This is a genomic window from Acinetobacter sp. V104_13 (assembly GCF_031798995.1).
Classification (GTDB): Bacteria; Pseudomonadota; Gammaproteobacteria; order Pseudomonadales; family Moraxellaceae; genus Acinetobacter; species Acinetobacter pittii.
Genome location: NZ_JAVQNP010000027.1, coordinates 922,742 through 1,038,084, shown reverse-complemented (window position 1 = coordinate 1,038,084; position 115,343 = coordinate 922,742). Strand labels below are relative to the sequence as shown.

Annotated in this window: 108 protein-coding genes, 2 tRNA genes and 1 other RNA gene (2 of these 111 running past the window's edge); 59 read left to right on the top strand and 52 right to left on the bottom strand. The window is 38.3% G+C overall.

What is annotated here, in order from left to right; all coding sequences use genetic code 11:
- Positions 1 to 2,118, bottom strand: the 5' portion of a protein-coding gene (metH, locus tag RMB06_RS17675) for a methionine synthase (protein WP_311080606.1). The gene continues 1,569 nt to the left of window position 1, outside the view; 2,118 of the gene's 3,687 nt are visible here — the first part of the coding sequence; its start codon is at positions 2,116 to 2,118; its stop codon lies off the left edge, out of view.
- Positions 2,119 to 2,582: 464 nt separating this feature from the next.
- Between metH and RMB06_RS17670 the strand changes: the two genes are divergently transcribed.
- Positions 2,583 to 4,214 carry an inorganic phosphate transporter gene (locus RMB06_RS17670; RefSeq protein ID WP_161281807.1) on the top strand — a complete coding sequence of 544 codons (1,632 nt, stop codon included), beginning with the start codon at positions 2,583 to 2,585 and terminating at the stop codon, positions 4,212 to 4,214.
- Positions 4,215 to 4,380: 166 nt separating this feature from the next.
- On the top strand, positions 4,381 to 5,715 hold the full coding sequence (locus tag RMB06_RS17665) for a D-serine ammonia-lyase (RefSeq protein ID WP_311080603.1): 1,335 nt from the start codon (positions 4,381 to 4,383) through the stop codon (positions 5,713 to 5,715).
- Between the two features lie 47 nt (positions 5,716 to 5,762).
- On the opposite strand, the gene RMB06_RS17660 is transcribed toward RMB06_RS17665, so the two are convergent.
- The 5 genes from RMB06_RS17660 to RMB06_RS17640 all read right to left on the bottom strand — a co-directional run bounded on the left by RMB06_RS17660 (position 5,763) and on the right by RMB06_RS17640 (position 11,604).
- Positions 5,763 to 7,310 carry a hypothetical protein gene (locus RMB06_RS17660; RefSeq protein WP_311080601.1) on the bottom strand — a complete coding sequence of 516 codons (1,548 nt, stop codon included), beginning with the start codon at positions 7,308 to 7,310 and terminating at the stop codon, positions 5,763 to 5,765.
- A 554-nt stretch (positions 7,311 to 7,864) separates the two neighbouring features.
- Positions 7,865 to 8,029 (bottom strand): hypothetical protein, encoded by a 165-nt coding sequence (locus tag RMB06_RS17655; protein WP_000854552.1) that lies wholly within the window; start codon positions 8,027 to 8,029, stop codon positions 7,865 to 7,867.
- Positions 8,030 to 8,138: 109 nt separating this feature from the next.
- A complete protein-coding gene (locus tag RMB06_RS17650; protein ID WP_311080600.1) occupies positions 8,139 to 9,143 on the bottom strand; it encodes a formylglycine-generating enzyme family protein in 1,005 nt (334 codons plus the stop codon).
- Complete coding sequence (locus RMB06_RS17645; protein WP_311080598.1) at positions 9,140 to 10,816, bottom strand: arylsulfatase; 1,677 nt, start codon at positions 10,814 to 10,816, stop codon at positions 9,140 to 9,142. Before RMB06_RS17645 ends, RMB06_RS17650 begins: the two co-directional genes overlap by 4 nt.
- Before the next feature lie 170 nt (positions 10,817 to 10,986).
- Entirely contained in the window at positions 10,987 to 11,604 is a 618-nt protein-coding gene (locus RMB06_RS17640; protein ID WP_002117778.1) for a rhomboid family intramembrane serine protease, read from the bottom strand.
- A gap of 158 nt (positions 11,605 to 11,762) precedes the next feature.
- On the opposite strand from RMB06_RS17640, the gene nfuA reads away from it, so the two are divergent.
- Positions 11,763 to 12,401: a Fe-S biogenesis protein NfuA gene (nfuA, locus tag RMB06_RS17635; protein ID WP_002117617.1), complete on the top strand. Its 639-nt coding sequence runs from the start codon at positions 11,763 to 11,765 to the stop codon at positions 12,399 to 12,401.
- 169 nt (positions 12,402 to 12,570) lie between these two features.
- On the top strand, positions 12,571 to 14,835 hold the full coding sequence (locus tag RMB06_RS17630) for a TonB-dependent siderophore receptor (RefSeq protein WP_033848602.1): 2,265 nt from the start codon (positions 12,571 to 12,573) through the stop codon (positions 14,833 to 14,835).
- A 23-nt stretch (positions 14,836 to 14,858) separates the two neighbouring features.
- Here RMB06_RS17630 and RMB06_RS17625 read toward each other — a convergent pair whose 3' ends face one another.
- Both RMB06_RS17625 and RMB06_RS17620 read right to left on the bottom strand, forming a co-directional pair.
- A complete protein-coding gene (locus RMB06_RS17625; protein WP_311080594.1) occupies positions 14,859 to 15,866 on the bottom strand; it encodes a hypothetical protein in 1,008 nt (335 codons plus the stop codon).
- Between the two features lie 26 nt (positions 15,867 to 15,892).
- On the bottom strand, positions 15,893 to 16,918 hold the full coding sequence (locus tag RMB06_RS17620) for an alpha/beta fold hydrolase (protein WP_078220348.1): 1,026 nt from the start codon (positions 16,916 to 16,918) through the stop codon (positions 15,893 to 15,895).
- Between the two features lie 284 nt (positions 16,919 to 17,202).
- Between RMB06_RS17620 and RMB06_RS17615 the strand changes: the two genes are divergently transcribed.
- Positions 17,203 to 17,817 carry a carbonic anhydrase gene (locus tag RMB06_RS17615; RefSeq protein ID WP_002117769.1) on the top strand — a complete coding sequence of 205 codons (615 nt, stop codon included), beginning with the start codon at positions 17,203 to 17,205 and terminating at the stop codon, positions 17,815 to 17,817.
- Positions 17,818 to 17,852: 35 nt separating this feature from the next.
- Here the strand turns inward: RMB06_RS17615 and RMB06_RS17610 are convergent, their stop codons facing one another.
- Positions 17,853 to 18,476, bottom strand: coding sequence for an arylesterase (locus RMB06_RS17610; protein ID WP_311080590.1), 624 nt, complete (start codon positions 18,474 to 18,476; stop codon positions 17,853 to 17,855).
- A gap of 44 nt (positions 18,477 to 18,520) precedes the next feature.
- On the opposite strand from RMB06_RS17610, the gene RMB06_RS17605 reads away from it, so the two are divergent.
- Together RMB06_RS17605 and RMB06_RS17600 are read left to right on the top strand one after the other, a co-directional pair.
- The gene (locus RMB06_RS17605) at positions 18,521 to 19,213 is read left to right on the top strand and encodes an ABC transporter ATP-binding protein (protein WP_284091354.1); all 693 of its coding nucleotides are present in this window, start codon (positions 18,521 to 18,523) and stop codon (positions 19,211 to 19,213) included.
- Between the two features lie 3 nt (positions 19,214 to 19,216).
- Complete coding sequence (locus RMB06_RS17600; RefSeq protein WP_311080587.1) at positions 19,217 to 21,676, top strand: FtsX-like permease family protein; 2,460 nt, start codon at positions 19,217 to 19,219, stop codon at positions 21,674 to 21,676.
- A 1-nt stretch (position 21,677) separates the two neighbouring features.
- Here RMB06_RS17600 and RMB06_RS17595 read toward each other — a convergent pair whose 3' ends face one another.
- Positions 21,678 to 22,487 (bottom strand): rhomboid family intramembrane serine protease, encoded by an 810-nt coding sequence (locus RMB06_RS17595; protein WP_069030939.1) that lies wholly within the window; start codon positions 22,485 to 22,487, stop codon positions 21,678 to 21,680.
- Between the two features lie 76 nt (positions 22,488 to 22,563).
- Here RMB06_RS17595 and mtgA point away from each other — a divergent pair, with 76 nt between their 5' ends.
- Both mtgA and ppk1 read left to right on the top strand, forming a co-directional pair.
- On the top strand, positions 22,564 to 23,241 hold the full coding sequence (gene mtgA, locus RMB06_RS17590) for a monofunctional biosynthetic peptidoglycan transglycosylase (RefSeq protein ID WP_311080586.1): 678 nt from the start codon (positions 22,564 to 22,566) through the stop codon (positions 23,239 to 23,241).
- Between the two features lie 105 nt (positions 23,242 to 23,346).
- On the top strand, positions 23,347 to 25,425 hold the full coding sequence (ppk1, locus tag RMB06_RS17585) for a polyphosphate kinase 1 (protein WP_311080585.1): 2,079 nt from the start codon (positions 23,347 to 23,349) through the stop codon (positions 25,423 to 25,425).
- A gap of 60 nt (positions 25,426 to 25,485) precedes the next feature.
- Here the strand turns inward: ppk1 and RMB06_RS17580 are convergent, their stop codons facing one another.
- The gene (locus RMB06_RS17580) at positions 25,486 to 25,614 is read right to left on the bottom strand and encodes a hypothetical protein (protein WP_081038575.1); all 129 of its coding nucleotides are present in this window, start codon (positions 25,612 to 25,614) and stop codon (positions 25,486 to 25,488) included.
- 57 nt (positions 25,615 to 25,671) lie between these two features.
- On the opposite strand from RMB06_RS17580, the gene RMB06_RS17575 reads away from it, so the two are divergent.
- Positions 25,672 to 26,256 (top strand): SPOR domain-containing protein, encoded by a 585-nt coding sequence (locus tag RMB06_RS17575; protein ID WP_204086020.1) that lies wholly within the window; start codon positions 25,672 to 25,674, stop codon positions 26,254 to 26,256.
- A 28-nt stretch (positions 26,257 to 26,284) separates the two neighbouring features.
- Here the strand turns inward: RMB06_RS17575 and oxyR are convergent, their stop codons facing one another.
- The 4 genes from oxyR to rubA all read right to left on the bottom strand — a co-directional run bounded on the left by oxyR (position 26,285) and on the right by rubA (position 29,637).
- Positions 26,285 to 27,193, bottom strand: a complete 909-nt coding sequence (gene oxyR / locus RMB06_RS17570; RefSeq protein ID WP_005070616.1) for a LysR family transcriptional regulator OxyR — start codon at positions 27,191 to 27,193, stop codon at positions 26,285 to 26,287.
- A 6-nt stretch (positions 27,194 to 27,199) separates the two neighbouring features.
- Entirely contained in the window at positions 27,200 to 28,144 is a 945-nt protein-coding gene (estB, locus tag RMB06_RS17565; RefSeq protein WP_250734223.1) for an esterase EstB, read from the bottom strand.
- A 52-nt stretch (positions 28,145 to 28,196) separates the two neighbouring features.
- On the bottom strand, positions 28,197 to 29,378 hold the full coding sequence (gene rubB / locus RMB06_RS17560; RefSeq protein ID WP_044100605.1) for a rubredoxin reductase RubB: 1,182 nt from the start codon (positions 29,376 to 29,378) through the stop codon (positions 28,197 to 28,199).
- Between the two features lie 94 nt (positions 29,379 to 29,472).
- Complete coding sequence (rubA, locus tag RMB06_RS17555; protein WP_000760495.1) at positions 29,473 to 29,637, bottom strand: rubredoxin RubA; 165 nt, start codon at positions 29,635 to 29,637, stop codon at positions 29,473 to 29,475.
- 446 nt (positions 29,638 to 30,083) lie between these two features.
- Here rubA and RMB06_RS17550 point away from each other — a divergent pair, with 446 nt between their 5' ends.
- Entirely contained in the window at positions 30,084 to 30,524 is a 441-nt protein-coding gene (locus RMB06_RS17550) for an SRPBCC domain-containing protein (RefSeq protein ID WP_069122498.1), read from the top strand.
- A gap of 15 nt (positions 30,525 to 30,539) precedes the next feature.
- On the opposite strand, the gene RMB06_RS17545 is transcribed toward RMB06_RS17550, so the two are convergent.
- Positions 30,540 to 31,028 carry a YqiA/YcfP family alpha/beta fold hydrolase gene (locus RMB06_RS17545; RefSeq protein ID WP_014206073.1) on the bottom strand — a complete coding sequence of 163 codons (489 nt, stop codon included), beginning with the start codon at positions 31,026 to 31,028 and terminating at the stop codon, positions 30,540 to 30,542.
- A 256-nt stretch (positions 31,029 to 31,284) separates the two neighbouring features.
- On the opposite strand from RMB06_RS17545, the gene lysS reads away from it, so the two are divergent.
- From lysS to cysN, 5 genes are all read left to right on the top strand, one after another.
- Complete coding sequence (gene lysS / locus RMB06_RS17540) at positions 31,285 to 32,814, top strand: lysine--tRNA ligase (protein ID WP_311080581.1); 1,530 nt, start codon at positions 31,285 to 31,287, stop codon at positions 32,812 to 32,814.
- Positions 32,815 to 33,000: 186 nt separating this feature from the next.
- Complete coding sequence (locus RMB06_RS17535; RefSeq protein WP_014206075.1) at positions 33,001 to 34,443, top strand: capsule assembly Wzi family protein; 1,443 nt, start codon at positions 33,001 to 33,003, stop codon at positions 34,441 to 34,443.
- Positions 34,444 to 34,697: 254 nt separating this feature from the next.
- Positions 34,698 to 34,829, top strand: coding sequence for a hypothetical protein (locus RMB06_RS17530; RefSeq protein ID WP_081309848.1), 132 nt, complete (start codon positions 34,698 to 34,700; stop codon positions 34,827 to 34,829).
- Positions 34,822 to 35,730 (top strand): sulfate adenylyltransferase subunit CysD, encoded by a 909-nt coding sequence (gene cysD, locus RMB06_RS17525; RefSeq protein ID WP_000140408.1) that lies wholly within the window; start codon positions 34,822 to 34,824, stop codon positions 35,728 to 35,730. The genes RMB06_RS17530 and cysD overlap by 8 nt, the downstream gene beginning before the upstream one ends.
- A gap of 30 nt (positions 35,731 to 35,760) precedes the next feature.
- Complete coding sequence (gene cysN, locus RMB06_RS17520) at positions 35,761 to 37,374, top strand: sulfate adenylyltransferase subunit CysN (RefSeq protein ID WP_311080578.1); 1,614 nt, start codon at positions 35,761 to 35,763, stop codon at positions 37,372 to 37,374.
- 51 nt (positions 37,375 to 37,425) lie between these two features.
- Here cysN and RMB06_RS17515 read toward each other — a convergent pair whose 3' ends face one another.
- A complete protein-coding gene (locus RMB06_RS17515; RefSeq protein ID WP_311080575.1) occupies positions 37,426 to 37,974 on the bottom strand; it encodes a DUF2239 family protein in 549 nt (182 codons plus the stop codon).
- A 222-nt stretch (positions 37,975 to 38,196) separates the two neighbouring features.
- On the opposite strand from RMB06_RS17515, the gene RMB06_RS17510 reads away from it, so the two are divergent.
- Positions 38,197 to 38,709 carry a hypothetical protein gene (locus RMB06_RS17510; RefSeq protein WP_262439856.1) on the top strand — a complete coding sequence of 171 codons (513 nt, stop codon included), beginning with the start codon at positions 38,197 to 38,199 and terminating at the stop codon, positions 38,707 to 38,709.
- A 42-nt stretch (positions 38,710 to 38,751) separates the two neighbouring features.
- Here RMB06_RS17510 and RMB06_RS17505 read toward each other — a convergent pair whose 3' ends face one another.
- The 3 genes from RMB06_RS17505 to RMB06_RS17495 form a co-directional block, all read right to left on the bottom strand.
- On the bottom strand, positions 38,752 to 40,089 hold the full coding sequence (locus RMB06_RS17505) for a CitMHS family transporter (protein ID WP_002117607.1): 1,338 nt from the start codon (positions 40,087 to 40,089) through the stop codon (positions 38,752 to 38,754).
- Positions 40,090 to 40,658: 569 nt separating this feature from the next.
- Positions 40,659 to 41,984: a hemolysin family protein gene (locus RMB06_RS17500; RefSeq protein ID WP_002117726.1), complete on the bottom strand. Its 1,326-nt coding sequence runs from the start codon at positions 41,982 to 41,984 to the stop codon at positions 40,659 to 40,661.
- Positions 41,985 to 42,107: 123 nt separating this feature from the next.
- Positions 42,108 to 43,097 (bottom strand): LysR family transcriptional regulator, encoded by a 990-nt coding sequence (locus tag RMB06_RS17495; protein ID WP_004703082.1) that lies wholly within the window; start codon positions 43,095 to 43,097, stop codon positions 42,108 to 42,110.
- 587 nt (positions 43,098 to 43,684) lie between these two features.
- On the opposite strand from RMB06_RS17495, the gene RMB06_RS17490 reads away from it, so the two are divergent.
- The gene (locus RMB06_RS17490; RefSeq protein WP_002117581.1) at positions 43,685 to 45,289 is read left to right on the top strand and encodes an isocitrate lyase; all 1,605 of its coding nucleotides are present in this window, start codon (positions 43,685 to 43,687) and stop codon (positions 45,287 to 45,289) included.
- Between the two features lie 55 nt (positions 45,290 to 45,344).
- Here RMB06_RS17490 and RMB06_RS17485 read toward each other — a convergent pair whose 3' ends face one another.
- Positions 45,345 to 45,815 carry a copper resistance protein NlpE N-terminal domain-containing protein gene (locus RMB06_RS17485; RefSeq protein WP_311080569.1) on the bottom strand — a complete coding sequence of 157 codons (471 nt, stop codon included), beginning with the start codon at positions 45,813 to 45,815 and terminating at the stop codon, positions 45,345 to 45,347.
- Between the two features lie 187 nt (positions 45,816 to 46,002).
- On the bottom strand, positions 46,003 to 46,326 hold the full coding sequence (locus RMB06_RS17480; RefSeq protein ID WP_005070594.1) for a hypothetical protein: 324 nt from the start codon (positions 46,324 to 46,326) through the stop codon (positions 46,003 to 46,005).
- 201 nt (positions 46,327 to 46,527) lie between these two features.
- Here RMB06_RS17480 and RMB06_RS17475 point away from each other — a divergent pair, with 201 nt between their 5' ends.
- From RMB06_RS17475 to RMB06_RS17440, 8 genes are all read left to right on the top strand, one after another.
- Positions 46,528 to 47,403 (top strand): urease accessory protein UreD, encoded by an 876-nt coding sequence (locus RMB06_RS17475; protein ID WP_311080567.1) that lies wholly within the window; start codon positions 46,528 to 46,530, stop codon positions 47,401 to 47,403.
- A gap of 101 nt (positions 47,404 to 47,504) precedes the next feature.
- On the top strand, positions 47,505 to 47,807 hold the full coding sequence (gene ureA / locus RMB06_RS17470) for an urease subunit gamma (protein WP_002117495.1): 303 nt from the start codon (positions 47,505 to 47,507) through the stop codon (positions 47,805 to 47,807).
- Positions 47,808 to 47,818: 11 nt separating this feature from the next.
- On the top strand, positions 47,819 to 48,127 hold the full coding sequence (locus RMB06_RS17465; RefSeq protein ID WP_032056832.1) for an urease subunit beta: 309 nt from the start codon (positions 47,819 to 47,821) through the stop codon (positions 48,125 to 48,127).
- 37 nt (positions 48,128 to 48,164) lie between these two features.
- Complete coding sequence (gene ureC, locus RMB06_RS17460; protein ID WP_309165328.1) at positions 48,165 to 49,865, top strand: urease subunit alpha; 1,701 nt, start codon at positions 48,165 to 48,167, stop codon at positions 49,863 to 49,865.
- 70 nt (positions 49,866 to 49,935) lie between these two features.
- The gene (gene ureE / locus RMB06_RS17455; protein ID WP_017387150.1) at positions 49,936 to 50,418 is read left to right on the top strand and encodes an urease accessory protein UreE; all 483 of its coding nucleotides are present in this window, start codon (positions 49,936 to 49,938) and stop codon (positions 50,416 to 50,418) included.
- Positions 50,405 to 51,070 carry an urease accessory UreF family protein gene (locus RMB06_RS17450; protein WP_311080562.1) on the top strand — a complete coding sequence of 222 codons (666 nt, stop codon included), beginning with the start codon at positions 50,405 to 50,407 and terminating at the stop codon, positions 51,068 to 51,070. Before ureE ends, RMB06_RS17450 begins: the two co-directional genes overlap by 14 nt.
- Positions 51,071 to 51,093: 23 nt before the next feature.
- Positions 51,094 to 51,708 carry an urease accessory protein UreG gene (gene ureG / locus RMB06_RS17445; protein ID WP_002117800.1) on the top strand — a complete coding sequence of 205 codons (615 nt, stop codon included), beginning with the start codon at positions 51,094 to 51,096 and terminating at the stop codon, positions 51,706 to 51,708.
- A 9-nt stretch (positions 51,709 to 51,717) separates the two neighbouring features.
- Positions 51,718 to 52,287 (top strand): HupE/UreJ family protein, encoded by a 570-nt coding sequence (locus RMB06_RS17440; protein ID WP_309165330.1) that lies wholly within the window; start codon positions 51,718 to 51,720, stop codon positions 52,285 to 52,287.
- 42 nt (positions 52,288 to 52,329) lie between these two features.
- On the opposite strand, the gene rsmD is transcribed toward RMB06_RS17440, so the two are convergent.
- Together rsmD and mrdA are read right to left on the bottom strand one after the other, a co-directional pair.
- Positions 52,330 to 52,881 carry a 16S rRNA (guanine(966)-N(2))-methyltransferase RsmD gene (rsmD, locus tag RMB06_RS17435; RefSeq protein ID WP_017387153.1) on the bottom strand — a complete coding sequence of 184 codons (552 nt, stop codon included), beginning with the start codon at positions 52,879 to 52,881 and terminating at the stop codon, positions 52,330 to 52,332.
- Positions 52,881 to 54,899: a penicillin-binding protein 2 gene (mrdA, locus tag RMB06_RS17430; RefSeq protein ID WP_005802923.1), complete on the bottom strand. Its 2,019-nt coding sequence runs from the start codon at positions 54,897 to 54,899 to the stop codon at positions 52,881 to 52,883. Before mrdA ends, rsmD begins: the two co-directional genes overlap by 1 nt.
- A 235-nt stretch (positions 54,900 to 55,134) precedes the next feature.
- Between mrdA and RMB06_RS17425 the strand changes: the two genes are divergently transcribed.
- The 4 genes from RMB06_RS17425 (at position 55,135) to RMB06_RS17410 (ending at position 57,977) form a co-directional block, all read left to right on the top strand.
- Entirely contained in the window at positions 55,135 to 55,653 is a 519-nt protein-coding gene (locus tag RMB06_RS17425) for a hypothetical protein (RefSeq protein ID WP_002117557.1), read from the top strand.
- A 61-nt stretch (positions 55,654 to 55,714) separates the two neighbouring features.
- Positions 55,715 to 57,028, top strand: coding sequence for a membrane protein (locus RMB06_RS17420; RefSeq protein WP_005070566.1), 1,314 nt, complete (start codon positions 55,715 to 55,717; stop codon positions 57,026 to 57,028).
- Positions 57,029 to 57,114: 86 nt separating this feature from the next.
- Entirely contained in the window at positions 57,115 to 57,768 is a 654-nt protein-coding gene (gene adk, locus RMB06_RS17415; RefSeq protein WP_002117671.1) for an adenylate kinase, read from the top strand.
- A 71-nt stretch (positions 57,769 to 57,839) separates the two neighbouring features.
- A complete protein-coding gene (locus tag RMB06_RS17410; RefSeq protein ID WP_002117672.1) occupies positions 57,840 to 57,977 on the top strand; it encodes a hypothetical protein in 138 nt (45 codons plus the stop codon).
- Positions 57,978 to 58,014: 37 nt separating this feature from the next.
- Here RMB06_RS17410 and nth read toward each other — a convergent pair whose 3' ends face one another.
- Together nth and RMB06_RS17400 are read right to left on the bottom strand one after the other, a co-directional pair.
- Positions 58,015 to 58,704, bottom strand: coding sequence for an endonuclease III (nth, locus tag RMB06_RS17405; RefSeq protein ID WP_002117539.1), 690 nt, complete (start codon positions 58,702 to 58,704; stop codon positions 58,015 to 58,017).
- Complete coding sequence (locus RMB06_RS17400; RefSeq protein ID WP_044100622.1) at positions 58,705 to 59,496, bottom strand: RnfABCDGE type electron transport complex subunit B; 792 nt, start codon at positions 59,494 to 59,496, stop codon at positions 58,705 to 58,707.
- 272 nt (positions 59,497 to 59,768) lie between these two features.
- Here RMB06_RS17400 and gdhA point away from each other — a divergent pair, with 272 nt between their 5' ends.
- Entirely contained in the window at positions 59,769 to 61,172 is a 1,404-nt protein-coding gene (gdhA, locus tag RMB06_RS17395) for an NADP-specific glutamate dehydrogenase (protein ID WP_311080559.1), read from the top strand.
- 53 nt (positions 61,173 to 61,225) lie between these two features.
- Here gdhA and RMB06_RS17390 read toward each other — a convergent pair whose 3' ends face one another.
- The 5 genes from RMB06_RS17390 to RMB06_RS17370 form a co-directional block, all read right to left on the bottom strand.
- The gene (locus RMB06_RS17390; protein ID WP_311080558.1) at positions 61,226 to 62,335 is read right to left on the bottom strand and encodes an META and DUF4377 domain-containing protein; all 1,110 of its coding nucleotides are present in this window, start codon (positions 62,333 to 62,335) and stop codon (positions 61,226 to 61,228) included.
- 168 nt (positions 62,336 to 62,503) lie between these two features.
- Positions 62,504 to 63,280: a class III extradiol ring-cleavage dioxygenase gene (locus RMB06_RS17385; protein ID WP_311080556.1), complete on the bottom strand. Its 777-nt coding sequence runs from the start codon at positions 63,278 to 63,280 to the stop codon at positions 62,504 to 62,506.
- Positions 63,281 to 63,392: 112 nt separating this feature from the next.
- The gene (rlmH, locus tag RMB06_RS17380) at positions 63,393 to 63,872 is read right to left on the bottom strand and encodes a 23S rRNA (pseudouridine(1915)-N(3))-methyltransferase RlmH (RefSeq protein WP_057106629.1); all 480 of its coding nucleotides are present in this window, start codon (positions 63,870 to 63,872) and stop codon (positions 63,393 to 63,395) included.
- Between the two features lie 304 nt (positions 63,873 to 64,176).
- Positions 64,177 to 66,606: an endopeptidase La gene (gene lon, locus RMB06_RS17375; RefSeq protein WP_032037256.1), complete on the bottom strand. Its 2,430-nt coding sequence runs from the start codon at positions 66,604 to 66,606 to the stop codon at positions 64,177 to 64,179.
- A 444-nt stretch (positions 66,607 to 67,050) separates the two neighbouring features.
- Positions 67,051 to 67,635, bottom strand: coding sequence for a 5-formyltetrahydrofolate cyclo-ligase (locus RMB06_RS17370; protein ID WP_141315042.1), 585 nt, complete (start codon positions 67,633 to 67,635; stop codon positions 67,051 to 67,053).
- Between the two features lie 223 nt (positions 67,636 to 67,858).
- Between RMB06_RS17370 and RMB06_RS17365 the strand changes: the two genes are divergently transcribed.
- From RMB06_RS17365 to RMB06_RS17355, 3 genes are all read left to right on the top strand, one after another.
- The gene (locus RMB06_RS17365; protein WP_311080552.1) at positions 67,859 to 68,203 is read left to right on the top strand and encodes a hypothetical protein; all 345 of its coding nucleotides are present in this window, start codon (positions 67,859 to 67,861) and stop codon (positions 68,201 to 68,203) included.
- A gap of 112 nt (positions 68,204 to 68,315) precedes the next feature.
- Positions 68,316 to 68,429, top strand: a complete 114-nt coding sequence (locus RMB06_RS17360) for a hypothetical protein (RefSeq protein WP_002117788.1) — start codon at positions 68,316 to 68,318, stop codon at positions 68,427 to 68,429.
- 93 nt (positions 68,430 to 68,522) lie between these two features.
- Positions 68,523 to 68,843, top strand: coding sequence for a hypothetical protein (locus RMB06_RS17355; RefSeq protein ID WP_005070549.1), 321 nt, complete (start codon positions 68,523 to 68,525; stop codon positions 68,841 to 68,843).
- 139 nt (positions 68,844 to 68,982) lie between these two features.
- On the opposite strand, the gene ssrS is transcribed toward RMB06_RS17355, so the two are convergent.
- The 3 genes from ssrS to RMB06_RS17340 all read right to left on the bottom strand — a co-directional run bounded on the left by ssrS (position 68,983) and on the right by RMB06_RS17340 (position 70,202).
- Positions 68,983 to 69,167, bottom strand: a non-coding RNA gene (ssrS, locus tag RMB06_RS17350) — 6S RNA.
- A gap of 193 nt (positions 69,168 to 69,360) precedes the next feature.
- On the bottom strand, positions 69,361 to 69,645 hold the full coding sequence (locus RMB06_RS17345) for a cell division protein ZapA (RefSeq protein ID WP_311080549.1): 285 nt from the start codon (positions 69,643 to 69,645) through the stop codon (positions 69,361 to 69,363).
- Complete coding sequence (locus tag RMB06_RS17340; RefSeq protein WP_002117619.1) at positions 69,642 to 70,202, bottom strand: hypothetical protein; 561 nt, start codon at positions 70,200 to 70,202, stop codon at positions 69,642 to 69,644. The genes RMB06_RS17345 and RMB06_RS17340 overlap by 4 nt, the downstream gene beginning before the upstream one ends.
- Before the next feature lie 64 nt (positions 70,203 to 70,266).
- On the opposite strand from RMB06_RS17340, the gene RMB06_RS17335 reads away from it, so the two are divergent.
- The 5 genes from RMB06_RS17335 (at position 70,267) to RMB06_RS17315 (ending at position 75,214) form a co-directional block, all read left to right on the top strand.
- The gene (locus RMB06_RS17335; protein ID WP_002117501.1) at positions 70,267 to 70,896 is read left to right on the top strand and encodes a UPF0149 family protein; all 630 of its coding nucleotides are present in this window, start codon (positions 70,267 to 70,269) and stop codon (positions 70,894 to 70,896) included.
- A 67-nt stretch (positions 70,897 to 70,963) separates the two neighbouring features.
- Positions 70,964 to 72,286 carry a Xaa-Pro aminopeptidase gene (pepP, locus tag RMB06_RS17330; protein WP_101663871.1) on the top strand — a complete coding sequence of 441 codons (1,323 nt, stop codon included), beginning with the start codon at positions 70,964 to 70,966 and terminating at the stop codon, positions 72,284 to 72,286.
- A 31-nt stretch (positions 72,287 to 72,317) separates the two neighbouring features.
- Complete coding sequence (gene ubiH / locus RMB06_RS17325; RefSeq protein ID WP_039757206.1) at positions 72,318 to 73,526, top strand: 2-octaprenyl-6-methoxyphenyl hydroxylase; 1,209 nt, start codon at positions 72,318 to 72,320, stop codon at positions 73,524 to 73,526.
- Positions 73,523 to 74,755 (top strand): FAD-dependent monooxygenase, encoded by a 1,233-nt coding sequence (locus tag RMB06_RS17320; RefSeq protein WP_311080544.1) that lies wholly within the window; start codon positions 73,523 to 73,525, stop codon positions 74,753 to 74,755. The genes ubiH and RMB06_RS17320 overlap by 4 nt, the downstream gene beginning before the upstream one ends.
- Positions 74,756 to 74,962: 207 nt before the next feature.
- Positions 74,963 to 75,214 (top strand): hypothetical protein, encoded by a 252-nt coding sequence (locus RMB06_RS17315; RefSeq protein ID WP_002117665.1) that lies wholly within the window; start codon positions 74,963 to 74,965, stop codon positions 75,212 to 75,214.
- A gap of 38 nt (positions 75,215 to 75,252) precedes the next feature.
- On the opposite strand, the gene RMB06_RS17310 is transcribed toward RMB06_RS17315, so the two are convergent.
- On the bottom strand, positions 75,253 to 75,654 hold the full coding sequence (locus RMB06_RS17310; RefSeq protein WP_108008607.1) for a Cd(II)/Pb(II)-responsive transcriptional regulator: 402 nt from the start codon (positions 75,652 to 75,654) through the stop codon (positions 75,253 to 75,255).
- Between the two features lie 65 nt (positions 75,655 to 75,719).
- Between RMB06_RS17310 and RMB06_RS17305 the strand changes: the two genes are divergently transcribed.
- Positions 75,720 to 76,361, top strand: coding sequence for a cation transporter (locus RMB06_RS17305; protein ID WP_218660189.1), 642 nt, complete (start codon positions 75,720 to 75,722; stop codon positions 76,359 to 76,361).
- A gap of 55 nt (positions 76,362 to 76,416) precedes the next feature.
- On the opposite strand, the gene RMB06_RS17300 is transcribed toward RMB06_RS17305, so the two are convergent.
- Positions 76,417 to 77,019, bottom strand: coding sequence for a LysE/ArgO family amino acid transporter (locus RMB06_RS17300; protein WP_002117603.1), 603 nt, complete (start codon positions 77,017 to 77,019; stop codon positions 76,417 to 76,419).
- A gap of 105 nt (positions 77,020 to 77,124) precedes the next feature.
- Between RMB06_RS17300 and RMB06_RS17295 the strand changes: the two genes are divergently transcribed.
- Positions 77,125 to 78,015: a LysR family transcriptional regulator ArgP gene (locus tag RMB06_RS17295; RefSeq protein WP_311080538.1), complete on the top strand. Its 891-nt coding sequence runs from the start codon at positions 77,125 to 77,127 to the stop codon at positions 78,013 to 78,015.
- A gap of 2 nt (positions 78,016 to 78,017) precedes the next feature.
- Here RMB06_RS17295 and RMB06_RS17290 read toward each other — a convergent pair whose 3' ends face one another.
- Both RMB06_RS17290 and rsmI read right to left on the bottom strand, forming a co-directional pair.
- A complete protein-coding gene (locus RMB06_RS17290; protein ID WP_057062162.1) occupies positions 78,018 to 78,404 on the bottom strand; it encodes a hypothetical protein in 387 nt (128 codons plus the stop codon).
- Between the two features lie 99 nt (positions 78,405 to 78,503).
- Positions 78,504 to 79,340 carry a 16S rRNA (cytidine(1402)-2'-O)-methyltransferase gene (gene rsmI, locus RMB06_RS17285; RefSeq protein ID WP_005075551.1) on the bottom strand — a complete coding sequence of 279 codons (837 nt, stop codon included), beginning with the start codon at positions 79,338 to 79,340 and terminating at the stop codon, positions 78,504 to 78,506.
- Between the two features lie 209 nt (positions 79,341 to 79,549).
- On the opposite strand from rsmI, the gene RMB06_RS17280 reads away from it, so the two are divergent.
- From RMB06_RS17280 to RMB06_RS17270, 3 genes are all read left to right on the top strand, one after another.
- Positions 79,550 to 79,951 (top strand): YraN family protein, encoded by a 402-nt coding sequence (locus tag RMB06_RS17280; protein WP_014206105.1) that lies wholly within the window; start codon positions 79,550 to 79,552, stop codon positions 79,949 to 79,951.
- 79 nt (positions 79,952 to 80,030) lie between these two features.
- Positions 80,031 to 80,738, top strand: coding sequence for a BON domain-containing protein (locus RMB06_RS17275; RefSeq protein WP_002117601.1), 708 nt, complete (start codon positions 80,031 to 80,033; stop codon positions 80,736 to 80,738).
- Between the two features lie 3 nt (positions 80,739 to 80,741).
- Positions 80,742 to 81,605, top strand: coding sequence for an alpha/beta hydrolase (locus RMB06_RS17270; protein ID WP_311080535.1), 864 nt, complete (start codon positions 80,742 to 80,744; stop codon positions 81,603 to 81,605).
- Positions 81,606 to 81,633: 28 nt separating this feature from the next.
- On the opposite strand, the gene nudC is transcribed toward RMB06_RS17270, so the two are convergent.
- The 3 genes from nudC to dnaQ form a co-directional block, all read right to left on the bottom strand.
- Positions 81,634 to 82,377 carry an NAD(+) diphosphatase gene (gene nudC, locus RMB06_RS17265; RefSeq protein ID WP_005070517.1) on the bottom strand — a complete coding sequence of 248 codons (744 nt, stop codon included), beginning with the start codon at positions 82,375 to 82,377 and terminating at the stop codon, positions 81,634 to 81,636.
- The gene (locus RMB06_RS17260) at positions 82,377 to 84,020 is read right to left on the bottom strand and encodes a chemotaxis protein (RefSeq protein ID WP_311080533.1); all 1,644 of its coding nucleotides are present in this window, start codon (positions 84,018 to 84,020) and stop codon (positions 82,377 to 82,379) included. The genes nudC and RMB06_RS17260 overlap by 1 nt, the downstream gene beginning before the upstream one ends.
- Positions 84,021 to 84,150: 130 nt before the next feature.
- A complete protein-coding gene (gene dnaQ, locus RMB06_RS17255; RefSeq protein ID WP_311080531.1) occupies positions 84,151 to 85,530 on the bottom strand; it encodes a DNA polymerase III subunit epsilon in 1,380 nt (459 codons plus the stop codon).
- Positions 85,531 to 85,763: 233 nt separating this feature from the next.
- On the opposite strand from dnaQ, the gene RMB06_RS17250 reads away from it, so the two are divergent.
- From RMB06_RS17250 to RMB06_RS17225, 6 genes are all read left to right on the top strand, one after another.
- On the top strand, positions 85,764 to 88,979 hold the full coding sequence (locus RMB06_RS17250; RefSeq protein ID WP_311080530.1) for a LysM peptidoglycan-binding domain-containing protein: 3,216 nt from the start codon (positions 85,764 to 85,766) through the stop codon (positions 88,977 to 88,979).
- Between the two features lie 15 nt (positions 88,980 to 88,994).
- Positions 88,995 to 90,830 carry an extracellular solute-binding protein gene (locus RMB06_RS17245; RefSeq protein WP_311080528.1) on the top strand — a complete coding sequence of 612 codons (1,836 nt, stop codon included), beginning with the start codon at positions 88,995 to 88,997 and terminating at the stop codon, positions 90,828 to 90,830.
- Positions 90,831 to 90,861: 31 nt separating this feature from the next.
- Positions 90,862 to 91,914, top strand: coding sequence for an ABC transporter permease subunit (locus RMB06_RS17240; protein WP_311080526.1), 1,053 nt, complete (start codon positions 90,862 to 90,864; stop codon positions 91,912 to 91,914).
- Positions 91,914 to 92,924: an ABC transporter permease gene (locus RMB06_RS17235; protein ID WP_311080524.1), complete on the top strand. Its 1,011-nt coding sequence runs from the start codon at positions 91,914 to 91,916 to the stop codon at positions 92,922 to 92,924. Before RMB06_RS17240 ends, RMB06_RS17235 begins: the two co-directional genes overlap by 1 nt.
- Positions 92,902 to 94,494 (top strand): dipeptide ABC transporter ATP-binding protein, encoded by a 1,593-nt coding sequence (locus RMB06_RS17230; RefSeq protein WP_311080522.1) that lies wholly within the window; start codon positions 92,902 to 92,904, stop codon positions 94,492 to 94,494. Before RMB06_RS17235 ends, RMB06_RS17230 begins: the two co-directional genes overlap by 23 nt.
- Before the next feature lie 188 nt (positions 94,495 to 94,682).
- Entirely contained in the window at positions 94,683 to 95,927 is a 1,245-nt protein-coding gene (locus RMB06_RS17225) for an NADH:flavin oxidoreductase/NADH oxidase family protein (RefSeq protein WP_311080520.1), read from the top strand.
- A gap of 5 nt (positions 95,928 to 95,932) precedes the next feature.
- Here the strand turns inward: RMB06_RS17225 and RMB06_RS17220 are convergent, their stop codons facing one another.
- Complete coding sequence (locus tag RMB06_RS17220; RefSeq protein WP_311080518.1) at positions 95,933 to 96,616, bottom strand: glutathione binding-like protein; 684 nt, start codon at positions 96,614 to 96,616, stop codon at positions 95,933 to 95,935.
- 218 nt (positions 96,617 to 96,834) lie between these two features.
- Positions 96,835 to 98,949, bottom strand: a complete 2,115-nt coding sequence (locus RMB06_RS17215; RefSeq protein ID WP_311080515.1) for a TonB-dependent receptor — start codon at positions 98,947 to 98,949, stop codon at positions 96,835 to 96,837.
- 304 nt (positions 98,950 to 99,253) lie between these two features.
- Between RMB06_RS17215 and RMB06_RS17210 the strand changes: the two genes are divergently transcribed.
- Positions 99,254 to 99,841, top strand: a complete 588-nt coding sequence (locus RMB06_RS17210) for a DUF2726 domain-containing protein (protein ID WP_311080513.1) — start codon at positions 99,254 to 99,256, stop codon at positions 99,839 to 99,841.
- Between the two features lie 89 nt (positions 99,842 to 99,930).
- Here the strand turns inward: RMB06_RS17210 and RMB06_RS17205 are convergent.
- The 3 genes from RMB06_RS17205 to pyrC form a co-directional block, all read right to left on the bottom strand.
- Positions 99,931 to 100,006: transfer RNA gene (locus tag RMB06_RS17205), tRNA-Glu, on the bottom strand.
- Positions 100,007 to 100,024: 18 nt separating this feature from the next.
- Positions 100,025 to 100,687: a ribonuclease T gene (rnt, locus tag RMB06_RS17200; protein ID WP_002117536.1), complete on the bottom strand. Its 663-nt coding sequence runs from the start codon at positions 100,685 to 100,687 to the stop codon at positions 100,025 to 100,027.
- Positions 100,672 to 101,706: a dihydroorotase gene (gene pyrC, locus RMB06_RS17195; protein WP_005070491.1), complete on the bottom strand. Its 1,035-nt coding sequence runs from the start codon at positions 101,704 to 101,706 to the stop codon at positions 100,672 to 100,674. Before pyrC ends, rnt begins: the two co-directional genes overlap by 16 nt.
- Positions 101,707 to 101,855: 149 nt before the next feature.
- On the opposite strand from pyrC, the gene RMB06_RS17190 reads away from it, so the two are divergent.
- The gene (locus tag RMB06_RS17190) at positions 101,856 to 103,118 is read left to right on the top strand and encodes a diguanylate cyclase (protein WP_069036846.1); all 1,263 of its coding nucleotides are present in this window, start codon (positions 101,856 to 101,858) and stop codon (positions 103,116 to 103,118) included.
- Between the two features lie 61 nt (positions 103,119 to 103,179).
- Here RMB06_RS17190 and argG read toward each other — a convergent pair whose 3' ends face one another.
- Positions 103,180 to 104,538 carry an argininosuccinate synthase gene (gene argG / locus RMB06_RS17185; protein ID WP_014206117.1) on the bottom strand — a complete coding sequence of 453 codons (1,359 nt, stop codon included), beginning with the start codon at positions 104,536 to 104,538 and terminating at the stop codon, positions 103,180 to 103,182.
- 296 nt (positions 104,539 to 104,834) lie between these two features.
- Here argG and RMB06_RS17180 point away from each other — a divergent pair, with 296 nt between their 5' ends.
- The 3 genes from RMB06_RS17180 (at position 104,835) to RMB06_RS17170 (ending at position 107,725) form a co-directional block, all read left to right on the top strand.
- Positions 104,835 to 106,865 carry an NADPH-dependent 2,4-dienoyl-CoA reductase gene (locus tag RMB06_RS17180; RefSeq protein ID WP_311080508.1) on the top strand — a complete coding sequence of 677 codons (2,031 nt, stop codon included), beginning with the start codon at positions 104,835 to 104,837 and terminating at the stop codon, positions 106,863 to 106,865.
- An 85-nt stretch (positions 106,866 to 106,950) separates the two neighbouring features.
- Positions 106,951 to 107,040 (top strand) — tRNA-Ser (locus RMB06_RS17175).
- A gap of 367 nt (positions 107,041 to 107,407) precedes the next feature.
- Positions 107,408 to 107,725 carry a hypothetical protein gene (locus RMB06_RS17170; protein ID WP_014206119.1) on the top strand — a complete coding sequence of 106 codons (318 nt, stop codon included), beginning with the start codon at positions 107,408 to 107,410 and terminating at the stop codon, positions 107,723 to 107,725.
- 11 nt (positions 107,726 to 107,736) lie between these two features.
- Here the strand turns inward: RMB06_RS17170 and RMB06_RS17165 are convergent, their stop codons facing one another.
- Both RMB06_RS17165 and RMB06_RS17160 read right to left on the bottom strand, forming a co-directional pair.
- Positions 107,737 to 108,837 carry a M48 family metallopeptidase gene (locus RMB06_RS17165; RefSeq protein ID WP_284085951.1) on the bottom strand — a complete coding sequence of 367 codons (1,101 nt, stop codon included), beginning with the start codon at positions 108,835 to 108,837 and terminating at the stop codon, positions 107,737 to 107,739.
- 20 nt (positions 108,838 to 108,857) lie between these two features.
- A complete protein-coding gene (locus tag RMB06_RS17160) occupies positions 108,858 to 109,946 on the bottom strand; it encodes a YjgN family protein (protein WP_262462332.1) in 1,089 nt (362 codons plus the stop codon).
- Positions 109,947 to 110,866: 920 nt separating this feature from the next.
- On the opposite strand from RMB06_RS17160, the gene RMB06_RS17155 reads away from it, so the two are divergent.
- Complete coding sequence (locus RMB06_RS17155) at positions 110,867 to 111,409, top strand: TetR/AcrR family transcriptional regulator (RefSeq protein ID WP_311080502.1); 543 nt, start codon at positions 110,867 to 110,869, stop codon at positions 111,407 to 111,409.
- A 140-nt stretch (positions 111,410 to 111,549) separates the two neighbouring features.
- Here RMB06_RS17155 and RMB06_RS17150 read toward each other — a convergent pair whose 3' ends face one another.
- On the bottom strand, positions 111,550 to 112,020 hold the full coding sequence (locus tag RMB06_RS17150; RefSeq protein WP_032063064.1) for a hypothetical protein: 471 nt from the start codon (positions 112,018 to 112,020) through the stop codon (positions 111,550 to 111,552).
- A 299-nt stretch (positions 112,021 to 112,319) separates the two neighbouring features.
- Here RMB06_RS17150 and RMB06_RS17145 point away from each other — a divergent pair, with 299 nt between their 5' ends.
- From RMB06_RS17145 to RMB06_RS17135, 3 genes are read left to right on the top strand one after another with little or no spacing between them, the layout of a single operon-like run.
- The gene (locus RMB06_RS17145) at positions 112,320 to 112,991 is read left to right on the top strand and encodes a CsgG/HfaB family protein (protein WP_002120578.1); all 672 of its coding nucleotides are present in this window, start codon (positions 112,320 to 112,322) and stop codon (positions 112,989 to 112,991) included.
- A gap of 17 nt (positions 112,992 to 113,008) precedes the next feature.
- A complete protein-coding gene (locus RMB06_RS17140) occupies positions 113,009 to 113,377 on the top strand; it encodes a DUF4810 domain-containing protein (RefSeq protein WP_005070471.1) in 369 nt (122 codons plus the stop codon).
- Positions 113,374 to 114,054, top strand: a complete 681-nt coding sequence (locus tag RMB06_RS17135) for a GNA1162 family protein (RefSeq protein ID WP_002120567.1) — start codon at positions 113,374 to 113,376, stop codon at positions 114,052 to 114,054. The genes RMB06_RS17140 and RMB06_RS17135 overlap by 4 nt, the downstream gene beginning before the upstream one ends.
- 157 nt (positions 114,055 to 114,211) lie before the next feature.
- Here RMB06_RS17135 and RMB06_RS17130 read toward each other — a convergent pair whose 3' ends face one another.
- Together RMB06_RS17130 and RMB06_RS17125 are read right to left on the bottom strand one after the other, a co-directional pair.
- Positions 114,212 to 114,571, bottom strand: coding sequence for a hypothetical protein (locus RMB06_RS17130; protein ID WP_002120526.1), 360 nt, complete (start codon positions 114,569 to 114,571; stop codon positions 114,212 to 114,214).
- 376 nt (positions 114,572 to 114,947) lie between these two features.
- Positions 114,948 to 115,343: the 3' portion of an amino acid permease gene (locus tag RMB06_RS17125; RefSeq protein WP_079381166.1), read on the bottom strand. The gene runs 963 nt beyond the window's last position; 396 of the gene's 1,359 nt are visible here — the last part of the coding sequence; its start codon lies off the right edge, out of view — the gene reads right to left on this strand; it ends in the stop codon at positions 114,948 to 114,950.

The window sequence follows — 115,343 nt, the reverse complement described above, 5'->3', positions numbered from 1 at the left end:
ACCAACCACGTTCATCCCGTCCATCAAAGCGCCTTCGATTACATCTAAAGGACGTTTGGCTTTGAGGCGAGCTTCTTCGGTATCTTCATCAATGTAAGTGGTAATACCTTTAACTAAAGCGTATTCAAGACGTTTTTCTACAGATTCATTACGCCATTCAAGGTTCTCGGCTTCTTTGGTAGCACCGCCTTGTCCGCGGTATTTTTCCGCCACTTCAAGTAGTTTCTCGGTTGCAGCCTGACCAGACTCACCTTGGTTTTGGTTTAAGATGACATCTTCAACTGCTTCTTTTAGCTCGGCTGGAATATCATCATAAATTGCCATTTGGCCGGCATTCACAATACCCATGGTCATGCCTTGCTTGATCGCATGGTATAAGAACACAGAATGAATCGCTTCACGAACGGGCTCGTTACCACGGAATGAGAATGAAACGTTCGATACACCACCAGAAATCATGGCATGAGGTAAGTTCTGTTTAATCCAACCTGTGGCCTCAATAAAATCGACGCCATAGTTATTGTGCTCTTCAATACCAGTTGCTACTGCAAACACGTTCGGGTCAAAAATAATATCTTCAGCAGGGAAGCCTACATCGTTAACCAAAATGTCATATGAGCGTTTACAGATTTCACGCTTACGTGCAGCAGTGTCGGCCTGACCTGTTTCGTCAAATGCCATGACAATAATCGCAGCGCCATATTGACGGCACAGGCGAGCTTTTTCTACAAACTCGTCATAACCTTCTTTTAAAGAAATCGAGTTAACTACAGGTTTACCTTGTACACATTTTAAGCCAGCTTCAATGATTTCCCATTTTGATGAGTCGATCATGATTGGCACACGTGAAATATCTGGCTCAGAAGCCACAAGGTTTAAGAAATGCACCATCGCATTTTGCGAATCGAGCATCCCTTCATCCATATTAATGTCGATAATCTGTGCGCCAGCTTCCACTTGTTGCTGTGCAACTTCTAAAGCTTCAGCAAAGTTTTCTTCACGGATTAAGCGTAAGAATTTTTTCGAACCTGTAACGTTAGTACGTTCACCCACGTTAACGAACAATGAGTCATCATAAATATTAAATGGTTCTAAACCACTCAAACGGCATGCAGGTACAGTTTCAGGAACTTGACGAGGGGAAATATCTTTTACCGCATTGGCAATCGCACGGATATGATCAGGTGTTGTACCACAGCAACCACCAGTAATATTAATTAAGCCACTTTCTGCAAATTCTTTTAAGAATGCTGCAGTTTGCTCTGGTGTTTCATCATATTCACCAAAAGCGTTTGGTAAGCCCGCATTTGGGTGCGCTGAAACAAAGGTATCTGCTACATCGGAAATAGTTTTTACGTGAGGGCGCATTGCATCTGCACCAAGCGCACAGTTAAAACCAATCGATAGTAAGTCACCATGACGTACAGAGTTCCAGAATGCTTCTGCAGTTTGACCTGTTAAGGTACGACCCGATGCATCGGTAATGGTCCCTGAAATCATAATTGGTAATTCGCGACCAATTTGTTTAAAGACTTCTTTAACCGCAAAAATCGCAGCTTTACAGTTTAATGTGTCAAATACGGTTTCAATCAAAATGATATCTGCACCGCCTTCAATCAGCGCATGAGTCGCTTCAATATAGTTTTCTTTTAGCTCATCAAAGGTAATGTTACGAAAGGCAGGGTCATTTACATTAGGTGAAATTGAACAAGTACGTGATGTTGGCCCAAGCACGCCTGCAACAAAACGCGGTTTATCTGGAGTCGAATACTTCTCACACGCTGCTTTGGCCAAACGTGCTGCTTCACGGTTAATCTCTGGAACAAGATCTTCCATGTGGTAATCCGACATAGAAACACGTGTGCCGTTAAAGCTGTTGGTTTCAATAATGTCTGCACCAGCATCAAGATAAGCTTCATGAATACCTTGAATGATTTGAGGTTGTGTCAGAACTAGAAGGTCATTGTTACCTTTTAAGTCATGTGCCCAATCGGCAAAACGCTCACCACGGTAGTCAGCTTCTTCCAATTTATGGCGCTGGATCATAGTTCCCATTGCACCATCAATAATCAGAATGCGTTTAGCAAGAAGCGCTTTTAGGGTGGCAAGCGTAGACATAGAAAACCCCGATCTTTTATATGAATTTAAAAATGCGGCGCTATTGTAACAGAATAGTTGCGCAATTGATGACCTATAACGATCCATCATTCACTGTAATAGATTCATTAAAAAACGGCTTTTATGACAAATGAAGACTGTTTTTTCATCAAATATTCATAAAATGATCATGATATTGAAATATTTCATCTCCAATATTCGGTTTTATGACAGTTGTGGTGTTTAAAAAGTAGTCGTTCAGGTAATTTTTTAGATATTTTTGCTTCAAAAATCGTCATAAAATAGATGGGTGGGGATTTATGTAAATTATTGTATTTAAATAAAAAAATAAAAATCATAGAGGAAAGGTGCATCAAATGAGGTCAAAATGTGAAAAATTGACTTCATCAGGCGCCGCTTTGTCATATAATTGTCATAATTTAATTTAAGAATACAGAGGATTTTTTTATCCTCTTACCGTCTGCATGAATTCTAATCTACCCCCTGTTTCGGATTCAAAACTTGCGGCAAACCTGCAAGTCAAATCGACGAATGTACATGTCCCGACACCTAAATTTTTTATGCCGGTGTTTCTGACGATTATTGTTGCAACACTTATTTATATTGGATTTCAGGTGAGTGCGGATTTAGCGCATGTACCACCTTTGAGTCTTTATTCAGTTATTCTTTTATCAACTGCACTCTTGATTGCTTTAGGCTTTGAGTTTGTAAATGGCTTCCACGATACTGCAAATGCAGTGGCAACAGTGATTTACACCAATGCTTTACCAGCACCAGTTGCAGTCATGTGGGCTGGTTTTTGTAATTTCCTTGGGGTAATGGTTGCAAGCGGCGCAGTCGCTTACGGCATTATTGCATTGCTGCCTGTTGAACTGATCATGAATATGGGTAGCGGTGCAGGTTTCGCAATGGTTTTTGCATTGTTGCTCGCTGCAATTCTTTGGAATCTTGGTACATGGTTCTTAGGAATTCCTGCGTCTAGCTCTCATACTTTGATTGGTTCAATCTTGGGTGTGGGCATTATGAACCATCTATTGAGTGCATCGACTGGCGTAACGACCAGTGGTGTTGATATGGATCAGGTGATTAAAGTCGGTAAAGCATTATTATTTTCACCTTTAATTGGTTTCGCTTTTGCAGCGATTGTATTCTTGTTGGTTAAAACTATTTTTAAACGCCAAGTAGAATTATTCCAACCACCGGAAGGTAATAAACCACCACCAGCAATCATTCGTGCAATTTTGATCTTTACCTGTACAGGTGTAAGTTTTGCACATGGTTCTAATGACGGTCAAAAGGGTATGGGACTCATCATGCTGATTTTGGTTGGTCTGGTGCCATTGGCTTATTCATTAAATAAAAATCTTGATACACAACAAGTTCAATCATTTCATCAGCTTTCTTCTCAAACTGCCGTATTGTTGAAGCAAAATCAGCCAGAATTAACTGATGAAAAAGCACGTGTTATTCTGACTAAATATATTCAAACTAAACAGCAAACTCCAGAAGTCGTGCCTGCATTGGCAAGTATGACTGACCACTTGGGTGAGCGAGTTTCTAGCTATAACAACTTAAAAGATATTCCTGAAGCTGCAATTAGTGAAATTCGTAATGATATGTATTTAAGCACCACGACGTTTAAGCGTTTGGATAAAGCGGATGCTTTACCAAAAATGGATCAATCACAAGAAAAACTTGTGAAAGAATATCGTAGTAGCTTAGATTCATTCTTACAATACATTCCGACTTGGGTAAAAGTAGCTGTTGCTTTAGCACTTGGCCTAGGCACAATGGTTGGTTGGAAACGTATCGTTGTGACTGTAGGTGAGCGTATTGGTAAGCATCACATGACTTATGGTCAAGGGATGTCTGCTGAACTTGTTGCAATGAGTACAATTGCAGCTGCTGATGGTTTAGGTATGCCGGTTTCAACAACGCATGTTTTAAACAGTGCTGTTGCGGGTACGATGGTTGCGAATAAATCAGGTTTAAACTTTAATACAGTTAAAACAATTTTATCTGCATGGGTATTTACTCTTCCTGCAACAATCTGTTTGTCAGGTGGTTTGTACTGGTTATTCTTGCAGTTTGTATAAAAGCATTTAAAAAAATTAAAGCCACTGTTCACAGTGGCTTTTTTATTTGTTTAGTTTTTAAAGTTGAGGCTATTTTTCATATATATTCATCTATAAATTAATAAGTTGTTATAGGCCATTAAGCAGCTTTATAGGCTGGGCTTAAACTTTTATATCAGGATATATTATGAATGCGGTTCAAATAGATCAGTTAAAACAACAATTTCCACTTATTGAAACACTTCAAGCCTATCAAGAGACATTTTGGTTTACACCTCATCGATATCCTTTAAAACAAGCTTTAGAAAAAGTTGGACTAACTGCTAAGGACGTAAGTGAAGCAGAAGCAAGACTAGTGCGTTTCGCACCTTATTTGGCGAAAGTATTTCCTGAAACTCAAGCACAACATGGAAAAATTGAATCAGATATTGTTGAAATTGCTCATATACAACAAGCGCTTTCTTCAGCAAAACAAGTACAACTTAATGGAAAATTCTGGCTGAAAAAAGATAGTCATTTACCTATTTCAGGCTCTATCAAAGCACGTGGTGGCATTTATGAAGTGCTCACACATGCAGAAAAACTTGCCATGCAGGCGGGGCTACTCAAATCAGAAGACGATTACAGTAAACTCGACCAAGACGCATTTCGAACATTTTTTTCTAAGTATCAAATTGCGGTAGGTTCTACAGGCAACCTTGGGCTTTCGATTGGTATTATGAGTGCCAAACTCGGTTTTAGAGTCACTGTTCATATGTCGGCTGATGCTAGACAGTGGAAAAAAGACAAACTACGTTCCCTCGGCGTTAACGTTGTAGAATATGCCAGTGATTACGGAGTAGCTGTTGAAGAGGGACGAAAAGCCGCAGAGCAAGATCCTCACTGCTTTTTCATTGATGATGAAAACTCAACCACATTATTTTTAGGTTATGCCGTTGCAGGAATACGCCTAAAACAGCAATTTGAGCAAAAACAAATTAAAGTCGATGCTGAACACCCCTTATTTGTTTATTTGCCGTGTGGCGTCGGTGGTGGGCCGGGTGGGGTGAGTTTTGGATTAAAACTGGCTTTTGGTGAGCATGTACATTGTATCTTTGCCGAACCCACACATTCGCCGTGCATGTTACTTGGTGTCCACACAGGTTTGCATGATCAGATTTCAGTTAATGACATTGGCATTGATAACGTTACTGCGGCAGACGGGCTTGCGGTAGGGCGTGCTTCAGGTTTTGTTGGACGTGCTATGCAACAGTTAATTGATGGCTATTACACCATTCATGATGAACGTTTATATGAGCTTATTGCGCTTTTAAATCAAACTGAGAATATTCAGCTTGAGCCTTCTGCGGCAGCAGGTATGATGGGGCCGTATTATGTTCAGACGACTCCTGCTTACTTGGCTTTACACCAGTTAACAGCTGAGCAGTTGCAGCAGGCAAATCATGTGATATGGGCTACCGGGGGAGGTATGGTGCCGCCTGATGAAATGCAAAAATATCTATCACACTTTCAACGTAAATAAAGACATATTAGAAAAAAGCCCAATTCTAGGATTGGGCTTTAATCAAATTATTTTTTAGATGATTTTCTAAAAGGGAGTTTTTCTGTAGCAAAACCATAAATTGCAGCGAAAGGTAGGGCAGTCCGTGCTAAATAAGCGACACGCCATAATCCACCGTGGTTGGCACCTTCCATCATAAGTTCAAGCGGATGATCCAGTACAGTTTCAGGATTCGCTACTGAAGACTCATTTCTTAAGTCATGAATCCAGAGTGCTGCCATAATGGCATTAGTGGTTTCAGGACTAAATGCTTCTACGTCAAAAAGCTCTGCGCCATTAAAAGCAGCTTTCAATAGTGGATTTTTAGTTACTGAGTGAGTCGTTGTCGATGGAGCAATATTAATGCTAACGCGTTGGCCTTGATGGCGAGCCAAAATAGCACGCCATTGTTGAATACGTTTTGCCAAAGCATAGTTTGGACCTTGTTCAACCACTAAACAGTCTGCAATACCATAAGTTTTGCCATTCTCACACTTAATCAAGTCTTGGTATGGTGCTTGAAAAAAACGATTGAGCGAAAGCGTAGAAACACCTTTCACTGCCAATTTTTGCATTTTTGTGCGGGATTTAAATTTTTGTTGTGCGGCCTCGGCAACTTCTTTAGGTACTGCATAAACATCAGTTGGCGTGCACATAAACATAAGGCTGGTATCGGACTTATGCTCGCTCACGAATTGCATGATGCTATCCATCGCCATGGAAACACGTACATGCTTTTCACCATCTAAATAGGCGATTGCAGCTAAATCTAATTTTTGTGGAAACTGAACCAACCACTGTGCAATTTCAGGTAGTTGGGTGAGTAAATTTGCTCCCAACTTATCTTTTAATTCAGAGGCTTTTGCCGATGCATTCACTTGTTCTACAGTTGGTGCAATGAGAGTAGCATTCCCTTGTTGAATCGTATTTAAAATTTTGCCCCAGACTCGTGAGTTTGGTAAATCTACGGCAACAATATTCGCTTTCCATTTTGCTAACCAAGGCAGTGGTCCTGCTTCTGAGGCTGCACCAAATAACACCATTGTACGGTCAGATAAATCGAACCATTCAGGATGAGCAATAGCTTCACGAAGTGCTTTTGCATGACTTGGCTCAACAATACCAGTCTCTTCCCAGCGTTGAATTTGGTCCAGTAAGCTTTGTCCACTCAGCTTTTGTCCTTTATAAGGAACATACCACTCCGGTGCTGCATCACTTTCACCTTTAAGTTTTACTGTATAAAGCGGCTTGGATGAAGCAATATGAACGGCATCTTTTAAAAGGTAATGTTTACCATCACGATAATAATCAAAAATATGGTGAGCTTTATGCAATCCTTGCTTCGCGATAGTAATGGGGTTGTTGATATTAGAAATCCCTTGTTTAACAAGTGCTTTAAAATATAAAGGATAGTTTTTTCGCCAGTTTTTTTCATTCAACACTTGTTGTGCGGTTTTATTATCTACAATAGATAAGGCCTCTGACAAAATCTCTTGGCCTGTAAGAGATGTACTTTGTTTTTTTGTTGAGGCGTGTACCGGAAATTGTAGACCTTCGACTTGACTTGTGCTGGACATAAAATATCTCGTTTATACGACTGGGTTAATATACATGTGTATACATTATCTATGCCAATGAAAGGAAACGAGTGGCAATAACTGACAAAATAATATTGATTATTTATGTGATGAAACGTGAAAGAGAAAGTTATTATGATAAATTCATCTCATTTTGGCCTTAATTTTTTTCACATTTTTAGAACATTTTTATAGACTTACGTTACATAAATGTTTATTTTGTATTAAGCAAATACATCAGTATTAACCTGAAGGTAAAATGTTCAAAATGTATCAATAATAGAGATACAGAAATGATCAAAAACTAGACTTTTTTCTTAAGCGGTAAGAAAAGTCAAACGGAATAAGAAAGAATTGGGGTGAAACTAGATAGAAGACAACGTAAGATTGTCTTTTAAAAATCTTGGGGATATGGTGATTTTTTTACACCATAATTTTCTAGTTTCATCCCATCTATTTTTGGGCTGGAACCCTCCATTTAGTATTCAATTCATCACTTGATTGAAGCCTATTTCTTTAGAGTAACTTCAAAATTACTTTAAAAGAGGGTATTTCTAACAACGTCCTTTTTTAGCTTGTCCTGGTGGGCAAAAGCCTCCTGGATGTCCGTAATATGGTGAATCAGGGTCAATCACAATACTACCTTCAGGCGTATGGACCGCACAGGCTGATAGTGACATTGTGAAAATTGCTGCGGCACAAAGAAGTAAAGTTTTCATCTTGTTCTCACTTTTTTATCATTCTCACTTGTACTATAAAAATATTTTGATCATTTTTCGATCTAATTTTGGTTAAAAAATATCTTTAATCAGTCGAATTAAGAAGAAATTAAGGAGACCGTAAAATAGTTCGAAATCCAATATGTGTTGCAGCTAAATCAAAATCTTGTGGATAACGACTACTGCTACGATAACGTGAACAATAATTTTGTGCGCAAAGAAAAGATCCGCCCTTAATTACATATTGTGTGCTCGCAATTTGTTGTTGTCGTAAATCAGAATAATTTCCCATATGCTGGTCATGAGCACCTTGATACGGAGATGATGTCCATTCCCATACATTTCCAATCATATCAAATAGTTTGAAATTATTTGGCGTAAAACATCCAACAGGTGCCACATCTTTAAAGTGGTCTTGATTTAGATTTTGAAAAGGGAATTCACCTTGCCAGTAATTGGCTTGTGGATGTTGATGTTCATCCGTAGGGGCTTGATGTAAAGGTGTATCAGTTTTTGAATTGGCTTTAGCTGCATATTCCCATTCTAGTTCTGTTGGTAAATCACGTCCTAGCCACACTGCATAGTGTTCAGCATCATTTTTACTCACATACCTTACAGGCTCATTAGGGGTTGCTACAGCACCCGTACTGCCGTTTGGAGTTTTCCAAGTATATCCAGATTTTAGTTGCCACCATTGCTGTGGATGATCAGAATCTGGTGAAAAAACAGCAGCCTGTTTTTGTTTTTCGGCATCGGTAATATAGCCAGTTGCTTTTACAAAACTTGCAAACTGAGCGACCGTAACTTCAGTTTGGTCAATCCAAAATCCTTTGACTTCGCGCTGCTTTTTTCCAAAATTAAGTTCATCGGGATAGGCCTTTTCGGAACCAAAGTTAAAATCTCCATCGGCAATTAAAACCATTCCTGCTGTAGGCTGTTTGAGCCAACCCTGAGGCAGACCAGTATAGTTTTGACATTTTTCAATAGACCCTAAATCAGCTAAAGAAGTTTGCTGTTGCGTCGAAGACCTAGATTCAGAAACTTTTGAAGATTGGCTACAGCCCGTCATGATAGACAGGCCGATTGTGGTGACTAAAAAAGGTTTCAATTTCATTTGGCGTTATATTCCTGCACACCATTTTTTTCAGTATATTTTTGATAGACCGATAAAAGTTCTTGAACTTTTGCAGGATAAAGCTGAGCAACGTTTTGTCTTTCACCGCGATCTAATTTAATGTTGTATAGCTCCCAAGTCCCTGTGCCTAATTCAGGTCGTCCTTGAAGTGCGATTTTCCATTCACCTTGTTTTGCATATTTGCTGCCATGTAACTCATCGGCAAAGCTAAAATTTGCAGGACGAATAGTATCGGTTTTGTTTTCAAGCAAAGGTTTCCATGAAATTCCAGATGGCGTATTAATGGCTCGGCCATTATATTGATCCTGTGGTACTGGAATATGAGCATATTCTAGTAAGGTAGGGAAAACATCGAGTACAGATGCAAAGCTATGATTTGTCTCTTCCGCTTTTTTCTGATTTGGTAATTTCACAATAGCAGGGGCAGTCGTTGCACCTTCGCCCGCCGTATCTTTCCATAAGTGGAAAGGTGCCGCACTGACTTCGGCCCAACGTGGCCCAATATAGTGATATGAAGTAGGTGTCCCCACATTTGCTACTGAGTTATCAAAACCAGATTCACTGCCATATCCGCCACGTACAAAACCTTCTGCACCATTGTCTGAAACAAAGAAAATTAAAGTATTGTCATAAAGATTATTTTGTTTGAGATATTGAATAATGCGGCCGACATTGGCATCAAGATTTTCTACCATACCCGCATAGATTTCCATCTTACGAGCTTCTAGTGCCTTTTGTTCGGCTGTTAACTCATCCCATTTCCCATATTTTTGTGGAGCATTTTGAGTTGCAATTGGTTCTGCTGCATCAAAGTTTGCAGGAATAATTCCAAGCTGTTTTTGTCTAGCAATGCGGGCATTACGAATTGCATCGTAACCTACATCATAAACTCCGCGATATTTTTCACGATATTCGGCTGGGGCTTGAATTGGCCAGTGAGGTGCCGTGTAGGCAGCATAAGCAAAGAATGGTTTGCCACTATTTTTGCCTGAATCTAAGTAGCTCAGTAATTTGTCGGTAAAATAGTTGGTAGAGAAAAAGTCATCAGGCAATGCTGAAATAGGAATAGTTTGCCCATCTTCTGTATAAGTTGAATTTCGTTTAAAGGCACTTGGAGCTTGTTTAAAATGATGGTCTAAACCTTGTAATAAGGTAAATGAATGATCAAAACCTTTAGCATGTGCATTGCTTTCAGGGGTTAAGCCTAAATGCCATTTACCACTAATATACGTGCGATAACCATTGTCTTTAAGTACTTGGGCAATCGATAAAGAACGTTCGTTTAAATAGCCCTCATAACCTGGTTGTCCTTTCAAATGCTCTGGTGTGAGTTCAGCCATTGCCCCAATACCAGCTAAATGATGATCAGTACCGGAAATAAGTTGAGAACGTGTTGGCGAACAGGTTGGGGCAGTATGATAATCCGTTAAAAGGCGACCTTCTTGAGCCAGACTATCAATATTAGGGGTGTGAATTTCGCCACCAAAAGCCCCTAAATCTGAATAGCCTAAGTCATCAGCCATAATAAATAAGATATTGGGTTGCTTAGGCGTGCTTACGACATTTTCTTGATTATCGTTGTCATTACATCCAGCCAGAGATAAGCTAAATAAGGCAATAGAAAGGCTAGATAAAATTGCTCTGTACTTCATTGTATCATCTGAATTATTAAAAGAATTGGCATGAGTTTAATCAGATGGTTTTTGCAAACAAAACAACGAATTGATCAAAGAAAATCAGAAAAAAGACTGAGAATTTATGCAGATAAATAAATCAGAAAAAAAGAAAAGCCCATAACGGGCTTTTCTTTGATTTATATCGTTTAGAAAGGAAGACGGGTAAGCTGGTCTAAGAAATGTGGAATAACTTTAGGTTCAAGTAAAATGGTTACGATGATTCCGTAAGCTGCACCCCATAAATGAGCACTATGGTTAATATGACTATTACCACGTTTACCAGCCCAAATACTGTACGCTACATATAAAATAGCAAAAATAATAGCGGGTACAGGAATGAAGAATACAAAAATCAGCTTCCATGGCTGAAACAGAATATAAGCAAATAAAACCGCTGAAACAGCACCTGAAGCACCTAGGCTGGCCCAATTCGCATCATTTTTATGTTGTAAATAGCTTGGCAAAATCGCAAAGATTAAGCCACCTAAATAGAACAACACAAAACCCATGTCATAGAAATATTGGCGGTAAAAACTTTCAATGATACTGCCAAAGAAAAACAGGGTAATCATGTTGAACAGTAAATGTGTTCCGTCGGCATGGATAAAGCCATGAGTAATGAATCGATCAATTTGTCCACGTTGCATTGCAGGCGGCCAAAAAATCAATCGGTTCATTACATTTTGATTGCTAAAAGCAAGTAAAGAGATAATGACCGTAATAATAATAAGAGTAACTGTATGGTTAAACGGCAAATGCAACATAAGAAATATTTAAAAAATGATCAATACTGAGCTCAATAATGCCATTAAAAACTTAAGTTGAAACCCTGTTGTGTATAAATCCGACAAATTTAGTTGATTTTTTTTAAATCCACCTCATCTTCGGTTAATATAAAGGCATCAGCTTGAGGAATATTGTTATGTCGACTGAGAACACCAACACTGCTGTTGCAGAAGAAATTCCAAACCTTTTGATTACACCATCTGCACAAGAGTATTTGCACGATTTACTAACGAAGCAAAATACTCCGGGAATTGGCGTTCGAATTTTTGTTGAGCATCCGGGTACGCCACGTGCGGAATGCTGTATGGCATATAGTGCGCCAGAAGAAGTGATCCCAACGGATTATAAGCAGGACTATCCTGATTTTCCTGCGTATATCGATGCGCCATCTATTCCTTACCTTTTAGATGCCGTAATTGATTACAACAAGGATCGTTTTGGTGGTCAGCTCACTTTCCGTGCTCCAAATTCTAAAGTTCCACGTGTTGGTCCAGATGCTTCGATTGAAGAACGTATTACTTACATTCTTCAAGCAGAAATTAACCCAGGTCTTGCAGGGCATGGCGGAAATTGTAGCTTGGTAGAAGTACAAGATGATCCAGAACACGGTTTAACTGCTGTATTGAAATTTGGTGGTGGTTGCCAAGGTTGTTCTGCAATTGATGTTACCTTGAAACAAGGTGTAGAAACTACTTTAAGAGAGAACATTCCTGAGCTTCAACGTGTGGTTGACCAAACAGACCATACGCAAGCTGAAGGTGCTTATTTCAAATAATCAAATTATTTGAAAAGTGAAATAAAAAAGCCTCGTAATGAGGTTTTTTTGTTATTCAATATAAATAATGATAATTATTATCAATATCATTTGTAATTTTATTTATCTTTGTTACAATGCGGAACTGAAAATGAGAGATGTTTAATAAATCAATATATTGGGAATACTTATGTCGAAACGTATTATCCAGTCAGTGCTTTCTGTTTCAGTACTGGCAAGTATGATGTCTATGGCTTATGCTGCACAAAATGAGCAAGAACAAGCTGAAAAAGCATTAGAAAAGCCTGCTGAACCTGTGAAATTGGAAACAATTTTTGTAACAGCTGAAGAGCAGGTGAAGCAGTCGCTCGGCGTATCAGTTATCACCCAAGAAGATTTAGAAAAACTACCAGTTCGTAATGATATTTCTGATTATGTGCGCCGTATGCCCGGTGTCAATTTAACAGGTAACAGTGCAACAGGGCAGCGAGGCAATAATAGACAAATTGATATTCGTGGAATGGGGCCCGAAAACACGCTTATTTTAGTGGATGGAAAACCAATCAATTCTCGTAATTCAGTCCGTTATGGCTGGAAAGGAGAGCGTGATACACGAGGTGACTCAAACTGGGTGCCAGCAGAAGCAATCGAGTCGATTGAGGTTTTACGTGGACCGGCAGCGGCTCGTTATGGCTCTGGTGCGGCAGGTGGTGTGGTTAACATCATTACTAAAAAAGTGACTAATGAAACCCATGGCTCAGTAGAGTTTTATACATCGCAACCTGAAGACTCTAAAGAAGGTGCATCAAATCGTGTTGGTTTTAACGTAAGTGGGCCACTGATTAAAGATGTTTTGTCTTATCGTTTATATGGTAATTATAATAAAACAGAAGCTGACGATGTTGATATTAATAAATCAATTGGTAGTACCGCAGCTGGGCGTGAAGGCGTTAAAAATAAAGATATTTCAGGCCGTTTAGCTTGGCAGGCAACAGACCAGCAAACTGTTTTGCTTGATGTTTCTTCTAGCAAACAAGGTAATATTTATTCTGGTGACTCTCAGTTAAATGCAAATGCGGAAGCTGATGCGATTCTTTCGGAACTTATTGGTAAAGAAACCAATACTATGTACCGTGATAGCTACGCATTAACCCATGAAGGCGATTGGTCTTGGGGTAAGAGTAAGCTCGTTGCTCAATACGATAAAACGCATAATAAACGTCTTCCAGAAGGCCTTGGTGGCAGCACAGAAGGAAAAATTAATAATCTTGATGATAAAGCCACTTCACGTTTAGAAACTCTTCGATTTAATGGTGAAGCCAATATTCCTTTTGAATACTATGTACCGCATGTATTAACACTTGGTACCGAATGGGTTGAAGACAGATTTAAAGATAATGTGTCGACAAATCAAGGGAAAGACAGCAGTGGTTCAGGTTATGGCGATCAATTGGCTAAAGGCGATCGTAGTAAAATGGAATCACGTATTGCTTCTGCATATATTGAAGATAACTTGAAACTCACAGACAGTACAGATGTCGTATTAGGCCTGCGTTTTGATGACCATAGTAAATCTGGTTCTAACTGGAGCCCAAGCTTAAATATTACCCAAAGACTTAACGATTATTTCACTTTAAAAGGTGGGGTAGCAAAAGCTTATAAAGCACCGAATATGTATCAAAATGCTGAAGGGTATTTATTAAGTACAAATGGCAATGGTTGTCCGGCCAATATTGAGTCACGTTGCTTGTTACAAGGTAATGGTGATTTAAAACCAGAAACTTCGGTAAACAAAGAGCTTGGTATCCAGTTCCAAAAAGATATCGTGAATGCAAGCTTAACTTGGTTCCGCAATGACTATAAAGATAAAATTGTGGCTGGTACAAATGTGGTTGGAACAGTTGATGGTTCAAGTACCAATGCAAATACAGGAGCTGTGACCAATACCAAGTGGAATATCTTACGTTGGGAAAATACGCCTAAAGCATTAATTCAAGGTTTTGAAGGAAGCTTAGGATTAGACTTCGGTGATATCCGCTGGACTAATAACTTTACGTATATGATGGATTCAAAAGATAAACAAACAGGTAATCCATTATCTTTAGTTCCAATCTATACAATTAACTCAATTTTTGATTATGACATCACAGATCAGTTAGATGTAAATTTTGTATTTACTCAATATGGTCGTCAAAAATCACGTCAGTTTGCAGAAAGTAGAATCGAATCAGGGATTGGTTCAGGTGGAGTAAATTCTGCGCTTAAGCCAAGTACTGTAAAAAGCTATAGTACCGCTGGAATCAATGTCGGTTATAAATTTTCAGACAATATAAGTACGCGTGTTGGTGTGAGCAACTTGTTTGATAAACAAATTTTACGAGACAGTAATTCAATCAGCCAAACTTATAATGAACCAGGTCGAGCTTATTACGCTTCTTTAAAATATTCTTTTTAATCAATACAAAAAACAAAGGCGCTTTAAGCGCCTTTATTTTTTAAAATATCTAATGTTTTTTCAGAATAATAAAACTTTTCTAAGTAAACACGGGCACGGCGTCTTAAATGTCCTGTTGTAATTAAATGCTGTAATACAGGCACAAGTAACGTGTTCAGCTCATGTTGCACTAAGCTTTCATCGATATTGAGGTCACGAAGTAACAAGTCAAAACTACGCTCTTGATTACGTGCATACCAAGTATAAATACCATCATGTACTTGTTGTTTTAAATAATCAGTTTGGCGAATGTGGTCCCAGATTTCATGCCCTAAACCAACCGTTTTTGATAAATCTTGAGTTTCTATATAATTTTTTAAAACAGAAAGTGGCATAGTTTTAACTTTATGCCAAACATTTGCCTGAAAATGGTAGAGCTTATCATTGTCAAAATGTTGGTTTAAAACACGCTCACTCATTTGGCTGAGTTTTAAAATATTCTTTTGCAAATAATGATTAATCGTATCGTCCAGATTGGAATCGGTTACTGTTTCTAAAACAGATTTCCCCATTTTCATAAAACGACCTACACCTGGTACACGCTTTGACATTGATTCATCTAAATAATCATGCATTGTTTGCTGAATCAGTTGCGTGAGCAGGGCCGAAAAAGCAGGATTATTCACAATCGTTTTAATCAGTTTTTTACGGTGCTCTTCTTTACTTGCAACGTATTGTGCAATTCGGTCAATCGTTAGAACAGGAATAACATCTTCAACAGTTGCGGTTTCATTTGCAGGATGAATCAATGCAAAGCGAATATGCTCAGCAATTTGTTCAATCAGGAAATCAGAAGCAGGCGTATCTAAAATCTGCTTTTGAATGAGCTGTTGAATTTGTTCAAAAGTCCACAGATGTTGTAATTGCCGACTCCCCAACCAATGATAAAATTGCTCAAACTCTTGCTGGATCACCTGAGTCTGAGCAAATTGCTCATCTAAAAAATCTAGATGAGCTTCAATAAGTTTTTCAATAAGTGGTTGGGTAGACATAAGGTCTCACAAGTCCGAAGTTTTATTTAAGGTGTGGTCGTTTTTGACGACTGATTTGTTTCTACTTTCAGTAAAAACGGTAGATATTGTTGCATAACCAACTGTTCAGCTTCCAATATTGGCATATGGCCTACATTTTCTAAAATAACTGGAGGCTGAGCATTCTTTAAAAGTCGTTTTAGTTCACTTGCTACTTCGACATTAATAATCTTATCTTGTTTGCCCCATAGAATGAGCGTCGGTGCATCGATCGTTTTGGTAAGTACCGCAAATGAGTCTGGTGTATAGACTTTATTAAGTGCAATCAATTGATCAACCAGTTTTTGTGTTTGAGGTGCCTGATCAATCATCAACTTTTCTTGAGCTTGAAGAAACTCTTTAGGAATAAACGGAGGATTAAACATGGTTTGTTTTAATAAATAATTAAAGTCACCTTTTTTAGACACTAAAAGTTGTTTTAGGTAAGCAGGATCTTTTAAATAAATTGTATTGGCTGAGCGAAAAATACCGCCGCTATCCACCAAGAATAGACTTTTGGTTTCAAATGGATATTGTCCAGCATAGAGTAGGGCAATAGATCCGCCGAGTGAGTGCCCAGCAATATGAATTGGACCTTTTAAATTTGCAGCCTCAACAAAGCGACGTAATTTTTCAGCAAGATTTGGTACCGAATAATCGAAGTCTTGGGAAACGATAGTTTCGCCACTACCCGGCAAATCAGGAATAATGACATGATAATTTGTGGTGAGATAACGAGCCACTCGGTTCCAGTTATCACGGCTACCCGCTAAACCATGAATAAGGAGTAAAGTCGGTTTTGTTGTAGAGCCGCCTTCGCTATATGACCAAGTCACATCACCGACTTTTAAGCTTTTGCTTTGTAGGCCTGCCCAGCTACGTTCTTGCTGTAATACATTCTGGAAGGTCACATCAATATTATCGGCTGCCTGTGTTTGAGAAATACTCATCACTGACAATACGCTACAAGCCAAAGTCAGTGCGGTAGCAGTTTTTTTCATAGAGGCCTTAATTGATGTGGACAGCCTTGTCATAGATTTCATCCTTGAAGCTTAAGCGAGTTTGAAAAATTATTGAAAAACTTTGCCAATGAGTCATTTGCCAAATGTTTGGAATGAAGAAAATTATAGTCAATCCGAGAACCAAAGTATGTCTATTTTTTCACTAAACAGTAGCGAATATGCAGTGAGCTCTACATTAAAGCAGGTTAAGTATTTTTAAATTTTTTCATAGAAAAGGATTTATTTTTTGTCAGTGACATTCAAATTTTGACACATTAAAATGATTTCCAACCTTGAAAAAACAATGGAAATATAAAATGCCTACTGCGCAAGAAGTTTTAGATCGTCTGAAAGCCGGTAATCAACGATTTGTAAATGGAAATACTTCCCTTGCAAAAACCTTATCTCATCAAGAACGCGCTGAAATGGCAAAGGATCAAAATCCGTTTGCAATTGTACTTGGCTGCTCAGATTCTCGTGTTCCAGCAGAGATGGTATTTGACCAAGGTCTTGGTGACTTATTCGTAATTCGTGTAGCTGGTAATGTGGTTGCACCTTCACAAGTCGGTAGTGTTGAGTTCGCAGCAGAGCGTTATGACTGCCCAGTTGTAGTTGTATTAGGACACAGCCATTGTGGTGCGATTCAAGCAACAATTGATACGTTAATGAATCCTGATCACCCGCCATCATCTAACCTAATGTCGATTGTGAACCGCGTTCGTCCATCAGTTGAAATTTTAATGCAGACTGATTTAAAAAATGATTTGAAAAAACTTTCATGTCATGCGGTACGTTCAAACGTTTTTGCTTCTGTAAATCAATTACGCCATGGTTCAGCGGTGTTAGAGAGCCTGATTGCAAAAGGTGAATTAATTGTTGTCGGTGCAGAATATTCACTAGAAACTGGTGAAGTTACTTTTTTTGATTTCTGATCATATTAAAAAGAATACTTAAAGATAAAAGGTGCCTATAGGGCACCTTTTATATATGGGTAAGCTAAATTAAGTAGTTTTGACTGCGCTTGAGCATTGGGATGAATTAAATCATTTTGCATAAGCTGTTTTTGACCAGCAACACCATCTAGAAAAAACGGTAGTAGTTTCACCTGATATTTTTGGCTTACAACTTTATAATTATTTTCAAAAGCTTTGCTATACGCAGCCCCATAATTTGGCGGAATCTTCATGCCAAAAAGAATAACTTTGGCTTTTTGTTTCTGGCTTAATTGAATGAGCTGATCCAGATTTTTTTGAATCGTTTGAGGTGGTTGACCACGCAAGCCATCATTCCCGCCTAATTCAATCACGACCACATTGGGCTTATAGGTCTGCAATAACTTAGGTAATCGGGCTAAAGCGCCGCTTGTTGTTTCTCCACTAACACTTGCATTGACCACTTTGTGTTGTTTGGGATACTGTTGGTCTAAGCGTTTTTGCAGTAATTGTACCCAACCTTGTTTGGGATCAATTCCGTAACCGGCACTAATACTATCTCCTAAAATTAAAATAGTTTTCGCCGATACAAGCATAGGCAACATACTTAATGAGATGAGCATGATGCTTTTAGAACCAATCAAAAAAGATTTAGACATTTGTACTTCGACCCTGATTCTGAATACATAGGACTTTTCACATCATGCCACAACCCATCATTGCTGCCCATCAAGTTACACAAACTATTCAGATTAACCAAAATCAGTTTACGATTTTAAAAGGTATTGATTTAGAGATTTTTGAAGGGGAACAGGTAGCAATTACGGGACGTTCCGGCTCAGGTAAATCAACCTTACTAGGAATTTTGGCGACTTTAGATCAACCGTCTGAAGGAGAAGTCTGGTTGTGTGGTCAAGCTGTTCATCAGTTAACAGAGGAACAACGTGCCCAAATCAGAATGCAGCATATTGGTTTTGTATTTCAGTCTTTTCAACTTCTGCCTCAGTTGAGTGCGCTTGAAAATGTGATGTTACCTTTACGATTACGTAAAGACTTTGATTATAAAACAGCTGAGAAAAAAGCTTTAGATTGGTTGCATCGAGTAGGGCTGAGTCGTCAAGTTGAACAAACGCCTAAAGTTTTATCTGGTGGCGAGCAACAACGTGTGGCAATTGCACGCGCTCTTATCGCAGAACCACAAATTATTTTTGCAGATGAACCGACTGGAAATCTAGATGGTCAGACAGCACAAGAAATTGAAAGTTTGCTTTTTGATTTAAACCGAGAGTTAGGTACGACTCTGATTTTAGTCACCCATGATCGTAATTTAGCAACCCTTTGTCAGCGCCATGTTGAATTGGATGACGGCAGACTAAAGACAGTACAGGGTGGTTAAACTATGCGTAATCTTCTCAAACCACTTTTGCTACAAAGTTTTCGTACGGGTGGATTATATCTACTCATTATTGCTCTATCGCTTGCGATCAGTGCGACAACTGCCCTGAAATTTAGTAACGATCAAGTTAAAAATGCAGTAAGTCTGCAAGCTTCACAAATGCTGGGTGCGGATTTGGTTCTGTCGAATAACGAGCCTATCGAACAGTCGTGGAAAAAAAGGGCAGAGCAGCTAGGTCTGAAACAAACCAATGTCACTATATTTAGCTCTATGGCACATACCGAAGATCAGTTTGTCATGGTGAATGTAAAAGCGATAGAACCTGCGTTTCCACTCAGAGGACAGCTTGAAATTTCGCCAAAAACTCAAGCGATTCAATCTGGTGAGGTTTGGCTAAGTCAAAGAGCAGCCGATTTACTTAAAGTAAAGCGAGGAGATACTGTTTCTATTGCTGATGGTACCTTCCGTTTTAGTGGCGTGATTGTGCGTGATTCAAATCAGGAACTCGGTTTTTCAGGCTTTTCTCCAACCGTTATTATTCATCAAGTCGATATTGCTAAGACTCATGCGATTCAGACAGGGAGTAGAATTGACTATCGTTTATTAATGGCAGGTAACCCTGAACAGGCTCAGTCATTTTCAAAGCAATTTAAGCAACAGCATCAACCTTCTAAAGATGTAGATGAAACGGCTGGCTTACGTTTACGTGATGCAAGTGAATCGAATAGTAGGTTATTACGTCCGCTTGAAAATTTAGATACCTTTTTGCAATTGGCCAATATTTTAACGATTTTGTTGTGTGGTATTGCCATCGCTTTAACGAGTCAAAGATATGTTCAACAAAACCAAGATCACATTGCACTTATTAGATGTTTAGGTGCCAGTAAGTTCCAAATCTTGTGGGCATATATTGGATTGCTTTGTATTGTCAGTGCGATTTCAATTGTGCTAGGAAGCCTATTAGGTTTAATCATGGGGTTTGGTCTGCTGCAACTTATGCTGCAATTGATTCCTCAATTAGAGTTAAGTTTTTCGGTTGTACCTCTTTTAATCGGGCCTTTACCAATTGCGATTTTTACCAGCGTGATTGTGCTGATTGGTTTTATTTTGCCAAGCATTTGGGAGCTTTTGAATACACCTCCAATTCGGGTGATTCGCGAAGAAGCCAAATCTCGAAAATCATTATTCTTTATGTTCTTTGCTGGCATTAGCAGCCTGATTGTTTTTAGTTTGGTGTTGAGTGAAAACTTGATGCTCAGCATTCTGGTTTTGGCGGCAATTATTGTTCTTTGTATTTTGCTTTACACCGTTGTTTGGCTATTGCTTCGTAGCTTAAAAAAGCTGAAAAATCGTTTGTCTTTTTATATTCGTTCGCCATCACAAAGCGCCTTACAAATTACCGCATTGGCTTTAGGCTTAAGCCTCATTACGGTACTCAGTGTATTAAGAACAGATTTATTAGAGCGTTGGCAGCAACAACTTCCAGAAGGGACACCGAATCAATTTGTTTATGGATTACCTCCATTTGATTTAAAAGCATTTGAGCAACAATTAAAGCAGAATGGCTGGCAAAGCACGCCGCTCTATCCAAATATTCGTGGCCGATTGTTAGCTAAGAATGATATGCCTTTTTCAGAAGAGGCTATAAAGCAAAATAATTCTTTGCGCCGTGAACTGAATTTGACTCAATCAAATCTACTACCAAATGACAATGTCATTACAAATGGTCAAGCCCAGTTTAATGGCGTAGGGCAAGTTTCAGTCGAAAGTAAAACTGCCGAAAGTTTGGGAATCCAAATTGGAGATAAGCTTACTTTTAGTTTGCCCGAAGGCAACTTACAGGCCAAAGTTGTGAATTTTCGGAGTGTCGAGTGGGAAAGCTTTAGCCCTAACTTTTTCTTTATTTTTTCACCTAAAACGTTAGACGAAAATGCTGGAAGCTATTTAGGTAGTTTCTATGTACCTAAGCAAGATCAACCAAAAATGATCACTATTATTCAGCAGTTCTCAAATACAGTATTTATTGATGTTGATCGAATATTAGATGAAGTAAAGCGCTTAATGAATGTTTTGGTCAAAATAGTAACTGTTCTAGCGGCATTAGTTGGTTTTTCTGGAATACTCGTTTTAATTGCTTGTCTAAATTTATTAATGGATGAGCGACGCCGTGAAGTTGCTTTGTTACGTTCATTTGGTTTATCTAAAAATAAAATGAAGCAAATGCTCAGTTTTGAGATTGGGTTTTTAGGTCTGTTAGCAGGCATAGTTGCCTGCTGTTTTGCAGAAGTGATTAGTGCGATCGCAAGCTATAAAATGAATATGGCAATACAGTGGCATATTGAAATCTGGCTGATTTTACCTTTTGGCATGATGCTGGTTTGTGCTCTGATTGGTCGTTATCGACTAGGCTATCTCTGTAATTTACCACCTTTACAAAGTTTAAGAGAATTAAACCAATTGTAGTTTAAGGAATAATGTCAGGGTTCTGGATGATGATTTCATGCCAGAGTGGAAGTAACGGTGAATTGATTTGTACACAGTACATATAAAAAACACCCGTAATGATTACTGCGCCTAATAAGCCTAAAATTTTAAGTATAGTTTTTAACTTGCTGACATAGCTTAAGTACCACATCAGTGCAAGGAATGCTCCAATAATCATGCCGCCAATATGCGCGGCATTATTAATACCCGTTGCTACAAAGCCAAAAACAAGGTTGATGGCCATAATCATTAATAATGCTTTTTTATCGAGTATGTAGGCTTGATGAGGCAGCGGGGGAAATAGAGAAAGTACTGTTAACGCAGCACCTAATCCCATCACGGCACCCGAAGCACCTGCACTGACATGAGGAAGTAAACTTTGATCGAAATGTTGCAGTAATTCATGCCCATTTTGAATGGTCATATAGCTACTGAGAAGGCTACCAAATAAGCCAGCAAGTAAATACAGGCTTATAAAATAAAAGCGACCAAATAGAGACTCTGCAACATTACCGAAAATATAGAGGGCCCACATGTTAAGCATGAGGTGAACAAGACCAAAATGAAAAAACATACTGGTAAATAAGCGTTCAGGCTGCCCAGTAAAAGTAAGTGGTGTAAAATCTGCACCCCAATGAATAGCATCTTTCATGGCTGGGTCGCTAATATCGACACCAGTTGCAATTTGCCAAACAAACAAACCTACGTTAATCAAGATCAATAAGGCGGTCAGCCACCAAGTTTGTACATTGAGTTTACGATTAATGTGCGGAGGCTGATATTGAGTCATGCTATGCTTTTGTTATATATGAACATGCTTAACAGCTTAACATGAAAAAAGTTGAATACAGGAGATCAGGACGAACATGAAAGCTTTTATTGTTCGCGTGTTGTTAATTTTTATTGGGGCAATTCTCCTTATTCAACTTTGGATTTTCTCAAGTTTGGTTTGGTGGCGTACACATGAGGTTGATACCACCATGTTTATGCGAATTGATTATTGGTCAGATACCTCAGAGCCGATCATTCATGAATGGCTTGACTATGATGATATTAGCGACAATTTCAAGCATGCGATTTTAGCTGGGGAAGATGCAAAATTTATTCATCACCATGGTTTTGACTGGGATGGCATTCGTTTTGCTCTAGAGCGGAATAATGAAGAAGGAGTGGTTGTTGCTGGTGGTTCTACGGTGTCTCAACAACTGGCAAAGAACTTGTTTTTATACAATAAGCGTTCGTTTATTCGAAAAGGCCAAGAAACTATCGCAACTTGGATGATGGAGCGGATGTGGTCAAAACGCCGAATTCTTGAGGTATATATGAACTCTGTTGAATTTGGCAAAAATCGATATGGTGTAGAAGCAGCCGCGCAATATTATTATGGTAAAAGTGCGAGAAGCTTAACGCGCGAACAAGCTGCTTTTTTGGCCGCATTATTGCCTGATCCGAAATATTATCAAGATCACCGCAACGATCGTAAACTACAATATAGAAAACGCGTTATTCTACGTTATATGAATAGCACCCAGATTCCTGAATAATGATGTTTTAAAGATGTGTAAATTTTTTAGTTTTTACCAAATTGTCATATTTTTGCAGCATACTGTTTTATAGAGATTTTGGCTGGATAGAGAATTGAGTTAGACATGAATACAGCGATTACACCAACGACCCCAACAGAATATAGTTATAATGACCGTTATATAAATCGTGAATTGTCTATTCTTGACTTCCATTTGCGTGTATTGGAGCAAGCGGTAGACCCTTTACATCCATTACTTGAGCGAATGAATTTCTTGCTCATTTTTTCTCGTAATCTAGACGAGTTTTTCGAAATTCGTGTTGCGGGGGTGATGGAGCAATTTTCTCTGGGCAATGAGAGTCGTAGCCCTGATGGTTTGACGCCAAGACAAGTCTTACAAAAAATCTCTGAAACTGCTCACGCTGCGATTGAACGTCAATATCGTATTTTAAATGAAGAAATCTTACCTAAGTTACGTGAAGAAGATATTTGCTTCCTCCGTCGTGGTGAACTAACGCCAGCACAGTCAGCTTGGATTAAGAAGTATTTTCAAGAACAAGTTGCACCTGTATTAACCCCAATTAGCTTAGATCCAGCGCATCCGTTCCCACGTCTCGTCAATAAGAGCTTAAACTTTATTATTACCTTAGAAGGTAAAGATGCTTTTGGCCGTCAAATTGATTTAGCTGTGGTTCCAGCCCCACGTTCATTACCTCGCGTTGTCCGCCTGCCAGATGAGTTAACAGGTGGTAAAGAACATCACGTCATGCTATCTGCAATTATCCATGAACATGTGTCCGATTTGTTCCCTGGCATGACAGCAACTGGATGTTATCAATTCCGTGTTACACGTAATGCAGACTTGGCATTAAATGAAGATGTTGAAGATTTAGCAAAAGCTTTAAAAGGTGAATTAAGTTCTCGACGTTTTGGCCGTGCTGTTCGCTTAGAAGTAACTCATAACTGTCCGCAGCATATTTATGAGTACTTATTAGAAGAATTTGATTTAACCGATGAGCAATTATACAAAGTTGATGGCCCTGTAAACTTGGCTCGTCTGGTTTCAAATTTTAAACGCCCTCATTTGCGTTATGACTCACATACGCCGGTTGTACCTAAAGTGTTTAAAAAGACCGAGAGCATTTTCTCTGCAATGCAGAAGCAAGATATTTTGCTTCATCATCCGTTTGAATCTTTCGCTCCCGTGATTCAGCTACTTCGTGAAGCTGCTCGCGATCCACAAGTATTGGCAATCAAGCAGACACTTTACCGTAGTGGTGCTGACTCTGAAATTGTACAGATTTTGGCGGAAGCTGCGCGTAATGGAAAAGAAGTGACCGCGGTTATTGAATTGCGTGCCCGCTTTGATGAAGAATCAAATATTGAAGTAGCTAACGTTTTACAAGAAGCGGGGGCTGTCGTTGTTTACGGTATTGTTGGTTATAAAACTCACGCCAAAATGATTATGGTGGTGCGCCGTGAAAATAATAAACTGGTTCGCTATGTACATTTAGGCACAGGGAACTACCATGCCACCAATGCGCGTATCTATACCGACTATGGTTTGATGACCACGGATAAAGACCTTTGTGAAGATGTGCATCGCATTTTCCAAGAGTTAACCGGTATGGGTAAAATGGCAAAATTGAAAAAGCTATTACATGCACCATTTACCTTACATGCTCAGCTCATCAACTTTATTGATGAAGAAATTGCCAATGCTAAGGCAGGACGTAAAGCTCAAATTATTGTGAAAGTGAATGCCTTAACGGAAGTTCAATTGATCAATAAATTATATGAAGCATCTCAAGCGGGTGTTCAGATTGATTTGATTATTCGTTCTATTTGCTGTTTACGTCCAGGTTTGCCTAACTTATCAGAAAATATTCGTGTACGTTCAATTGTAGGGCGCTTCCTTGAACATACCCGTGTTTATTACTTCAGCAATAATGGCGATGCGCGTATTTACTGCTCAAGCGCAGACTGGATGGATCGTAATTTATTTAACCGTGTTGAAGCATGTTTCCCTGTGGAAGATCCTGCATTGAAAAAACGTATTTATCAACAAGGCCTAGTGAACTATTTGCAAGATAACCAGCAAGCTTGGTTGTTACAGTCAGATGGTACTTGGGTACGTGCTGAGCCAGCAGAGGGTGAAAAATTGCATAATGCTCAAAGAGCACTATTAGAAATGATTAAATAATAAGTTTTAAATTTAATTAAAAAAGCCGACAAAATGTCGGCTTTTTTAATTCACTGAAATTCAAAATAATTTAATTAGTTTTTCTAAATGGTTGTTGGGTAAACGATAATAATTTGAAGCACAGCAAGATGTTTTTAAAATATGTGATTCTTTCCATAAAACATTGAATTTTAAAAATATACAAATCATGTGAAATCTACTTTAATACGCCGCATTAAATATACTTAACTTCGGTAAATGAATAAGATGCAATGCTTTATTAGAAATTTACTTATTAGAATACTTTTGGGGATAATGCCAGTGACCGCCTACGCAGATCAGAAGTGTTATGGGGATATCATCGTATTTCAAAGATTTGATGATCAAGCGATATATCCTTATTTTGCGCCCGTTTCCAATGATAAAACTAAAAAGAGTGAGGTAAGGAATAAAACAATAATCATCCAAAAAAGAAAACAAAAGCAAGATGAGTTTTTAGCGCAAAAGAAAAATGAGGAAGTTCACACAAAAGAAGAAAAGAAAAATTCTGAAAATAAAAAACAACTTGATGCTGCGATCGCTAAAGAAATTTTAGAAAATGGCGAAAAAAAATGGATGGTACAAGTTACGCTAGCTTCTAATCAAAATAAAGCAAATAAGATTCAGTCACAGCTTGAAGCAAAGGGCTATAAGGTCGTAACCAGCTCAACCACTAAAGGAATACGAGTCATGATAGATCCAGCCAACGACTATGCTATAGCACAGATTATTAGAGAAAAAATTATTGCTGATAATAGTTTGAATATGCAATCTGCTTGGGTGTTTAAGTGGGCATCCCTTACACCTCAATAAAATAAAAAGGAGTCCGAAGACTCCTTTTTTATTCATGTAGGTTTGTCGTGATTTTCTGCATAATTTGCAGTAACACATCGAATTCACTTTGTAGCGGCGTACTTTTACGAGTGACTAGCGCTAAAGTGCGACTCGGGGCATCTTCAATTGGTTTTGCAGTAATTTGATCATTAAACTTGATCATACTGTTATCAATTGCAATTTCTGGTAAAAGGGTAAAACCTAAATCAGAAGAAACCATTTCAACTAAAGTTGGTAAAGAGCTTGCTTTTAAACGGTTGTCGTTTTTACGTTCACCGATAGGGCATGCACTTAAAACGTGGTCACGTAAACAGTGGCCTTCTTCAAGCAAAATTAATCTCGATAAATCAAGATCATCTAGTGAGTTTGCTTGCAAAGCATTTGTATCTTGCTTACTACATACAAGGTACAAATTTTCTTTCGAGATTTCAGCGACTTTTAGACCTCTAGTATCAAACGGTAGAGCAAGAACAATCATGTCTAGATTACCATGTTCTAGACGCTCTACAATTTTTTCACTTTGAGCTTCATGTAGATGCAACTGAATTTTAGGTAACTGCTGATGCACTTCATCAAGTAACCGTGTCAGGATAAAAGGTGCAATGGTTGGGATAACTCCCAAATGCAAATCACCTGTTAACGGTTCACTCATTTCACGGCTCAATCGCATTAAATCTTGAGCATCTGCTAGTAATACACGGGCACGAGCAACAACTTGTTCACCCAATGGTGTTAAACGCACATTCTGACGGTCACGCTCTACCAGAACGCCACCTAATAATCGTTCAAGCTCCATGATGCCGCCTGATAACGTCGATTGCGTGACAAAAGAGCGGCGTGCTGCTTCAGTAAAATGCAAAGTTTCCGACAACGTAACTAAATATGATAGCTGTCTTAGTGAGGGTAATGCAGCCATAGTGTCCTAGTATGATGATTTAAAATGATGCGCAAATAAACCGCTAAGCTGAGGAATAAAATGTGCAGGGATATCATGCCCCATTCCATCAATTAATTCAAACTTAGCACCGGAAATTGCTTTTGCTACAGCCTTACCGTGACTAGGTGGAAGTAAGCGATCACGAGAGCCATGTAAGACTAACGCGGGTTGCTTAATTTCACGGTCCAGTTGAAGTAAGGAGCCTGTACATAATATTGCTAAAAACTGTTGAAGTACACCAGCAGGATAATAGCTACGTTGATAAAGTTTGCGTGCAGTTTGCATTGCTTCAATCTGGTTGACGTAACCAGGTGAACCAATCAATTGAAATAATTTTAAACTGTGATTAACAATACCTTCTTCGTCACGTGACTCGGGTTTGCCAATTAAACTCAAAAGCTGTTTCGGAAAAGGAGGGGGTAAAAAAGGCTGATTATTACTTGTAAACATGAGCCCCAATTTCTCAACCTTTTCAGGATATTTTGCTGCAAGAATTTGAGCGATCATCCCGCCCATTGATGCACCAATGACATGTGTTTTATTCACGCCTAAGCGGTCAATAAGCATTGATACATCATCTGCCATATCATGCAGAGTATAAGGGGCGCCTTGATTACTTAGTCCGAGCGCAAAGCGACCCATCAATTTAACCGTATTTAACCGTTTACCTTCATGACGTACTTTTGAAGAAAGGCCAATATCGCGGTTATCAAAACGAATAACACGAAAACCTTGATCAATGAGTGATTTACAGAAGAAATCCGGCCAGAAAAGCATTTGAGCGCCAAGACCCATAATCAGCAAAATGGTTGGATGTTCCGGTTTTCCACCTACTTCTACATGTAGCTCAATACCATTGCCTAAGTTGACCTTGGTTTCTTGCATGAAAGATGTGTACGGCGAAATGTTAAACTGTAAGGCACTATTCATGTTATTCATTCCTTAAAGGAATACTCACAAAAGAGTATTCCTGATTCAAACCTTATGCTTGGGCTGGAATAAGATCTGGAACAAGCTTTGTTAAAGTTAAGCGTTGTTTACCTGCTGTTGCACCTAACAATACGAAACCACGCAATGTTCCTTCATTGTCAATTGCTTTAGCAAGCATACCATCGTCGAACTCTTCTGTTTCCCAGTTCACTTCTACATCCATTGGAGCTGGTAACACTGTAAGTGGAGCTGCAGGAGTTTTTACTGCAACTGGCATAGCAGGGTAGTGCACGGCAGTTTGTTGTCCGCTGAGGGTTTTTGCAAGAGCACGAGCTTGCTGCATAATCGGCATTACATACGGAAGTAGCGTGCCATTTACTTCAGCGCAATCGCCAATCGCATAAATATCGGCTTGATTTGTTTCAAGTAAACTATTGGTAATAATTCCACGGCTTGTTTGAATATCTGCACTTTTAGCAAGTGAAATATTTGGCTGTAAACCAATGGCTGAAAGAACAATATCGGCTACCAAAGTTTGGCCGTTTGCGAGTGTAATCGCATAATCTTCGCCATTATTAATTTTGCTGACTTTTTCAACGGTTGTGCCTAATGCAAATTTAACACCAGCCTCTTCGAGATTTTGCTGGAATGCAGAAGCAATATGACCTGGCAATAAGCGACCTAATGGTTGAGGTGCCAAATCAATGACAGTGATGTCATATTCACTGTGAAGTAAGTCATTGGCAAATTCACAACCAATTAAACCAGCACCTAAAATAACAACACGCTTGTCTTTACGTTGAGCTAGATTTTCACGGAAAGCACGGTAATCAATCAGCGAGTTCACTACATGAATGTCATCGCTGCCATCGCCTGCAATTGCAAGACGAATTGGGTTAGCACCAACCGCTAAAATCAGTTTTGAATAAGGCTGATTCGAAGTTACCCCATCTTTCTCAAGTACAAGCTCATGACGTTCAGCTAAAATTTCTTTTACAAAAGTGAAAGGCTCAATACGCATATTGAGTTGGGTACCCATTTTAGCAGCATCACCTAAAGCAATCTGTTCAGGTGCTTTTTTACCTGCAAATGCATTTGATAATGTTGGTTTTGCATAATTCACTGCATCATCCGCACAAATCATCACAAGTTCTTGCTCTGGGCTAAGTTTACGAAACTCACGTGCTAAGGTATAACCCGCCATGCCTGATCCGATAATGACGATAGGATGCATTTTTCTCTCCAGAGTTAGAATTGTTTAATTAATACGGTAATGGGTAATATTCGTAAAAAAGACCATGTCAATCATGGCCTTTTGCTTTAAATCATTAGATTTCGATCATTTCGAAGTCAGCTTTTGAAACGCCGCAATCAGGGCAAGTCCAGTCATCAGGGATATCTTCCCATTTTGTTCCAGCTGCAATGCCGTCTTGTGGCCAACCTTCTGCTTCATCGTAAATCCATCCACAAACGATACATTGATATTTTTTCATGAGACTCTCCGCACTGATAAGTTTGCTCAAAGCTGCCTTTCAGTAAAACTATTCCATCTATTAATAATGTAACCACGATCCGGTCAATAATAACCAATGTGCCTTTGATCGGATATCAAATTTTTACGCAGTTCTACATTTAATGTAAAGCAAATAACGGAGTTTAATCATTCGTAAGCAAAGATGAATGGCAGGTTAGGACAAATAAGTGGTTTTTTAGGCAAAACTTGAGCATAAACTAATAATAACTAATACATTCTTAACGTTAATTTTAAACTTAATGTTGTTTGTGAAATTATTGAGAAATAAAAAGTGTCTGCTCATTTAAAAGATTTATATAATAAGAAAGCTAAATAACAACAAATAAAGATTCAACAGATGTCATTATTAAACGCGAAAATTAAAATTCGACAGTATAAGAACGGAATAAATCAGGGAACTTAAGTATGGAAAATTTAGTATACGAAGTAGAAATTGAGGCGCCTATAGAAAAAGTATGGGAATTACTTTGGAATAACGAGACATATAATGCTTGGACAAAATTCTTTGCCCCAGACTCTTCAATGCGTACCGATTGGCAAATCGGTGGTAAAACTTATTTTCTAGATGGTGAAGGCAATGGCATGGTCTCCACCATTGAAGAATTGAAAAAGCCGGAAATATTGATTTTTAAACATTTAGGAATGATTAAGGACGGTAAGGAAGATTTAGAAAGTGAAGAAGTTAAAGGCTGGAGTGGTTCCCAAGAAAAATATTTTTTGAGCCAGCACGATAGTGTAACTACTTTAAAAGTCGAATTAGCCACCTTACCTGAATACATGGGCATGTTGAAAAGTGGCTTCGTTCAAGGATTTGACGTAATCAAGAAATTAGCAGAAGAAAAATAGGCAATCTGCATTAATTTAAGCCAAATATTTTTTATAAATTTTCATAATCAAATCATTGATACGAGAAGGGTAGGCCAAACGATGATGTCCGCCTTCAAAGGTTTCAATATTCATGTAGGGCGCAAGTGTTTCTTGAACCTGATACATATCAAGTTGCTCATCTCCTAATTCTAAATAAGCCATTTTAGGATTAGAGAGCGTAAGTTCCTCTTCGGAAAGCTGAGGATAATCAGGTCGAAAACTAGGCGTAAGACTTGGATTTGCCACAATCACAGCTAATTTATGTTGAGCGGCAGTTTTTAAGGCCCAATATCCTCCAAGGCTGTGACCAACCAGTAAATCTGGTTTAATCGTCTGAATAGCCTGATGATAGAAGTACTCAACAGACGCATAACTTAGGTTACGATAATCAACGTCAATACAAAATTTTTCAGGATGTAAAATGGCGTGGAACTTTGTCGATTCACGAGAAGAATCCAAGCCATGTAAAAATAGAATTTTCATTATTTACGACACAATCTCATTGATAAAATAAAAGGCAAAAAGGGCCTTTGAATATCGAGGTTATTTGGATTTTTTTATATTTTACTAAAAGCTTTAAAAAATGATCTTAGCGATTGGTCTAAGTCATTTTGCCTTTAAAAAGTACGGCTCGTTTCCATAAATTGTCTTTTTTCATTTTTGTTTGATTGAAATCATTCGAAAAACTCCTGCAATCTGTTAAGCTATGCCACTTCATTTTTACTTAATCGAGGCAGAGATGACGCAACAAAACGCTCAATCGACTTCTGAACCAACTATTTCCGAAAACGATTTAATTGCACAGCGTCATGCCAAATTAAAGCAAATCCAAGATGTTGCGAAGGAAACTGGAAAGAGTCCTTGGCCAAATACTTTTAAGCGTGAACATTACGCAGCTGATCTACAAGAACAATTTAAAGATCAGTCGAAAGAACAAATTGAAAGCGCTGAGCATGTCTATGTAAAAGTGGCTGGCCGTGTCATGTTAAACCGTGGTTCTTTCATGGTGATTCAAGACATGACTGGTCGTATTCAGTTATATGTTGACCGTAAAGGCTTACCAAAAGATATTCTTGAAACCATTAAAGGTTTAGATCTTGGTGACATTATTGCTGCCGAAGGTTATATCGGACGTTCAGGCAAAGGTGACTTATATGTTCATCTTGAAGGTTTTGAACTTCTTACAAAATCGCTTCGTCCGTTACCAGATAAATTTCATGGCTTAAATGACACAGAAGTTAAGTACCGTAAACGTTACCTTGACTTAATCGTGAATGAAGAAACACGTAAAACTTTTGAAATCCGTGCCAAAGTTGTTGCAGGTATTCGAACATTTTTAAACAATGAACGTTTCATGGAAGTTGAAACGCCAATGATGCATGTGATTCCAGGTGGTGCTTCTGCACGTCCATTCGAAACACATCACAATGCTTTGGATATGCCTTTATTCTTACGTATTGCACCTGAACTTTATTTGAAGCGTTTAGTGGTTGGTGGTTTTGAGCGTGTGTTCGAAATTAACCGTAACTTCCGTAATGAAGGGGTGTCAACACGTCACAACCCTGAATTCACGATGATCGAGTTTTATCAGGCATATGCTGATTATAAAGACTTAATGGCATTAACTGAAAATATGCTTGAAAAGTTGGCTTTGGATATTCTAGGTACAACTGATGTTCCTTACCAAGGTGAAGTATTTAGCTTCAAAGGACCATTCAAGAAAATCTCTATGTTCGATGCAATTTTAGAGAATAACCCGCAGTTCACACCTGGAAATGTAGGTGATCGCGAGTTTCTTGCAAAATTTATTCGTGAAGAGTTGAAAGAAGAGGTTAAGCCAGGTTTTGGTTTAGGTAAGCTTCAAACGATCGTATTTGAAGAAACTGTTGAAACTAAACTTCGTCAGCCAACATTTATTACTGATTACCCAGCGGAAACTTCTCCACTCGCTCGTCGTAATGATGAGAATCCACACGTTACAGATCGTTTTGAATTCTTTATCGGTGGTCGTGAGTTAGCAAATGGCTTCAGCGAGTTAAATGACCCGATTGATCAGGCTGAACGTTTCCAAGCGCAAGTTGCTGAAAAAGACGCTGGTGATGATGAAGCAATGCATTACGATGCAGAGTTTGTTGAAGCACTTGAATATGGTTTACCTCCAACAGCAGGTGAAGGTATCGGTATCGACCGTTTAGTAATGTTATTTGCTGACGCACCAAGTATCCGCGATGTAATTTTATTCCCGCATATGCGTCGTAAAGAAGGTTAATCTTCTAAGATGCAAAAAGGCAGTATTTATACTGCCTTTTTTATTACTTTTTATATCTAGAAACTTACCTACTTATACTAATCTTAAGATAGCGTTAAAAAATGTAATTGCACAGTTTAACAATTGCAAAGTTGTGATAAAAAATTTAAGGTGTTGCTCATAAATAACTTTGAGAATTGTGCTGGCATGTTTCTAAGAAAAACACTTTCGATTGCAATATTGGCAACTGCATCATCCGCTATTTTTGCACAAGGTTTAGTGCTAAATAATGAAGACTTACGTACAGATTTAAATTGGTTGAATCAACAAGGTGTTATTAATATTAGCACTTCTACTTGGCCGTTAAGTGGTGATGAAATTCAGCGTGCGCTCTCTCAGGCAAAAGTGTCTCATCCAGCTCAACAAAAAGTTATTAACTCAGTTCTTAATGCATTAAAAGCAGATAATAATACAGTTAAAGTGGGTGCTTTTGCTGAAACTGATATCAAAAATATTCCTCAAGCATTCGGTGATAGCCAAAAAGCTCAATATCAAGGTTCATTAGAGTTTAATGCTGGCGGTGAAAACTGGGATGCTAAAATCCGAGTAAATGCAGAAAAAGATCCTCAAATTGATAATGGACAAGACGTTAATGTTGAAGGTTCATATGTCGCTGGTAAACTTTGGAATCAATGGGTAGTTGCAGGACAAATTCCAACATGGTGGGGACCTGGACACGATGGTAGCTTAATTCGTGGTGATGCTAGTCGACCAGTTTATGGGGTAACTGCACAACGTGCTGTGCAAAATGCTTTTGAGACAAAATGGTTGTCTTGGATTGGACCTTGGCAATACCAAGCATTTGCTGGTCAATTAGATGATTATAAAGCAATACCAGATGCTAAATTATTAGGCTTACGTGTAACTGCAAGACCGTTACCTTATTTAGAACTAGGTGCTTCCCGAACTTTACAATGGGGTGGTGAGGGACGTTCTGAAAGTTGGGATTCTTTATGGAATGCGATTAAAGGTAATGATAATGTTTATGATGCGTCTGAAGACAGGTCTAACCAAATTGCTGGATTTGATGCTCGTTTGAATCTGCAATCTCTTTTAAATGCTCCTGTTGGTATTTATGGACAATACGTGGGTGAAGATGAGGCTGGGTTACTTCCATCTAAAAAGATGTATTTAGCTGGGGTTGATTATTCGTCAAGCTACAATGATATGCCATATCAACTTTATGCAGAATGGGCTGATACTCGCACCAATGGTGATGTAAAAGGTATTTCTTATAACCATTATATTTATAAAGATGGTTATTACCAACATGGTTTCTCATTAGGTCACGCGATGGGTGGTGATGGGCAAATGTACTCAGTGGGGGGCGATATCCGCTTTGATGTCATGAACCGTTTAAGCGGTCGCGCTATGGTGGTTAAAGTTAACCAATCTAACTTGGCAATCAATAAAGCATTCCCTAAAGATGATGAAATTAAAGCACTTGATTTAACTTGGACACATTTCATCAAACCTGATCTTCCATTAAAAATTAATGGATGGGTAAGTGATTCGGATCTTGAGGGTAATGATGCAGGTGCATCTATTGGTATTGAAATTCCATTAGAGCGTAAAATGTTTGGTTTCTAAGAATAGATCATGTTTTAGAAAAGAGAAGCGATTAATGCTTCTCTTTTTTTATGGCTTTTAAAGAAAACTAAAGACTAGAACATGATTTGCTTAAGTTGATTACACAAGCTAGGATTACAAAGTTATACAAGTGAATCAGCATATTACATGTATATGATTAAATCGAATATCAATATGAAAAAACAAGCAAAAGGAATCGGTTTTAAATCACTATAATGCATAACTAATGCTATAAGCCATATAAAGGCTTGTGGTTGGATTATCTATCACGAAAAATTGGAGTTGTTATGGCACTCGTTCCTCCACATGGTCTTCTAGGTGGTGGTTTAATACTACTTCTAGATTTTATGAGCAAAATGGATAGAGAAGGACGTGTTCATGACTGAATCAAGACTCACACATCTCAAACAGCTTGAAGCGGAAAGCATTCATATCATCCGTGAAGTTGCTGCAGAATTCGAAAACCCAGTCATGCTTTACTCAATTGGTAAAGACTCGGCTGTTATGCTTCATCTTGCGTTAAAAGCATTTTATCCAGCTAAACTTCCATTCCCATTATTACATGTAGATACGGGTTGGAAATTTAAAGACATGATCGCGTTTCGCGATAACATGGCAAAAACTCATGGTTTTGACTTAATTGTTCATCAGAACAAAGAAGGCCGTGAAGCTGGGATCAACCCATTTGATCATGGTAGTTCAAAATATACCGATATTATGAAAACCCAAGCTTTAAAACAGGCTTTGGATAAATATCAATTTGATGCTGCTTTTGGTGGTGCACGTCGTGATGAAGAAAAATCACGTGCAAAAGAGCGTGTTTACTCATTCCGCGATAGCAAACACCGTTGGGACCCGAAAAACCAACGCCCTGAACTTTGGAATCTTTACAATGGTAAAGTGAACAAAGGTGAAAGTATTCGTGTATTCCCTTTATCTAACTGGACTGAGTTAGATATCTGGCAATATATCTATTTAGAAAATATTCAAATCGTTCCTCTTTATTTCTCTGCTGTTCGTCCCGTAGTAGAGCGTAGCGGTACGTTAATCATGGTTGATGATGAGCGTATGCGTCTAAAAGAGGGTGAAGTTCCACAGATGAAGTCTGTACGTTTCCGTACGCTTGGCTGTTACCCGTTAACTGGTGCAGTTGAGTCTGAAGCAGATACGTTACCTGAAATTATCCAAGAGATGCTTTTAGCCACGAGTTCTGAGCGTCAAGGTCGTATGATTGACCATGATGAAGCGGGCTCAATGGAAAAGAAAAAGCAAGAAGGCTATTTCTAAGACAATTTCTAAATTTGTGGAGTTTGAGCAATGTCTCATCAATCAGAATTAATCAGTCAAGATATCTTGGCCTATTTAAAGCAACATGAACAAAAAGACCTTCTACGCTTTTTGACTTGCGGTAATGTAGACGATGGTAAAAGTACGCTTATTGGACGTTTACTCTACGATTCAAAATTGATTTATGAAGATCAATTGCAAGCAGTAACGCGTGACAGTAAAAAAGTAGGAACTACTGGTGATGCACCAGACTTGGCATTACTAGTAGATGGCCTTCAAGCAGAACGTGAACAAGGTATTACCATTGACGTAGCTTACCGTTATTTCTCAACAGAAAAGCGTAAGTTTATTATTGCGGATACTCCAGGGCATGAGCAATATACTCGTAACATGGCAACAGGTGCGTCAACTGCTGATTTGGCAATCATCCTGATCGATGCGCGTTATGGTGTACAAACTCAAACTCGTCGCCATACGTTTATTGCAAGTTTGCTTGGTATTAAAAATATCGTTGTTGCAATCAATAAGATGGACTTGGTTGAATATTCACCTGAGCGTTTCACTGAAATTCAGATTGAATATGATGCTTTCGTAAGCCAATTAGGTGATCGCCGTCCTGCCAATATTCAGTTTGTACCAATTTCGGCTTTAAATGGCGATAACGTTGTGAATCCGTCAGCTCATACGCCGTGGTACAAGGGTCAAACCTTGATGAGCATTCTTGAGTCGGTGGAAATTAGTCGTGAATCAAACAAACACGAATTCCGTTTCCCTGTTCAGTATGTAAATCGTCCAAACCTTGATTTCCGTGGTTTTGCGGGTACTGTTGCTTTAGGTGAAATCAATGTTGGTGATGAGATTGTTGCACTGCCATCAGGTAAGCGTTCAACAGTTAAAGAAATCGTTACTTTTGATGGAAACCTTGAGCAGGCTGTAGCGGGTCAAGCGGTTACATTGACCCTGAATGATGAAATTGATATTAGCCGTGGTAACGTTTTGGTACGTGCTGGCGAGCAACCGTTAATTTCACGTAGTGTTCGTGCTTCAGTGGTGTGGATGAATGAACATCCGCTCGTGAAAGGTAAGTTATATAACGTTAAGATTGGTACCCAGACTGTTCCTGCTAAAGTCACTAATATTCACTATCGAGTGAATGTGAATACACTTGAACATACTCATGTGGAAGAGCTTGAGTTAAATGCAATTGCAGATGTTGTAGTTGAGTTCGATGCGCCAGTTGTGTTTGATCAATATCAAGATTCTCGTTATACAGGTTCATTCATCTTCATTGACCGCTTAAGCAACGTAACTGTTGGTGCGGGTATGGTTGAGGCTGCTGTTGAATGGACTGCACATAGCAATCCTGTAACAGCTGAAGATCGTGCTGCACGTTTGGGCCAAAAGCCAGCGGTGATTGGGATTTCTGCACAGTTAATCGAGAAAGCTCAAGTTTTAGAAAGTTTATTGATCCAACAAGGTGTAGTTGCGATTGCAAAAGCCAACTTAACTGCTGATCAAATTACTTTATTGCGTGAGACAGGTGTTATAGTTATTACTACGGCTGTGGATGGTACAGATACAGAAGTTACTGCTGAAACCGTTGAAGAGGCAGCTGAAAAAGTTGTGGAATTAGTTCGTCTTTAATAGACTGAATTGATTTTGAAAAAACCCGCGTAAGCGGGTTTTTTATTGGGTTTAGAAAATACTTTGAGTTTTTAAAGTTAAATATTCTCTTAAATCTTTGGGATAGCTCTGAATCATCTTTAAAAATATATCTCGATCACCTTGATATAAGGCACGTGTTGCTTCTTCGTAATTTGGCATATTGCCCAACATGGCAGACATAAAACGGTCGATGGCTTGTTTAGCGAGCATAATATTGCCTTCAGAGTTTGGGTTATTTAACTCTTTATCAATTAACTTGCGAATCACTGCTGAGGCACTCGCGCTTTGTTGATCTAACCAATCCCAATGTTTTTTTTGTAAAGTGATTTCACGAGAAATTACTCCGAGTTTAGGTCGTCCAACTTTTTTAATTTCTTCCGGTTCAGCATAACGTTGTTGAATTTCTTGTTCCGAATCAGAAAGATCAAGATCAATTTGTTGACCTGTTTGATCATTAAAAATCAGAATATTTTCTGTTGTTTTAGGAAGGGTTTTTAGTTTTTTTGCAAGTTCAATGAGGGAGTTACTCGCAATAAGCGTGCTTCCAGTGAAGGCAGTATAGGTGATTTTAGTATTCATTTTAGCCGCATATTTTTATCAGGGTAAAATAATATTACCAGGGTAAAATAAATTTGGCAAATAGTAAAAATCATAACCAAAGAATTATCTGATTTTATGAGTGTAGTCTATGAAGTTAGGACTATAAAAATAGTCAAGATAATGAGCTATTTAAAATTTTACTCTGCTTTAGTATCGCTTTTATGAGAGAATACGCCTTTAGTTGTATGTATAGAGACTCTTATGTTTGAGCAATCTCCTGAATCTTTAAGCGATATCGAAATTTTAGACATTTTACAGTCTATGAAAAAAGATAAGCTAGATACGGAAGCAAATGAGATCATCCGTAACGGGGGAAAAGCAGGACGTCAGGAGGCACATAAACTGGCTTTAGTGGCACTAAATACAAATTTTGAAGAGAAGTTTGTAGAGGCAGTTACTCTTGCACTAGGTTTAAATGCAGCTCAAGCTAAAAAAATTCGCTATAAAAAAGATCGAATTCGTATTTTAAAAGCGCGTGGTATTGATTATTTAGCTATTGATGGTGCAGAAACAGCGCAAGTTTTGGCACAAATTTCACAAGCGATTGTTCGAGAAGATGCAATAGTTACTCATGACTTACATGACATCTTCCCATTTTGGAAAGAAGGTTGGCCAATGGTGCAATTTGATAATGCCTATAAAATTTTAGAAGAAGATATTAGCTTGCACTTTCATGCGTTCTTAGACGCCATGATTGAATATATAAATAAATAAAAATAAAAGCCCCGTTTGGGGCTTTTATTTATAGGGGAATAATTAAAGTGTACTAAAGAGCGGGAAAACGCCAATCACTAATGCAGTGCCCATCAAAACCATACATGTTATAAATGCCCATTTAAATGTGAACTTTTGATGATCTGCAAAGTCAACTTTAGCAAGACCGCATAACAAGTAAGTTGATGGAACAAGAGGCGATAGTAAGTGTACTGGTTGACCTACAATTGATGCACGAGCAATAGCTTCTGGGCTAATACCGTAATGTGAAGCCGCTTCAGCAAGAATTGGTAAAACACCATAGAAGAATGCATCATTTGACATAAAGAATGTCAAAGGCATACTGACTAAAGCGGTAATCGGTGCAAGATATGGACCCATGCTTGGAGGAATCATTGCGACGAATTCTTTAGACATCGCCTCAACCATACCTGTACCAGATAGAATACCTGTGAAAATACCTGCTGCGAAAATTAAACCTACAACAGCTAAAATACTATCTGCATGCATTGCGATACGCTTTTTCTGCATATCAACATCTGGATAGTTAATCAGCATTGCAATACAGAACGCTAGCATGAATAGCACTGACATTGGCAAAATGCCTTTGATTAATGCAATCATGAGAATAATAGTAAGTACCATATTTACTTTGCGTAAATGTGGACGCGTCGCTTCAGGATCTTTCGACACGGTAATATTGTCACCATGATGACTTTCAAGCTCAATCACGCCTAAACGTTTTTGCTCATAGCGGCCATATAAATATGCCAAGAAGAATAACCAACCAATACTAATGATCATTGGAAGGATCATTGGTACGAAAATATGGCTTGGATCAACTTGTAACGCACTTGCAGCACGAGCAGTAGGACCACCCCATGGCGTTAGGTTCATTACACCACTACATAAAAGCATAAGCGCAGTCATGATGAGTGTGTTCATTCCTAGACGTTGATAAAGTGGCAACATTGCAGCCACACAGATCATATAAGTGGTTGAGCCATCACCATCTAAAGAAACGAGAGTGGTTAAAAAGACAGTTCCTAGAGTAATTTTTAAAGGATCGCCTTTAACTTTTTTCAAAATCCATTTAACCGGTGGGTCGAAAAGACCTGCATCGATCATTAAGGCAAAATACAAAATTGCGAATAAAAGCATTACGCCAGTTGGCGCTAATTTTTTGATGCCATCCAGCATCATCTCACTGAGACCTTTAAGTTCAATGTGACTTAAACTTTCAAAGTAATGACCTAGGCCCCAAGCAATGAGAGAAAAAATAAACGGGATGAGAATTAAAGCAATAATAGGGCTTAAACGTTTGGACATGATTAAGTACATGAAGCACAAAATCATGCCAACACCAAGTAATGTCAGCATACAATCAATCCTTTGCCTATAGTTTTACTGAACAAGTTTATTCAAAACTCTGACCTTGGTTATTCTTATTAATTTTTATTAAAAAGACAAATAATATATTTAGTTTATTTGGTTAATATATATTCGTTTGGATAGGTATATTTAGATGAAATACTGAACATATATATTAAGGTTATAATGGTTTTATAATAAATGAATGCTATTATAAAATAATATAAAGGTATTATAAAAATAAAAATTATATGGCATTTTTTTTAATTATATATATTTTGATGAGTGAAATGAGAAGAAGAAGCATTTAGGGGCTTACTTTGAGCTAAGCTACATAAGTTTGTTTGCAATTTAAATGGGGCTTAATCACTTTATAGGCAGTTAAGAGATATAGATTATTTTATTAATTTTCAGTATTTAAGCTTTAATAGAGTTGTTAAATAAAATAATAATACTTTTAGATTAAAAGAGCAAATTGAATAAATGAATCTAAAATAATTATTACATATATTTAAAAAAGTTATTTAGTTTTAAAAAAATACCCCAGCTAAATTGTGGGGCATTTAAATTAATAACGATTAGTTTTCATCAATTGATGAGTGTGTTTCGGTTTGTTCTAAAATTCGAGTTACAAGAAGTTGGTCAATTTTAAAATGGTCGACATCGACAACTTCAAATTTATATCCACCAAATTCCACAAAATCTGCTGGACGTGGAATTTTGCGTAAACGGTACATCATGAAACCTGCAAGCGTCTCATAGTTTTCTTCATCAGGCATTTCATCAATTTCAAGAGCATGTCTTAGGTCATCAATTGGTGTGCTGCCATCAATTAACCATGAGTTATTATCACGTTTAATGATTTGCTGTTCTTCTTCAATAGGAGTAACCCAATCACCCATAACTGTAATCATGATATCGCTTAATGTAATCACTCCGACAACGAGTGCATATTCATTGATAACGACAGCAAATTTTTCTTTTGTAGAACGAAAACGGTCAAGTAGTTCAGAGAGTGTGAGGGTGTCGGGAATCATGAGTACAGTACGAATGGTAGACTCATTTAATTGAGTTGGTGATTGATTATTTAAAATACGTACTAAGAAATCTTTAGCATCAACATAACCAATAACCTGATCAATATTTTCATTACACACTAAAAATTTTGAGTAAGGATATTCTGCTAATTTTTGACGAATACTATCTTCATGTTCGTTTAAGGTGAAATAAACGACGTTCTCGCGTGTCGTCATGCTTGAAGGTACGGTACGTTCTTCTAGTTCAAAAACATTCTCAATAAAGTGGTGTTCTTGTTTTTGAAGTACGCCAGCTTGAGCGCCTGCATCCATGACCGCTGAAATATCATCAAAAGTAATGTTATCTTCGCGTGTTGTATTGACTTTAAACAAGCGAAATAACAGATTCGCAATAGCATTAATTCCCCAAGCTAAGGGTTTACACACCTTAATAAAAACTTGAATCGGGTTAATAACGCTAATTGCAATTTTTTCAGGTGCAATCATTGCCAAGCGCTTTGGCATAAGATCGGCAAATAAAATAAATAGAGAAGTTACTAAAGTGAAGGAGAGGGCAAAACCGATAGTTTGTGTCCATGGACCTTCATAAAAGCGGTCAACTAAAGTGACAAAAAAGGGACGAAAAGCAGCTTCCCCCAAAATACCGCCTAAAATTGCAACTGCATTTAGGCCAATTTGAGAAGCTGCAAAAAAATCGGCAGATTGTTCTTGTAGATCAAGTACTTGTTGGGCACGTTCTTCGCCAGCTTCGGCTAAAATTTTTAACTTTACTTTTCTGGCACCAGCCAATGCAATTTCAGTTAAAGATAAAAAGCCTGCTGCGATGATGAGCAGTACGATGATAATGATATTTTGAAAGAGACTCACAAATCACCCGAGGTTCATCATTATTATGACTATGTTTTAACACAAAAAAGCGCTGAGGTAATCAGATTGATTGCTCAGCGCTTGAAGATAATGTCTAAAATCGACAATTGAATCAAAATTTACTTAATAGTGAGAAAATTGCGAATTGTTGGTTAGAAATTCACGATTTTCTTCTTCAATCATTTGACGAGCAACAAATAAAATAAGTTGGCGCAACCAGCGATGAGCTGGATGATGATGTAATAACGGGCACCAAGCCATTTTAAGTTCAAATTCTGGAATATAAAAAGGAGGATCCTTTATAACCAGTTTTGGATTTTGAGTTTGTAGGCGTGCCATTCGAGTTGGAAGGGTGGCAATCAAGTCAACATTTTGAGCAAGTAATGCTGGCATTTGGTAGTGGCGGGTAAATACAGAAATTTTACGACGTTGACCAATACGTTCTAATGCCTGATCGATCCAGCCTAAACCACCTTGTTTATCTGGATTTACACCAAAGCCTACACCCATACCTGTTTTAGAAACCCAGATATGCTGTGCATCTAGATAACTTTTGAGATTCAAATGGGTTACAGCAGGGTGTTTGTCATTAAGAATACAGCTGAAACTATCACGCCAAACTAACACTTGGTGGAAACTTTGCGGTATTTCATTAAATCTATTAATCGCAAGATCAACTTTACCTTGTTCCATGTCTCTATAAGACACATCACTTGGTGTAAGAAAGTCGAGTACAACATTTGGAGCTTCAGAGCGTAGAGCTTTGACAAGACGAGGGACTAAAGTTGCCTCGGCATAGTCAGATGTCATAATGCGGAAAACGCGATTACTTGTATAAGGGCGGAATTCGGTACGGGGTTCCAAAATCATGGAAAGATCAGAAAGGGCATCACGAATACGAGGTTGTAATTCAAGTGCACGTTCTGTTGGGGTCATCCCTTCGGAAGAACGGATAAGAAGCGGATCATTAAATAAATTACGTAAGCGACGTAAAATATTACTCATTGCAGGCTGAGTTACCCCAAGCTGTTCGGCTGCGCGCGTAACATTTTTTTCACGAAGAAGTACATCAAGATATATTAATAGATTAAGATCTACTCGCTCCAGATTCATAAAAAAAATACCGAAAATAAAACCCTGAAATTGTTTCAAATTATGCCATATTTAATGATCATTGTGTGAAAAAATGATGAGAAAAGCGACATTTTTTGTAGGAATTAAGTAGGGTGGAAAGGCGTTTCAAAGGCACGATTTTACTGTCTTTGCTCAGTTTTGAATGAAAGAAATCTAAATAGAATATATTTATGAATAACTTCTCAATTTCTAGCATATCAATTGACTTTTTGCATTGGCAAAAATAGCCTAATTTACAATTGACTTTTAGATTTAAAAATGAGTGGAAAATCTCCAAAAATTGTATAAAAATAAGACTTAGTGAGTTTTTAAAATAAAACTCTATACTCCTTTAGGATAATTTTATTTTTATAAACAAAGTGTTAAAGTTTTTGGTTTTATCTATAATATCGATTTATTGGTATATTTTTTAAATAAATACTGAAGATTAACAAAGGATATTGGATTAATTGATTGGCTAAGTCTAAGCTGTGTTCATGAGGAAGCAGCTGGTGTCATAAGAAATTTAAGTAACGTGACTCTAGGCTTCAATCGATGAAATCCTAAAATGAATACAGGACAATATCATGACTACATATCAAACAGCGATTGATGCAGTACGTCAATTAAAAGCAAAATTCGGCAATACTTGGGCAGACATTAGCCCAGAAGATGCTGCTCGTATGCAACTTCAAAACCGTTTCAAAACTGGTTTAGATATTGCTAAGTATACAGCTGCGATTATGCGTCGTGATATGGCTGAATACGATGCTGACTCAAGCAAATATACTCAATCATTAGGTTGCTGGCATGGTTTCATCGCACAACAAAAAATGATTGCGAACAAAAAATATTTCGGTACTACAAGCAAACGTTATATCTACCTTTCTGGTTGGATGGTTGCTGCTCTTCGTTCTGAATTTGGTCCACTTCCTGACCAATCTATGCACGAAAAAACTTCTGTTCCTGCATTGATCGAAGAAATCTATACTTTCTTACGTCAAGCTGACGCAAAAGAATTAAACGATTTATTCCGTGCGCTTAAAAAAGCACAAGAAGCTGGTGATACTGCTAAAGCAGCTGAAATCACAGCTCAAATCGACAACTTTGAAACTCACGTTGTGCCAATTATTGCGGACATCGATGCTGGTTTCGGTAACGAAGAAGCAACTTACTTACTTGCTAAGAAAATGATCGAAGCTGGTGCTTGTGCGCTTCAAATCGAAAACCAAGTATCTGATGCTAAACAATGTGGTCACCAAGCTGGTAAAGTAACTGTTCCACACGAAGACTTCATCGCTAAGATCCATGCATTACGTTATGCATTCTTAGAAATGGGTCTTGAAGAAGGTATCATTGTTGCGCGTACTGACTCTGAAGGCGCTGACTTGACTCAAAAAATCCCAGTGGTTAAAGAGCCAGGTGACATCGCTTCTCAATACATCAGCTACTTAGATACTCAAGAAATTGACATTGCTGATGCTCAAGAAGATGAAATCTTAATCAAGCGTGATGGTAAATTACACCGTCCTAAGCGTTTACCTTCTGGCTTATATCAGTTCCGTGCTGACACTCAAATTGACCGTGTTGTACTTGACTGTGTGTCTAGCTTACAAAATGGTGCTGACCTTCTTTGGATCGAAACTGCGACTCCAAACGTAGAAGAAATCGCACACATGGTTAACCGTGTTAAAGAAGTTGTTCCAAATGCTAAGCTTGTTTATAACAACAGCCCATCATTCAACTGGACTTTAAACTTCCGTCAACAAGCTTACGATCGTTGGGTTGCTGAAGGTAAAGACGTTTCTGCATATGACCGCGCTAAATTAATGAGTGCTGAATATGACAACACTGAATTAGCTGCTGATGCTGATGACAAGATCCGTACTTTCCAAGCAGATGCTTCTCGTGAAGCGGGTGTGTTCCATCACTTGATCACACTTCCGACTTACCACACTGCTGCTCTTTCTACTCATGAGCTTGCACAAGGTTACTTCGGTTCTGAAGGTATGTTGGCTTATGTCGCTGGCGTACAACGTAAAGAAATCCGCGGCGGTATCGCTTGTGTTAAACACCAAGCAATGGCGGGTTCTGATATCGGTGATGATCACAAAGAAATCTTCTCTGGTGATAACGCTCTTAAAGCACATGACGATGCTAAAAACACAATGAACCAATTCGCAGCTCACTAAGAATTGATTCATAAAAAAACCCGCTCAAATGAGCGGGTTTTTTAATTATTAAAAATTATTTTTTCAAAACATAGTGTTCAGCTAAAGAGCCTTCAACTTTTTTACCTTCCATATCTAAAGCAGTTGCAGTATTTTCACCAATAAAGAATTTACGGTTTTGGCCTTTATCATCTAACGTAATAACTGAAGTATTATCTTTGTCGAAAGTAAAGGTACCATGGGTTTCAAATGGGTTGGTGTCACCTTTACCAAGATAAGTTTCGGTTAGCTCGTAGGTTTTATCATCTTTAAGTTCTAATTCGGTTTTAATACCTTCACAGTCCGCACATGGGAGAGTGCCTTTATATGTGCCGTCCCAATCGAGTGAGTTTTCAGCTGTGTGTGCGGTATCTACAGCATTATTATTTGCTTCAGTGGTTTGCGCTGGAGCAGGTGCTTGAGTTGTCGTCTCGGCTTTATTTTCATTTTTGCTACAAGCGGCAAGAAGGATACTTAAGAGTGCTACTGATAATAATGTTTTTTTCATGATGATCTAAACCTCGGAAAATAAATAAAAAACAAGTAAACAGGCTATGAAATATAAGAGCCTAATAAAAGTTTAAGTATGTAATTTAATTTTAACAAAAGGTAAAGTGAGTGAAATTTAATCAAAAAGAAAGATATAAAATTAAAAAAAGGTATCCACTAAAAAATTAAGTGAATACCTTTATATATTAAGGTTGAGAAGAAACCCCACCTAAAGAATCACAAGCTGATTTATAAAGTTGATATTGTTGCTTTAAAACTTCATCTAGCGGCATGTCAAATAACTCTTCACCATTTTTATAGCTCTCTACATATGAAGTCGCTTTTTCTTTGCTTACGGCTAAAGACTGTTGGTAGTAAGAATTAATTGAGCTTGTTGCAATCTGACTTGTCTCAACATTTTTACATTCAAAATTATGGAGAATTTTTTCTGCACGTTTGACCTCACTAGATTGGCCAAAAATACACCCAGTTAAAAAGACAAGTGGCGTTAACACGAAAAAAAGTTTCATGGAGAGCAAGTATGGAAGCAACGGTGGGCGCTATTGTATAAATAATTCCATGAGTTACTGTGGTTTTATGTTAGACATTGATTGTTTTTTAACTCATTAAAATCAAAAAATTGTATCTAATTTTATCATTTTGCTTATTTTTATATTTGGTGCGTATTTTGCTTATAACTTTAAGCACTTATTTTGAACATATGAACCAGAATGAATCAGGTACAAACGTTTTCAAAAAACTCTTTAGCACCATTTTGGTATGCGCAATTAGAACTCGGATTCTGTTTTGAAAATTCGCGCACCATAATGAGTCATAGAAAGCATCATGGCCCTGTAAGGGTGCAAAAAATGCTCTGGCCTGAAAAAACAGGTGTATGTCATGTCATTATTGTACATCCTCCAGCAGGAATTGCAGGAGGAGATCATCTTACTTTTCAAATTGAAACCAAAGATCAAGCTCATGCGGTTGTAACGACTCCTGGTGCTGGAAAGTGGTACAAAACTAATGAGAAACAGGCCTTTCAGCATATTCATCTTCATGTGCGAGATCGGTCTATTTTGGAGTGGGTTCCACAAGAAACGATGCTGTTTGATGGAGCTCTAGCACACTCAGAAACTCATATTCATCTTGACCATGCTGCCAGTTTTATTGGCTGGGATATGTTGGTACTCGGGCGGCAGGCACGTGCTGAACGTTTTGTGCGGGGAAGTTACCACAACCAGTTTAAGTTGTGGCGAGAACAAAAATTATTGGTTGCAGATACATTGTTTTTTGAAGGTGAAGATCGTTGGCTTAGTTCGTGTTTAGGTATGAATAATCAAGCAGTAATGGGAAGCTTTTGGGCGGTTGCTCCTGAGAAATATCGGTCTTCATTTTATTTAGTACAACAGCTCGAACTCATTCGCGAATTGATGATGCGTATGCAAGCACCTGTAACTTTAACATTATTAGATGATGTAGTTTGTGCGCGTTTCTTGGGAAATGATGTCCGACATTGCCATGATACTTTTGCGGCAATAAGAGCAAGATTAAGACGTTATTGGTTTGATTTAGATGAAGAATTGCCAAGAATCTGGAGAACCTAAGTTACGTTAAATTGCGTATTTAAAAAACGATTAAAACAAGTATGCTGCTTTTGAGCACGTATTTTGCTTAAAGAAAATTAGATGCTATTTAGGAAAGAGATATGGAACTCAATCCAACAGAAAAAGATAAATTACTTATTTTTACCGCAGGGCTAGTCGCTGAGCGCCGTAAAGCACGTGGTTTGAAACTAAATTATCCGGAAGCTATCGCTTTTATTTCTGCTGCTTTGCTTGAAGGAGCGCGGGACGGTATGACGGTGAGTGACTTGATGCATTACGGAACAACTTTATTAAAGCGCGAAGATGTGATGGATGGTGTGCCAGAAATGATTGCTGAGGTTCAGGTCGAAGCAACTTTTCCTGATGGCTCGAAATTAGTCACTGTCCATCAACCAATCGTATAAAAGGAGCGTTTATGATCCCTGGTGAAATCATTACTCCAGATGCAGACATTGAGCTGAATGTTGGGCGACAAACTTTAAAAATTGTAGTTGCTAATATTGGCGATCGACCTATTCAGGTGGGTTCTCATTTTCATTTTTATGAAGCAAATGATGCACTACAGTTTGATCGTGAAACAGCGAAAGGCTTTCGGTTAAATATTGCAGCAGGCACGGCAATACGTTTTGAACCGGGACAAAGTCGAGAAGTAGAGCTTGTTGCTTTGGTTGGTAAACGAGAAGTTTATGGTTTTGCAGGCCGCGTCATGGGCAAGTTGGACTAGACATAAGAACGATAATGAAAGAGATGAGTAATAAGTTATGAAAATGTCACGTCGTGCATATGCAGAAATGTTTGGTCCAACGGTTGGTGACCGTATTCGCTTGGCTGATACAGAGCTTTTTATTGAGGTTGAGCAAGATTTAACGACTTATGGTGAAGAAGTTAAGTTTGGCGGTGGCAAAGTCATTCGTGATGGAATGGGGCAATCTCAACTTTTAGCCGATGAAGTTGCCGACACTGTGATTACCAATACTTTGATTGTAGATTGGTGGGGGATTGTAAAGGCGGATGTTGGCTTAAAAAATGGTCGAATCTGGAAAATAGGGAAAGCAGGAAATCCTGATATTCAACCTGACATTACCATTCCTTTGGGTGCTGCAACAGAAGTGATTGCGGGTGAAGGGCAAATTTTAACGGCAGGTGGTATTGATACTCACATTCACTGGATTTGCCCACAGCAAGTTGAAACTGCACTTATGTCGGGTACAACAACAATGGTGGGTGGCGGAACAGGACCTGCGGCAGGTACTTCGGCAACGACAGTGACTCCGGGGCCTTGGCATATTGCAACCATGTTGCAAGCCATTGATGATTTACCTATGAATATTGGCCTGTTAGGCAAGGGTAATTTGAGTTTGCCAGAACCAATTCGGGAGCAAATTAAAGCTGGGGTAATTGGGTTAAAACTACATGAAGACTGGGGCTCAACACCAGCAGCCATTGATAACTGCTTGAGTGTGGCAGACGAGTTTGATGTACAGGTCGCTATTCATACAGATACCTTAAATGAAGGTGGGTTTTTAGAAGAAACTCTAGCAGCTTTTAAAGATCGTACGATTCATACGTACCATACCGAAGGTGCGGGTGGTGGGCATGCTCCCGACATTTTAAAGGCAATTGGACAAAGTAATGTCTTGCCGTCTTCAACTAATCCAACACGTCCTTATACCATCAATACTATTGATGAGCATTTAGATATGCTCATGGTTTGCCACCATTTAGACCCAGCAATTGCTGAAGATATTGCTTTTGCAGAAAGTCGTATTCGCCGTGAAACTATTGCCGCTGAAGATATTTTGCAAGACTTAGGTGCAATTGCCATGATGTCCTCTGACTCTCAGGCGATGGGTCGTGTGGGTGAAGTAATTATACGTACTTGGCAAACTGCTCATAAAATGAAAATTCAACGTGGTCCTTTAGAGGGTGATAATGAGTTTCATGATAACAATCGCGTTAAACGCTACATTGCCAAATATACAATTAACCCAGCCATTACCCATGGTTTAAGTCATGAAATCGGTTCGGTTGAAGTTGGAAAACTTGCTGATTTAGTGTTATGGAAGCCTGCATTTTTTGGTGTGAAACCTTCCATGATTATTAAAGGTGGCATGATTGCAGCGGCACCGATGGGTGACATTAATGCTTCAATTCCGACACCTCAACCCGTGCATTATCGCCCAATGTTTGGGGCTTATCCGCGTGGTGTACATAACACCTGTATTACCTTTTTATCTCAAGCAGCAATCGATGAAAAAGTTGCTGAGAAGCTAAATCTTAAAAAGTTAATTAGTCCATGTAAAAACACTCGTTCAATTACCAAAGCCGATATGAAGCACAACACATATTGTCCAGTTATGCATGTTCATCCTGAAACTTATGAGGTGCGGGCTGATGGTGAATTATTAACGTGTGAACCTGCAGACGTATTACCCATGGCACAGCGTTATTTCTTATTTTGATGAATTTTATAGAGATGATATGTCTCATTACTCTAGATATGAAAGAAATAAATAAGGAGAGAAAAGCTAAATGAAAATCTATACCCAACGACTTGAAGATATTTCTCCTGATCAGGCATTTGAAACGGTTGAACTGACTTTTGATACCCGCCAAAAATCCCGCTTTCGAGCAGCTTTAGCGAGTGGCATCGATATTGGTGCTGATTTACCGCGTACTGGTATTTTGCGTAGTGGTTCATATATTGCAACTCAAGAGGGTGATGTATTACGTGTTGACGCGAAACCTGAGCGATTAATGCAAGTCACTGCTCAAACCGATTTTGATTTGCTTAAAGCTGCCTATCACTTAGGTAATAGACATGTACCGTTAATGTTGACCCCTACAGCTTTGTATTTTGAGCCTGATCATGTGCTTGCAGAAATGGTAGAAGGTTTAGGACTTACGGTGACTGAAACCGATCATCCGTTTGAACCTGAAAGCGGTGCCTATGCACAGCATAGCCATGACCATCGTTTAAGCCCAATCAAAGCTTTACATCATGTCCATTCATAGTGCCGCGCAATTACTGCAATTACTGACATTGTCTTCTACGGCATTGCCAGTTGGAGCGTATTGTTATTCGCAAGGTGTAGAAACAGCAATTGATATTGGCCTAATACATGATGAAACCTCGGCAATTGCTTACTTTGAAGAAGTGCTTGAGATGTTGTTGGTGAGGTTTGAGTTGCCCGTACTAAAGCGTCTTATGCAGCATCATGATGACTCAGAAGAGTTCTTGGTTTGGGCAAATTTGTATAAGGCCAGCCGAGAAAGTAAAGAACTTTTGGCAGAATCTCAACAGCTGGCATTTTCTTTAAATGCATGGATTAAAGATGTTTTAAGAGAAGCAGTTGAGGTTAAAAAGCAGTTTGGTTTTGTGCCTGTCTATGCGCAGCTCTGTGGTCGTTTAGAACTTAAAGAAGAGGATGTGCTTACGGCATATACCTTTACCGTTTTGGAAAATCAGGTTTTAGCCGCAGTAAAAACTGTTCCTTTAGGACAAATGGCAGGACAAAGAATTTTATGGCACTTACATGGTTTAGTACCACAAGCGGTAGAGAAAGCTTTGAAGCTTAATGACGAGCAATTGAGCAGCGCTTTACCTCGTTATGCCATGCTGAGCATGAAACACGAAACACAATATTCACGGTTATTCAGATCTTAAGTTTAGGAAAAAGGATAAAAATCATGACAGAGCGTAGTCCATTACGAGTTGGAATTGGCGGACCAGTGGGTTCGGGTAAAACAGCACTTACACTTAATTTATGTTTAGCCTTGCGTAATAAATACAATATGGCTGTGGTGACAAATGATATTTACACCAAAGAAGATTCAAACTTCTTAACCCGTAATGAGGCGATGTCACCAGATCGTATTGTGGGGGTAGAAACTGGTGGTTGCCCGCATACAGCTATTCGTGAAGATGCTTCAATTAACTTGGCTGCAATTGATGATTTGTGTGAAAAATTCGAAGGCTTAGAACTTATTATCATTGAAAGCGGTGGGGATAATTTGGCAGCGACATTTAGTCCTGAACTCTCTGATTTAACTTTATATGTCATTGATGTGGCTGGTGGTGAAAAAATTCCTCGTAAAGGTGGCCCGGGTATTACCAAGTCAGATTTACTCATTATTAATAAAACTGACCTTGCGCCAATGGTAGGTGCAAACCTTGATGTAATGGACCAAGATGCGAAACGCATGCGCGGAGAAAAGCCATTCTTATTTTCAAACATGAAAACACAAGATGGTCTTGAAGAAATTATTCAGTTTATTGAGAAACAAGGGCTGTTTAAAGCTTAAGGAGAGATTATGGACTTCATGAAAAAATGGAGTGTAGTGCTCCTTTCATTATTGCCAGCACTTGCAATGGCTCATCCGGGACATGACCATGCACATTCTGGTTTTATGGCGGGCTTTATTCATCCCTTTACTGGGTTAGACCATTTAGTGATGGCTTTAGGTTTTGGTGTCTTGTTGTGGTCAGCTGCTAAACAGTGGAAAATTGCTGGAGTTATTGCCTTAAGTATTACCTTAATTATAGGCTTTTTAGTAGGTGCTCAAGGTTTGGTACCAGTTAATATGGCTGAATACGGCATTGTTGCTTCTTTAGTTATTACAGCAATTGCCCTATGGACAAAATCCAATAAAGTTTTACCAATTGCCGCGGCATTACTTGCAAGCTTCCATGGTATGGCTCATGGTGTTGAGTTAGCACATGCGGGGCATATTGTTGCATTAGTAACTGGTATGGTTGCTAGTATGGCGCTCATCTATTTGGGGGGATTGGTGTTGGGTGCTGTGCTTACCCGATATGTGCCATATGGCAAAAAAATTGTTGGCGCCTGTGCAGCAGTTGTTGCAGTGATTGGCTTAAGCTAACTAAAACTTTGCAAAGGAAAAGGTAGCTTTAAGTTACCTTTTTTATTCGTTTACTTTCTGGTAAAGCCCCGCGTGAACTGTACCCGCTTTAGTGGTTTTAACTTGTTGCCATGTTGCTGGAAGATGAAGCTGGGATAAATCTCGGTCAGCTTCAACATAAATATATCCATTTTTTTTAATATGAGGCTCGGCCAAGTTCGAGAGTTCTTGCCATAAATCAAGACTATAAGGTGGATCTAAAAAAACCACATCGAACTGTTCTTTTAAGCGGGGTAGGGCTTGTTGAGCCGTTGTATTAATTAGATGACAGTTTTGGGCTTTTAATAGTTCAATATTATCTTTTAAAAATCGTGCCTGAGCTTTGTCAGGCTCAATCATATAAACAGATGCAGCACCACGTGACAGAGCCTCAAAACCTAATGCACCAGAGCCTGTACAGATGTCGAGAACTTGAGCATTTTGAATATCCCACATGAGCCAGTTAAATAGAGTTTCGCGTACTCTATCTGGGGTTGGGCGTAAGCCATCAATGCTAGCGAAAGGCAGTACTCGTCTTTTCCATTCGCCGCCAATTATACGTAATTGATTTTTCATTATTCATCGGCCTCATTGGTAGCAGGACGAGCAGGAGCAGCTTGCGGTGTTGATGCTGCTGGTTTGTTGGTGGTAGCTGTAGCCGATGCTGGACCAGAACTTTCACCGCCGCTTGGAAGTTCACCCGGTTTAATACCTGCTGTCATTAACCCGCCATTGACTTGGTGATTTGCTGGACGAATCGGGTTTTTCTTACGAGTTAATAGCCAGTAATCAAAGACAGGTCTTGCAAGTTGAGCAGCTGAACCACCATGACGACCATTTTCCCAAATGACTGCAATCGCAATTTCAGGTTTTTCAGCAGGGGCAAATCCAACGAATAAACCATGGTCAAGTTGACGTTCACTCAAGGCTGCTTCGTTATAGCGTTTACCCTGTGCAATACTCTTAACCTGTGCTGTACCTGTTTTCCCTGCAATTTGGTAGAGGGGAGTACGAATACCGCGGCCAGTACCTGATTGAATTACATCAATCATGGCATCACGCATTTGAATCCAGTCTTCATCAGTGCCGTTGAATTTGATTTTGCCATCAGGTGCATTACGTACTGTAAATGGTTTTGCACCATGCGTTGCGCGTAAAACATGAGGCGTTACATGAGAACCATGATTTGCCGTAATTGCTGTTGCCATCGCAAGCTGTAATGGAGTGGCTGTAAACGCGCCTTGACCAATACTGACAGAAATAGTTTCACCCTTCATCCATTTCGCTTTACGCGTACGCATTTTCCATTCAGGACTTGGATAAAGGCCTTCACTTTCACTTGGTAAATCGACACCTGTTTTTTGACCAAATCCAAATTGGCGCATCCATTGGTTCATTTGATCAATACCCATTTGATGGGCAAGAATATAAAAATAGGTATCACATGACATAATGATGGCTTTATGCATGTTCACGATGCCATGACCAGATTTTTTCCAGTCACGGAATTTATGTGAATCACCTGGTAGATGGAAATAACCAGGGTCAGAAATTGCCGTTGACCAGTCTACGATACCGTAGTGTAGGCCACCCATTGCTTCCATTGGTTTAATGGTAGAACCAGGGGGATATACACCCTGCACAGCACGGTTATAAAGAGGTTGGTCTAAATTGTCACGTAGTGAACTGTAGTCAGTATGACTAATGCCTGTCACAAACAAATTAGGGTTAAAACTTGGACTAGACACTAAAGCTAGAATTTCACCTGTACGAGGATCAATAGCGACAATAGCTCCACGACGACCTGCGAGCTGCTGAGATGCAACTACCTGTAAACCGTAATCTAAAGATAAATAGAGGTCGTTACCGCGAGTAGGGTCTTTACGACCTAAATGACGTAATACATTACTATGTGCATCTGCTTCAACAGATTCATAACCGGGTGTTCCGTGCAATAGGTCTTCATAGCTTTTCTCAACACCAATTTTTCCAATTAGGTTGGTCCCAGCATATAAGTCTTTATCAATACTTTTTAATTCTTTATCGTTGATACGCCCGACATAGCCAATCACATGAGCAAATAACTCACCGTGTGGATAGTAGCGAGTCATTTGTGTCTCGATTCTAACACCCGGAAACTTATATTTGGCTTCACTAAATTTAGCAATATTAGCTTCAGTTAGATTAAGTTTAATCGCGACGCGTTCAGTTTTACGGGCAGTTTTTATACGGCTTTTAAAACGGTCAATATCTTCTTGTGTTAAATCTAAAATAGGTTGTAATTGCTCAATGACACTATCAACATCTTCTACATCTGTTTTACTTAAAGTTGCTGTAAAAACAGGATAGTTATCTGCTAGTAATACACCGTTTCTGTCATAGATATAACCACGAGCAGGCGGAAGTGGCTGCAAGCGAATTCGGTTTTTGTCAGATGCAGTCGAGAATTCGTCGTAGTGAAAAATTTGTAGATAAGCGTATCGGCTAATTAAGACTAATAAGCAGATGGTCACGATCCCTACGGCAAAAAAGATACGACCTCGATAAATGCGCTTTTCTTGCTGGATATCTTTTAAAGGAAAGTGCTGTTTCATAAGGATCGACTTAATGACATAGGGTAGAAAAATAGCTGCTTATTCTAACGCAAGAGCGCTTAAAATATTGCACAAATTTCAAAGTTTCATTGCATTTTAATAAGATACTTTTTGACTTTGCAGACAACAAAATTGTAGATACTTGTATATAAGAAGCAAAATAATTCTGTTAAAGTCTCTCATTCAATAGAATAGGGTTGTTCTCACCATACGATTAGGGAAAATGGAGAAAATAATGAGAAAAATTTATCCCTTACTTGCAGTTTTGACAGTAAGTAGTTGGGCCCATGCTCAAGACTACTCGTTTCTTCCGGAAGCAAAATTAGCAGGACATAATGCATCTACCTGGAATGTGGGTGCAGGCGTTACTCAAAAATTATTACATCTTAACGGTGAGTGGGTAAATCCGTATGGTATTGCCTATGCCAAAGCCGGTGCATTTTTGAATGGTGACAAAACCGCTGGTGGTCAAGTTGGCTTCCGATACCCTTATTATCTTACTGGCACAGACAAAAATGGTTACTATATCGGTTTCTATGCTGGTCATCTTGATAGTAAAGAGGTTGATGGTGATTTTAAATCCCGTTTAGGTGCGGGTGTTGATTTGGCCTATGTGTGGTTAAATTCAGAAAGAATTAGCACTTTTAGTGTGGGTATCGGTGCGGCTGAAAAATTAACTGACCAGAACGGAAATGTTGCTGCAGATACTAAACCACAAATTCAATTTTCTTATTCTCTAAGTTTTGGTTTATAAAACAAAGCAGTTTATCGTTAACTCGCCATAAGCAGAGCACAAATAAATACGAGAGTCTTACATGTTAGAGTACGTCAGTGGATTGTGGCAGACCTTTTTACACAGACCTGATTTTTGGGCCGTTTTGAGTATTATTCCCGTAACGGCTTTTGTCACATGGGCACATGTGTGGATGGCTTTAAAAATGGTATTTTACCCAATTAAATTTTGGGGATTCCATTTAGGACCATTGCCAGTAGGTTGGCAAGGTATCGTGCCACGTAAAGCAGGACGTATCTCTGGAATTATTACCGATAACACTTTATCTAAATTAGGCTCATTGCGTGAATTTTTAGAAGCAATGGATCCTGAAGATATGGCCCGTATTATTGGTGAACAAGTCGGTTTTGAACTTGAACATCTTATTGATGAAGTAATGATCGATCGTAATGCCGTACTTTGGGAAAATCTACCTTATTCAATTAAACGCCGTATTTATGCTCAAGCACATAAGCAATTGCCGGGTGTGCTAAAAGAATTAGTGACTGAGCTGACCATGAATGTAGAGTCACTGGTTAACATGCGTGAAATGGTCGTGAGCCAGATGGAAGGTGATCGCCGTTTAATGGTACGTATGTTCTTAAAGGTGGGTCAAAAAGAAATTAACTTTATTTGGCATATTAGTGCACTGATTGGGATGTTCTTTGGTATTTTCCAAATGGTGGTTTGGTTTGTAGTACCATGGCACTGGACAGTACCATTTTGGGCTGCAATTTGGGGCTTTTTAACTAACTGGATCGCAATCTGGATGGTATTTAACCCAATTGAGCCGCATTATATTCGTTATCCACAGATTTTTAGATTAACAAAAGATCGTAAGTTTCCATGGATTGTACCAGTTCTCCGAATTGGGACCTATAATGTCCAAGGCGCTTTCATGAAGCGTCAAGAGGAAGTCTCTGATGTGTTTTCGAGCGTAGTCACAGAAGATCTGATCACGTTAAAATCGATTATGACCGAAATGATGTACGGGCCGCGTAAAGATAAAACGCGCCGCATTGTTAAGCGTCATATTAACGAAATCATGGAAACCCCGTTAGTTCGCACCTCTTTACAGCTTTCTTTAGGACCAAGAGAGTACGCAAGATTAAAGACGGACTTGATTGATCGTTCAATTGAAATTACGATGGGACCCGTATGTGACCCAGCACTGAACGCAAGCCGGGCACAGAAGATTTTTCAAATGTTTAAAGAGCGTATTCGTGAACTAACACCAAAAGAATTTCAGAATTTATTACGTCCTGCATTTCAGGAGGATGAGTGGATTCTTATTGTACTAGGTGGGGTAACCGGATTTATTGCTGGTACAATACATTTGTTTGTGGCTTTCTTATAATTCGATGTCAGGCAGGATCTATTGAAGATTAACGAGACTTTTTCTGCCGGACTTCATATTCATTGTTTTAAATGAGGATGTTTTTTATGCGCATTATTTTACTCGGACCACCTGGAGCAGGCAAAGGGACTCAGGCTCAGTTGATCTGTAAGCGCTACAATGTCCCACAAATTTCAACCGGTGATATGCTCCGTGCTGCGATTCGTGAAGGTACTGAATTAGGTCTAAAAGCTAAAAGTGTAATGGAATCTGGTGGTTTGGTTTCAGATGAACTTATTATCGGTTTAGTAAAAGAACGTATTGCTCAACCTGACTGTGCAAATGGCTGCATTTTCGATGGTTTCCCACGTACTATTCCACAAGCTGAAGCTTTGGAAAAAGAAGGGATTAGCATCGATCACGTGATTGAAATTGATGTTCCTGATGAAGAAATCGTAAAACGTCTTTCTGGTCGTCGTCAGCATCCAGCTTCTGGCCGTGTTTATCACACTGTATACAATCCACCTAAAGTGGAAGGTAAAGATGATGAAACTGGTGAAGATCTTGTTCAACGTCCAGATGACCAAGAAGAAACAATCCGTAAGCGTTTAGCGTCTTATCACACTGAAACAGAGCAACTGGTTGGTTTCTACCAAGGCCGTGCTGCTTCTGGTGAAAATGCTCCAACTTATGACAAGCTTGATGGCTTGCGTACAATTGAAGATGTACAAAAAGATTTGTTCAACATCTTAGACAAATAATTTAATATTGTTTGTGATAATGAGCCCTCTTTGTGAGGGCTCATTTCTTTGATTAGGTGCAGGAGAACAATATGAAAATCATATTGATTTTGGTGGTATTGCTGAGTCTGGCACTAGTAATATTTTTGGCTTTTCAAAGCTACAAAATGCTAAGACAGGTTCAAAAACAAGCAAAAGAAGAGCGTAATGAAAAAAAGCGACTAAAGTAAGTTTGATTGGGTATGATCCCTATACCCAACCATATTTTTAAGCTTCAATATTTTTAATGGCAATTTGCTTTTGTGCGCCAAATTCAAAGCGATCAGGCCAGTTACAGACATCTGCAACCACACATTCTGCACATTTCGGTTTACGGGCGATACAACAATAACGACCGTGTAATATGAGCCAATGATGTGAATCTAAAATAAATTCTTTAGGAATGACCTTAATTAAGCGGTGCTCAACCTCAAGAACATTTTTACCTACTGCTAAACCAGTTCGATTTCCTACTCGGAAAATATGAGTATCGACAGCCATGGTGGGTTGTCCGAAAGCCGTATTTAAAACCACGTTAGCTGTTTTACGTCCGACGCCTGGTAAAGCTTCTAAGTCTTTTCTGTTGCTTGGCACTTCGCCGTTAAATTGTTCCATTAAAATCTTACAGGTCTTAATGACATTTTCGGCTTTTGCGTTATAGAGACCAATTGTCTTGATATATTCCTTTAACCCATCTACGCCCAAGTTATAGATTTTTTCAGCTGTATTCGCCACAGGGTAGAGTTTATCAGTTGCTTTATTAACACTTACGTCGGTCGCTTGAGCTGACAACATAACTGCAATAAGTAGCTCAAATGGAGAGGAATATTTTAACTCGGTTTGAGGTGAAGGTCGTTGTTCGCGAAGGCGTTCAAAGAAAATTTGAATCTGCTTTTTCGTCATATTCTTGACGGCCATTCAGACCTCCTGTAATTGCATGAGTTGCTGTTGAAGTTCTTCAAGTTGAAGACGTTTTTTAGCATCTTCACGTACACTGAGTTGTTTTTCCAGTTTCTTAATTTGCGTACGAATTTTCGCTAACTCAATTGTAGTTTTTGCATCAGTTGACACAACTTCTTTAGGTTTCTCGATGAGCTCGATTGAAGGTACTTCATCAAGTGCCTGAGAGAACTGGGCAAACAGTTGGGTATCAATTTCAGCACGTACTACAGGCCCCTTACGGTGAGTACGACGTTTTTCTTCGCGCTGAATGTGAGCGTAATAACGTTGTCTTAAATCATTTTGTTCAGCGATACGCTGTTGCTCATTTGGTAATACTTGCGTGTCTTCGACCAAATCAATGCAATCTACCGGACAAGGTGGAATACATAACTCACAACCTGTACATAAGTCAGTCAAGATGGTATGCATGAGCTTACCACTTCCAATAATAGCATCTACAGGGCAAGCACTAATACATTTGGTGCAACCAATACATTCATCTTCTCGAATGATCGCTTTCATTCGCTGAGGGCGCCCATCGGCTTGTACAGGCCATACGCTAGTTTCAGCGGTTAACACAGGACGATTTAATAGATTTGCGAGTGCATCGGCTACAGGCTGACCACCTGGAACGCATTTATTCGCTTCTTCACCTTCAGCAATCGACTTTGCGTAGGGTAGACATCCATCACGATGTCCACATAAACCACACTGAGTCTGTGGTAATAACGCATCGATCTCGCGTATGAGAGAAATAGATGAATTCATAGTGGGCAAATAGCTTGGTTAAAACGATGCGATAATGAAGAAAAACCTAAGTAAGGTCAATGGATTTTAACGAATTTATTGGCTTTTTGATTGACCTAAAATGTAGCTAATATTGCACAATAATAGATCAATAAAAATGAAAAGATAAATGACTATTTCTTATTTTTAAGTAGTTTTTCTAAAAATAAGTTTTTGATAATTAAGATAAATAAAATAATTTAAAATAAGTATTGTTAAAATTGATGGAAAGGGATTTAATATTTTGCTGCTAAATGATGCATTTAAAAATGTATTGCACCAATTTAATTCATTACTATGCTGAGGACCGTGCATTGAAATACAACAACCTGAATGAATTCCTGAATTACGTGCAAGCGCGTGATCCGCATCAACCTGAGTTCTTACAAGCTGTCGAAGAAGTCATGACGAGTTTGTGGCCATTTATTGAAAAAAATCCGGAATATGCAGAGCAGGGATTGCTAGAACGTTTGGTTGAACCAGAGCGTGTGATTCAATTCCGTGTTTCATGGATGGATGATCAAGGCCAGACTCAAGTTAACCGTGCTTTCCGCGTTCAATACAATTCAGCAATTGGTCCATTTAAAGGTGGAATGCGTTTCCATCCATCGGTCAATCTATCAATTTTAAAATTTTTAGGTTTTGAGCAGACTTTTAAAAACTCACTGACGACTTTGCCAATGGGTGGTGGGAAAGGTGGTTCAGATTTTGATCCTAAAGGTAAATCTGATGCTGAAATTATGCGCTTCTGTCAGGCACTCATGATTGAGCTTTATCGCCATTTAGGACCAAATACGGATATTCCTGCGGGTGATATTGGCGTGGGTGCGCGTGAAGTTGGTTATATGGCAGGCATGATGAAAAAGCTGAGTAACGACACCGCTTGTGTCTTTACCGGTAAGGGAATTTCATTTGGTGGTAGCTTAATGCGTCCTGAAGCAACTGGTTATGGTACGGTTTATTTTGCAGAAGAAATGCTAAAAGCCCGTGGACAATCTTTTGCTGGTAAAACTGTTTCTGTTTCAGGTTCTGGTAACGTCGCACAATATGCTGCGGAAAAGGCGATGTTCTTAGGGGCAAAAGTTGTTACTTTGTCGGACTCAAACGGCACAGTTTATTTAAAAAATGGTTTTACAGATGAGTTACTTGCTGAAGTTTTAGAACTAAAAAACGTTAAACGTGGTCGTATTTCCGAGTTTGCTTCTAAACATGGTTTTGAATATTTTGAAGGAAAAACGCCTTGGCATATTCCTGTTGATATTGCTTTGCCATGTGCTACACAAAATGAATTAACAGGTGAGGATGCTAAAACACTTATTTCTAACGGTATCATTTGTGTAGCTGAAGGCGCTAATATGCCATCTACACTTGAAGCAGTTGAATGCTTTATCGAAGCTAAAATTTTGTATGCGCCAGGTAAAGCATCTAATGCGGGTGGTGTGGCAACTTCTGGTTTAGAAATGTCTCAAAATGCAATTCGTTTAGGCTGGACCCATGCTGAAGTCGATGAACGCTTACATGCAATCATGAAAGACATTCATGCCAACTGTGTAAGATATGGTACTAAAGAAGACGGTACTGTGAACTATGTAGATGGTGCCAATATTGCAGGTTTTGTAAAAGTTGCTGATGCAATGCTTGCTCAAGGTATTTTCTAAGATAGAAATAAAAAATCCGATGCATAAGCATCGGATTTTTTTAGTCTAAAAACTTATTTTTTAGGTTTTTTAACTAACTCTTGTTCTACAACCATATCTAATACATCTGCTTGACTAGATTGGTCTGCAGCTGGGTTTTTCACTTCAAAACGTTTTACACGCAAAATTACGCGTTGGTCTGGTTTATGTTCAAACCCTTCGATTTGACCGTAATATAATGACCAGTTTTTGTCAGCGTAAGTTTTAACGCCTTTGTCATCATATTTAATTTCACGAACTTGCATACAAGTTTGTGGCGCAACACCAGTACAAGATTTAGTTTCCGGAGCTACTTCAAGGAAAACTGTTTTTCCTTCAGATTGATATTTTGCTTCAGGTGTCATTTTACCAGTGAAAGTATATTTCTGACCTTGAGCATCAGATACTGTCAATGTTGGTTGATCAACATTTGTAGTATTGAGTTCAAACGGAACTGCACGTTTTTGGAAGAGGCTGCTAGAGAACTGTTCCTGTTTCATTAAAGCAGGTTCACACGCCATCATCGTCGACATTACGTCAGCTGTTACAATCGTATTATTTTCAACTTTCCAAGTTGTTCCTTGGCGGTTACAACCTGTTGCGATAGATAAACGATCATTTGTAAAGTTAAGAACGATTGGCTTTTTAGTATTTTCAGGCTGATATGACCAAGAGTAATCTGTTAAAGCTTGAGTATTAACTGCTTTTTGACCTTGGAAAATGTGTTTTTGACCAGCTTTATCTGTCACCGTTAAAATCACCTGACCATTAGTGTTGCTAATTTCAATTGGTAATTTTGCTTCATTAAAGATGCTAGTAGAAAGTTGTTCTTGTTTCATTAAATCATCTTGGCAAGCCATCATCGTTGAAACAAGATTAGAAGTAACAAGTTGGTTGCCTTCAACTTTCCAAGTACCGCCTTGGCCATTACAGCCCGTATTAATGGCTAATTTACCATCTGCATTAAAGTTAAGAATAAGTGGTTTAGAAGCTTTTACATTTTGATAAGTCCATGCATATTCACCTAAAGTGGTTGCAAGGTTTTGTTGTTGCTCAGAAACAATTGGAGCAGGAGTATTAGTAACTGTTTGACACGCCATCAAAGAAAAAGGTAATAACGCAAGAATTAAATATTTAATTTTCATTTAAAAACTTCAAGTAAAAAAACAACAGTAATAAGCTTAAAACATTCTTAAAAAAAGAAAATGTAAACATTTGATTGTTTCGGTTTTTAAAATGTATAAGTTTGTAAATTATTCTAATTTTCAACAAAAATAATGGTATACCCCGCAAAACGGGGTATTTCTTAATAATTAATCAAAACGATAGATGTCCATTCCTAATGAGCCCATTGTGAAGCTACTATGAACAATCGTAAAGCGATTGCCTGTACCCATAGCAAAAAACAAAGGTGCAAAATGTTCAAGCGTAGGGTGGTTGCGTTTCACAAACGGCAGTGATTGCCAGTCTAAAACTCCATCATAATCTTGATGGGAAAGCTTATTAACGACAGTATTTCTAAAAGTTGAAGCCCATTCAGGAACTTTAGAGTTGTCGCCTTGCCAAGATAATTCTGCAAGATTATGAGTAATACTTCCCGAACCAATGAGTAAAATTTGTTTGTCACGTAAAGGGGCGAGCGTTTGTCCTATACGATAAATTTCTTGTGCACTTAAATTTGATGGCAAAGAAATTTCAACTACTGGAATGTCTGCATCTGGGTACATATGCAATAAAGGCATCCATACGCCATGATCACGAGGACGTGTACTATTGGCATGTGCAAGAAAGTGAGCATCTGCCAATAATTTTAAGATTTCTTCTGCTAATGCTGGTTCCCCAGGCGCACTGTAGCGAATTTCATATAACTCTTTAGGAAATCCACGGAAGTCATGCCATGTTTCAGGACGAGTCGAAATACTTACTTCAAGTGCTTTACTTTCCCAGTGCGCAGACATCACAATGATTGCCTTAGGTATAGGAAGATTTGTACCTAAACGATGTAGAGCAGGTCCCACTTGTTCCGGATCAAGTGCAAGCATGGGCGAGCCATGAGAAATAAACAGTCCAGGAAGCGTTTGTAGTTCCATTTCATTACACCTGATTTGAAAAGCAGAATAATAGGTATTATGCCAAAATCAGGACATGATAAAAGTATCCAGATTTCAACGGATTGTTCTTAAAATGAAACGTTTGTTCCTTTTATGCACGGTGGTAAGGATGATTGTGGTTAATACTCATCGCTCGGTAAAGCTGCTCAATTAATAAAACACGTACTAAAGGATGGGGCATGGTAAGTTTTGAAAGTGACCAATGCCAAGCGGCAGCTTTACGTACCTGATCTGACAAACCATCTGGACCGCCAATCGCAAGTGCTACATCATTACCCTCAAGCATCCATTGTTTCATTGTATCAGCTAATTTTTCTGTACTTAGTTCCCGACCACCAACTTCAAGAGCAATTAAGGTTTCATTAGGTTTTAAAGCATTTAAAATACTTTCGCCTTCAATTTGGCAATACTTTAAAATATCCGCTTCTGAATCATTCTTACCACGTTTGGCCATAGGTAGTTCAATAACTTGGGTTTGAACAAAAGGTTGGATACGTTTGAAATAATCTTCAAAACCAGTAAGAACCCAAGTAGGCATTTTTTGACCAATGGTCAGAATACGAATTTTCATGTTATCTATTCATTCACATACAGCTGGCGCATTATACCTGATGAATGAAAGTATCTGACGATCTTAACAGACAGGCATAAAAAACGCAGTCCAAAAAACAGTGTTGGACTGCGATCAAATGATCATCTGTCTGGAGTTCAGATGATCATAGAGAATAAAAACAAGGCTATCTAAGAATTAGATAGTTAAGAGTACTTATTTATTTAAATACTCTTATTACCTATTATGAGGATGGTTGGATATTTTTCAATCAAATTGTGTAACAAAAAAAAGAGAGCCGAAGCTCTCTTTTTTATATTTTTAATTAGTGACGTGCTGCTTTTGAGCCTTCCACCGGTTTTACAATCGGTGTTTTAGGTAAAGGCTTTGGCAGCGAAACTAATGCTAAAGGTAAGATGTCATCAATACTTTTCACAGCTTTGATTTCCAAACCTTCTTTAACATTCGCAGGAATTTCTGCTAAGTCTCGAACGTTGTCTTGAGGAATAAAGACAAGCTTGATTCCACCGCGGTGTGCTGCAAGAAGTTTTTCTTTTAAGCCACCAATACGCATTGCACGACCACCTAAGCTTGTTTCACCAGTCATTGCAATATCAGGACGAATTGCAATACCTGTAAATGCCGATACAAGCGCAGTTGTTAATGCTAAACCAGCAGATGGACCATCTTTTGGTGTTGCACCTTCAGGTAAGTGAACGTGTACATCAGTTTCTTCAAAACGAGAAGCTTCAATACCTAATTCATCGGCACGTGTACGTACTAAAGTCATTGCTGTAGTAATAGATTCTTTCATTACGTCACCGAGTGAACCAGTCGTAATGAATTTACCTTTACCTTTAACAGCTGCAACTTCAATAGTAAGTAACTCACCACCTACAGATGTCCAAGCTAGACCATTTACGCGTCCTACTTGTGCTTCATCTTCTGCGATACCAAAGTCAAACTTATGTGGACCTAAGTATTCTGGAAGATTGGCAGAAGTCACATCAAGTTGTAAGTTTTTAGACTTTTTACTTACTGCTTCTTTTACCACTTTACGTGCAATTTTAGACACTTCACGCTCTAAACTACGTACACCAGCTTCACGTGTATAACGTTGAACAATGTCACGGATCGCTTCTTCATGAATTGTTAATTCTTTTGGACGTAGACCATTGTTCTTAATTGCTTTTGGAACAAGGTAACGTTCAGCAATGTTAACTTTCTCATCTTCGGTATAACCCGGTAGACGAATAACTTCCATACGGTCAAGCAAGGCTTCTGGAATATTCATACTGTTTGCAGTACAGATGAACATCACTTCAGATAGGTCAAGATCAAGATCTAAATAGTGATCGTTGAACTTACTGTTTTGTGATGGATCTAATACTTCAAGCAATGCAGAAGCAGGATCGCCACGGTAGTCTTGCGCCATCTTGTCAATTTCGTCGAGTAAGAACAACGGGTTCTTCACGCCAACTTTTGTTAAAGATTGCACAATTTTACCTGGCATCGCACCAATATAAGTACGACGGTGACCACGAATTTCAGCTTCGTCACGTACACCACCAAGTGCCATACGAACAAATTCACGACCTGTTGCTTTCGCGACAGACTCACCAAGTGAAGTTTTACCTACACCAGGAGGGCCTACTAAACATAGAATCGGACCTTTAAGCTTTTTAACACGCGACTGAACAGCTAAGTATTCAACAATACGGTCTTTTACGTCATCTAAACCGTAGTGATCTGTATCGAGAATTTCCTGTGCTTTCGCAAGGTTGATACTCACTTTGCTCGCTTTATTCCACGGCGTATCTAAAATTACTTCTAGATAGTTACGTACAACAGCTGCTTCACTAGACGCTGGTTGCATTGCTTTAAGCTTACGGAACTCAGCTTCAGCTTTTTTACGTACGTGTTCAGGTAAATCAGCTTCAGCAAGACGTTTCTCTATTTCAGCAACGTCATCTTCAGCACCGCCATTCATGTCAGAAAGTTCACGCTGAATGACTTTCATTTTTTCATTTAGAAAGTATTCACGTTGGTTTTTTTCCATTTGGCGTTTTACGCTATCATGCAAAGTTTGTTCAATTTGCTGTTCAGCAGATTGATTTACCAAGTAGCTCATAAGCTCTTGCAAATGTGCTTCAAACTCATCGTGCTCTAAAAACTTCTGTTTAATTTCAATATTTAGAGGCACACGTGTTGCTACGAAGAACATGAGTTGTAGCAAGTCTTCAATTTTATTAGCCGCAGCAACAAGTTCGCGTGCATTACGTAATTTTGCTTCAGCATATTGAGCAAATAAAGTACGTAACTCTTGCAAACGAGTTTCTTGAGTAGCTTTATCTACGTTAATTGTCATTGGACTTAAGCTGTGTTCAGCAGTCAAATGGCTATCTTCATCGATAATCTTTTCAAGTTTAGAGCGATGTAAACCTTCAATAAGTACTTTAATGCAGTTTTCATCATTCTCATGATTTACGACTTGAACAATCTTAGCGACAGTTCCGTACTGATAAAGGTTATCGTGATCAATTTCTTCTGTAAGCGAATCTTTTTGCGCAACTACAAATACTAAATTGTCACTGTTACGAGCCACATCAACTGCATTGATCGATTTTTCACGACCCACGAATAACGCAATTTGCATGTGTGGGTAGACCACTACATCACGTAACGCTAAAAGTGGTAATACACTTGGAACCTGAGGCTCTAAGTCAGTTTTTTCATTCATAATAAGTTCAGACATGGGCACTCCTAATGAGTGACAACGAGGTTGCCATGTTTTTTATAGTGATGTGTATTTCAAAAATTACAAGGGCCTCTCTATAGAAAATGTGGAAAAAATGACTAATTTAGTCAACTTTTTTATTAAAATATTATGAATCAATGGATTAATTCTTAAGAAGAATAAAATTTTGTAGAAAGGATAGGTAATTTAGCTTAATAATTATGAAATACTCATATAGTAAAAAAGACGTTTGGATGGAAAATAACCATTTTCTTATGTCATTTGTCGGCATTGTATAATTAACAATAATGCAAAACTTATTTAATATTGAACATTAAATAGCCGTGTTACTATAAGTTGGTAAATCGGTCTGTCACGTAGAAGTAACCATCCTTAGGGTGGTTACTTTTATGATTTTAGGGGCATTAAAAACTTAAGACTAATTTTAATTTTCTATAAATATTATCTTTTAAAATAATAAATATGTTGAGGGGTGAGTAAAGCATCTAAGGGTTGATCCCAACTTTGACGTTTTAAAGTATGTCCAATAAATTGAAATTGATGAGCCATTCCCAAACGATAAGGCTTATGTTTTGCACTAGCCAATGTACGGTCATAATAGCCGCCTCCCATACCAATACGCGTACCGTATTGATCACAAGCTAAAAGTGGCATTAACAGTAAATCAAGTTTTGATACATGTTTTCCTCTTGTTGCCATGGGTTCTTTCATACCCAATGGATGATGAGAAAAACGTCGATTTACATATTGGTTTTTAGATATTCTTACCCAGACTAAACGTTGGTTCATAGAACAAATCATAGGTAAATAAACTTGTTTATTTTTTTGAAAACATAACTTTATGATCAGATCTGTATGAACTTCTCCGAAGGCATGTAAATATAAACCAATTTTTTTTGATGAATGAAAAATAGCAAGACTGTTTAAATGATGGAGAACATTAAGCTGAGCTTTTTTTTGCTCCAATGGGGACAAAGAGCGTCTTTTAGATCTTAAATTTTTTCTAATAAAACTAAGTTCATTCATGCGTAAATCTAACAAAGATTTGAGATCAGTCGAGCAAAATTATACCTATTTTTCTTAAGATTTATGGAAATAGAGAACTAATTAAGAAATAACTTTAAATTTACTTGATACAAGGTATTTTCTTTAGTGATAAAAAATTCTATTTCTTTACGTATTACCAGTATTTATTTACATTTAATCAGATAAGAATATTTAAAAGGATGAATGTGAAATTGTTAAGCCTATGAAGTTAAAAATTTTAACCATTACAATAAGCGCTAGTCTGCTACTTGGTGGGTGTACAAAACAAACAGAACCTGAAGCTGCTGAAGTTGACTATAAAGCTCAATTTGAAGAATCTGACCGTAAAATAGGAGAGTTTCTAGATCAACTAGATAACCCGAATACACCTCAAGAAGTTAGAGTCAAAATCTTATGTCATGACTATCCAGAAGTTTATAAGACCCAATATACGCCTGCCTTAATAAAAATTTCGCCTAAACCTTATACCGAAGACAAATTATTAGCGGATTTGAAAAGTGCGACTGACTACTATAAGGATGCTTTTGCAATTAGATGTACTCAATAATTTTGAATTGAATTTAATCTCAAAAAATCCGATAAATGTGAATTGATTGGCATTATTGGGTTGTGGTAAATTTTCTTCTATCTATATAAGTGAAAGTTTAGGGGATTTAGATATGGAAATCTTAAAGTTCTTACAGAGTTTTAATACAGTTGGTACATACTTAACGATCGCTTCAACCGTTTTAGTAGGTCTAATTATTTATTTTTATGTGATTAATCCAGCATAAACACATTTAAAAGAAATAGGGATCAATTTCCTATTTCTTTATTAATAATAAAACTCTGTAATTAATTTAAAGCTATAAAAATAAGGTAGGTATATGAAGTTTAAATTATTTTTTCTTAGTTTTTTAACTTTTGGCTGTTATGCCGATGAAAGTGTAAATGACCCCGAAATTTGTAATGTGGTGAAGAAAGTTTCTTATACTGTCATGGAAGCGCGTCAACAAAAAGTCCCATCTGAAGACTTGCAGCATATAGCGAATAGTCTTGAAGATCCAAAGGCAAAACAACTTTATCAAGATTTAATTACTTCTGCTTATTCAACCAAAGTATTCAAGACCAGCTTCTTTAAACGAAAAGCGATAGAAGATTTTCAAACAGCTTGGTATCAAGAATGCCTGAGTAGAAAAGAAAAGTAATTTTGAATGCAGAGACTCGTTCATCTCTAAAATAATAATGTGATGCTTATTGAATGCTTGAGAAAATATCGTACCGACAGGTCTGTATTAAAAGGCAAATTAAAATAAATATTTGAAATTTTATTATTTAATTAAAAGTAAATGCTCCGAAGATGCCGCTGCATGTGTCGTTACCCTGAACCCGATGAGTTCAAGGTGGACGCGACGTATACTTGCTGGGTTTCCTACTCGAAGGTAGGCATACACTCTAAATATACAGAACGCAATCCATAAGTTTAAGTATCGGCAGGGGAATAGACCCGCTGGCGAACATCCCAGAGATAGCTTAAGTATAACCGATCTAACTATGTTGGCAATCACTTGAGCCTAGGGAACTGTAAACTTAGTTTGCGTTTGATGAAGCTTTGTACATTGAAAGTAGATAAAACGATATTCAACTGTAGTTGATAGTCAAAAATAAAAAAGCCTTGCATCTATGATTTATAGAGCAAGGCATTTTGTCGTAATCAAAGCTTATTTAAATAACTTGTTCCACATCTTCTAAAATCGCTTGCAGTAGGCGTTCACAGTGAGTGTATTCCTGCAAAGATTTATTAAGATTCAGCACTTCTTGAGTTAACTGTAGAGCGACCATAATGACTAGTTTGTTGTGCTCAACACGTGGGGCACTACGGCGCATGTCATTAAATTTCTCATTGAGAAGTTGTGCAGCGCGTTCAAGTTCATCTTTTTTATCTGAGGTAGTCGCGAGTCTAAAAGTCTGCTCAATCAGCCTAAGCTCTACCATGACTTGTTCACTCATGATTGGATCTCCTCACCAGTTTCAGCATTAGGATGGGCAAGTTGCTGGATTTCTTGAGCGTGTTGATCTTGAGCAGTGCCTAAAATTCCTAAACGCTGAATAATGGCTTCAACTTTTGATTTGGCAAGCTCATTTTTTTGTAACAAACGGTCACGATCTTGTTGTAAATCATGCAGCTCTTGTTGGGTTTGACGCTGGTGGGCTTGTAACTTCTCTTTTGCAACACGTAATTCATTTCGTTCTGCAAGAATTTCTTGAAAACGATTTTTTAAATCAGTCGTACTTTTTTCTAATCGGCTATAACGTTCGGCAAGTGTGTTAGCATCTTGATTCAATTGTTGAAATTGGCCTTTTAACTGAGAAAGTTGCTCAGTTACCGACTCAATTTCCTCTTGTTTTTTAGTGATAATACTATTTTTTTGCACAACTTGTGCGTGATGCTCTGTTTCAGCCAGTTCTTTAGCTTCCGAGAGTGCCGCATGTTCACTCTCTAAATGATGTAAGCGTGTTTTTAAAACGCTAATATGCGCTTGTAGCCGCTGTAATTGTTCTAACATAACGAGGTCGCACAGAATTGCAATCAAAGGTAATATATACAAAGTATAGAGATTGGATAAACGAATGCAAGACGATATTTCAGGCTGGACAGATTGGAACGCTCATTTTGAAGGAATTGAAGAAATTTCAAGCCCTAGTGAGTTACATGGTCTGTTAACAGGTATTGTTTGTGTGACAGAAGCGCCTACGCGTGAAGAATGGTCACAAATTTTAACAACCCTTAATGTGCCAGAGTTAAGTGAAGATGCTTTAGCGCTTTTGACTGACGAAGCAGAAGATGTGGTTCATGCTTTATCTGAAGATGAATTAGACTATCTACCAATGCTTCCAGATGATGAACATCTACTTCAAGAGCGTGTGCAAGCATTATCTGATTGGTGTGCGGGTGTTGTGTTAGGTTTTGGTTTGGCATCGGGTCATGTTCGTAGTGATGAGCGTGAATTGATTGAACACCTTCAAGATGTTGCAGCAGTTGAATTTGAAGATTCTGACAATGATGAGGAAGGTGAAAGCAGTTACGAAGAATTGTATGAATTTGTACGCTTAATCCCTGTGAGCTTGTCTATTGGCAGAAAAAAAATCACTGTAGCTGAAAGTTCATTATTGAAAAACTTTCATGCAAAAAGTAAAACTGCGGCTCTAGGTACAGATCAGAATATTGTAGAAATGTTCACACCACATCGTCCAAGCTAATTGAGGCGATGTGTTATTGGTTGTATTTTATTTTTTGACTTTAAAATTCTAAATCAAGTAGATCATTATGAAATTGCCTCAAGCTGATTTTCAACATCGTAGAGACCGTTTAGCAGAAAAAATGGGTCCTAACAGTATTGCAATTATTGCAACGCGTGAGGAGATGTACCGTAATCGTGATGCGGATTATAAATTCCGCGCCGATAGTAGTTTTTTCTATTTGACGGGCTTTGCTGAGCCTGAGGCAGTTGCAGTTATTGAAACTTTTGAGGATGTAACTGATTATAGCTATAGTCTTTTTTGCCGTGAACGTAACCGCGAGATGGAAATCTGGAATGGTTACCGTGCCGGAATTGACGGTGCAATCGAAGACTATGATGCAGATGAAGCCTATGCAATTGATCTGCTTGATGAAGAAATTATTGAAAAGTTATTAAATAAAGAACGTCTTTATTATCGGATTGGGCAAAATGCTGCGTTTGATGCACGAGTGAGTCAGTGGATTAAAAAAGCAGATGCTGAGCATCGACATCAGGGTGCTCCGGCTCAACTGATTCAGCTCGACCGTATTGTTGATGAAATGCGTTTAATCAAGTCACCACAAGAACTTGAGCTGATGCAAGTTGCTTCAAAAATTAGTGCTCAGGCACATACCCGCGCGATGCAAACTGTTCGCCCTGGCATGATGGAATATGCACTAGAAGCCGAGCTCAATTATATATTTGGGCAAAACGGCTGTGTCCCATCTTATAACAGTATTGTTGGTGGTGGGGCTAATGCCTGTATTTTGCACTATGTTGAAAATAACCAACCTCTTAAAGACGGTGATTTAGTTTTAATTGACGCTGCATGCGAATATGAGTTCTATGCGTCAGATATTACCCGTACTTTTCCAGTAAATGGTAAGTTTAGTGCTGAACAAAAAGCATTATATGAAGTTGTATTGGCTTCTCAATATGCGGCGATTGATGCAGTACGCATTGGTAATTCGTACCGTGAGCCTCATGAAGTAGCCGTTAAAATTTTAACCGAAGGCCTAATTGAGTTAGGTTTGCTCAAAGGTGATATTAACGAACTTATCGAAACTGAAGCATACCGTCAGTTTTATATGCATGGTACAGGCCATTGGTTAGGAATGGATGTACATGATGTCGGGTCTTACAAAAAAGGTGAAGACTGGCGTCAATATGAAGAAGGTATGGTCGTTACCGTTGAACCAGGCCTATACATTGCACCAGATGATGAAACTGTAGATAAAAAATGGCGTGGTATTGGTATTCGTATTGAAGATGATGTGGTCGCAACATCAAAAGGTCCGCGAGTTTTAACTGCTGATGTAGTTAAAAATATTGCAGATATTGAACATTTAATGGCGCAAGCTAAATCATAATTAAACGTACTCGCCAAAGGAGCACAACTCGATGCAACAACAAGTGATTATTGTAGGTGGGGGAATGGTTGGACTTAGCCTTTCACTCATGCTGGCGAAGGCTAATATTGCAGTAAAGCTGTTAGAAGCTGTGAAATACCCAAACTATGATGATCAAAATGTTGCCCCTTATCATTCCAGTTTCGATGCGCGTAATACGGCTTTATCGCGTCGTAGCGTCCAGATTTATCAGAAGCTGGGGTTATGGGATGCATTACAGCAGCACGCGACTCCAATTCTACAAGTTCACATTACTGAACAAGGTAGTTTTGGTAAGGCACGATTAATTGCAGAACAAGAAAAAGTCGAAAGCTTTGGGCAGGTGATTGAAAATGCTTGGTTGGGTCGTGTTTTATTGACTCAAGTACGTCAGCAGCCTTTGATTGAGCTGATTGATGGCGTTCAAGTGACTGCTTTAACTCAAGATGCTGAGCAAGTACATATTGAGGCCAAGCGTGGTGATGAAGTTTTAAAACTTGAGTCAAAGCTATTAATTGCCGCAGATGGACGTGACTCTTTCTGTCGTCAGGCAATTGGCGTCGGTGTTGATGTTCATGATTATGATCAGGTTGCAATTGTCACTACTGTTCAGACTTCAAAACCCCATGAACAAGTCGGTTTTGAGCGTTTTAGTGCATTAGGTCCTTTAGCTTTATTGCCTTTACCGGGCGAATATCGCCGTTCGGTTGTATGGCCTGTTAAAAAAGGCACTGAAGGTGAGTGGTTAGGTGAAGAAAACGACCAACACTTTTTAGATGCTTTGCAAAAAACTTATGGTGACAGAGCGGGTAAATTTGAAAAGACGGGTAAACGCTTTAGTTATCCGCTTTCACAAGTGCTTGCACATAAACAAGCAGTCGGACGCGTTATTTTAATGGGGAATGCGGCGCATACAATCCATCCTGTTGCAGGACAGGGCTTTAACCTATGTCTACGTGATGCGGATGTTTTAGTGCGTTATTTAGTGAACCAGCTAACTACTTCTGATGATATTGGTAACCCAGATAATTTACTGGCTTATGAACAAGCCCGTTTGTCAGATCAACAGCGAGTGATTAAGTTCTGTGACACCGTGGTTCGTGGTTTTAGTAACCAAAATCCATTATTAAAATTAATTCGTAATACGGGATTAATTGCATTCGATGTCATTCCGGGAGTTAAACCACTGGTAGCGAACTATGCAATGGGGTTAAAAGCATGAGTGAAGTACTAGATGTTGTCATTGTTGGTGGTGGACTGGTTGGTGGTTTAACAGCTTTATTACTTGCACAAGGTGGTGTACAGCCTACTGTGCTTGATGCTGCTCCTGTACTGGATGTTGAAAAAACACTAAGTGTGATGAACCCGCGTGTTTTAGCACTGAGCCAAGCGACCATTCATTTACTTAAAACTGTCAATGTTTGGAATGATCTAGCACGTCAAATGCCATATACAGGAATGCAGGTATGGAATCTGAATGGCTATGGTGAAATTAATTTTGGCCATGAGTCCGTACAAAGACCAATGCCAGAACAGTCCTTGGGTTCTATGGTTGAGCCAAGTGTATTGAATGTTGCCATTCAGCAAAAAATGCTTGAGCAACTAAAAGATTATCGTACTCAGGTTCGTGTGACTCGCATTGAGCAGGGTGTTGGTTGTTGGCATATTCAATTGGCAGATGGTTCGACACTTAAAACAAAACTACTGATTGGGGCAGATGGTGCCAATTCATTTGTACGAGAACAGGCCTTTATTGACCTAGATGTCTTAGATTACAAGCAAGCAGCGATTAGTTGTGCCATTAAAACATCTAAACCCCACAATCATGTTGCTCGTCAAATTTTCTTACCTACAGGGCCTTTAGCCTATTTACCGATGGCTAGTCTTGAAGAAAGTGAAAATGGCTACTGGCAATCAATTGTCTGGACACTACCTGATGATTATGCCGATGAATATTCTGCTTTAACCGATCATGAGTTTATGCAGCTTTTAACTCGAGAAAGCCAACATATGTTGGGTGAAGTGTTAGATGTACGTTCAAGAGCACAATTCCCGCTCAAAGCGCGCGCCGCAAAACAGTATGTGAAAGCTGGTTTAGCTTTAATTGGGGATGCAGCACATGTGATTCATCCACTTGCTGGACAAGGGGTAAATATTGGTTGTTTAGATGCGGCTGTACTCTGTGATGCATTACTACATGACTTGGCGCGTGGAGTATGGGCAAATGAACAGACATTGTTGCGTTATGAGCATCACCGTAAAGGCCAAAATGATGCAATGATGCATAGCATGTCGGCAATTGGCTGGTTGGAAAGTAGTGAGCTATTTCCATTTATCTGGGCTCGGAATGTGGGACTCAAGCAAGTTGAACAAATTTCCTTCTTAAAAGAGCGTTTTATGCAACAAGCAAACGGTTTAGGGTCTTTACAAAACACCCAGTATAGTCGTTAAAATAATTACGAAGTTTATGCTCTACTGGTCTAAATAAATATCAGTAGATATTTTTTAAACAATCATTTATATATCATTACCAATTGGGTTGAAAAAGATACACATTTGACCAATTTGGCTCTTTGCTAAATGCAAAGAGATTGCTAAATTTCTGAGGTCTTAGGACCATAGCGATGATGCAATAGAAATCATTCTGGGGAGTGAAAAATGTCAGATATCAATGATTATGAAGATGCAGAAGATTCTGCTGTAGATGAAGATGAAGCGAAAGCAGCTGAAAGCGGTGCAGCTGATGAAGAAGCAAGCAGTATTAATGATACTGATATTGCTGAGGCAGAAACACTGACTGTGACTGCTAAGCAAAAACAGCGCCAAGCGCTGGAAGATGAAGTTGCCGCATTTTTAGCTCGAGGGGGGAGAATTACCGAAGTTCCTCCAGATGAACATAGCGACCATTAATCCTAAAAAGCATCACATGAGTGATGCTTTTTTTATTTTTAAGGCGCATTTTGAAGTTCTTTCAAAATCCCGCATTCATCTACTGTTCGATTGGTAGAGCAATGCTGTTTTAAATCAATTAAAGATTCTTTTAAAAGTAATAATCGTTCGATTTTTTCTGATACTTCTTTTAAGTATTTATCGACTAAATTATCAATTTCTGTGCAGGCCTGTTTAGGCTGAGTTTTCATTTCTTTTAACGTTTTAATATCACTCAGTGAAATATCTAATTCACGGCAATGCTTAATAAATAAAAGGTCTGCAAGTGTTTGTTCGGTGTAAACACGATAATTATTTTCTGAGCGCTGAATACGGTCCAGCACACCTACTTTTTCGTAATAACGGATCGTATCAATTGGAATATCCGCTTTTTTTGATAATTGACCAATAGAAAAACTCATAAGACTTGACTCTGGAGCTACTCGAGGGTTTTTAATCACTATAAAAGAGTTTTTGAGGAAATAAAATGGCTGGATGTGGTTGTGCTTCAACATGTTCTCCTTCAAAGAAAGTGAGTCCGCGTTTTAGAAAAGCTTTATGGATTGCACTTGTAATCAATGCTTTAATGTTTGTTGTAGAAATATTGGGAGGTTATAAGGCCCAATCTGTTTCACTTTGGGCAGATGCATTGGACTTCGCCGGAGATGCAGCAAACTATGCATTATCTTTAGTCGTTCTTTCGATGAGTTTATATTGGCGTGCGACAGCGGCATTAGTTAAAGGAATAACGATGGCGGCTTTCGGCGTTTTTGTCATTGCGAAAGTGATCTGGTCGTATTTTTATGGTGTTTCACCCGAACCAATGGTGATGGGGGCAATTGGTGTAATGGCTCTAATTGCTAACGTTTCTGTGGCGCTTATGCTTTATGCATTTCGTGATGGGGATGCCAACATGCGCTCTGTTTGGTTGTGCAGTAGAAATGACTCAATTGCCAATATTGCTGTAATTTTAGCGGCGGTTGGGGTATTTGGAACAGGCAGTGTATTTCCCGATTTATTTGTTGCCTTTGTCATTGCATACTTGGGTGTATCTTCTGGCTATGCTGTTATAAAACAGTCACAACAAGAAAGAAAACAGGCAAGAGTTATAGTTGCCAGTGAAGCGTAATACTAAAGAGTAATAAAAAAGGATCTTTTTATGATCCTTTTTTAATTTTAAGCCGTTAAAACAAGAGGGTTATAGCGATACTCCACATAACGCAACCAATAATGAAATCTAAAATTTTCCAAGCTTTGGGATTGGTAAATAGTGGCTTTAATAATCTTGCACCATAGCCCAAACTAAAAAAGAAAACCCAAGAGGCAAGAATGCTGCCCAAAGCAAAACTCACTTTGTCTTCAAGCTGAGTTGCAACTGAACCAATCAGAACAATAGTGTCTAAATAGACATGAGGATTAAGCCAAGTAAAGGCAAGACAGGTCACTAATGCTTGAGTTAATGTTTGTTTTTGACTGCTATCAAGGTCCATACTTTGGGTAGTCTTAAATGCAGCATAAAATGCTTTGGCACCGTAAACTAATAAAAACGTTGCCCCTAAATATTTAGCTACGGTAATTAAGATAGGTGATGCCGTCATGATTTCGGCAAAGCCTAATACACCACAGGCAATTAAAATTGAGTCGGACAGAGCGCAGATTAAACACAACCAAAATACATATTGCTGTTTAAGTCCTTGTTTGAGGACAAAAGCATTTTGAGCTCCAATTGCTACGATAAGCCCACTGCCAATACCGAAACCTTTAAAAAATATACTAAGAGAGAACATAACAATAAGGTGAAAAAATCAGATATGGGAATTATCTGACTTTTTATCAAGAAATAAGTAAAATTAAGAATATTTAGGTTTGGCTAAAAAAAATTTAGGTTTGATATGTTAGATAGCAAACAATGTGAAGCCTTTCTTGCAGTCGCAGAATTGGGAAGTTTTGATGCGGCAGGGGAGCATTTATATATTACGCCATCAGCAGTGTCCTTACGCGTACAGGCTTTAGAAAAGTATTTAGGACAAATACTCATTATCCGGGGCCGCCCTTGTGTGCTCACTCAAGCGGGGCAAACTTTATTGCAACATTTACGTCATACGAGATTAATGGAGCAAAATTTATTACAAGGTTTGATGGGAAAATCATCTGAATCTGAATTTTATAAAATTGCTCTAGCTTCAAATGCAGATTCATTAGCTACTTGGCTTTTACCAAATATTCAGCAAACACTTTTTAAAGAAAAAATCGTGTTAGAACTAAAAATTGATGATCAATCTCACACGCACACTTTATTGGAGACAGGACAAGTCAATGCCTGTATTTCGGCAGAAGAGCAGGTCATGTCAGGTTGTTTAGCTCAACCACTAGGAAAAATGCGTTATAAAATGTTGGCCTCTGCTGAATTTGTAAATAAATGGTTTAGTGCCGGAGTGAATAGAGACACATTAAGAAAAGCACCAGCAGTTATTTTTAATCATAAAGACTTAATGCATTCAGAGGTCTTACTAAAAGGATACGGTTTACCGATGCAAAGTTATCCTTATAGTTTTATTCCAGCAACAGATGCTTTCGTCAAAGCAATTCAATTAGGTTTAGGCTATGGCATGGTGCCCGAGTTGCAGGTTCAGCCACTACTCGGAAATGGAACACTTGTTGATATTATGCCTGAAGCCGAACTTGATGTTCCTTTATATTGGCACCACTGGAAAAGACAGTCACAGCAACTTGATGTATTAACTGAAACAATTGTTCAGTCAGCAAAAAAGATATTGAGATAAATTTAAGTCCCTGAGCGGGCATAAAAATTTGAAACATGCTGAATATAAAACTCTATATCTTGTGTTGAGTAACCTAAAAGTTGTCCGATTCTACGGTCAAGTTCTAAGCGATCTTCGAGTTGAGTCTCCTTTAGTGATTTTTCAATACATAACACAAGTTCATTTAAATCTGCTAAAGGAGCATTTTTATAGATCAGCATAATTGAAAATGGTAAAGGTAAAGAGGTTTCAATATCTTTACTCAGCATAGATAAAGTACCTTGCTCGAGATGCTCTAAAAACTCGGTAGGTAATAGATCATAAAACAAAGCGATGGGTTTCTCGCCTGAAAGTAGTAATTCTAGTTCACACTCTTCATGCGGCCCAAGTTTTCCAAGCTGTACATTCATGTAAATACTCTTATTTTTATCTTTAATATTATTATGCAAAATTCATGCACAGTGATGATGAAGGCTATTTATTGTTCATCACTGTGCTTAATCAAAAGATTAAGATTGTGTTAACTCAAGCGCACGTTGATAAGCGACTTTTTTCTTAACTCCTGTTAAATCAGCAGCCAGTTGAGATGCCGCTTTAACAGATAAATCTTGAAGTAAGCGCTTTAAAAGCTCATCTAGTTTTTCTTGTTCCAGATCTGTTTTTTCTGGTGCACCGCCTACTACAAGAACAATTTCGCCTTTTTCTTGGTTGTGATCATTTTCTATAAAACTGACCAAATCTTTTAAAGTCATTTTTTTGATGGTTTCAAAGGTTTTGGTAATTTCACGTGCGAAACCTACAGGGCGGTTTTCACCAAATACCTCAGCCATATTTTTTACACATTCTAAAATACGGTGTGGTGCTTCATAGAAAATTAAGGTCTGAGTTTCATTTTTGAGTTTTTCTAATTGAGAAATACGTTGAGAAGCTTTTGATGGCAAAAATCCTTCAAAACTAAAACGATCGCTCGGTAGACCTACTGCACTTAGAGCGGCAATTGCAGCACATGCGCCAGGCACAGGAACAACTTTAATGCCATGTTCTTGAGCAGCTCGAACTAACTTAAAACCAGGGTCACTAATAAGTGGTGTACCGGCATCACTAATTAAAGCAATGTTATCGCCTGCAAGTAATTTTTGAACTAACTGCTCAATTTTATTACTTTCATTGTGATCATGACATGCAGTAAGTTGGGTCGATATATTATAGTGCTTAAATAATTGTGCTGATTGACGAGTATCTTCGGCAGCTACGATAGAAACTGATTTTAAAATATCAATTGCACGGAAAGTCATATCATCTAAGTGCCCGATTGGGGTGGCTACAACGAATAACTGAGCACTCATTTGGTTTTACTCCGTACAGATAAACAATTTTAATGGGGTAGTTTACCCGAAATTATGATTTGGGCGTGAACAATGTCTGCCAACCTTTGCTTTTCCAAAATGATCTGATTTTCATTTGTTCAATTTAAATCAAAAAGTACGGGTGGATTTAACGAAATAATTTAAGCATCAAAATATGTGGTGCTACTTTTAATTTGGGGAAGATAAAAATGTTAATAGCGCAGCAGTTGGGGAAATGGGCAGAGCAAACAGCTTTAAACCTATTGCAAAAGCAAAACTATGTATGGGTAACCAGTAATTACCATTCACGCCGTGGTGAAGTGGATTTGATTGTTAAAAGAGGGCAAGAGCTGGTTTTTGTTGAGGTAAAGGCACGTACTATAGGAAATTATGGGCAGGCTTGCGAAATGGTGACAAGAACAAAGCAGAAGAAAATTATTAAAACCGCGATGCGTTTTTTACAGCGCTACCCATCTTATCAGGATTTTTATTGTCGTTTTGATGTGATTTGTTTTGATTTTCCACAGAAAATTGCAAAAACAGTACAGCAAGACTTTTCAAATTTCCATTATGATCTGCAATGGATCGAAAATGCATTTACTTTGGATTAAGAGTTCATTACTCTTTTGAGCAAATTAAAACCGATGTTTTATGATCAAGCCAAGAAGAGATTGATAGGAGTCTGGTGGAGTGTTGAAACGTATTGCTGTAACAGCGCTTTGTGTCGCAAGTTTGTCAGGTTGCGCAAGTTTTATTTCTGGTGGAACAGGTACAGCTCCAGTCGGAACAGATAGTGGTGTACGTAGCTTAGGTCAGGTATTCATTGATTCTTCAATTAAACGTACAGCGAATATTAACCTCTATAAGCTTGATCAGCGTTTTAAACAATCACGTATTAATATCGAAAGTTTCCATAGTACTGTTTTATTAACAGGACAAGTGCCAGACCCATACTTGAAACAATTGGCAGAAGACAATCTTAAAGCCATGAGTGATGTAAAAGCTGTACATAACTACATTACCGTGGGTAATAAGGTCAGCTATAACACGATCATGCAAGATGCTGGTGTAACTGCAAATACACGTGCTCTTTTAATGAAAGCGCCAGTTGTATCGGACAGTAAAGTACTTGTCCATACCGAAGATGGTGTTTTATATGTAATGGGCCGTTTAAATACAGCTGAAATTAATGATTTAAATAATGTGCTTCAAAATGTTGGTAACGTGACCAAAATTGTGACACTCATTGATAACGTTGATTTAGCACCTGCGCCAGCGGCGAGTACTGCTAGTGCAACAACTACACCAATTATTAATAACGTCATTGCTCAACCAACAGTTCAAACTCCTGTTGCAATTGATCCTGACCAAACAGATCCAGCTTCGAATGCACAGTAATATATGAATCTGATTGAACAACTACAAAGTAAAATTGAACAGGCGCGAACTCTTTATAAAGAGTTCCGCCTTTATGATTTGGGGAGTTTTGCTTTAAACCGTTTTACGCCAAAAGATGGTTTTGAACAGGTCGCAAATGTACGTTATGGTCTAAAGCCGCGTCACCGTTTGGATATTTACCGATCTGTTAAAAGACTAGCACATCAGCCCCTTATTGTTTTTGTACATGGTGGTGCTTGGCAACATGGTAATAAGCGGGATTATCTTTTTATTGGTGAGACGTTTGCTAAAGAAGGTTATGACGTTGCAGTTATTAACTATCAATTAGCGCCTAAAAATATTTTTCCGAGTTTTGTTGATGACCTGACACAGGCATTGAATTATTTACATCAAAACCAAGACAAGCTAGAAATTTCTACAGAAAATGTTGTGCTTATGGGACATTCGGCAGGAGCATTTAATGTAATGTCTGCTGTTTATCACCCAACGCCAAATCCTATTCAATGTTTAGGAAATATTAAGGCGATTTTCGGTTTAGCTGGACCTTATCATTTTGATTATAAGGGTGATCCACTTGCCGAAGATGCTTTTGATCAAAGTATTTCTTATCAAGAAGTGATGCCATACTATTTCGTCAATCAAAATAGTATTAAACATTACTTGCTCATGGCTGAAAATGATCAGCTTGTCGGCAAAGAGAATACGTTTGATTTGGATCGGGCTTTAAGACAGAGTGGAAATCACAGCCATATCGCTGTGATTCCTAAAACTGGACATATTACAATTTTGGCCAGTCTTTCTAGCTTTATTAGCCACTATTTCAGAACGAAAAGAACGATCTTACATTTTCTCGAAGAAGTGTTTTAAACGAGAGTCTCGTTTAAAACACGGCAGATTACCCAGCTTGGGTAATCTGCATAATCATTGAATGAGCAATACTTCCTTTAAACGGAATCTCAGGTAATTGATCAATTTTGAAGAATTGTGCATCTGCAATTTCTTCTTCTTGAAGCTTAATTTCACCGGACTCATATTCTGCCCGAAATGCCACCATAAGGTTACTCGGGAATGGCCAAGGCTGGCTGGACATATACTGAATATTTTTAAGTTTTAAACCGACTTCTTCAAAGGCTTCACGTTGTACTGCCTCTTCAAGTGTTTCGCCTACCTCAACAAAACCTGCAATCAAACCATACATATTGGTTTTGTTATGAACTGACTTAGCCAGCAAGATTTCATCATCACCACGAGTGATGACGGTAATAATGCAAGGGTTTACACGAGGATATTGGTGGTAGCGACAAGAAGGGCATACCATTGCATATTCGGTCGGATGAACTTCTGTCGGATGTCCACAGTGGCTACAAAACTTATGGTTACGTCGCCATTCAAGTAATTGAACCGCTCGGCTCGCTTGTAAAAACTGTTCTTTCGACCAGCTGGTAATAAGCTGGCGAATTGGAACAAGTTGTAAGCCTTCGGGGATAGGTTCCTCAGCAAGCAAGTCACGTGCAATGACCTGCTCATCATGAGTGAAAAGTAAATCACTTGCTAACTTTTCGACTTTGGGTAGCTGGAGATTCTGGTCAACCAGTAATTGTTGATGATGGAAAATATAAGCAAGTGATAATTCAGACATTAAGCTGCCTTTTTTTGAAGTTGTTGACTACTCGACAATGCTACATTAAACATGGATTGTAGAACAGGTTGTTTATTTTTTAAATTGTCAACTAACATGTCAATGCCTGCCAATACGTTAAAAATACAGTGAATTTGGTCTGTATTAAAAGGCTGGCTTTGTTCAAGTTGCTCTTGAACAAATTGGGCAGTTTGGAGTAAAGCATGTTGTTGAGTCGTGCTTCCTAAAAATTCGGCTGCACCTGCTAACTCTTTTAATGAACCTGCAATCGCTTCAATATTTTGTGTCTGATCATTGGCATACAACGTAAGACTTTGGCAGATAAAATCAATTAAATTTTTTGTCTCAGTAAGCAAAGCTTGGTGAGCTTCATCAAGACGATCTAAAGAAATAGCCGTATTATTTACGCTAAGTTGTAGACGATTTGACGTGTAATTGCGTACCAAAATACCAATTGAGTTCATAGCAGATAAAATGCTGTTCATCAGCTGCTGAGCATAGTTTTCATCACTTAAAATGTTAAGTTGACTTAAACTGCTGGCTTGTTGAGAAAGAGCAGAGGCGGCTTCATCAAGGTTTAGTAGTCTAAAGGTATGAGCCAGTTGTAAAAGGTTCGCTTGTAGTTGCTGTGCTTTTTCAGGCGACATATTTTGGTAGTTGTATTCAATATCGTTCCGCACCTTATTCATTTCATCCAAGATTAATTGGCTGACTGTGTGCATCGTGTCAAAGTCAGGACCAAAGAGATGGCGACTTAAAACGAGTAATTGAGTATCAGTCGGTGTTTCATCACCAATATGAAGTTGGTTACGAATATGGTGAGCAATCTCATCTTCTTGAGCGATGACAATACTTAAAATATCTGCGAATGCCGCTAAATTAGGTTCAAAACTTTCGGGCGCTGCTAAAAATAGAGCAATATGACTTTCAATATTAATCAGTACACGTAGGCGTGAATCATTTAAAAGTAGGTCATCAATATGGTTAAAAGCGTAATTGACGAGCTGCCAATATTTTTGGCTTGGCTGAGTGTTCGCCATGCTGACCAAATAGGTTGCAATAAGTTTAAAGGCTTGAAAATTCTGAGCTGAGGCTGTCTTTTTTAAAAATTGGTGTAGAGATAGTTTGTATAGTTGATGGATGAACTGAGTTTTTTCACTAATTAATATTTCAGGCAAGGGTAGTTCAAGCGAAGTATTTGCAAGTAAAGGAGCAATAGCTTGTCCCGATGTAGTCAGTGGTTTATTTAAAGCTAATTCTAAATTATTTAAGGTCGTAAGAAGAAACTGTGGAACTTGTATTTCGCGCAAACAGATAAATTCAATATAACGCTTTACCATGGTCGTGCCTTCGCTTAGGGCAACAACATCATCCGTATTGATTTGGGCTGGATTCGCAATAATTTTTTGCATCAACTCAGTCGAATATTGAGTGATTTTTGCAAGATAAGGAACATCAATTAAGCGTAGAACTTGAGTGCATTGCTTAAACTGTTCTAATGCATCATCAATACCAAAAGGGAGGGTTTGTTCTTCAATTAAGGTACTTACTGCACCTTCAACCAGTTTTATTGAACGATCAATTTCATGTTTAATGATGAGTAAAGCTGTTGGATCGAAATGAATCGACGTATGCTCAGACATAAACGTTCCCCTTTGCAAAAAAATCAATTGTTATATTCGTAGTGCTCAATAATTTGAGCTAAAAATCTATGCGACTAATATAACTTAACTTACAAAGGGGAAAAGCTAAAAACACTAAAGAATCAAAAATTTATTTTGCAAAAAGGCAAGGTTCTCCGTGTTTTTCCTCATATTCTTTGACCCAAGTCTCATGTGTATTTAACTCTTCATCTGAAGGGTAAATTACAGGGAGGTCAATTTGAACTCTGCTTCTATTGGTTGTTTGCTGGCTATTTTCACTCTGAGATAAGGCATCTATATCAAAAGAAACCTGACCACCAGTCATTGCCAAGTAAACATCAGCAAGAATTTCAGCATCGAGTAATGCGCCGTGGAAAGTACGGTCACGTGCTGGAATTTCATAACGTCTTACAAGCGCATCAAGGGAGTTTTTTTGTCCAGGATGTTTGTTTTTCGCTAAAGCTAAAGTATCTGTTACCTCACATACTTCAGAAAGTGCAGGAAGCCCTACGCGTTTAAACTCCATATCAAGGAAGTTCATATCGAAGGTCGCGTTATGGGCAATAATCTCTGCACCTTTGAGATAGTCAAATAAGGTGTCAGCAATGTCCGCATAGAGCGGTTTATCTTTTAAGAAATCATCACTGATACCGTGGACGTTTTCTGAGTCTCCCACTGGTTTTTGTGGGTTAATATAAATATGAATCGAGCTACCCGTAAGCTTACGGTTAATCATCTCAATCGCGCCCACCTCAATAATGCGGTCGCCATCTTGGAAATAAAAACCAGTAGTTTCCGTATCGAGAATCAGTTGTCGAGGACCTTGTAATTTTAACTTGGCTTCGGTCACAACGATTTGAGGATGAATGTTATTGGTTGGCTGCTTACTTTCTTGTTCGACAGTTTCAACTTCATTAATTTCTTCTTCCACAATAATCATCTCAACTTCTTCAGATGCTTCAAGATGGATATTTTCTTCTTCTGTTGCGTCAGCCAGATCAAACCCGAAAGGGTCATCTAGTAACCAGTCCTGTTCAGGCTTTTTTATATCTTGCGATACAGTGGCAGACTGTGGTTGCTTGAGTTCTTTCGCAGTTTTGTCTGCACCTAAATTAGCAAGCTGGTCTGCCATTTCATTACCTGGATGTCCTGCATGGCCTTTAATCCAGTTCCACTCAATATTTCTACCTGCACAGACAGCATCTAATTTCTGCCAAAGGTCAGGATTTTTTACATCTTTCCAGTTTTTCTTTTTCCAGCCATGAATCCACTCAGTAATACCTTGCTTCACATAATTTGAATCTGTCCAGATAATCAAATGTGCATCGGCTGGGCAAAATGAAACACCTTCAATAGCAGCAGTAAGTTCCATACGGTTATTGGTCGTATCAGGTTCACCGCCAAATAATTTATGTTCACCCTGCTCAGTAATGACATATGCGCCCCAACCACCTAAACCCGGATTGCCACGACATGCACCATCAACATACAGTGTGATTGTTTGAGACATAAATCGAAACCTAAACTAAAAGAAAAAGAACTGAATATGGTGTATTGTATACGCAAAAAGTTCGGTTCCATCGTATCAAAGCAAGGTTTTTTTAATTTCTTGTAACATTTCCATGCAAATGACATTAAATTATTGCCTTGTCTATCTTGCATGCTTTACTACAATGGCATCGAAGACCTAGGGTTTGTGGGCAGACCCCAAAAAAATATTACGCGAGTTGTTTGGAAGTTTTTATGTATAAACCAACCACATTTGTGTGGCAGCCATCTGCAGCATCATTGTTTAAAATTACCGTACTTAGCTCTGCGTTAGCTGCGTTGGGTATTACAACAGGCTGTTCATCGACTCCGCAATCTGCAAAAACCTCAAAATCGAAACAGGTCAGTGGTGCAGGTTATTTAGATGCGAGTAGTCTTGATTCATTAGAAGACTTACTTTCAGCAACTGATATGCGTGCTGTAGAGGGTGACCGTCTGCTTATTTTAAAGCATGGCGATGTCTGGAAACGTATGTCTGTGGGTTTCAAAATGGATTTGAACCATTGGGATTCGCGTATTGAAGCTCAGCGTAGTTGGTTTATTTCTCGTCAGCCATATCTTGATCGTTTAAGTGCCCGCGCAAGTCGTTATTTGTACCATACAGTTAAAGAAGCTGAACGCCGTGGTTTGCCGACAGAACTTGCACTCTTACCTGTAATTGAAAGTTCATATGACCCAGCTGCAACAAGTAGCGCAGCCGCAGCAGGTTTATGGCAGTTTATTCCGAGTACTGGCCGTATTTATGGCTTAAAGCAAACAGGCATGTATGATGGCCGTCGAGATGTTGTTGAGTCGACTCGTGCCGCCTATGAGTTTTTAGGAAGCTTATATAACCAATTCGGTTCTTGGGAGCTTGCTTTAGCAGCTTATAACGCTGGACCTGGACGTATTCAACAAGCAATTAACCGAAATCAGGCAGCAGGTTTACCAACTGATTATTGGTCTTTAAAATTACCTCAAGAAACCATGAACTATGTTCCTCGTTTCTTGGCTGTTGCCCAAATTATTAAAAATCCAAAAGCTTACGGTATTTCTTTACCACCAATTGCAAATAGACCCCATTTCCGTGAAGTGACTTTATCTGCACCTTTATCTTTAAATGAAATTGCTTCTGTAGCTGGATTAAGTCGTTCGGAACTCTATGCATTAAACCCGGGATATCGTGGTGAAATGGTAGACCCAGCGAGTCCAATGCGTATCTTGATTCCAGCCGATTTAAGTCCTTCAATTGATAATAAATTAAAAGGTATGAAGTCAGGCGGTGGTTCAGGTTGGTGGGCAAATGTGACCTCACCATCTAAGCCAGATGTAAGTGCTTCAACATCTGTGACAATTAAAACCACGCCTGCAAATCAGGTTCAACCGGTTAAACCGTCTACACCTACTAAAACAACGAGTAGCTCTACCACGGTAAAAACTTCAACTCCTCGTGGGTCTGATGCTTTAGCCGCGTTTGCAGCTTCGGCTGATGTACCAAGTGCTCCACGTATTCCTGTTGCTGTGACACCTGCGGCAAATATTAAGCAAGTGAAGACAGAGCCACCAATCTCGGCTGCAGAACGTGAAAAGATTTTAGCGGCAGTTCGAGCTGAAGGTGAGAAAGAAACAGTTCAACAAGCTTTAGAGCCACAACCAACGCAGGCTGAAAAAGATCAAGTAGTTGCTGAGTTAAAAGCTATTGCACCACAAGGAACAGAAATTGTTGATCCTTATGATGGCAAAATTAAGTTAACTGCGATTCAAACAAGCCAATCAGTTGCAGAGCAACAAGGTAAAGAAGTAAGTAAAGGTTTTGCATATCCAAAAACTTTAGCTGAAGATGTGACTGTAGCTAACTCTGAAGATGGGCAGCGCAATAAAGACAAGCCTTACATTAAAACTGATACAGATGTAGTGGTTGTACAGCCAAAAGGCAAACGTAGTACCTATACAGTTTTACCGGGTGATACTTTAGCCGTTATTGCGATGAAAAACGGCGTAAACTGGCGCGATGTTGCTAAGTGGAACCAGATTGATCCTGAAAAGACGTTATATGTTGGTTCAACGCTTTACCTTTATGATGCTAAGCCACAAGAAACTCAAACGACTTCAAAAAGCACAGCTAAACCAGATGTATATGTCGTTCAGGCTAACGATAGCTTAAGCGGTGTGGCTAACCAGTTTAATTTGTCATTAAGACAATTGGCTGAATATAACGATTTATCAGTGACTGATGGCTTATTTGTTGGGCAAAAACTACAGTTAAAAGAACCAAAAAATAGTCGCTCAAGTGCTAAAGTAGAACCGAAAGCTATTCAGGCAAGTGCAAAACGTATAGCAACTAAAAGCTATACTGTGAAGCGCGGTGAATATCTTAAATTGATTGCAGATCGTTATGCGCTCTCTAATCAGGAACTTGCTGAATTAACTCCAGGGTTAACTGCCGGTAGCAACTTGATGGTAGGCCAAAAAATTAATGTGCCTACACAAGATATTTCTGTAGATGAAGTTGCTGAAACTAAGGCTTCTAGTAAATCTGAGAAAGCATCAGCAAGTGTTTCTTATAAAACAGAAGGCTATAAAGTACAACGTGGTGATACTTTATCGAGTATTGCAACTAAATCAAAAATTAGCTTGGCTGAGTTAGCCGAGTTAAATAACTTAAAAGCAAATAGCCATGTACAGCTTGGTCAAACTTTAAAAGTACCGGCAGGCTTAAGTGTTCCAGAACAATACGTTGTACAGTCTGGCGATAGCTTAAATGCGATTGCGAGTAAATATAATTTGCAAACAAGCTATTTGGCTGACCTAAACGGTTTGTCTCGTACTGCTGGTTTGCGTGCTGGTCAACGCTTAAAACTAACAGGTACGGTTGAAGAAGCGCCAACTAAATCTTCTAAAAACGCCAAAGAAGAAACACCGGAAACTTATACAGTTAAATCTGGTGATAGCTTAGGTAATATCGCTAATCGCTACCACTTACAGTTGGACTACCTTGCTTCATTAAATGGTCTTTCACGCAACAGTAGCGTTCGTGTGGGGCAGCGTTTAAAGCTAACGGGTGATGTGCCTACAGTTGAAACAGCTAAAGTAGATACTAAGTCTTCAACTAAAATGGTTGCTGCTGGTAAAAACACTGAAAGATATACGGTTAAATCTGGTGAGTCTTTAAATAGTATTGCGAGCCGTGCTGGTATTTCAGTGCGTGAACTGGCTGAAATGAATGCATTAAAAGCAAATGCTAACTTACAGCGCGGTCAGAATATTGTGATTCCAAAAACTGTTGTGGAATACAAAGTGAAGCGTGGCGATACCTTGATCGGCCTTGCGAGTAAATATGGTTTAGAAACCAATTTCTTGGCTGAGCTGAATAATTTGACACCTTCTACTCAGCTTCGCATTGGTGATGTGATTAAAGTGCCTAATTTGTAAAATAATTAGTCATTTATGCATAAATTCAATTTTCAACTGAGCCTGCTAGTCGGGCTCAGTGTCATTTCCCATAGTGTTTTTTCTGCACAACAAACCACCTCATATATAGCGATTCATTCTAAGCCTAAATATTTAGAAATGATGGCTATGCCATATGCAAACCCAAATGCCCCTAAAGGTGGCCTATTAAGTCAGGCAGCTCAAGGAACTTTTGATAACCTCAATAGTATGAATGGTAAGGGGAATGCTACAGAAGGCGTGAATTATCTTTTTGATACCTTAATGACTCAATCACTTGATGAGGTTGGAGTTTTATATCCGCTTTTGGCTCAGAAAGTGAGTTATGACCCAGAAAAAACGCAATCAGTGACTTTCTATTTAAACCCTAAAGCGCGTTTTAGTAATGGGCAGCCAGTCACTGCGGCAGATGTTAAATTTAGTTTTGATGCCTATCAGACTAAATCTAATTTAGGTTTGCAAATGTACCTTGCTGATTTAGCAAAAACAGAAGTAATAAATGCTCATCAAGTAAAGTTTATTTTTAAGTCTACACATAATCCTAAAATGCCATTCATTTTGGCAACCTTACCCATTTATTCAAAAGTAGATTGGCAAAAAAGAGATTTTAGCCGAATTACCCTACAACCGATTATTGGTTCGGGGCCATATGTAGTTGAACGAGTTGATCCGGGTAGAAGCATTAGCTATAAAAGAAATCCAAATTATTGGGCAAAAGATTTGCCTATTAACAAAGGGCGTTATAACTTTGACCGCTTGAGATATGTTTATTATCGAAATTGGGATATTGCTTTTGAAGGATTTAAATCTGGGCAATACACTTTGCATGAAGAAACTAATCCTAAAAAATGGGTAACTGATTACCGGTTTCCAGCCGTAAAAGCAGGGTTGGTTACTCAATATAAGTTTCGTCACCATAATCCTATTGCCACTGAAAGCTATGTTTTTAATACACGACGAAAACCTTTGAATGATATTCGTTTTAGACAAGCTTTAACCTATGCTTATGACTTTGAATGGCAGAATAAAGCTTTGTTTTATGGACAATATCAGCGCCTACAAAGTTATTTTGAAAATAGTGAATTAGCAGCAACAGGTCGACCTTCAAAAACTGAATTAGAGTTGTTAAAACCGTTATTACCTAAGTTATCTTCACTCATGCAGCAAGGTGTGTTAGCAGATTGGAAATATCCAGTGTCGGATGCGAGTGGTTTCAATCGTCAGAATTTATTAACGGCACGGCAATTACTGATACAAGCTGGCTATAAAGTTAAAGAAGGACAGCTATTTACACCTGAAGGAAAAAAAGTTCAGCTTGAGTTTTTAATTCAGCAAGATGGTAAACAACGAACACTTTTACCTTTTATTCGTAACTTAAAAAAGTTAGGTATTGCAGTTAATTTGCGTCAGGTTGATGCTCCGCAATATTTAGAACGAACTCGCCGTTACGATTTTGATATGACCACAATGAATTTGCCGCAATCTCTCAATCCGGGAAATGAACAAACTCAGTTCTGGGGGAGTATCGCCGCAGCTCAGGATGGAAATTACAATTATGCGGGAATCCGCAACCCAGTAATTGATCAAGTGATTTCAAAACTCGTTGCGAGTAAAAATCGTGAACAGCAGGTTATTTATACTCGCATTCTCGATCGATTGCTTAGAGCTGGTTATTATCAAATTCCGACCTATGGTAAAGGTGAAAACTGGTATGCTTATTGGAATATGTATCAACAACCTAAAATTAAACCAGCACTTTCTTCTGGGATAGAATATTGGTGGAGTGATGCAAACAAAGCCAAAAAAGTTGCCAAATATCTACATCAACAATAAAAAGCACCTGCCATAAAGGAAATCCTGTTATATGGGTTCATATATTCTCAAGCGACTTCTTTTAATGATTCCCACATTATTCGTCATTCTATTGATTAATTTTGTGGTTGTGCAAATTGCACCGGGTGGACCAGTTGAGCAAGCAATACATCAGGCACAAAGCGATTTGGGAATTGGTCGTGCATTAAGTGCAGAAACTTATTATCAAGGTGCTCAAGGTTTAAGCCCTGAAATGGTTGAACAAATTAAGGCACAGTATGGCTTTGATCGTTCTGCACCTGAACGGTTTTTCTTGATGTTAAAAGGCTATTTAACTTTAGATTTCGGACAAAGTTTCTTTAAAGATAAACCTGTTGTGCAATTGTTGTGGGAAAAAATGCCTGTTTCCATTTCACTTGGGCTGGTGAGTACTTTACTCATTTATCTCATTTCTATTCCGCTGGGAATTAAAAAGGCAAAACAGCAGGGCTCTTGGTTTGATCGATCAACTTCTTTAGTGCTTGTGGTGGGGTACGCTGTACCAAGTTTTGTATTTGCGATTTTGTTAGTTGTTTTTTTTGCAGGCGGGTCTTATTTTCAATGGTTTCCATTACAAAATTTAGTCTCAGATAATTTTCATCAATTTAGTCTTTGGGGCAAAGTTACTGATTATTTATGGCATATGACTTTACCACTGATTACCATGGTATTAGGCGGTTTTGCCAGTTTAACTTATTTAACTAAATACTCATTTTTAGAAGAACTCAATAAACCCTACGTTTTGGCAGCCTATGCAAAAGGGTTGAACAGCCAACAGGTCTTATATAAGCATGTCTTGCGTAATGCCATTTTAGTTGTGCTCGCAGGATTGCCAGAAGCGTTAGCAGGTATTTTCTTTGTAGGTAACCTATTTGTAGAAATTATCTTTCATCTAGATGGGGTGGGTTTGTTGGGCTTTGAAGCTATTGTCCAACGTGATTATCCTGTTATTTTTGGTGTTTTATTTTTCTTTACTTTATTTAGCCTAATTTTACGTCTCATTTGTGATGTGTTGTACCAATGGATTGATCCACGAATTCACTTTGATGCGCAAGGAGGCAAATAATGTCTTTGATTGTGCGAACACGATTACAGCGTTTTAGACAGCATAAATTGGGCTGGGCCAGCTTTATTTTATTTAGTCTAATTTTGTTTTTGTCATTAGCCGCGGAGTTGATTGCTAACGATAAACCGCTGTTAGTGAAGTATGAAGATTCTTACTATTTGCCTGTGTTGAAAACTTATCCTGAAACTGTGTTTGGTGGAGTGTTTGAAACAGAAGCTGATTATAAAGACCCTGCTGTACAAGCGCTTATTAATACTAAGGGATGGACGGTTTGGCCTCTCATCCAATTTTCATATCAAACGCCCAATTTAGATTTGGCAGTTCCTGTGCCATCACCACCTTCCAAGCAAAACTGGTTGGGAACAGATGATCAAGGAAGGGATGTTCTTGCGCGTATTCTTTATGGCTTAAGAGTATCGTTGCTTTTTGGCTTAGCCTTAACCTTTTGTTCTGCTTTATTTGGAATTACGGTAGGCGCTATTCAAGGCTATTATGGCGGCTGGGTCGATTTATTGGGGCAACGTTTAGTTGAAGTCTGGAATGGCTTACCCATGCTTTTTATGGTCATGATTTTAGTCAGTATGTTTGTTCCAAATGTATATTGGCTATTTTTCATTATGTTGTTTTTCGGCTGGACTGTTTTGGTGGGCATCGTTAGAGCAGAATTTTTGAAAGCTCGCCAGCTTGATTATGTTCGTGCAGCCCAAGTTTTGGGAGTGACTGATCGCGCGATTATTTTTAGGCATATTTTGCCAAATGCGATCAGTTCGAGTTTGTCTCAGTTACCTTTTATTTTAACAACTAATATTAGCGCTTTAACTGCTCTTGATTTTTTAGGATATGGACTGCCACCTGATGCTGCCTCTTTAGGTGAATTATTGCTTCAAGGTAAAAATAATTTAGATGCGCCATGGCTAGCAATTTCAGGCTTTTTTAGTCTAGCGATTGTTCTTTCACTTTTAATCTATATTGGGGAGGCGGCTCGCGATGCTTTTGACCCAAGAAAATAATTTAAATCCCACTTCAACATTATTAAAAGTAGAGCATCTTTCGGTTCAAACCAAAAATCAAAGAGTTTTATTAGATGACCTGAATTTTTACTTAAGTGAAGGGGAAACACTGGCTGTTGTGGGCGAAAGTGGTTCAGGTAAATCGATGAGCTGCTTAGCAATAATGGGGTTGCTACAAGATAAATTAGAAATAACGGGACAGGTCTGGATTGGTCCACAAAATATGCTTGAGCTAGATGAAAGAGCTCAATCAAATTTACGTAGTCGACAAATCGCTATGATTTTTCAAGAGCCTGCTGCTGCATTAAATCCGCTCCATCGGGTTGAAAAAATTATAGGGGAAAATCTTCTTTTATCTGGTTTTTCAAAACTTGAAGTTCGACAGCAAATAGTTGAATTACTAAAAGATGTTGGAATTGTTGAACCAGAACAAATATTAAAACGTTATCCTCATGAGCTTTCTGGTGGGCAAAGACAACGTGTCATGATCGCGATGACATTGGCGCTTCGGCCTAAAATTTTGATTGCTGATGAACCTACTACTGCGTTGGATGTGGTTTTACAGATACAGATTTTAGAGCTATTAAAATCTTTGCAAGCAAAATATGGAATGGCACTTATTTTAATTAGCCATGACCTCAATTTAGTGCACCGCTATGCTGAGAAACTTATTGTATTGCAAAGAGGGCGTGTAGTAGAGCAAGGTGAACTGAGCCAAATCTTTGCAAATCCTAAAACAAGTTATACAGCAGAATTATTAGATCATGATTTTGGAAAAGTAGAATTTAGACCGGCTCAACAGAATGTTTTATCAGTTCGACAGCTCAGCGTGCAGTTTCCTATAAGAAAAGGAATTTTAAATCGCATTCAAGGGTATTTCACCGCAATAGAAGATTTGAGTTTTGATCTTGCTCAAGGTGAATCGCTTGGGGTAGTTGGTGAAAGTGGTGCTGGTAAGTCATCTTTAGCCCTCGCTTTGGTCCGACTTATTAAAAGTGAAGGGCAGATTGTTTTTTTAGGGCAAGATTTGAATCAGCTACAGCTCAAAGCCCTACGTTTGATGAGATCAGATTTTCAACTTGTATTCCAAGACCCAGTTGGAAGTTTAAACTCGCGTATGACAGTAGGGCAGATTATTGCTGAAGGATTGAAAGTGAAAGCAGTAGCTGATAACGAGATCAAAAAGCAAGTAGAATCTGTATTGGTAAAAGTTGAATTGGCTGAAGATTTTCAACATCGTTACCCTCATGAACTTTCAGGCGGACAACGTCAACGTGTCGCCTTAGCCAGAGCTTTAGTGGTTCGGCCTAAACTTTTAATTCTGGATGAACCTACGGCGGCCTTAGATAGGACCACGCAAAAAGCCATGATCAAGCTGTTGAGACAATTACAGCAAACTGAGCAGTTAAATTATATTTTCATTAGTCATGATCTCAATATAGTAAAAGCACTATGCCATAAAGTGATGGTATTACGTCATGCAAAAGTTGTTGAATATCAGGAAACTGAACTCTTATTTTCTAAGCCTAACAGTGAATATACGAAACAGTTAATTAAAGCATCCTTTTAAAGATATTTATTAATTGATTGTTTTATATAAATAAATTTTGGTTAAACTTCTAATGCAAAAAGTTGCATATTTTTATATTTTTTAAAATTGACATGTGCTATTGTCAGTTATCGATTATGACTTGACATGCCCAATAACTCATTTAAATTAGAGTAATTGCTCTAAAATTCAAAGAACAGAGGTTAACCATGAACCAGATTGCTGAACCCATCACAATTCGCAATACCACCTTTAAAAACCGAATTATTAAAGGTGCAATGAGTGAGGCACTTGCAAATTATGAAGGCCAACCAAATGACTTACATTTGGGTTTATATGGTGCATGGGCAAAAGGTGAGCTTGGCTGTGCCATTACTGGCAACGTCATGGTAAATGCCGGCGCAAAAAATGAACCAGGTGTTGTTGTTATTGAAACTGAACGCGACCTAGAGCGCTTAAAAGAATGGGCGGCATTAGGTAAAAAATATGGCATGGTTCAGTTGATTCAATTATCGCATCCAGGTCGTCAGTGTCCAAAAGGTTTAAATAAAGAAACTGTAGCGCCTTCAGCCGTACCTTTTAGCCCAGCTTTAGCAACCATGTTTGGAACGCCACGTGAACTTACTCATGACGAAATTCTAGATATTATTAAACGTTTTGCGACAGCAGCTCACATTTGTGAAAAAGCAGGTTTTGAGGGAGTACAATTACATGGCGCACATGGTTATTTAATTAGCCAGTTTTTATCGCCATTAACCAATAAGCGTACAGATCAGTGGGGCGGTTCAGTTGAGAATCGTACTCGTTTTTTACTAGAAGTTTATAAAGCGGTACGTGAGGCAACTTCAGATAATTTTATCATTTCAGTGAAGCTTAACTCGGCTGATTTCCAGCGTGGTGGTATTAGCGAAGAAGACGTTATTTCAGTGTTTAAAGCAGTGGATGAAGCTGGTATCGATTTAATTGAAATTTCAGGCGGTACTTACGAGGCACCAGCAATGGCTGGAGCTAAGGCCGACAAACGTAAAGCAAGTACGATTGCGCGCGAAGCATACTTTTTAGATTTTGCAGAGAAAATCCGCCAGCATGTTAATTGTAAACTCATGGTGACAGGCGGTTTCCGTACTGTAGAAGGCATGAATGCCGCACTTGAAAGTGGTGCATGTGACTTTATTGGTATTGCTCGTCCATTTGCAGTTGAAACCGATTTAACAGAACGTTTAATTGCAGGGCAAGATGTTCGCTATGCTGTAAAACCGATTAAAACAGGCTTACCATTTGTCGATAAGATGGCAATTATGGAAATTATTTGGTATGCCGCTCAGTTTAAAACGATTGGCAAGGGTAAAAAGCCAAATCCAAAACTTTCACCACTGGTAGTGTTTTTAAATTACGCCAAAGGCAATATTAAAGCGGTGATTCAAGGACAAGTTAATTCACGTAAGTCTGCATAATTTCATTACCATGCAGTCGTCCAATAAGCGTTAAATGTAGAAGCAGACCATTGGCCTTTAATTAAAGCATTGTTAAAGGCGGGTCTGTTTTCTATTTGGGCAAGATAACAGTGTATATGTTTAAAGTGGCTATAATTTTGTGAGCAAGCTAATAATGGGAACCACATCAAAATATCAGCAATAGTAAACTGATCTCCAGCAAACCATAAGTGTTGCTCTAAATGTTCATCAATCATTTTCATTTGTCGTTGTAACGATTGATTGAGATAGCCTTGATCGAATCCATATTTTAAAAACTTTGGAACGAAACGGACCGGGAAAGGCGTACGCTTTACAATTTGGTGAAAGATTTGTTTGAGTACTAAATCGGGAATAAATGTTGCCTCGCAATAATTTTTCCAATAATAAAAATTTAGGAGTTGTTGGCTTGATAGGCTGTTTGGTCCCAATTGTGGGTGTAAATGAGATAGGTACTCTAAAATTGCTGAGGTTTCAGCTAAGACTGAAGTCTTTTCTTGTTTAATAATTTCGATAGTTGGAAATTTTGATAATTGATGAGGTGAGTTTTTATCTTTGCCTATCACTGAATGATCTTTAATAGTGAGCTGATAGTTGAGTTCTAATTCTTCTAAAAACCAAATGATGCGTTGAGAGCGCGAATTTTTTAGGTGAAATAATCGAATTTGCATGTCATGTTCAAATTATAGTTTTGATCTATGTTGAGTATAGAACATAATTTAATTATAAAAATATTAATAAATCAATAAATTATGTTTCTATATAAGAGCAGCTTAATAAAAAACCACTACCTTAAAAAAGCAGTGGCTTTTTAGTATTTGATATCCCTAGTAAGATTTTAAGCTAGGTTATCGCTGTGAAACGGCTGTCTATTAAGTGTCTTTAGAGTTTAGAACGTATAGCTCATACCTAATTGAACAGTACGTGATTCACCCGGATATGCATATAGATTGAAAGCGCTTTCATCATAAACTTTGTCAAAAAGATTTTTCAGATCTAAGTTAATACGAAGTTTTGGTGTTGCCTGATAATAAGAAACTAAATCTGTAACAGCATAACCTTTCATTGTATAAGTGCTATTGGCTGTTTGACCTGCACGCTTATCAATATATTTTTGATTAATGCCTAGACCTAAGCCTTGTAAAGGGCCATCTTGAAATTCATAGATATTTAACAGATTAAAACTATTCTTTGGAATATTGGCTAAAGTGGTTCCTTTTTTCAAAGTATTATCTTTGCTGACTTCTGCATCTGTATAGGTATATCCACCAATAATTTTCCAAGCTGGAGTGATTTGTCCTGCAACGTTTAGCTCAATGCCTTGGCTACGAACTTCACCAGCAGCAACTTTATAGGCTGAATCTACAGGATCGAGAGTTAAGACATTTTCTTTTTCTGCATAGAAAATCGCAGAGTCAACCGACAACATATTGTCGAGTGCCAGCCATTTAAAGCCTAACTCATAAGCCATACCTTCTTCTGGGTCAAAACTTTCTCCATTACGGCTAGCACCAGTGTTAGGTTTAAAAGATTTCGCAGCATTGCTATAGATTGAAAGGTCATCACGGGCTTTAAAAACTAAACCTAAACGCGGAATAAATGCGTCATGACTGGTATTCCAGTTTGCAGTATTCGGTAAAAGATTTTTGTAATCATGTTCGTAGTGCTCAAAACGCAAGCCCAGCAGTGCACTTAAACGCTCATTTAAATCGATTTGATCTTGTACAAAAAGAGCAGTTGTTTTTAAATTTTCACGGTCATGGGTCGTAATGTTTTTAAGCTCAGGTAGAGGTTGACCTAAAACTGGATCATAAATATTGATCGGGTAGTTATTTGACTTAGCATCTGAACGAATAATATATGATTTATAATCATAGTTTTCATATTCAAGCCCAGTCACTAAAGTATGAGCTAGACCTAAAAGCTGGAAATTGCCTGTAAGGTTAATTTGGGCATCGGTATCTTGCCATTTTAATTCGCGGTAGTTGTAATTTCGGTTTAAAGTTTCTCCGTCATCTTGAATGCCATTTGCCTCTACCGCATAGCCATGCAATTTGCCATTTAAATATTGCACACCAGCATTTAGCTTCCAGTCATTCCCAAGGTCGTGCTCGACTCGTAATTGAGTCATATTGTTATCATTGTAGAGTCGGTTGTTGTATTTACCTGTTTCCCACAAATAGGTTTCGGGTGAACTATTAAAAGACTTCTGGCCTGCATAACGTGTTTGGCCACGATCAAGTGGATGCTGATTTCGTAAAATATCCGCTTCAAAAGTAACTTTGGTTGCGTCAGAAGCTTGCCATTGAATGACTGGTGCAATTCCATATCGTTTGGACTCGACATGATCGCGATAACTATCACCGCCTTCTGCAATCACATTTAGGCGATAACCTATATTTTCTGTATTAGGGATAGTACCTGTGGTATCTACCGTAGTGCGATATAAACCTTCACTACTGAGCTGAGCACCTAAAGTGGTTTGTTGCTCAGACTTCGGTGTTTTAGAAATTAAGTTAAACGTACCACCTGGGTCACCACGGCCATATAAGCTAGAAGAGGGGCCACGTAAAACGTCTACACGTTCAATAGTGTTACTATCTGGAGCATTTGGATAACCACGGTTAATTGGGAATCCATTACGATAGAATTCACCGCTAGTGAAACCACGAAGGTTAAAGCCTGTTAACCCTTGACCACCAAAGTTATTAGCACGAGTAACACCGCCAGCTAAATCAAGCGCTTCAATCAAACGTGTCGCGCCAATATCTTCAATTACTTTTTGAGTCACTACACTGACAGATTGAGGTGTATCTTTTAATGCGACTTCACTACGTGTTGCACTATTTGAACTATCGACTTTATAAGCTTGGTCGGCAGCTTGTTGGGCTTTAATCTTAATGGTAGCGAGCGTTGTTGAGGAGTTATGGGTTTCTGCGAAAGCACTTGAGATACAGCAGAGTTGAGCGATGCTCAGGGAGAGGAGGCGAAGCTTAAGATCCATTTAAAACCTTGTTGATAATAAATATCAGTATAAAAATAAGAATTATTATATTGTAAATCTATGTAAAGGAAATACTGGATCGGTGATATATATGTACAAGTGTATTTTATTTGGAAATACAAATGGCAAAAAATTAAACAAAAAGAATTGATTAGTTTAAATAATTATAAATTACAGACTAAAATAGAGTATGAAGTACATAGAATAATAGCTTTTAAAATCAAATAAATAATTTATAGCTAGCCGTTTCTAATTGTATTTTTGAAAATCAAAATAGTTTTTATATTTATTTAGGGGAAATTCGATGTTTGCGATTGTTGGTATATTTTTAATAGCCATGATGATATTGGCAATTTTAAATGTTTTAAAGAAAGGGGAAAGCAAAAATAGAAATGCAAAACGTAACCCAATTAAGGGAAAGCGTATCATTACTATGAATGAACAACCTACTTTTATGAAACTAAAGGAAGCTTTGCCCGAACATATTATTTTGGCGCAAGTTGCTTTCAGTGCTTTTATGACAGCACAAGGATACGCGACGCGTAATTTATTTAATCGCAAAGTTGCTGATTTTGTTGTGTTGGATAAAGCATTTAATATAGTTGCTATTGTTGAACTGGATGATTCTAGCCATAAGGGGAAAGAAAACCTTGATGCAGAGCGAGATGCTTTAATTCAAGAAGCTGGTTTTAAAGTCATACGCTATAAACGAACACCAGAATTGGCACAAATACATAGTGATTTTAATATTGCATCGAGTTCATTAGCTCAAGTTTCAATAGAACCAGATTTAACAAAAACAAAGTTAGTTGCTGATGCAATAATTATTGAGAGAGATGATCCAAGTGTACAACCGACTCAACATATTGATGAAGCAAAGCTGAATTCTTGATTTTGAAAATAAGAAGTTTATCTCATGGATGATATTTGAAGTGAGATAAAATAATTTGGAGATAGGATTCTTTATAGATAGAAAAAATATGGCGTCCCTACGGGGATTCGAACCCCGGTTACCGCCGTGAAAGGGCGATGTCCTAGGCCTCTAGACGATAGGGACGTTGAGGATGGCGGTATCTTAAGAAGCCGCCACCAAACTGTCAAGGAGGTAAGGTGACAGTTTGTTCAAAATATAGCAAAACAGTTCAGCAGTCTTCTGAGTATCGTACAAAGCAGAGTGTGCTTCTTTGCCATCGAACTCAATTCCAGCTTGAATACATGCTTTCGCAAGCACAGTTTGTCCAAACATAACAGCACTCAAAGTAACCGTATCCATCACAGAAAAGCTATGAAATGGGTTTTGGTTTTTTGTACTTGTACGCGCAATTGCTGCTTGTACAAAACCAAGGTCAAAATGCGCATTGTGGCCCACTAAGACTGCATGTGTACAGTGTTGCTGTTTACGGACTTCATTCACCGATTTAAAAATACGGCGTAATGCAGTGCGCTCATCTTCAGCCATTGCAATACGCATTGGATTGAATGGATCAATACCAATAAAGTCCAGCGAACGACGATCGAGATTAGCCCCTTCAAACGGGTTAATATGTGCATGAAATGCTGGACCAGGGACAAATTGTCCCTGAGCATCATACACAATTGGAATGCACGCAATTTCTAGCAATGCATCTGTCTGGGCATTAAAACCTGCCGTTTCAACGTCAACAACAACAGGTAAGAAGCCACGAAAACGTTGGCCAATGACCGGGACAGAGGTTTCTTGTGTCACACTTTTCTCCATTGCAGCGTTTTCCCGGCATGCAGCGGGATAATTTTTTGATCATCTAAATAATCAAAAGATTCTGGAACGAGGTTATCTTCTTTTACCAAAGTAATGGTAGAAGTATTACGTGGTAGGCCGTAGAAGTCTGCACCAAAGTGGCTAGCAAAACCTTCTAAACGTTCTAGTTTACCTACTTGATCAAATGCTTGAGCATAAAGTTCAATTGCATTAGGCGCACTATAACAGCCCGCACAGCCACACGCATTTTCTTTTGCATTTTGCGAGTGAGGAGCACTATCTGTACCCAAGAAAAATTTAGGGTTACCGCTCGTTGCAACTTCAAGCAAAGTAGTCTGGTGAGTTTGACGTTTTAAAATTGGTAAGCAATAGAAATGCGGTTTAATACCACCAACCAACATATCATTACGGTTAAATAATAAATGCTGAGGTGTAATCGTTGCAGCCACATTGCGATCTTGTTCTAAAACAAAGTGTGCAGCATCGCTTGTTGTGATGTGTTCAAGTACCACTTTAAGCTTTGGAAACTGTTTTAATAACGGTGATAAAACTTCATCTAAGAAGCGTTTTTCACGGTCAAAAATATCAACGTGGTTATGAGTCACTTCACCATGAAGTAATAACGGAACTTGATGCTCTTCTAGTTGCTCAATGACTGCATAAACTTTACGAATGTCACTTACACCGTTATCAGAATTGGTGGTCGCACCTGCTGGGTAAAGTTTAATAGCATTTACATGTCCAGATTCTTTAATTTTACGAACTTCATCTGGTGAGGTGAAATCAGTAAAATAAAGCACCATACGTGGGTCAAAGTTAAGACCCTCTGGAACATGAGCAAGAATACGTTCACGGTAAGCCAGTGCTTCTTCCACAGTTTTTACAGGCGGAACAAGGTTTGGCATACAGATCGCACGAGCAAATTGTTTGGCCAAATCAGGTACAGTACGTTTTAATGCTAAACCATCACGTAAATGTGCATGCCAGTCATCTGGCTGGAGCAGGGTAATAGAGTCCAAGGCAGTTCAAACTTCGAAATAAAACAAATGATAATCGATAAAGTGTGAAAATGGTAACGAGAATTACGGACAAATGGCAAAATAAAGCACCAGAGGCCTTAAAAAATAATGTTATATTTTGTTAATGTGTGAGAGGCAGGAATCAAGTAGTGGCAAATAGGGGGAATGTACATGAATTACTCAAAGCAAAAGAAGAAATAGAATATTTAGTAACTCTACATACCCATCGTTATGCCAATATTCCTCTGCCACATCAATTAGAAAAAAAATTCTGGTGTCTAAATCTTGAGCGAACTAAACAGAATATCTCAAAGTTCTTAGCAAGTGGCGTTTTAACCTATCTCATTTTCATATTGCTGGCTCTACCTACAGACTATTTGGTTATAGGGGTGCCTTATATTACTTGGGACTTCATCTATTGCTTACTGAGTGCAATTAATATTGCTTGTGCGCTACTGTTATTTTGGGTTTTTGCAAAGTTTAAAAAACTCACTGAATATTTTTATATCGCTGCATGTGGCATTGTATTTTTGACCATCATTATCAATGCAATGTTGCTCCTTAGCGTAGGAAATGTCGCTCTTAAAAACCAGTCGATGTTACTACTTTCCTTCTTATATATGCTGGGGTTTATTTTAAGCGGAATAAAGCCTCTACATATGCTGTATGTAGGTTTAACAGCAGCCTTTTGTGTTTTTTCCCTACTGATTCTATGGCAAGCGAATTGTGATTTTATTGCTTTGGGAAGAGCGCTGTTTGGAAGTTGTATTTTAGGTTTTTCAATTAGCACGATGCTTACCTCTAGAGAAAGAAGTCTCTTTTTAAATAATCAGCTTGCTGAGCTTAACGAACAGATTTTACGTATTGAGGCATCTGAATTGCTTCATTTAAGCCAGCAAGATGCACTGACTAATATCTCAAATCGACGTACTTTTGATGAAATGTTCGACTTTTTTTACTATCGTGCAAAGCAAGAAAAGCGTCCATTGGCTGTTTTATTTATTGATATCGATTTTTTTAAAAATTATAACGATTTTTATGGACACCAAATGGGGGATAAAGTCATCTCATCTATTGCCGCTGCAATTAAAAATTCGATTCGGCATGTTGATTTTGTTGCCCGTTATGGTGGAGAAGAGTTTGTCGTACTGTTACCGAAAACACCTGCTCAAGGCGCCTATGCCGTCGCTGCAAATATTTATAAAGCGATTGAGCGACAAGCGATTCCTCATGCAGCATCTTTAGTCTCTAAGCATGTCACGATTAGTTTAGGTTTTACTGTTTATACAGAAGGTTTTAAAGTAAATCAGGAAAAATTAATTCATGCTGCGGATCAAGCTTTGTATCGGGCTAAGCAGCTTGGACGTAACCAGATTTATTATCAACCTTTGGAAGTGACAGAACTTGTTTAAGAGCAAATATTTGAAATAAAAAAGCCACCTGTGTCGGTGGCCTTTTTATTAAGTAAGAAAATTATTTTTTCTTGCTATCAAGTTGTGGTACAGCAGAACCTTGGCCGATTGAAAGCAAACCAGCATCTGTATAGATACCAAGTTTTGCACGTGTATCGGTAATGTCGAGGTTACGCATAGTCAACTGACCAATACGGTCCATTGGCGTAAACATTGAATCGCCTTTTTCCATTGTTAAACGTTCAGCTTCGTACGTTAAGTTTGGAGACTCAGTGTTCATGATGGTGTAGTCATTACCACGACGAAGTTCAAGAGTCACTTCACCAGTAATCGCTTTAGCAACCCAACGCTGTGCAGTTTCACGCAACATAAGTGCTTGAGAGTCGAACCAGCGGCCTTGGTAAAGTAAACGACCTAAACGTAAACCGTTAATGCGGTATTGTTCGATCGTATCTTCGTTATGAATACCAGTAACCAAACGCTCATAAGCAATATGAAGAAGAGCCATACCCGGTGCTTCATAAATACCACGAGATTTTGCTTCGATAATACGGTTTTCGATTTGGTCAGACATACCTAAACCATGACGGCCACCAATACGGTTTGCTTCAAGAATAAGCTCAACCGGATTGTCAAAAGTTTGACCGTTTAAGGCAACAGGTACACCTTCTTCAAAACGTACAGTCACTTCTTCTGGAGTAATTTCAACTTCATCTTTCCAGAAAGCAACGCCCATAATTGGGTCAACGATTTTGATACCAGCATTTAAGTATTCAAGATCTTTTGCTTCGTGAGTTGCACCCAACATGTTTGAGTCAGTTGAGTACGCCTTTTCTTTTGACATTTTGTAGTCAAAACCGTTGTCGATCAGGAACTGTGACATTTCTGCACGGCCACCGAGCTCATCAATGAAGTTTTGATCTAACCAAGGCTTATAAATTTTAAGATTCGGATTAGTCAACAAACCATAACGATAGAAACGTTCAATATCGTTACCTTTATAAGTTGAACCGTCACCCCAAATGTTTACGTCATCTTCTTTCATTGCGGTAACTAGCATTGTACCTGTTACTGCACGACCGAGTGGAGTCGTATTGAAATAAGGAACACCACCTGTACTGATATGGAATGCACCACACTGAATCGCAGCAATACCTTCAAGCGCAAGTTGTAAGCGGCAGTCAATTAAGCGAGCTTTTACAGCGCCGTATTGTTCTGCTTTCTTTGGAATTGCATCGTAGTCATCTTCATCAGGCTGACCTAAGTTTGCAGTATATGCATAAGGTTCTGCGCCTTTTTGTTTCATCCACAATAAGGCAGCTGAAGTGTCTAGGCCTCCGGAGAAGGCAATCCCAACTTTTTTGCCTACTGGTACATGCTGCAAGATAGTTGCATTATCAGTCATTGCTAATCCTAACATTTATGAAAAAGACCCCATATAGGCGGTCTTGAGAATTCTGAATGGCGGCTATTGTAGCACTATTCATGGTGCTTTTTTTCGCAAAAAAAGCATTAATTCACTTGTTCTGATTCGAAGTTTTAATTTGATAAAAAATATAAGGCTATTTATAGAATAAGAAGAAGTGAATGAAGTATTGTTCTTAAATAAATGGATTGACCATAAGCTCCGATAAATTTCTTTGTATGGTCATCCAAAATTATCAAAAAAGTATTAAAGTACTATGCAACAAGTTGCAAAAAATATTGGGACGCAGCATGACAAGTTACGCCAATTTATTAAAACCATTACATTTGGGCTTCACTACCATTAAAAACCGTGTGGTCATGGGATCTATGCATACGGGGCTTGAAGACCGTTTTTACAATTACCCAAAGCTGGCAGCTTATTTTGAAGAGCGTGCAAAAGGTGGGGTGGGCCTGATTGTGACAGGTGGTATTTCACCGAACCGTCAAGGATGGTTAGCACCTGCTGGCGGAACCATGAATAGCTTATTTGATATTCCACAGCATCGTCTGGTTACACATGCTGTGCATAAACATGGTTCAAAAATCTTAATGCAAATTTTGCATGCAGGTCGCTATGGTTACCAGCCGTTTGTTGTGTCTTCAACTGCAATTAAATCTCCAATTTCACCTTTTAAACCACGCCAGCTTTCTGAAAAAAATATTCTGAGCACAATAGAAGATTACGCACAGTGCGCCGATATTGCCAAAAAAGCAGGTTATGACGGTGTCGAAATTATGGGTTCGGAAGGTTATTTAATTAACCAGTTTTTAAGTCGCCACGTGAACCAGCGTACTGACCGTTGGGGTGGTGAAATTGAAAACCGTATGCGCTTTCCAGTCGAGATTGTTAAAGCGATCCGTGCCAAAGTTGGTGAGAAATTTATTATTTGTTTCCGCTTGTCTTTACTCGATTTAGTCCATGACGGTAACACCATGCAAGAAGTGGTGACTGTTGCAAAAGCTTTAGAAAAAGCAGGGGTGACTTTATTAAATACCGGCATTGGCTGGCATGAAGCTCGTGTTCCGACCATTGTAACCTCTGTGCCTCGTGCAGCTTTTGTTGACTACACTGCTCATGTAAAACAGCATATTTCTATTCCGATTATTGCTTCAAACCGTATTAACATGCCTGAAACTGCCGAAGAAATTTTGGCAACTGGTAAAGCAGATATGGTTCAAATGGCGCGTCCTTTATTGGCCGATGCATTTTGGGTAAATAAAACTGCGACTAACCGTGTTGATGAAATTAATACCTGTATTGCCTGTAACCAAGCTTGTTTAGACCATGCTTTTAAAAATAAGCGTGTATCTTGTTTGGTTAACCCACGTGCAGGCCATGAAACTGAACTGGTCTATTTAAAGACTAAACAGCCTAAGCGAATTGCAGTTGTGGGCGGTGGAGTAGCGGGTATGTCGGCGGCAACTGTTGCGGCAAGCCGTGGCCATGCGGTCACTTTGTTCGAAGCAACTTCGGATGTAGGTGGTCAGTTTAACTTTGCCAAGGTCGTGCCAGGTAAAGAAGAATTCCATGAAACGATTCGTTATTTCAAAGTCCAACTGGAAAAAACTGGAGTGGACGTACGTTTAAATACTCGCGTGAACCGTGAACAACTTGAACGTGAAGGTTTTGATGAAGTGATTGTTGCAACAGGTGTAATCCCTCGCGCATTAAAAATTGAAGGAAGTGACGCACCACAAGTCCTTTCCTATGCTCAAGTTCTAAAAGGGGCAGAAGTCGGGCAAAAAGTTGCAGTGATTGGTGCGGGTGGTATTGGTTTTGACGTGTCAGAGTTTTTACTTAAACCGCCACATCAACCACAGCCTCAACCTTTGGCAGATTGGCAACGTGAATGGGGTGTAGACCCAGATCCGAACTATGTTTCTGAAGGTGGTATGCAGCCGCCAGAAGTTGAACCAGCAATCCGTGAAATTTATTTACTACAACGTAAAACCACACCACTCGGTATTGGCCTTGGCAAGACTTCGGGTTGGGTACACCGTGCACAGCTTAAAAAGCATGGTGTACGTATGCTGCGTGGTGTGCAATATAAAGCAGTCACTGATGAAGGACTTTGGATTGAGCACAATGGTCAAGACCAGCTTTTACGTGTAGATACTGTGGTGGTGTGTGCAGGTCAAGAGTCGGTAAAAGACTTGATGCCAAAAGAAGGTGAGTCGACTATAGCGAACTACTATATTATTGGTGGTGCAAAGCTTGCAGCAGAGCTAGATGCGAAGCGTGCGATCAAAGAAGGAGCAGAATTGGCTGCTCAACTGTAAAATTGATGAAACAATATGCACTTGAACACAAAGCGATGATATTTTTCTTGAATAAAATGAATAAGCTTTGTATTCTTACGCACATGGAAGCGTGGCAGAGCGGTTTAATGCACCGGTCTTGAAAACCGACGAGGGTGTGAGTCCTCCGTGAGTTCGAATCTCACCGCTTCCGCCAAATTCGAAAAGCCCCTGTTAAAAGCAGGGGCTTTTTTTATATCTATTATTTTACCCCCTCATTCTAACCTACATAAAAATTTGGATTGAGTTAGACAGATTTTGATTTCAGTTTAATTTTATATTGTGTAGTTAATGCACCATCATAATGGTCAATATCTTGTAATTGTTTGATGAATTCTTTCGGGACGACTATTGCTGCTATATGTATAATTATGGGTAGAATAGCTCCTTATAATACTAAGCCCTTTGCATCACTAACTTGCAAATTAAAATCGCCTGATATGTACCGAATTTCAATTAATAGGTATGGATAGTTCATGAATCTAATAAATCACTGTAGTAAGTTATTTCTTGCAATTTTTCTTATGATAAATCTTTCAAATACGTATGCAGCAAAGATACAAGCTGTAGATGCTGAAGTACAGGAGAGTGCTGTAGATGTAATGGAAGCTGCTGGAGCAGAAGCTGTAGGTGGGCAAGAGGATATATGCCGTGCTGACGAGGCTTGTGACGTTGCATCTCCTGTTTCTGAGGATGAAATGTACGGTGGTATTCAACAGGAATATGTCGTAAAAGGCTGTAAGGTAACAATCTACAATGATGGGCCTGTGAAAATGGTCAACGTAAAGACAGATCAACCATGTGATGCTCCACTTCCTAAAGACCATAAATTTTCTAGATAGACTTTGTGAGCCTATAAATTATTTTGTGCGCCTTTCTGTTTTTTCTCATAATCATGAACCATTCGAATACGCTCTTCGGTTGCAGGATGAGAGGATAAAGTATCAAGAACAGCTGTAGATAGTTTATTAGCTGAAGATTCTTCTTGAGAAGTTGGTGGGTTGGCCTGATTCTTTTTATCGATACCTTCTTCTGTTGTATCACTTAAACGTTGTAAGAAATTTGCGAATTGCGAGACTTCTATATGCTTCCTATCCATCAGCTGTAAAGCATATAGATCGGCTTCGGACTCAAATTTACGTGAGTAATTTGCGCCAATCATAGCGGCAGGTAATGACGTAAATAAGTCTGAATTATCTCCTGTCATTGCAATGTATAATATACTTAAGCCTAAACTCGTTAACCCTTGTTGCAAACTATGGCGATAAACCAAATGACCTTGTTCATGGGCTAATACGCCTATGATTTCCTGATTCGTATGTGCCAATTTGATCAGTTCATCTGTGATAATAATCGTATTATTGGGTAGCGCTACAGCATTTGCCCCTAACTGATCACCTTTACGGAAGACTAATTTGGCTGGTTTGTTTTCAGCAACAGTATTCAAATATTGTTTAGTAATTTGATCTTTTTGAGTTTGTGCTAATTGGCTGGGTGCAGTCCAATTATTTAATACATAATTCTCGGCTTCATCACCTAGTTTCTTTAAAGTATTCTCAGGCAATTGAAAAGCAAGATAGTGGGACGTTGCTGGAACCCCCCATTTGACTAGACTGATCGCAAAAGTAATCACAAAAATTACACTAAAAAGAATAAGACCCGGAGAGCGTTCAAATTTCCAGATCGAATGTTGAACCTTTTTAGTTGAGTAATTAAACCATTCAGGTAATGCACTATGAAATTCAATCCGTGCATCATCAGATAATTCAATTACTGGGTGTAACTGTCCCAGCGCACCAATCAATTTCATATCAGTATATTGATAATGGCGCTGAAGTTCTAATTGCTCACCATACCGAATTAGAACTTCAGATTCAGATTGAGCTGAAATCTGAGCACGGTATGGTTTAGACACTAGGCCATCATAGAAAGTGATATCTACTGCGTGGGACATAAATTATTAAACTCAGATTATTATAAAGAGATGTCGATATCAAAAATATCACTGATTTCTTCAGCTAAAGCACTTTGCTCTTGTTGAGCTAGATTCATCATTTGATCTGGATCATCTAATAAAATTAAACTCATCGATTCAATTTTGTATTTGTGAATACGAACTGCAGCCCAAGCAGACATTAAACCTAAGGATAAGATTTTTACAATCCAGTTCGAGGCTACAATCCATGCGAAACGCCATTGGTTACAGTCTGTTTTAAATTGACTGTTTCCAACTGTAGTATTGTTCCATGTCGTAATAAAAATACGTGCAGCAATTAATGGATAAATAAATAATCCAATAAATGCATATACCGTAAATATTCCGAAGAATATAGCGTTCGGTGAGAACCCAGAAATTGTTCCTGCCATAGCAAAGTAAATGATTGAAAAAATAGCAATTATACCAATTGCAATAAAAACTGGTATATAAACTGCAGCCATATATGCAGACCATTTCGCGTTTAATTTAAAATTTAATTGTCCAGCATATAAGTTGTTAAGATAATATTTTTTATATAGCCAAATAGCTACAGGTGTAAAAATTCCTAAAGTGAAAATATATACCAATATACTCAAAAGAAAGACTTTATAAGATTCTTTTATCGTTCCACCAAAGTAAAAACGTGCATTGCCGAACTTACTATTTCTTGCAGTAAAACGTAAAGTAGCGCGAATTAGCCAAGGTACTGCTGCATATAGCGCAACTAGTCCAACCACAGTCGCAATCATTGAATACTGTGATGAAATTGCAAATACGACGTAAATTCCTAATGCAATTAAACGTCCAATCAAAATCTTGGTTGGAATCCCTGTAAAATCAAAGCGGCGTTCAAAAAATTCTGTATTGCCATAGAAATAGCGTAAGCGACGAACTTTAGCCCAAGGTGCATATAAGCTCAAAGTAATAATAGTCAAAAGAATATTAACGATCCAGATTCCAAAATATTCTGAGGCATTCCCATGAAATTTAAAATGATGAATTCCTGAATGTGAAATTGGTGGGGTTGTAATATTTTGATCCTCATTTACATCTTGAGGAAGAGAGGTTAAAGCTTGGTCTTGCATTTTATTCTCTTTATTGAAAATATATGATCTTGATTGAATGTAATAGATAATTAGAAAACTATTGAGAATATTATATATTTTTTATAAATTGAAATAAATAGAATGAAAAGCAAACAACTATTTTTACCATTATATTCTTATTGAGTTGTTTCGAGCAGAAAGCTTATCTCGAGAAGTATAAATAATAGGTTTAAAGGCATCGGTGACTTATTGTGATTGTAAATTTAGTAGTAATTCTAAGAAAAACTTTCTACATCATTAATTTCATCATTTACCATTTTTTTATATTCTAATCTTACCTGTTGAAACTAATATATCTATATAAATTTCAATCCCGTTATAAACCCCACTTTAACAATAACTCATTCATTATTTATCCTTACTTTTTAATGGTCTAATTTAAAACAAATGTCATTTTGTGTGCTTGACTGTAAGAGAGTTGAATACTATTCTTCGCATGCTGGCCACATTGCCAGTCGGTTGTCGCAGACCGTCTCATAGAAGCATTAAAGGTTTTATACCTTTAGTGTCTAGCCCCTCGTGCCCCCTCTACGGTGGAACGGGAGGGGGACACCCACGGGTGTGCTGGATCTATGACCAGTCTGCGAACCCCCTTTCGTTCTGCCACCATAATTTTAATGATTTGGCAGAACTCCCAATAAAAAGGAGTTGGCTTTGCACATTCATTATTTCTTGGCAGCGGCTGCCAAAGTCTATATCGACACAACTTAAAAATTTAAAGCAGCTTGAACGCCATAAGGTTTTCTGGCTTTAAGTCATTTTTACTTAAAACTTAGCAACTACAAAACTTGAGATGTGCCAAGCACCGTCTTACGGCTTTGCTGTGCCTTTTTTCTCCCAGAAAGGGCACAGGCTTTTTATCTCATTTAGAAACAACAAGAATTTATAACGGTAAAACGATGCCAACTTTAGAAATATCTTCCAAAAAATTACAGGTTATTCAAACCGCCATCCAACTTTTTACCACGCATGGATTTCATAATGCAGGCGTAGACCTGATTATCAAAAAATCCAAAATTCAAAAAGCGACGTTTTATAACTACTTTCACTCGAAAGAACGACTTGTTGAAATGTGCCTAATCTTTCAAAAAAGCCGACTCAAAGAAGAAGTTCTGGCAATTGTCTACTCACACCGCTACCCAACCGCAGCCGATAAACTCAAAGAAATTGTCCGCTTACATGTTGATGTAAATAGCCATTACCATCTTTTGTTTAAAGCCATTTTTGAATTAAAACCGCTTTATCCTCGAGCTTACCGCATGGCGATTGAATATAGAAAATGGGTACTTAAAGAGCTTTTTGATTTGATATTTAGTCTAGAAAGTCGTGGCTTAAAACCTGATGCCGATATGGTTTTAAATCTAATAGATGGTTTGATGTTTGGGTTTTTAAGTACCAATAGTTTGAGTGAGAGGGATGAGGTGTTGGAGCGGTTTTTTTAAATAACTTGAGGAATAGTGCTTTGGAACAAGATGCTTTTGAAAAGGTAGTTCAAAAGCATCTTGCTCACTTAGTTTATATGGGGCTGATATTTTAAGCTAAACAGGAATATTGGCTCTTATTTTCAGAGTTTAATTTTGACTTATTGAGACTCATCTAAATCACGTTCGCGGCAGGATAATTCATAGTAATTACCTTTTGGTAGAGAACTAATTTTAAACCCATAGTAAGTGCTATCGGTTTCTATCGGAGCGATATTACATTGATTCTTTTTTGCAAATTTTTCAATTAATATTAAATTGGTGGTTTGCTTAAATACAGCTCCCCAACCTTCACTCACACAACAGCCCACATATTCAGACATATATTCATCTGAAATAAGCACAACGTTTTGTCCCATAAATTCATAAGGTTTTTTGAGTTTGTATATATCGTTATAGTCTGCTCTTGAAATATTAGGTTTTTTGGCTAGGAAACCTTTTTGTTTAAGAATTTGAAACTTTAAAAAATCTTCAGGACCAGTACCAAGTCCCCGATAAATCGAGCTATTGTCCTCTGCAAAACTATATGAGCTGAAAATGCTAACTAAGCTTAAAAGTAATAATTTTTTCATTTGTAATTTCAGAAGTTGTATTAGGGCATAATTGTTTCATATCTTCTTTAAAGCGTAAAGTAAGTGGCTGATTTTTATATCATAGATAGATTTTTCTATACCACGGCAAACCATGATTAATTTACTAATAATAGGTTTCATATAATTAACTATCTATAGAATAAATTTTTTGCTTCTTTAAAAATTATTTAAACGAATTAAATAAATTTTTTATTAGAGTCCTAATTTATTCGCTTATTTGATAGTCTTTTTGTATATAATATGTATTCTTTGTATTTATTTATCTTTATAGAGTAAACATGAAAAAAATATTAATCATTACTACTTTGAGTTCTTTCGGTTTAATTGCTTGTTCAACTACTGAAACTTCAAGAACGATACAAAGCCCGCAAGTAACTGTAGCTACATCACAAATTAAATATACGGGAGTAAAGGCTCCTGTTTCTATCGGTAAGTTTGATAACCGCTCTAGTTATATGAGAGGTGTTTTCTCTGACAATGTAGACCGTCTAGGCGGACAGGCGAAAACTATTCTTGAGACACATTTACAGCAAACTGGTTATTTTACAGTTTTAAATCGAGACAATTTATCTGAGATTAAACAAGAAGTTGGGTATAGTAATACAAGCCAATCTATTAAAGGTGCTCGTTATGTTCTCACAGGTGACGTATCTGAGTTTGGTCGCAAAGAAGTAGGTGATCAGCAATTATTTGGTATTTTAGGTCGCGGTAAACAGCAAGTTGCTTATGCAAAAGTTAATCTAAATGTCGTTGATGTAAAAACATCTGAAGTCGTGCATTCCGTACAAGGTGCGGGTGAATATGCCTTAGGTGCTCGTGAAGTATTAGGTTTTGGCTCTACAGCTTCTTATGATTCGACTTTAAATGGCAAAGTACTTGATTTAGCTGTTCGTGAAGCAGTTAATAATCTTGTAACAGATATTCAAAATAACCGTTGGTCAATTCAATAATTTTGGATATGTGTTAAATGAAAAAAATTCTTTTAAGCAGTTTTCTTGCTATGGGATTGGTTGGGTGTGCCGCTGGTCCTCAACCTTTATATAATTGGGGAACTTATACTCATCAAACCTATTTGATGTATAACTCACCTGAGAAAGCGACACCAAGTACGCAAATCACAAAATTAGAAGCTGAAATTGAGAAAACTAAAGGCAAGGGCTTAGCCGTTCCGCCAGGTTTATATGCGCATTTAGGATTATTGTATTTACAAGAGAATAATTCTCAAAAAGCAATTGAGTATTTCCAGCTTGAACGACAAGTATATCCAGAATCTACAGTTTTAATGGATCGCTTATTGCAAAAAATGAATGCTAATGGTGGGAATGCAAAATCATGATGAAGAAATTTCTAATTGCTGGTTTGGTTATCTCTAGCCTTGCATTTACTGGATGTGCCGTTACTCCACAACCTAATAAAGATATTACAGCTTATAAAGCTCATATGCCAAAATCGATTTTGGTATTGCCTCCAGTCAATGATTCGCCTGATGTAAAAGCGACTTATAGTTATTGGCCTACTGTGGTGGCACCTGTGGCAGAAGCTGGTTATTACGTTTTCCCAATCTCTGTCGTAGACAATATGTTTAAAGAGAATGGGGTTACTAATGGTAGTGATGCTCAGTCTATTGCACCCCAGAAATTACAAGAGATTTTTGGTGCAGACGCAGCTTTATATATTCGAATTAAAGAATATGGTTCTAAATACCAAGTGATTCAGAGTGTCGCGACAGTAAGTGCTGATGCAAAGCTTGTTGATTTAAAAACTGGAGATGTGATTTGGACAGGTGAGAAAAAACTTGTTCAAGCAAGTAATGATGGTAATGCGGGTTTAATCGGAATGGTCGTCGGTGCTTTAGTTGAACAGATTGCTGGCAGCTTTACTGATCGGGCTTATCCATTAGCGAGTATGGTAAATACTCAACTTTTTACCCCGACGACTTATAATCCGGGTATGGGGTTGTTATATGGTCCACGTTCACCAAAATATCAACAAGATGGAGTAGTAGCTAAGTAAATTAAAGTCTTAACTAAAGTTTTACTTTATTAAAAATAGGCTGCTATCTAGATTAATTATATGAAATGCTAGATAAAAATTTATTATTCCAGATAGTTTATAAATTTTTTGATTAGGTAGGAGAGCTAGAGCAACTAGTTCTCCTATTTAATTTAAATTACTTCTTTTGCTTAAAGCGGTATTTACATTTTAAACAGCGATAATCTTGAAAAATATTCTTGTCGATTATTACGCCAGCTTTCTTACCAAAAATATTGCCAACTACACCACCAGTAATTCCTGCACTAATGGCACCGACAAAAGTCCCTACAGTTCCGCCAACAATTACACCTAAAGGACCAGCAACAGTACCAATAGCTGCTCCAACAGTAGCACCAGTCGCAGCACCACCTACAGTGCCTGCCGTTGTACCGGCAGCTGTGAGTAAAACACCGCCAGTTGTTCTAAGTAATTTGTCATGGTCACGTGCTTCAATTTCTGTAGAACCACACTTAGGACATTGCAGAGCTTTTTCCATAAAATTTCCTGTCTTTCATCATTGAGTGACACAGTTGACGGCTAAATCAGTGCAGTGGGTAAAGAACCTGTCTTGCGATGCAGTATCTTTTGCCTATTGAGTGATCGTAACGATAACTGGTCTGTTTTGATTTTAGCTGAACATTGACACAAATATTTATAGATCATGTAAACACTTGTACTTTAATAATTATCTCATTAAATACCAATGTTTAGAATGACTAACGCTTACATATCCATGTGTCTAGCAGAGAGCAATTCAATAATAATGAATAAAATGTGAATGGTTTTTTGAGTAGATTTTCTGAAGTTACTTAGGGTAACAAGCTGTTAAATGATAAAAGGCTTATCCTGTTTGAATAAGCCTTTTTTGAATATTAGATTGATTTTTTCCAACTCAAAAATTTATATAATCCAAACATGAATGTAATCCAGATTGGAATTAAAATCACCGATTTTTCAAACCCTTGAGTCCACATGATGTATAAAATCATGCCAATAAAAATCAAAACGATATAGTTACTTAAAGGTGAAAATAGAGCAGGGAACTTGGCAACTTTATTCTCAAGTTTCATGGCACGTTTAAACTTTAAATGCGTAAAGCTAATAATTGCCCAGTTTAAAACCAGCGCAGCCACGGCCATGTACATGAGATAGCTTAAAGCTTCTTCTGGGATAAAATAATTCAGTAATACACAACCAAAAATTAGGATAGAAGAAAAGATAACAGCAGGTGTTGGAACCCCTTGTTTGCTGACTTTTGTAAAAATTTT

What these genes read in the sequence shown, in the direction of transcription:
- rsmD (WP_017387153.1), bottom strand. Translation starts at nt 52,881, where the DNA reads ATGAAAAATCAATTACGTATAATTGGCGGCGAATGGAAAAGACGAGTA.
- RMB06_RS17490 (WP_002117581.1), top strand. Translation starts at nt 43,685, where the DNA reads ATGACTACATATCAAACAGCGATTGATGCAGTACGTCAATTAAAAGCA.
- RMB06_RS17290 (WP_057062162.1), bottom strand. Translation starts at nt 78,404, where the DNA reads ATGAATGTACAGCTTGGAAAACTTGGGCCGCATGAAGAGTGTGAACTA.
- RMB06_RS17245 (WP_311080528.1), top strand. Translation starts at nt 88,995, where the DNA reads ATGCATAAATTCAATTTTCAACTGAGCCTGCTAGTCGGGCTCAGTGTC.
- RMB06_RS17595 (WP_069030939.1), bottom strand. Translation starts at nt 22,487, where the DNA reads ATGACTCAATATCAGCCTCCGCACATTAATCGTAAACTCAATGTACAA.
- ureA (WP_002117495.1), top strand. Translation starts at nt 47,505, where the DNA reads ATGGAACTCAATCCAACAGAAAAAGATAAATTACTTATTTTTACCGCA.
- RMB06_RS17620 (WP_078220348.1), bottom strand. Translation starts at nt 16,918, where the DNA reads ATGACAAGGCTGTCCACATCAATTAAGGCCTCTATGAAAAAAACTGCT.
- rnt (WP_002117536.1), bottom strand. Translation starts at nt 100,687, where the DNA reads ATGGAGAAAAGTGTGACACAAGAAACCTCTGTCCCGGTCATTGGCCAA.
- RMB06_RS17410 (WP_002117672.1), top strand. Translation starts at nt 57,840, where the DNA reads ATGAAAATCATATTGATTTTGGTGGTATTGCTGAGTCTGGCACTAGTA.
- RMB06_RS17580 (WP_081038575.1), bottom strand. Translation starts at nt 25,614, where the DNA reads ATGATTTGTATATTTTTAAAATTCAATGTTTTATGGAAAGAATCACAT.
- lysS (WP_311080581.1), top strand. Translation starts at nt 31,285, where the DNA reads ATGACGCAACAAAACGCTCAATCGACTTCTGAACCAACTATTTCCGAA.
- RMB06_RS17355 (WP_005070549.1), top strand. Translation starts at nt 68,523, where the DNA reads ATGAAGTTTAAATTATTTTTTCTTAGTTTTTTAACTTTTGGCTGTTAT.
- RMB06_RS17365 (WP_311080552.1), top strand. Translation starts at nt 67,859, where the DNA reads ATGAAGTTAAAAATTTTAACCATTACAATAAGCGCTAGTCTGCTACTT.
- RMB06_RS17545 (WP_014206073.1), bottom strand. Translation starts at nt 31,028, where the DNA reads ATGAAAATTCTATTTTTACATGGCTTGGATTCTTCTCGTGAATCGACA.
- RMB06_RS17605 (WP_284091354.1), top strand. Translation starts at nt 18,521, where the DNA reads ATGCCACAACCCATCATTGCTGCCCATCAAGTTACACAAACTATTCAG.
- ureG (WP_002117800.1), top strand. Translation starts at nt 51,094, where the DNA reads ATGACAGAGCGTAGTCCATTACGAGTTGGAATTGGCGGACCAGTGGGT.
- RMB06_RS17465 (WP_032056832.1), top strand. Translation starts at nt 47,819, where the DNA reads ATGATCCCTGGTGAAATCATTACTCCAGATGCAGACATTGAGCTGAAT.
- RMB06_RS17390 (WP_311080558.1), bottom strand. Translation starts at nt 62,335, where the DNA reads ATGAAAATTAAATATTTAATTCTTGCGTTATTACCTTTTTCTTTGATG.
- RMB06_RS17645 (WP_311080598.1), bottom strand. Translation starts at nt 10,816, where the DNA reads ATGAAGTACAGAGCAATTTTATCTAGCCTTTCTATTGCCTTATTTAGC.
- rubB (WP_044100605.1), bottom strand. Translation starts at nt 29,378, where the DNA reads ATGCATCCTATCGTCATTATCGGATCAGGCATGGCGGGTTATACCTTA.
- ubiH (WP_039757206.1), top strand. Translation starts at nt 72,318, where the DNA reads ATGCAACAACAAGTGATTATTGTAGGTGGGGGAATGGTTGGACTTAGC.
- RMB06_RS17150 (WP_032063064.1), bottom strand. Translation starts at nt 112,020, where the DNA reads ATGAAAAAATTATTACTTTTAAGCTTAGTTAGCATTTTCAGCTCATAT.
- RMB06_RS17420 (WP_005070566.1), top strand. Translation starts at nt 55,715, where the DNA reads ATGTTAGAGTACGTCAGTGGATTGTGGCAGACCTTTTTACACAGACCT.
- RMB06_RS17425 (WP_002117557.1), top strand. Translation starts at nt 55,135, where the DNA reads ATGAGAAAAATTTATCCCTTACTTGCAGTTTTGACAGTAAGTAGTTGG.
- RMB06_RS17260 (WP_311080533.1), bottom strand. Translation starts at nt 84,020, where the DNA reads ATGTCTGAGCATACGTCGATTCATTTCGATCCAACAGCTTTACTCATC.
- RMB06_RS17220 (WP_311080518.1), bottom strand. Translation starts at nt 96,616, where the DNA reads ATGCAAATTCGATTATTTCACCTAAAAAATTCGCGCTCTCAACGCATC.
- nfuA (WP_002117617.1), top strand. Translation starts at nt 11,763, where the DNA reads ATGTCGACTGAGAACACCAACACTGCTGTTGCAGAAGAAATTCCAAAC.
- ureC (WP_309165328.1), top strand. Translation starts at nt 48,165, where the DNA reads ATGAAAATGTCACGTCGTGCATATGCAGAAATGTTTGGTCCAACGGTT.
- RMB06_RS17510 (WP_262439856.1), top strand. Translation starts at nt 38,197, where the DNA reads ATGTTTGAGCAATCTCCTGAATCTTTAAGCGATATCGAAATTTTAGAC.
- mtgA (WP_311080586.1), top strand. Translation starts at nt 22,564, where the DNA reads ATGAAAGCTTTTATTGTTCGCGTGTTGTTAATTTTTATTGGGGCAATT.
- RMB06_RS17550 (WP_069122498.1), top strand. Translation starts at nt 30,084, where the DNA reads ATGGAAAATTTAGTATACGAAGTAGAAATTGAGGCGCCTATAGAAAAA.
- RMB06_RS17480 (WP_005070594.1), bottom strand. Translation starts at nt 46,326, where the DNA reads ATGAAACTTTTTTTCGTGTTAACGCCACTTGTCTTTTTAACTGGGTGT.
- RMB06_RS17660 (WP_311080601.1), bottom strand. Translation starts at nt 7,310, where the DNA reads ATGTCCAGCACAAGTCAAGTCGAAGGTCTACAATTTCCGGTACACGCC.
- nth (WP_002117539.1), bottom strand. Translation starts at nt 58,704, where the DNA reads ATGGCCGTCAAGAATATGACGAAAAAGCAGATTCAAATTTTCTTTGAA.
- RMB06_RS17360 (WP_002117788.1), top strand. Translation starts at nt 68,316, where the DNA reads ATGGAAATCTTAAAGTTCTTACAGAGTTTTAATACAGTTGGTACATAC.
- RMB06_RS17300 (WP_002117603.1), bottom strand. Translation starts at nt 77,019, where the DNA reads ATGTTCTCTCTTAGTATATTTTTTAAAGGTTTCGGTATTGGCAGTGGG.
- RMB06_RS17180 (WP_311080508.1), top strand. Translation starts at nt 104,835, where the DNA reads ATGACAAGTTACGCCAATTTATTAAAACCATTACATTTGGGCTTCACT.
- RMB06_RS17305 (WP_218660189.1), top strand. Translation starts at nt 75,720, where the DNA reads ATGGCTGGATGTGGTTGTGCTTCAACATGTTCTCCTTCAAAGAAAGTG.
- RMB06_RS17385 (WP_311080556.1), bottom strand. Translation starts at nt 63,280, where the DNA reads ATGGAACTACAAACGCTTCCTGGACTGTTTATTTCTCATGGCTCGCCC.
- RMB06_RS17170 (WP_014206119.1), top strand. Translation starts at nt 107,408, where the DNA reads ATGATAAATCTTTCAAATACGTATGCAGCAAAGATACAAGCTGTAGAT.
- estB (WP_250734223.1), bottom strand. Translation starts at nt 28,144, where the DNA reads ATGAATAGTGCCTTACAGTTTAACATTTCGCCGTACACATCTTTCATG.
- RMB06_RS17600 (WP_311080587.1), top strand. Translation starts at nt 19,217, where the DNA reads ATGCGTAATCTTCTCAAACCACTTTTGCTACAAAGTTTTCGTACGGGT.
- RMB06_RS17340 (WP_002117619.1), bottom strand. Translation starts at nt 70,202, where the DNA reads ATGTTAGAACAATTACAGCGGCTACAAGCGCATATTAGCGTTTTAAAA.
- RMB06_RS17210 (WP_311080513.1), top strand. Translation starts at nt 99,254, where the DNA reads ATGTTTGCGATTGTTGGTATATTTTTAATAGCCATGATGATATTGGCA.
- RMB06_RS17495 (WP_004703082.1), bottom strand. Translation starts at nt 43,097, where the DNA reads ATGAATCTGGAGCGAGTAGATCTTAATCTATTAATATATCTTGATGTA.
- RMB06_RS17625 (WP_311080594.1), bottom strand. Translation starts at nt 15,866, where the DNA reads ATGTCTACCCAACCACTTATTGAAAAACTTATTGAAGCTCATCTAGAT.
- RMB06_RS17335 (WP_002117501.1), top strand. Translation starts at nt 70,267, where the DNA reads ATGCAAGACGATATTTCAGGCTGGACAGATTGGAACGCTCATTTTGAA.
- nudC (WP_005070517.1), bottom strand. Translation starts at nt 82,377, where the DNA reads ATGTCTGAATTATCACTTGCTTATATTTTCCATCATCAACAATTACTG.
- rlmH (WP_057106629.1), bottom strand. Translation starts at nt 63,872, where the DNA reads ATGAAAATTCGTATTCTGACCATTGGTCAAAAAATGCCTACTTGGGTT.
- RMB06_RS17485 (WP_311080569.1), bottom strand. Translation starts at nt 45,815, where the DNA reads ATGAAAAAAACATTATTATCAGTAGCACTCTTAAGTATCCTTCTTGCC.
- RMB06_RS17650 (WP_311080600.1), bottom strand. Translation starts at nt 9,143, where the DNA reads ATGAAATTGAAACCTTTTTTAGTCACCACAATCGGCCTGTCTATCATG.
- RMB06_RS17250 (WP_311080530.1), top strand. Translation starts at nt 85,764, where the DNA reads ATGTATAAACCAACCACATTTGTGTGGCAGCCATCTGCAGCATCATTG.
- mrdA (WP_005802923.1), bottom strand. Translation starts at nt 54,899, where the DNA reads ATGAAACAGCACTTTCCTTTAAAAGATATCCAGCAAGAAAAGCGCATT.
- RMB06_RS17665 (WP_311080603.1), top strand. Translation starts at nt 4,381, where the DNA reads ATGAATGCGGTTCAAATAGATCAGTTAAAACAACAATTTCCACTTATT.
- oxyR (WP_005070616.1), bottom strand. Translation starts at nt 27,193, where the DNA reads ATGGCTGCATTACCCTCACTAAGACAGCTATCATATTTAGTTACGTTG.
- RMB06_RS17140 (WP_005070471.1), top strand. Translation starts at nt 113,009, where the DNA reads ATGAAAAAAATTCTTTTAAGCAGTTTTCTTGCTATGGGATTGGTTGGG.
- RMB06_RS17155 (WP_311080502.1), top strand. Translation starts at nt 110,867, where the DNA reads ATGCCAACTTTAGAAATATCTTCCAAAAAATTACAGGTTATTCAAACC.
- RMB06_RS17505 (WP_002117607.1), bottom strand. Translation starts at nt 40,089, where the DNA reads ATGCTGACATTACTTGGTGTTGGCATGATTTTGTGCTTCATGTACTTA.
- RMB06_RS17640 (WP_002117778.1), bottom strand. Translation starts at nt 11,604, where the DNA reads ATGTTGCATTTGCCGTTTAACCATACAGTTACTCTTATTATTATTACG.
- RMB06_RS17515 (WP_311080575.1), bottom strand. Translation starts at nt 37,974, where the DNA reads ATGAATACTAAAATCACCTATACTGCCTTCACTGGAAGCACGCTTATT.
- RMB06_RS17280 (WP_014206105.1), top strand. Translation starts at nt 79,550, where the DNA reads ATGTTAATAGCGCAGCAGTTGGGGAAATGGGCAGAGCAAACAGCTTTA.
- RMB06_RS17370 (WP_141315042.1), bottom strand. Translation starts at nt 67,635, where the DNA reads ATGAATGAACTTAGTTTTATTAGAAAAAATTTAAGATCTAAAAGACGC.
- ureE (WP_017387150.1), top strand. Translation starts at nt 49,936, where the DNA reads ATGAAAATCTATACCCAACGACTTGAAGATATTTCTCCTGATCAGGCA.
- RMB06_RS17615 (WP_002117769.1), top strand. Translation starts at nt 17,203, where the DNA reads ATGCCTACTGCGCAAGAAGTTTTAGATCGTCTGAAAGCCGGTAATCAA.
- gdhA (WP_311080559.1), top strand. Translation starts at nt 59,769, where the DNA reads ATGATGCATTTAAAAATGTATTGCACCAATTTAATTCATTACTATGCT.
- RMB06_RS17610 (WP_311080590.1), bottom strand. Translation starts at nt 18,476, where the DNA reads ATGTCTAAATCTTTTTTGATTGGTTCTAAAAGCATCATGCTCATCTCA.
- RMB06_RS17165 (WP_284085951.1), bottom strand. Translation starts at nt 108,837, where the DNA reads ATGTCCCACGCAGTAGATATCACTTTCTATGATGGCCTAGTGTCTAAA.
- RMB06_RS17315 (WP_002117665.1), top strand. Translation starts at nt 74,963, where the DNA reads ATGTCAGATATCAATGATTATGAAGATGCAGAAGATTCTGCTGTAGAT.
- RMB06_RS17320 (WP_311080544.1), top strand. Translation starts at nt 73,523, where the DNA reads ATGAGTGAAGTACTAGATGTTGTCATTGTTGGTGGTGGACTGGTTGGT.
- RMB06_RS17440 (WP_309165330.1), top strand. Translation starts at nt 51,718, where the DNA reads ATGGACTTCATGAAAAAATGGAGTGTAGTGCTCCTTTCATTATTGCCA.
- RMB06_RS17270 (WP_311080535.1), top strand. Translation starts at nt 80,742, where the DNA reads ATGAATCTGATTGAACAACTACAAAGTAAAATTGAACAGGCGCGAACT.
- RMB06_RS17235 (WP_311080524.1), top strand. Translation starts at nt 91,914, where the DNA reads ATGTCTTTGATTGTGCGAACACGATTACAGCGTTTTAGACAGCATAAA.
- RMB06_RS17400 (WP_044100622.1), bottom strand. Translation starts at nt 59,496, where the DNA reads ATGAATTCATCTATTTCTCTCATACGCGAGATCGATGCGTTATTACCA.
- RMB06_RS17630 (WP_033848602.1), top strand. Translation starts at nt 12,571, where the DNA reads ATGTCGAAACGTATTATCCAGTCAGTGCTTTCTGTTTCAGTACTGGCA.
- lon (WP_032037256.1), bottom strand. Translation starts at nt 66,606, where the DNA reads ATGTCTGAACTTATTATGAATGAAAAAACTGACTTAGAGCCTCAGGTT.
- RMB06_RS17160 (WP_262462332.1), bottom strand. Translation starts at nt 109,946, where the DNA reads ATGCAAGACCAAGCTTTAACCTCTCTTCCTCAAGATGTAAATGAGGAT.
- argG (WP_014206117.1), bottom strand. Translation starts at nt 104,538, where the DNA reads ATGTTAGGATTAGCAATGACTGATAATGCAACTATCTTGCAGCATGTA.
- dnaQ (WP_311080531.1), bottom strand. Translation starts at nt 85,530, where the DNA reads ATGTCTCAAACAATCACACTGTATGTTGATGGTGCATGTCGTGGCAAT.
- RMB06_RS17225 (WP_311080520.1), top strand. Translation starts at nt 94,683, where the DNA reads ATGAACCAGATTGCTGAACCCATCACAATTCGCAATACCACCTTTAAA.
- RMB06_RS17475 (WP_311080567.1), top strand. Translation starts at nt 46,528, where the DNA reads ATGAATCAGGTACAAACGTTTTCAAAAAACTCTTTAGCACCATTTTGG.
- ppk1 (WP_311080585.1), top strand. Translation starts at nt 23,347, where the DNA reads ATGAATACAGCGATTACACCAACGACCCCAACAGAATATAGTTATAAT.
- cysN (WP_311080578.1), top strand. Translation starts at nt 35,761, where the DNA reads ATGTCTCATCAATCAGAATTAATCAGTCAAGATATCTTGGCCTATTTA.
- RMB06_RS17130 (WP_002120526.1), bottom strand. Translation starts at nt 114,571, where the DNA reads ATGGAAAAAGCTCTGCAATGTCCTAAGTGTGGTTCTACAGAAATTGAA.
- RMB06_RS17575 (WP_204086020.1), top strand. Translation starts at nt 25,672, where the DNA reads ATGCAATGCTTTATTAGAAATTTACTTATTAGAATACTTTTGGGGATA.
- rsmI (WP_005075551.1), bottom strand. Translation starts at nt 79,340, where the DNA reads ATGAGTGCTCAGTTATTCGTTGTAGCCACCCCAATCGGGCACTTAGAT.
- RMB06_RS17240 (WP_311080526.1), top strand. Translation starts at nt 90,862, where the DNA reads ATGGGTTCATATATTCTCAAGCGACTTCTTTTAATGATTCCCACATTA.
- cysD (WP_000140408.1), top strand. Translation starts at nt 34,822, where the DNA reads ATGACTGAATCAAGACTCACACATCTCAAACAGCTTGAAGCGGAAAGC.
- RMB06_RS17655 (WP_000854552.1), bottom strand. Translation starts at nt 8,029, where the DNA reads ATGAAAACTTTACTTCTTTGTGCCGCAGCAATTTTCACAATGTCACTA.
- RMB06_RS17535 (WP_014206075.1), top strand. Translation starts at nt 33,001, where the DNA reads ATGTTTCTAAGAAAAACACTTTCGATTGCAATATTGGCAACTGCATCA.
- rubA (WP_000760495.1), bottom strand. Translation starts at nt 29,637, where the DNA reads ATGAAAAAATATCAATGTATCGTTTGTGGATGGATTTACGATGAAGCA.
- RMB06_RS17145 (WP_002120578.1), top strand. Translation starts at nt 112,320, where the DNA reads ATGAAAAAAATATTAATCATTACTACTTTGAGTTCTTTCGGTTTAATT.
- RMB06_RS17135 (WP_002120567.1), top strand. Translation starts at nt 113,374, where the DNA reads ATGATGAAGAAATTTCTAATTGCTGGTTTGGTTATCTCTAGCCTTGCA.
- RMB06_RS17230 (WP_311080522.1), top strand. Translation starts at nt 92,902, where the DNA reads ATGCTTTTGACCCAAGAAAATAATTTAAATCCCACTTCAACATTATTA.
- RMB06_RS17310 (WP_108008607.1), bottom strand. Translation starts at nt 75,654, where the DNA reads ATGAGTTTTTCTATTGGTCAATTATCAAAAAAAGCGGATATTCCAATT.
- RMB06_RS17345 (WP_311080549.1), bottom strand. Translation starts at nt 69,645, where the DNA reads ATGAGTGAACAAGTCATGGTAGAGCTTAGGCTGATTGAGCAGACTTTT.
- RMB06_RS17670 (WP_161281807.1), top strand. Translation starts at nt 2,583, where the DNA reads ATGAATTCTAATCTACCCCCTGTTTCGGATTCAAAACTTGCGGCAAAC.
- RMB06_RS17450 (WP_311080562.1), top strand. Translation starts at nt 50,405, where the DNA reads ATGTCCATTCATAGTGCCGCGCAATTACTGCAATTACTGACATTGTCT.
- pepP (WP_101663871.1), top strand. Translation starts at nt 70,964, where the DNA reads ATGAAATTGCCTCAAGCTGATTTTCAACATCGTAGAGACCGTTTAGCA.
- RMB06_RS17295 (WP_311080538.1), top strand. Translation starts at nt 77,125, where the DNA reads ATGTTAGATAGCAAACAATGTGAAGCCTTTCTTGCAGTCGCAGAATTG.
- adk (WP_002117671.1), top strand. Translation starts at nt 57,115, where the DNA reads ATGCGCATTATTTTACTCGGACCACCTGGAGCAGGCAAAGGGACTCAG.
- RMB06_RS17215 (WP_311080515.1), bottom strand. Translation starts at nt 98,949, where the DNA reads ATGGATCTTAAGCTTCGCCTCCTCTCCCTGAGCATCGCTCAACTCTGC.